This window comes from Campylobacter sp. BCW_6877 (genome assembly GCF_001762445.1).
Classification (GTDB): Bacteria; Campylobacterota; Campylobacteria; order Campylobacterales; family Campylobacteraceae; genus Campylobacter_D; species Campylobacter_D jejuni.
In genome coordinates this window covers 56738-145630 of record NZ_MJWW01000031.1, presented here as the reverse complement: position 1 = coordinate 145630, position 88893 = coordinate 56738, and the positions used below count along the sequence as shown (strand labels likewise).

The window sequence follows — 88893 nt, the reverse complement described above, 5'->3', positions numbered from 1 at the left end:
CTAGCTGAGAGAACTCAAAAGTCTTTATCTGAAATAGAAGCTAATACTAATTTACTTGTTCAATCTATCAATGATATGGCAGAAAGTATTAAAGAACAAACTGCAGGTATTACTCAAATCAATGATAGCGTAGCACAAATTGATCAAACTACTAAAGATAATGTTGAAATTGCTAATGAATCAGCTATTATTTCTAGTACAGTAAGTGATATAGCTAATAACATCTTAGAAGATGTTAAGAAGAAGAGGTTTTAATCTTAGATAACTAGCTAAAAAGCTAGTTATCTATATAAAATAATATATGTTTAATTCTTTAAGATGTAATGAAATGTGTGATATAGAGAAATTCTAATTGTCAATATTAAGTATTTTCTAAATCAAATACATTTTAGAGTGTGATAAAATTCAGGGTTATTAAAACTTGGAGGAAAAGGAACACTGGCTCTAAATTCTTTATAAGTATTACCTGGAAGTTTGTCTATAATTTCTATAGTGTAAGAAACACTTGTATTTTGCATTTTGGCATTGCGAATATTTTTATCATTGAAAATTTCTCCCCCTACTTTTTTTTGATTTAATATGCTAAGTATCAAATAGCATTTTCTGATTTCAAATTTAGTAAGATTTTGAACCTTTCCGCTAACGATAACACTTTCATGTCTTAGATCTCTTGTGTAGGTTAGTTTGCTAAGATCGGCTTGAGTGGTGAATTGATTGATTGTTAGAAAAATAGAATATATTAAAAGTGCGGTAAAAATAGTAGCTATGGTGTAAGAAATCAAAGCCATTTCTTTCTGTTTGACTTTTATAAAGATTAAAATACAAATCAAGGCAAAGCAAATAAGTAAAATGATAAAAGCTATAATATGAAAAATTGTAAAATGCATTAAAAACACTCCGAAATTAAGCGTATAGTATAGTTATTTTCATAGTTAAAATTTTCAAAGGCAATTCTTTGAAATTGGGTTGCATTTTTCTTTAGATCTTTAATTTCTCTACTTTTTTGTCTAAAAGGGATAAATTTCTTTTTATATTCTTCTATGATATTATCATTAGGTATTTTATCCGCAAAAATTTTAGCTGTAATTTTACATTCTTTAAAATTATTTTTTGAATTATTTGTAATGTTAAAATCAACAATTAAATCATTTGAGCTTTGTATTATTTTTTGATCTGTAATAGCGGTTTTTCGAGTTCTTACTTCATTGTCTATTAGTTTATACCCATAGATATAAATTAAAAAACAAATAATAATATCAAATGCAATAATAAAAAGTGCTACTATAGGTCTATGGCGTAAAAATACACAAAGAAGTAAAACACAAGTGAAGAGAAAAAAAACTAATAAAATCAGCATATAATCCACTAAATATAAATGAGTAGTGTAAAAAAGCACGATTTCTCTTAGTTTTTCCACTTGCGTATCCTTTTAGTTCATGTTGGCGGAACTTTGCTTTTTAGCATCTTTGGTATCAACCCAAATGTTTGGTACTGCTCCACCTGGAGTTAAGAAAATTTTAGCATCTTGATTGACTTTTAAAGCTTCATTAAATTCTTTTTGAGTTTCAATTTGCTTTAAATTTAGTAAAGGAGTGTTTAAGCTGTTTGCGATTTCTTTATTAGAATAAGCTTGTGCATCTGCTTCTATTTTAACAGCCATAGCTTTACCTTTAGCACTGATTATGGTTGCGTTTGCTTCCCCTTCAGCTAAGGCGGCTTTTTTTAAGGCTTCTTGATTAGCTCTTTCTACTTCATACTTAGTTCTTTCAGCTTCTTGTTTTGCAATTTGTACGCGTTCGATTTGCTCTTTTACTTTTGAAGGTAAAATAATTTCTCTAAGTTGTACAGCACGAAGTTCTACAGGTTCATTTGGTTGAGCTTCTATAGTTTTTCTTATGCCTTCTTCTATTTGAGCGGCTATTGTATTACGATTAGTAGGAAGTTCCTCGGCTGTATATTTTCCTACAACACTTCGCACTACATCACGAACAACTGGATCGATAATTTTATTTTCCCAATTTAAGCTCCAAGTAGCTATGGTTTGAGGAACTTGCAAAGGATTTAAACGGTATTGCACTGTAACATCAATAGATACAGGCAATCCACGAGAGTCAAGTACAGAAATACTATTTTTATTAATAACACCTGAACCTGAAGATAAATTTTCATTACTTCCCTCTATAGAAGCATAGTTGATTTGTCTTACTCTAGTATCGATTATGGTTATTTTTTGTACAAAAGGCAAGAAAAAGTGAAGTCCTGGTTCTAATGGATTTGGGTCATATTTACCTGTTGTTGATTTAATCCCCATTTCTCCAGAATTTATTACCATAAAAGGTTTTGCAACGATTAAAAATAAGATAATAATAATCACCCCATAAATAAGCGGAGAAAATTTTCCAAAACCTTTAAAATTAAATTCTGGTGCTTTGAAATTGAAATTTTGACGGTTGTTTCCGTTATTATTAGAATTTCCATTTTTTTTATTGAAATAATCATTCAAATCAGCTGGCATTTATTTCCTTTTTTAAATATAAGTTAGCATAGATGCGTATTTTTGATTGCGTCCATAAACTACATCAAAATAAGCATCTTGAAGTTTTTTAGTTACAGATCCTCTTAAACCATTTCCTATTATTCTTGCATCAATATTGTTAATAGGTGTGATTTCAGCGGCTGTTCCGGTAAAAAATGCTTCATCAGCAGTATAAACTTCATCTCTTGAAATTCTTTGGCGAAGCACAGTGACACCAAGATCATGAGCGATTTTAAGCACTGTATCTTGAGTAATGCTTTTTAAAGAAAAATCATTTGGAGGTGTGATTAAAACCCCATCTTTTACAATAAAGAAACATTCTCCTGTTCCTTCTGCGATAAAACCTTCTTCATCAAGCATTAAAGCTTCTTCATAGCCTGCTTCAATAGCTTCAAATTTTGCAATTTGAGAGTTAAGATAATTCGCACTTGCTTTAGCTTTTCCCATGCATGATTTAACACTATTTCTTGCAAAAGACGAAATTTTTACTTTTATACCTTTTTCTAAACCTTCTTCTCCAAGGTAAGCACCCCATTCCCAAGCTGCAATCCCAACTCTTACAGGAGCTTTTATATGATAAAGTCCCATAACTCCATCGCCTAAGAAAATCAAAGGGCGGATATAGACATTGCTTTTAAAATTATTTGCTTTTAATAGTTCAATTTGTGCATTTTCAAGCTCTTTTTGAGAAAAAGGACAATTTAAAAGAGTAATTTTTGCAGACTCTAAAAGTCTTTTGGTGTGATCTTCAAGTCTGAAAATTGCTAAGCCTTTATCTGTTTTATAGGCTCTAGTTCCTTCAAAAACAGCATTGCCATAATGTAAAGAATGGGTTAAAAAGTGTAAAGTTGCATCTTTAAAATCAACTAATTTTCCATCCATCCAAATTTTATCTGCTGAGATCATTTTTTACCTTTTATAGTTGTTTATTTCTTAAAAAATATTATTTTAAGAATAAATTAGGATTTTATCAAAAATATACTAACAATAAGCTTTTATTAAATTCAGGTTTTTTGTTAAAAAAAATATTAGGTATTTTTTGAAATAATTATAAAAAATTATCATTAAAAAGGAGAAATATGCCATTAGTAAATATTAAATTAGCAAAGCCGTCTTTAAGCAAGGAACAAAAAGCGGAGCTTATAGCTGATATTACCAAACTTTTAAGCACGAAATATAATAAAAGTAAAGAAAGAGTTGTGGTGGTTTTAGAAGATGTAGAAAGTTATGACATAGGCTTTGGCGGAGAAAGTGTAGAAGCTATCAAAGCAAAGGCAAACAAATGAGTTTAAATATAGGAGATAAAGCGCCTCAGTTTGAGCTTTTAAATCAAGATGGGGTAAAAATAGCATTAAAAGATTTTATTGGTAAAAAGGTGATTTTGTATTTTTATCCAAAAGATAATACTCCAGGTTGTACTACAGAAGCTTGTGATTTTAGTTTAAATTATGATAAATTTGGTGATAAAAATGCAGTGATTATCGGTATCAGTCCTGATAGCGTGGCAAGTCATGAAAAATTTATCTCTAAATTTGATTTAAAGCATATTTTACTTAGTGATAGCGAAAAAGAAATTGCTAAAGCTTATGGAGCTTGGGGGATTAAGAAAAATTACGGAAAAGAATACGAAGGTCTTATCCGATCTACTTTTGTTATCGATGAAACAGGTAAGATTGCTCAAATTTATAGTAATGTTCGTGTAAAAGATCATGCTTTAAAAGTACTTGAAAGTCTTTAATGCTAGTGCATATTTGTTGTAGTGTGGATAGTCATTATTTTATTGAAGAACTTAGAAAGACTTATCCTGATGAAAAAATCATAGGGTATTTTTATGATCCAAATATTCATCCTTTAAGCGAATACGAACTAAGATTTTTAGATGTAAAAAGATCTTGTGATAAACTTGGTATTAAGTTATATAAGGGCGAGTATGAGTATGAAAAATGGCTTAATGCTGTGCGTGGTTATGAAAATGAGCCTGAAAAAGGTGCAAGGTGTGAAATTTGTTTTGATGTAAGAATGGGATCTAGTGTTAAATTTGCTGCTAAAATAGGAGAAAAAAAGCTTACTACTACGCTTTTAACCAGCCCTAAAAAAGATTTAGAACAGTTAAAAAATGCTTTACAAAAAGAATGTGAGTCTTATGGGGTAGAGTTTTTAGCTCCTGATTTTCGTAAAAATGGCGGCACTCAAAGGCAGTTTGCTTTAGCAAAAAAAGAAATGCTTTATCATCAAAACTATTGTGGTTGTATTTATGGGCTTAAAAAACAAAAACAAGATAAGAATTTCATTGATGAGTTAATGTCTCCTGTAAATAAGCAAATTTTACCTGCAAGTATAGAAGCAAGAATAGCTCTTTATAAAAAAATAGTTTTATGGGAAAAAAAAGGTATAAAATTTGAAATTTTAAGAGAGAAATTTTTAAATTATCGTCTTTTAAATGCTTTAATAAAATTAGATAAAAAGCCTGTTAAATCTCATATTTTATTTTATTCGCATTTTAAAAACGCTTATACAAGATTTTCTTTGGATGAGGAAAATTTAAAACAAAATTTAAAAGAAGGCTTTTATAGAAGCACTAAAGATGAAATGGTTTTTGTTGAATTTTGGCGTTTTAATGCATTTTTTAAAAACAAATGGAAAAATTTTGAAGATTTTTTAAAAAGACCTTTGAGTGTGCAAGCAGAAACTAAATGGCGTAATAAATTGTTTGGAACTTATAATCTTAGCCCTATTATCATCCTTGAAAATATTTTACCTTCAAGATATGAAGTGATAGCAAAAAGTGAAATTTATCATGATAATCAAGAGGTGCTTGTAGAAATTTAAGAAATTTATTAAGAAAAACTTTTTTTGTTAATGTAATTTTTAATGATTTTTTTATATAATAAAATTTTTAATTGTTTTCAAGGTTAATTTAATAATGATAGATGTAATGCAAATTCAAGAAATCTTACCACACCGTTATCCTTTTTTACTAGTAGATAAAATTACAGAATTAAAAGTTAAAGAAGTGGTTCGAGGATATAAAAACATCAGTATAAGTGACCATGTTTTTATGGGACATTTTCCAGGGCATCCTATTTATCCTGGAGTTTTGATTTTAGAAGGTATGGCTCAAACAGGCGGAGTTTTAGCTTTTGAAAGTATGGAAGATAAAGTGGATCCAAAAAGTAAAGTAGTTTATTTCACAGGCATAGATGGAGCAAAATTTAGAAATCCTGTGCGTCCTGGAGATAGGCTTGATTATGAAATGAGCGTGGTTAAAAATCGTGGTAATATGTGGATTTTTAAAGGGCAAGCTTTTGTAGATGGAAATTTAGTTGCAGAGGCTGAGCTTAAAGCTATGATAGTGGATAAATAATGAAAAAAATTCATCCAAGTGCGGTGATTGAAGAGGGTGCACAACTTGGTGACGATGTTGTAATAGAAGCTTATGCTTATGTAGGTAAAGATACTAAAATAGGTAATGATGTTGTCATCAAACAAGGTGCTCGAATTCTTTCAGATACAACTATAGGTGATCATTCTCGTGTATTTTCTTATGCTATAGTAGGCGATATTCCTCAGGATATATCTTATAAAGAAGAGCAAAAAAGCGGTGTTGTTATAGGAAAAAATGCAACTATTAGAGAATTTGCAACGATAAATTCAGGTACAGCTAAAGGAGATGGTTTTACTCGTATAGGCGATAATGCTTTTATTATGGCTTACTGTCATATTGCTCATGATTGTTTTTTGGGTAATAATATTATTTTAGCTAATAATGCAACTTTAGCAGGACATGTAGAGCTTGGAGATTTTACGGTTGTAGGCGGGCTTACACCTATTCATCAATTTGTCAAAGTAGGTGAGGGTTGTATGATAGCAGGAGCTAGTGCACTCTCTCAGGATATAGTACCGTTTTGTTTAGCAGAAGGAAATCGTGCAAGTATTAGAAGTTTAAATTTAGTAGGTATTCGTCGTCGTTTTGATAAAGATGAAGTAGATAGACTTAGCAGAGCTTTTAAAACTTTATTTAGACAAGGAGATTTAAAAGAAAATGCTAAAAATTTGCTTGAAAATCAAGAAAGTGAAAATGTTAAAAAAATGTGCCATTTTATATTAGAAACAAAGCGCGGAATTCCTGTCTATAGGGGTAAAAATAATGCCTAGAAAATGTAGTTTTTGCAATGAAGTGGAGAATCCACAAAGAAGAATTTTAGCAAATGAAAATGATGATGCTTTTATTTGTGAATATTGCGTTGAAGGTGCTTATAGTATTATTTATGGAGAAGAAAAAGAATTTAAAGAACCTAAACAAAGCCATAATACAGAATTTAAAGATATCACTCCAAAAGAATTAAAAGCTTATCTAGATCGTTATGTCATAGGACAAGATAGAGCTAAAAAAGTTTTTAGTGTTGGAGTATACAATCATTATAAAAGACTTTTTAAAGCCGAACTTCAAGATGATGATACAGAGCTTTTTAAGTCAAATATTTTACTTGTTGGGCCAACAGGAAGTGGAAAAACTTTATTGGCGCAAACTTTAGCTAAATTTTTAGATGTACCTATAGCAATTTGTGATGCAACTTCTTTAACTGAAGCAGGATATGTAGGTGAGGATGTGGAAAATATTTTAACACGTCTTTTGCAAGCTGCAGATGGAGATGTGCAAAGAGCTCAAAAAGGTATAGTTTTTATTGATGAGATTGATAAAATTGCTAGAATGAGTGAAAATCGTTCTATTACTCGTGATGTAAGTGGAGAGGGTGTGCAACAAGCTTTACTTAAGATTATCGAAGGAAGTTTGGTAAATATTCCACCAAAAGGGGGAAGAAAACATCCAAATCAAGAGTTTATACAAATTGACACTTCAAATATTTTATTTGTTTGTGGTGGAGCTTTTGATGGTTTGGAAACTATCTTAAAAAGAAAACTTGGCGATAAAGTTGTGGGCTTTTTTGATGATGCAAAAGAAGAAAATAAAGCTTTGCTTGAGAAAATCGAACCTGATGATTTGGTGCATTTTGGTTTGATTCCTGAGCTTATAGGTCGTTTGCATGTGATTGCATCTTTAAATGAGCTTAATGAAGAGGATATGGTAAGAATTTTAACTGAGCCTAAAAATGCCATTATTAAACAATATCAAAAGCTTTTTGCTATTGATGGGGTAAATTTAAAATTTGAAGAAGATGCTCTAAGAGCTATCGCGCAACTTGCATTGGAGAGAAAAACAGGGGCTAGGGGACTTAGAAGTATTATAGAAGAAATGATGGTAGATTTAATGTTTGAGTTACCAGAGTATAAAAATTATGATATTGTAATAACTAAAGAAGTTGTTAAAGACAATGCAAAAGCATTATTAATAAAAAGAAAAATAAGTTAAAAGGATAGAAATGATATTAGATCAACTTATAGGATTTTTTTCTAGTGATATGGGGATTGATTTAGGAACAGCTAATACGCTAGTTTTGATAAAAGATAAGGGTATAGTGATAAATGAGCCTTCTGTTGTGGCAGTTGAAAGAGAAAGGTATGGTTCCAAAGCAAAAATTTTAGCCGTAGGTAAAGAAGCTAAAGATATGGTGGGAAAAACTCCAGGCAATATCGAAGCTATTCGTCCTATGAAAGATGGCGTGATTGCAGATTTTGATATGACTGAAAAAATGATCCGCTATTTTATAGAAAAAACACACCGTAGAAAAAGTTTTTTACGCCCTAGAATTATCATTTCTGTTCCTTATGGTTTAACTCAAGTAGAAAGAAAAGCGGTAAGAGAAAGTGCTTTAAGCGCAGGTGCAAGAGAGGTATTTTTGATTGAAGAGCCTATGGCAGCAGCTATTGGTGCAAGTTTACCTATACAAGAGCCTAAAGGAAATTTGGTAGTAGATATAGGGGGCGGAACTACTGAAATTGGAGTGATTTCTTTGGGTGGACTTGTGATTTCAAAGTCTATTCGTACGGCTGGAGATAAGCTTGATATGAGTATAGTTAATTATGTAAAAGAAAAATACAATCTTATCATAGGTGAAAGAACGGGCGAAGAGATCAAAATCACTATAGGTTCAGCAATACAACTTCCAAAAGAACTTTCTATGGTGGTAAAAGGACGCGATCAAGTAAGTGGACTTTTAAGTCGTATTGAACTTACAAGTGAAGATGTAAGAGAAGCAATGCGTGAGTATTTAAAAGAAATTGCTGATGCTTTAAAAATGGTTCTTGAAATGATGCCGCCTGATTTAGCAAGTGATATAGTAGAAAATGGTGTAGTTTTAACAGGTGGCGGAGCATTGATTCGTGGTCTTGATAAATATTTAAGTGAAATTGTACGTTTGCCAGTTTATATCGCAGATGAACCGCTTTTAGCTGTAGCAAAAGGAACAGGTAAAGCTTTAGAGGAAATTTCATTATTGCAACAATTAACCAATGAAGAATAAGATTTTTTATGTTCTTGTCTTAGCCTTTTTGGTTTTTATATCTTTTTATTATGGAAGACTTATCAAGCAAAATGTTCTCCGTGTTAATGACTTTGTTATAGGTAATTTTTATAATATTAAAGATTATTTGAAAGAAAAAATTTCAGAACATTTTAATCAAGCAAATCAAATTCAGCAATTAAAAGCTAGAAATAAAGAATTAGAAGACATTGCCGTAAAGGTAACTAGTTTTGCAAATCAATTAAATCGTATTTTAGAGGATCAAAATTCTACAAAATATTTACCTCAAGTTTCTTTAACTAGAGTTATTTCTTATGTTCAATTGAATGATTATAAAAAATTATGGCTAGATTGGAGCAAAATTCCCGTTGGTAAAAATCGTGGTTTAATATATCAAGGATATACTGCAGGTATAGCTATTAATAAAGATGGCAGAACAATGGCTCTTCTGCAAGGTGATGATCAGTGTGTTTTTTCTGTTTATATAGGAAAATCCAAAGCTCCAGGTTTAATTCAAGGTGAAAATGGCAAGGTTGTGGTTAAATTTATTCCAAAGTGGGCGAAAATTAATGTCGGAGATGAAATCTTAACAAGCGGACTTGATAATATTTTCTTTTCGGATGTCCCTGTTGGGATTGTGAATAGAGTTGATGATGAAGATATGTATCAAAGTGTAGAAGTAAAGCCTTATGTTAAGATCAGTATTCCTGCTTATTTATATGTAGTAGATAATTTATAAGTCAAGGGTTAGACTTTTTAAAAATTTTCTATATTTTTGCTAATTATTATAACTTTGTTTAATGCTAAAAATTTTGTTAAATTATCAAATAAATTTTTATAATCGAATGAGAATTTTATAAAAAATCTTAAATTTCTTTATGTATTATTTCCTAGATTAAAAGCAGGGTGTTTATTTTTTAAAATTATATCGATAATTTCAAAGTTTATAAAACTAATTTTTGTTATAATCAGCTCAAATTTATGCTCTTAGGAAAATTTATGCCAAAACGAACAGATATTAAAAGTATTTTACTTATAGGAAGTGGTCCTATTGTGATAGGACAAGCTTGTGAATTTGATTATTCTGGAACTCAAGCCGCAAAGACTTTAAAAGAATTAGGATATCGTGTAGTATTAATTAACTCAAATCCTGCAACTATCATGACAGATCCTGAATTTGCAGATGCAACTTATATAGAACCCATAACAAAAGAAAGTATTTTAAGTATTATTAAAAAAGAAAAAATTGATGCAATTTTGCCAACTATGGGTGGACAAGTAGCGTTAAATGTTGCTATGGAAGTTTATGAAAGCGGACTTTTAGGAGATGTAAAATTTTTAGGCGCAAATCCTGAGGCGATTAAAAAAGGCGAAGATCGTCAAGTCTTTAAAGAATGTATGAAAAAAATCGGCATGGATTTGCCAAAATCGATGTATGCGTATAATTATGATGAAGCTTTAAAAGCCGTAGATGAAATCGGCTTTCCTTTGATGATCCGTGCTTCTTATACTTTAGGAGGTGCTGGAAGTGGTGTGGTTTATAATATGGACGAATTTAAAGAACTCGCTAATACTGCTTTAGCTTTATCGCCTATCCATGAAATTTTGATTGAAGAAAGTTTGTTAGGTTGGAAAGAATATGAAATGGAAGTTATACGCGATAGAGCGGATAATTGTATCATAGTTTGTAGTATAGAAAATATCGATCCTATGGGAGTTCATACAGGAGATAGTATTACAATAGCTCCAGCATTAACTTTGACGGATAAAGAATATCAAGTTATGCGTAATGCTTCTTTTGCTATTTTGCGTGAAATTGGCGTAGATACAGGCGGAAGTAATGTACAATTTGCTATCAACCCAAAAAATGGAAGAATGATAGTTATAGAAATGAATCCAAGGGTTTCAAGATCAAGTGCTTTAGCTTCTAAGGCAACGGGTTATCCTATAGCAAAGGTTGCGACACTTTTGGCAGTAGGCTTTAGTTTAGATGAGATTAAAAATGACATTACAGGAACTCCTGCATCTTTCGAGCCTGTGATTGATTACATTGTGACAAAAATTCCTCGCTTTACTTTTGAAAAATTTCCAGGAGCAAATACAACTTTAGGTACAGCTATGAAAAGTGTGGGTGAGGTAATGGCTATAGGACGCACTTTTAAAGAAAGTATACAAAAAGCACTTTGTTCTCTTGAGCGTTCTTTGAGTGGTTTTGATAGAGTAAAATTTGAAGATAGAAATGATCTTGTTTTTAAAATTCGCAATGCCAATGAAAAGCGTTTACTTTATGTTGCTCAAGCTTTTAGGGAAGGTTTTAGCGTAGAAGAACTTTATGAGCTTTGTAAAATAGATCCTTGGTTTTTAACACAGATTAAAGAAATTGTAGATTTTGAAGAGCAAATTGATATGGATATTTTAAACAATAAAGCTCTTTTGAGAAAAGCAAAAACTATGGGCTTTTCAGATAAAATGATAGCTTTGCTTGTAAATTTGAAAGATAATTTAGAATTAAGCCAAAATGATATTTATTATGCGAGAATGAAGCAAAAAATCATTGCAGAATTTAGTGAAGTGGATACTTGTGCGGGTGAATTTGAAGCTTTAACTCCTTATCTTTATTCAAGTATTAATGTAAGCGAACTCACTCAAAGTAAAAACGATGCTAAGGATAAAAAAGAAAAAAAAGTGATGATTATAGGTGGGGGGCCAAATCGCATAGGACAAGGTATAGAATTTGACTATGCTTGCGTACATGCTTCTTTTGCGCTTAAAGATATGGGTATTAAAACCATTATGTATAATTGTAATCCTGAAACCGTTTCGACTGACTATGATACAAGTGATATTTTGTATTTCGAGCCTATTGATTTCGAACATTTAAGAGTGGTGATTGAGCGTGAAAAACCTGATGGAGTGATTGTGCATTTTGGTGGACAAACTCCTTTGAAATTTGCTAAGCGTTTGAGTGCTTTTGGAGCTAAGATTATAGGTACTAGCGCAAGAGTAGTTGATATGGCAGAAGATAGAAAGAAATTTGCCGAATTTATTACAAAACTAGGTATCAATCAGCCAAAAAATTCTACCGCAACAAGTGTAGAAGAAGCGGTTCTTAAGGCTAGTGATATAGGGTATCCTGTGCTTGTAAGACCAAGTTATGTTTTAGGTGGGCGTGCGATGCGTGTGGTAAATGATGAGGCTGAACTTAGACTCTATATGCAAGAAGCTGTAGATGTGAGCGATAAAAGTCCTGTTTTGATTGATCAGTTTTTAGACAATGCTACAGAAATTGATGTTGATGCGATTTGTGATGGTAAAGATGTTTATGTGGCAGGAATTATGGAGCACATAGAAGAAGCGGGAATTCATTCAGGTGATAGTGCTTGTTCTTTACCACCTTGTAATATCGATGAAAAAATGCAAGAATTTATTGCACAAAAAACCGCAGATATTGCTTTAAATTTAGGAGTTGTAGGGCTTTTAAATATACAATTTGCTTTACATCATAATGAGCTTTATATGATAGAAGTAAATCCTAGAGCTAGTCGTACTGTGCCTTTTGTTAGTAAAGCTACGGGTATTCCTTTAGCAAAAGTGGCAACGCGTGTGATGTGGCAAGGAAATTTAAAAGAAGCTTTAAAATTTTATGATACTTTCAAAGTGGTTAATTTTGATACTAAAATTTTACGCCCTAAAACTCCAAAATATATGAGCGTGAAAGAAGCAGTATTTCCATTTGCAAAACTTAGTGGAAGTGATTTAGAATTAGGTCCTGAAATGCGTTCAACGGGTGAAGTTATGGGTATAAGCAAGGATTTTGCAAATTCTTACGCAAAAAGTCAAATCGCATCGTTTAATCATCTGCCAGAGCAAGGCGTGGTATTTATCTCCTTAAAAGATAAGGATAAAAAATATACCAAAAAAATCGCTGCAGAATATGTAAAGCTTGGCTTTAAGCTTATGGCAACAGGGGGAACTTGTAAGGAAATTTTAGAAAGTGGTTTTGAGTGCGAACTTGTACATAAAATTTCAGAAGGACGCCCCAATGTTGAAGATAAATTGAAAAATGGAGAAATTCACTTAGTTATCAATACAAGTGATAATCACAGTTTTAAAGGTGATACGAAAAAAATTCGTGAAAATATTATTCGTTTTAAAATACCTTATTTTACAAATTTACGATCAGCTTTAGCAGGTGCAAAATCGATTAAAGCTATACAGAGTAAATCTTGCCTAGATGTAAAGAGTTTGCAAGAGTGGCTTAAATTTTGATTTATTTAGCTCAAACAGATACTACGGTAGGATTTTTAAGTAAAAATTTAGAAGAGATTAATGCTTTAAAAGGTAGAGGTAAAAATCAACCTTGCTTAATCACTTCTGCGAAATTTTGCGAGTTGAAAAGTTTAGCAAGAATTCCAAAATCTTTTAAAAATTTAGTACGTCGTTCTAAAAAAACAACTTTTATTTATCCAAATAATCAGGCCATTCGTATTGTGAAAGAGTGTAAACATGCGAATTTTTTAAGTAAAAATGGCTATTTTTATTCATCTTCGGCAAACAAGCATGGAAAAGAATTTGATGAAGAATGGGCTAGAAGTGTTGCTGATATAATACTTGATGAGAAATTTTTCGAAAATATCCCATCAAAAATATTAAAACTTTCAAAGAATAAAATGATAAAAATACGTTAATTAAAGAGCTTTTAAAATATCTTCAAAAGCAATACAAAATTGCTCTAGGCCATCACTTAATAAATCATTGCAAGCTTTTTCTCGTTCACTTTGAGAAATGATTTGATTAAGTTCTGTATAAATTTCAAAATTCATTAAAGGTTTTTTAAAATCCATTTTTCCTTTAAATACCTCTATTGCATCAAGAGGAGCAGTATTAACAGAATTCTCAAAAAGAAGTTCTTTGATATAATAGTCTTTTGGCAGATCATCTCCTTTAACTCCAGTGCTTGCAAACAAGGTGCGAATATTAGGTTCATTTTTTGAGTAGATATTGTTATAAGCTAAATTTGCATTTAAAATTCCAATACGATTTTGCTCTTTGGCTTTAGGATTTAAAAGTCTATCAAAACGACTTACAAAAATACTTATAACAGCTTGCGGTGTTCTAGTATTTTGTTCTTTTAAGGCTATATTGTTTTTTCTAAATTCGACTAAACCTGCATTTAAAGCTTCAAAACATTTTTGACTTTGTTCAAGAGAAAAAATTAAGGTAGCATTGACGCTAATACCATTTTTCATAAGTTCATACATTACTTCATAAGAAGCTTTTGTAGCTGGAATTTTAATCATTACATTTTCTTTGCTAATAGCACTATAAAGTCTTTTAGCTTCGCCTAAACTAAGAGTCGTGTTATCATGAAGTCTTGGATCTATTTCAATACTTATAAATCCATCGTTTTTTTGATAAAAAAGAGGAGTTAATTTATCAGCTGCTTTTTGAATATCAGAAATTGCTAATTCTTCATAAATATCTTTTGTTTTTTTTCCTTTTAATTTAAGAATTTTATCTTTATAAATTGGAGAATTTAAAATAGCATTTTTAAAAATAGCAGGATTTGAAGTGGCGCCATTAATTCCATGTGATAATAAATTTAAAAATTCATTATCTAAAAAACTATTTTCTATAAAATCACACCAAAGAGAAAAATTTTTCATTATATTACCTTTATTATTTCTTTTAAGTCTTTTATGTCTACGCAAATATCAGCTTGAGAACGTAAAATTTCTTTAGCACAAAATGCAATCTTTAATCCACTTTCGTTAAACATTGCCAAATCATTTGCCCCATCGCCAACACACATCACTTCATCTGTTTTCAAATTTAAAAAGCTTTTTAATCGTTGTAGCATTAAGCCTTTTGAATTTGAAAACATCATTTCCCCACCAACTAGCCCTGTTAAAATGTCATTTTTATGATGCAGATAATTTGCAAAACCGAGGTTAATTCCAAGTTTTTGCATAGCAGGATCTATGCCTTCATGAAAACCACCGCTAAAAATAACAATTTGTATATTTTTAGATTTTAAATATTGGATAAGTTCATGTGCTCCATGCATTAGTGGAAGTGTGCTACCTAATTCTAAAACTTTTTTATAAGATATACCTTTTAAAAGGCTTACTCGTTTTTGAAGACTTTCGAAAAAATCAAGCTCTCCAGCCATGGCATGGCGGGTAATTTCGCTTGTTTGATTACCCTTGCCATGCGCTGTAGCTAAAATATCGATGGTTTCACCATCCATTAAAGTAGCGTCAAAGTCAAAAACACAAAGTTTAATCATTAAAATTCGCGCTTAAGTAAAGCTTCTACTTTGAGTATAGTTAAGATATTTTCATCTCTTTTTCCTATACCATAAATCATACCTTTGTCTTTAACTAAAGTTTCAGGTGGTGGATCGATTCTGTTTCTGTGAATTTTAATTGCTTCAGTTAATCTATCTATAACAAAACCAGCATTTCCTCCAACTCCAGTTCCATTTGTCTCACCTCTTAAAACAATATATCTTGTTTGAGGTGTCATTTTAGAACTTCCTAAATGAAAGCGTTGAGCTAGATCAATGAGTGGCATAACATTACCACGCATATTAAAAACCCCTAGAACATAATCAGGTACACTAGGAACTCTAGTATATTCTATAGGTTTGATGATTTCTTGTATATTAAGAATTGGAATCGCATATTCCTCATCTCCAACTACAAAGCCGACAAGTTGGATGATATCATCTTCTCTTTGATCGACATCAGGACCAGCCATCTGAGTTTGCTGTTTTTGCAAAATTTGCTCTAATTTTTCATTACTCATATTCTTATCCTAGTTTCAAATTTTTTCTAACCACATTTTCCAAGTATTCTGGAGAATAAGGTTTAGTGATATATTCAGTCATACCCACTTCAACACCTCTTAAGCGGTCAGTTTTACTTGTTCTTGAAGTAACTGCAATGAGTGGTAAGTTACGATATTTAGAATACTTTCTAATTTCACCAGCTAAGGTGTATCCATCCATTCTTGGCATTTCGATATCTATAAGCATTGCATCAATATCATGTTCGCCAGATTTTATAATATTCAATGCTTCAACACCATTTGTTGCTTCAACTAAACTAACTCCTAGCGGTTCTAAAGCTTTTTGCATTAAAGTTCTATCCATTTTAGAATCATCTACAATTAAGACTTTATAATCACTTGGTTGTTCTTTAGGTTTTTTCGCACTTGATTCTAATTGCGCTTTAATATCAACTTTAATTTCTTTGGCCATATCCATCATAGCACCTACATCAATGATTAATGTCACTCTACCATCGCCACGGATTGTAGCTCCTGCTATACCTTGGATATTTTGTAAATAATCACCCATAGATTTAATAACTATCTCTTCTTGTCCTACAAGAGTATCTACTATAATACCAAGCTTGCTTTCTGCTACCCCTATAACAACGACATAAGTTTGATCGCCGCTTTCAAGGACTTGTTTAACTCCAAATACATCTGAAAGTCTCACAAGAGAAAGCACTTCATCTCTTAAGCGTAATACATTTTTACCTTCGATAGTATAGATATCATCAATTGGCACTCTAACTGTTTCAAGAACGCTTGCAAGTGGAATTGCATAGAATTCCTCTTGAGTTCCTACAAGTAAAGATTGAATGATTGCCAAGGTAAGAGGAATTTTAAGCTTAAACGAACTTCCTTTACCTAACTCACTATCAATTTCAATTACCCCATTTAGTTTTTCGATGTTGGTTTTAACAACATCCATTCCTACGCCACGACCTGAAACATTTGTTACTTTAGCCGCAGTTGAAAAACCAGGTTTGAAAATCAAAGCAAAAGCTTCTTTGTCTGTCATTTGATCTGCTTCTCTTTCGGTAATCAAATTTTTCTCTATAGCTTTTGCTTTTAAGCCATTTGGATCAAGTCCTTTACCATCATCTGTAATTTCTACAACGATGTGATTGCCTTCATTATAAGCTTTAAGTTGAACTATGCCTTTTTCAGGTTTTCCATTCGCTGCACGAGTTGCTGGATCCTCAACACCATGGTCACATGAATTTCTAATCATATGCATGATAGGATCGCCAATTTCCTCTACGATAGATTTATCAAGTTCAGTTTCTTCACCTGTAATTTCAAGTTCTATTTGCTTTCCTAATTCACGACTCAAATCACGAACAACTCTTGGAAATTTATTGAAAACTTTTGCTATAGGCTGCATTCTTGTTTTCATTACAGCAAGTTGAACATCGGTTGTAATGATGCTTAGCTGACTTACGACTTGATTAAGCTCTTCAAGGAATTTTTCTCCTTCATAACGCTCTTCAACATCATCATAAATTTTAAGCAAACGGTTTTTGCCTAAAACAAGCTCCCCAATTAGATTCATTAAGTGATCTAATCTTTTTACTTCCACGCGTATGGTTTGATCCATGCTGCTAGCATTGCTACCTGAAGCAGGAACCTTTTTCTCTCCACTTTCTGCAGGTTTATTTGCTGTATTGTTAGTCGGTTTAGGTGTTGCATTTGTTGTTTGTTTCTTTTGTGCACGACGAGCTTGATCTTCAGCTTTTCTAACTTTTAAAAGTCTTTCTATTTCAGCTTCAACTTCAGAATCACTTAATTGATTAACATCTACTTCAGGTTCAGGAGTAGTTGTTTCTTGTTTTGGTACTTCTGGTTCTGCTTGTGGAGTAGATTTTTCATTTAAATCTGTTGCCGCAACAGGAGACTCTCCCTCTGAAATAGCTGTTAATCTTGCGCAAATTGGTTCTATGTCCATACCAATAGCAGTATCGTTGCCATTATCGCGAATAGAATTAAGCAGAGTTTTCATTCTATCAATAGACTCTAAAACTACATCCATGATATCTGGAGTTATTTTTAACTCGCCATGTCTTGCTTTGTTTAAAACATCTTCCATGTGGTGAGTTAACTTTGTTAAAACATCAAAATTTAAGAAACTTGATGATCCTTTAACCGTATGCGCAACACGGAAAATTCTATTTAATAATTCTAAGTCTTCTGGATTTGATTCAAGCTCTACTAAATCATGGTCGATTTGCTCAACAAGCTCAAAAGCTTCAACCAAAAAGTCTTCAAGTATTTCTTGCATATCTTCCATATTTTACCCCTGTTCTTGAGATTGATGTTTTTTAATAACCTTTGCAATTTCATTGAAGAAATCGCTAGCGTTAAATTTGACAAGATAGCCTTCTCCACCAGCTTCTTGAACACCTTTCTCATTCATAAATTCATTTGATAAAGACGAGTTAAAGACTATAGGAATATCTTTAAATCTTGGATCTTCTTTAATGCGTGCAGCAAAGTGGAAACCATCCATTTGTGGCATTTCGACATCGCTTACTATAATTTTTAAAGTATCATTTAAACTTTCACCATAAACTTGGCTTAATTCTTCTAATTTGTTTATGCCCTCTACGCCGTCTTTAGCTTCAACAACTTGAAAGCCCATCTGTTGCATCATTTCTTTGACGCGTTTTCTAGCAGTCATGCTGTCATCAAGTATAAGTGCTGTTCCAGTAAATTTTTCTATTTTTCCAAAATCTATATCTGTTTTTGGAGCGTAAATTCCTAAATCTTCAACAACACTTTCAAGATCTAAAATTAGCAACACTTCATCATTTTCAATGCGTGTTACACCTGTGATTTTACCTTTATCTAAAGCACCTGATCCTGTAGAAAAAGTTGCTGGTTCTATATCCTTCCAGTTTATTCTACGAATTCTTTTTGCTTCGTGAACTATAAAACCAATAAGAATATTGCTAAATTCAGTGATAATAACTCTAGGTTTTAGCATAGCGCTTTCTGGCTCAGTGATTTGCATCCATTTGGCAAGATTGACTACAGGTATAACCACTCCACGAAGATCAAAGATACCTTCGATGTAATCAGGTACACCTGGAAGTTCTGTAAGGCTTGGGATTTTTATAATTTCCCTTACCTTAGAAACATTTACACCATAAATTCCTTCATAGACTTTATCGTGTCCTTGCTTAAAGATACGGAAATCGACAAGCTCCATTTCATTTGAACCCGTTTTCACGATATTTTCATCAAACATTTTGACCCCTCAATTTCTGTTCTCGAAATTTGATTTCTTGTTGATATTCTACTACAAAAAAACTTCTCTCATATGCAAAACTAGCTAAGTTAAGATATTTAATGTTTTCTTTGTTGATTTGATGATTTTGATGATAGTGTCCTTCACATACCCAAAATCCTAAATTTTCATATCTTTCATATCTTTTTTTTGCTAAATTTTCAAAATCTTTTATTTGATAAAAAAGGTTTTTTTTGTTTTGATTTTGAAGAATTTTATTTGAAATAAAATTACAAGTAATAATATTTAAAAAATTCAAAAATATAAGCAAATAATGATTTCTTAATATTTTAAGAGTAAATTGTAAAAGAGGTGGTAAAAAAATATCTCCGTGAGCTAATTTTATAAAAGCGTTATTTAAAACAAGATTATTACCTTTACTTGTATGCAAACTAAGCTTTATGGGTTGCTTTTGTAAGTTAAAAATTTTTACCCTTTTAAAAAAACAAGAAAGATTAAAATCATGATTGCCTTCTAAGTAGATAATTTCAATCTTTAAGGCCAATTCTTCTAAAAGTTCTATGTAAGGTTTAGCAAATTCATGTGTAGCAGAGATTTCACCTATAAGTAAATCAAAAATATCACCCATAAGTATGAGTTGAGGGGTGGAAATTTTACCTTTTTTTAAGGTTTGTAAAAATTCCCAAAATCCCTTTCTCTGTTCATTTTCATGAGCATCCGCGATTAAAATCGCTCCATTTTGTAGTAAAATTTTTTATCCTTAAAATTTCAAAGGCTCATAATTTATAGAAAGGATTTCAAATTCACTCTCACCTTTTGGCAAACGCACTTTAAAATCATCTCCTTCTTTTTTCCCAAGCATAGCTTTTGCTATTGGAGATGCGATGGAAATATAACCCTTATCTAAATCTCCTTCGCAAATTCCTACTAGAGTATATTTGCTTTCTTTTTCTGTATCCAAATCCATGATCACAACACTTGAGCCAAATTTCACACTATCATGTTCATAGCTTGAAGGATCGATCACTTGAGCTCTTGCTAGCAAGTCACTAAGCTCTGCTATACGACTTTCAATTAAAGCTTGTTTTTCTCTTGCAGCATGGTATTCCGCATTTTCTTTTAAATCCCCATGACTTCTTGCTGTATCGATTTCTATTACAACAGCGGGACGTTGATTATCTTTCAAATCTTTTAATTCTGCGGCTAATTTATCATAGCCAAATTGACTCATTGGTTCTTTTTGCATGATTTATCCTTTTATATTTCGCTTAGGATTTTTGCTAAATTTTTAGCACTTCCAAAATTTAAATACTCTTTTAAAAAATCAACTTTAGCAAAAAATGCCTTATAATCATATTTATTATAAGCTTCATATAAATTTAAAACATTGACTTCATCTTGTAAAAATTCGGGATTTAAAGCTTCTTTTCCAGCAAAATCACAAAAAATATTTGCAAGTCCTATATGTTTTAATTTTACAAAAAGTTTTGCGATAAAAATATCAATCGCTTTTGCTTTGTAAGTAAGGATAAAAGGAGTTCCCACTAAAGCTGCTTCTAAAGTAGCCGTTCCGCTACAAATAAAGGCAAAATCAGCTTTTTTAAGTACTTTTGGAGTATGGCTTTCTATTTTAAATTCGCTAATATCACTATAAATTTCTAATTTTTCAAGATTAAATGGGGGAACGCAAAGAATTTTTTCACCCTTAAATTTTTGCGAGAGTTCCTTAAAAATAGGCATTAAACGCTTAATTTCACTACGCCTTGAACCTGGTAAAAAGGCTATAGTTTTTTCATCATCTTTTTTTGAAAATGTAAGATTAATGTCTTCTTTATTTTTAAATTCTTTTATCTCATCTAAAAGAGGATGGCCTACATAAGTGCTTTTGTTAAAAAACTGATTATCAAAAGGCAAAATAGAAGCTAAAATATCAAAATGACTTTCTATGATAGGTATGCGACTTTTTTTCCATGCCCAAACTTGAGGTAAAATATAATAAATGCGCGGAATTTTACTGCCTGCTTTTTTTAAAGCTTTAGAAAAAGGTATGTTAAAAGCGGGCGAATCTATACATAAAATCCCATCTATTTTTTGAGTAAAACTTAAATTTACAAGCTCTTTTATAGCTTTTTTTGCTTTAAAAATCAAAGGTAAAACTTCTATAAAACCCATAGCACTAAATTCATGTGAGCTATAAAGTGGCTTAGAATTTAGATCAAATTCTTTGCATAAGCTCTCATCATAAATCCCATGAATTTCAAATTCGCCAAAATCTTTTTTATAAGCTTTTAAAACTTCTTTTAAATGCAAATTTGCTGAAGGCTCTAAAGCACAAACTAAAAAGGTTTTCAAAAAATTTCCTTATCAATATTTTAAACATTTTATCTTATTTTGGCTTAATTAAAAGAAGTTATGCAAGAATATACGCTAAAAGTGTATATGAAGGTTTATTTTCTCCAGTAGTATTTTCTGAAAATTTTCTTAATATTTATAAACATATATTGCATCGATTTATTAAATATTTTAATTACTCGCAAGCTTTTATTTTAGCTTGCTTGCAAGTAATTAATAAATAGGGGTTGCTTCTATAATAGCTGGGGTAAAAAACATTAATTCATTTAAATCTAAAAATAAAGCTGAATCTAAAGTACATGGTTGTATACCAAAACGTTTTTCTATTGGAACATTTGGGTTGTAAAATATTTTTATACATTCTCTTCCACCTTCAACTAAAGATCTTATTTGAACTGCTGAGCTAGTTGTTGGCATAATAGAAAATATAGTTTCTAACTTTCCATCTTTTAAATCTTGTTTGCATGATTTCCCTCCAAAAAAACCACTTTCTAGTATCGCCAAACAAATATCATCATCGTTTGGATTTACAAATTGCACATAACCAAAGCGTAACAATTCCCCTAATTCATCTTTTTGTTTTAATTCATCGCTAAGTATAATTTCTCTTAAGATCCAATTTTGGTCTTTTAAATCTTCTGAAGTCTCTCTAAAAGGGCTTAAACTAATTCCTGTCTGTAAGGATCTAATAGTAAACATTGGTGTAAAATCAGATAAATCGCCAGGTTCTTCGATAGATTTAGATAAGCTTAATAAAACCAATATTAAAATAACAATTTTTTTCATACAACACCTTATATTAAAAAAATTTTCTAAAATTCACAGGAAAATGATCTGAAGCTAAAAATGTTCTAAGTCCAGCAGCAGCTAGTATAGCTAGTATAGCTGGGGGAGTATATCTTCTGGTTGTATCAGAATTTCCTGTAACAGCGTAATCAAGAACACCACCACTTGCTTGAGTATAAGATGCAGGAGAAACAAAATGTACTCGGTTTCTTAATCCTTGATCTAATAAAGACATTAATGAATTTGGATCTCTATTAAAATCTCCCAAGATCATCCAATTAATCAGAGGCATATTTCTAAAATGCATATCAACAGCAGTAACTATAGCTCCTGCATCATTTCCACCTCTTGCTAAAGCATGTGCGTTAAAAAATACATCATTGCAAATACGGATTCCTATGATAGGTCTTGAAGCAACGGTTGGAGGAGGTAAAACAATTACTTCATCCGCTTGTCTTCTACTTACTATTGCCATATTAACTCTATTTGCTCCTACATCAATTCTTGAATAATATATAAATACTGAATTAGGACGCGATGAAGTTCCCAAATTCCATTCGTATTCATGAATAGGAATACCCACACCAACAGGTTGGACTTGTCTTTGAGTCATCGTTGCGGTAGACGGTAAAACTCCTGCTTCTTGGACGGCTAAAACATCCATAGGGTTGCTTCCTGTAACAAGTTGTCTAATGCTAATATTCCATTTACTTTCTGTTGATGCTGAAGAACCTTGCAAATTCCATGTTCCAACATTATAATCTTCTAAAGAAGCAAAACTCAAATTGATACTTAAAATAATCAATAATATTTTTTTCATATTCAACTCCAATTGAATTATCTATAAGGATTTCGAGCGGTATAGGTAGGAGGTGCTATGTACCACTGTCTATCTAAATTTTTTTCTCCTGATTTTACACATTCGGTGAGAAATATTTTATAATAGCTTAAATTAAATTCTTTCATAACATCATGTATCGGCGTTTGAATACATTGCTTGGTCGCTAAATTTTGAATTTGATATGCACCGTTGTCCATAGGAAGAAGGGTCCAAAATTGAGCGTAATTACTTTGATCGCAAGGGTAATGGACGATCCCTTCGCCATAAGCATTTAGACATGTGAGTGTTTTGACATTTTTAATCATAACTTTATTTTGAGGAAATTCTATAAGCTGCCATACATTTGCATCGCCAAAAGGTCTGCTTGAATATAATGTATAACCCCATATCCAATTTCCTGGTCTTAAAGCCCATACAGTTAAAGCTGCTCCTGATGGACCCATTATGGTTATGTAATCACTAAAATATCCTCTGTTTTCATATACAGGAACATTGTTAAATTCTCCGTTTGATTGCGTTCTAGGCGAAGGTCCTTTAATAAAATCATTACCTTTAAAAGTATTTGTTTTTATTACAGGTGGTTCTAAAGGAACATCTTTTGGTATCAAATCTGAACCATCAACTAAAGCAGGAGTTTCTTGTTTGGCTGGTATTGTAGGTGTTTTTCCTATTTTAAGCGGATCGCTATCATGTAAATCACCATAAGATCGTCCCAGAGGATTAAGCTCTTTAGAAGAGCATCCGATAAAAAATATCAATAATAAGCTTAATACTATCATAGAATGAAATTTTTGCATTTTTTCTCCTTGAGTGAATTAAGATATCGATAAGTATAATAATATAATTTTAAAAATGTATAAAAAATTATAATTTAAGATTAAATAATTGTCTTCTATAAAAGAATAAAATTTTAATTTTTTGGAAAAATTATAGTTATAAAAAAATATATTAATATCAAAATGAAAGTTAATTTTAATAATAAAAAAAGTTTTTTTATTATTAAAATTTAAACTATGGAATTTTAAGTTTTTAAGAATAAAAATATAAATGAGTATGGAATTTAAAATATTTGAACATTAGAAGAGTTACGATTAAAATCGTGATTTTAAAGTGTAGATTGGACTAAATAATAAAAATTAAGTTGATTTTAAGTTAATTGTGAATTGCTTTATTGAGTTGAGAATAAACGAATTAATTATAAAGAACATTTCTATATAGCTTTGTTTGTGTTTATTCTTAAAGCTTTTTATGTTAAAATATCCAATAAGGAAAAGCAATGAAAGAAATTCTTATCACTAATGACGATGGCTATGAAAGCGAAGGACTTAAAAAACTCATTAAGATGTTAAAAAAAGAATTTAAAGCCAAGATCACCATAGTAGCTCCTGCTAGTGAAAAATCAGCTTGTTCACACTCCATAACCCTAACCAAACCTTTGCGTTTTGTTAAAGTAGGAAAAAGATTTTACAAGCTTGATGATGGCACTCCAGCAGATTGTATTTATCTTGCGCTTCACGCACTTTATAAAACACGCTTGCCTGATCTTGTAATCAGTGGGATTAACAAAGGAGCAAACGTAGGTGAAGATATTACCTACTCAGGAACTTGTGCAGGAGCTATGGAGGCGGTTTTACAAGGAATTCCTGCTATCGCTCTTTCTCAATTTTATAAAAAAAGCGAAAAAGAACTAGACTATAAAAATGCTTTAAAAATTACCAAAAAAATCATTCAAAATATTTTTGATAAAGGTTTTCCTTTGGAAAAAAAAGAATTTTTAAATATCAATTTTCCTGCAAAATCAAAAATCAAAGGCATTAAAATTTGTAAAGCAGGCAAAAGGGTTTATAATTTTGAAGCCCACTCAAATGTCAATCCGAGAGGAGTTGAGTATTATTGGCTTGCAGCAGCGAATTTAGACTTTGAAGATGAGAAAAATAGCGATATTGTCTTACTTAAAAAAGGCTACGCTACAATAACCCCTATAATGCTGGATCTTACAGCTTATGAAAAAATGAAAAAAGTTAAAAAATGGTTAAAGGCAAATGATGAATGATAGATTTACACGTATAAAATGGCTAGTTGGAGAAGAAAAATTTCAAAAAATTTCACAAACAAAAGTTCTGGTTTGCGGACTTGGTGGAGTGGGTGGAATTTGCGTTGATGCACTTTATCGTAGCGGTTTTAAAAACCTTACTTTAATCGATGCGGATAAATTTGAAATCACCAATCAAAATCGCCAAATTCATAGCGAAAATATAGGCGAAGAAAAAGCTAAAGTATTTGAAAGAATTTACAAGGCTAAAGGTATAGTCAGCAAAATCGATGAAGATTTTTTAGAAAATTTTGATTTAAGCGAGTTTGATCTTATCATAGATGCCATTGATGATATCCCTGTAAAAGTAGCTTTGGCTCATCTTATAGATTTTAAAAAACAAATTTTTATCTCTTCAACAGGTGGAGCTAGAAAGCTTGATCCAACACGCATTAAAACTACAAGTATTTTTAAAACTCACGGCGATGCTTTAGCTAAAAAATTCCGTTATGAGCTTAGAAAATCAGGTTTTAAGGGAAATTTTGATGTGGTATTTTCTGATGAAGAAGCACATTGTAAAGATTTGGGTTCTTTTATGGGTGTAACAGCTTCTTTTGGTTTGGCTTTAGCAAGTTTAGCAATGAGAAAAGTCTTATCAAAATATAAAGAGCAATGAGAAATTTTATTGTATTTATATTGTTTTTGAATATAGCCATTGGAGAGGATAAAATACTTGGTAATTTTTTTAAAGATTATAATACAAGTGGGACTTTTATAGTCTTTGATGGAAAAAATTATGCAAGTAATGATTTTCAAAGAGCTAAACAAGCCTTTTCTCCTGCTTCAACTTTTAAAATTTTTAATGCTTTAATTGCGCTTGATAATGGTGTAGTTAGAGATACAAAGGAAATTTTTTATCATTATAAGGGCGAAAAAGTATTTTTGCCCTCTTGGAAACAAGATGCTAGTTTAAGCTCAGCTATAAAACGCTCTCAAGTGCCTGCTTTTAAAGAATTGGCAAGAAAAATAGGACTTAAAACCATGCAAGAAAGCTTAAATAAACTTTCTTATGGAAATGCAAAAATTTCAAAAATCGATACTTTTTGGCTAGATAATTCTTTACAAATTTCTGCAAAAAATCAAGCTGATTTACTTTTTAAATTTTCGCAAAATTCTTTACCTTTTTCTAAAAAAATTCAAGAAGAAGTTAAAGAAATTATTCTTTTTAAGGAAGATAAAATCCAAAAAATTTATGCTAAAACAGGTTTTAATGATAATATCAATTTAGCTTGGATTGTTGGATTTGTAAAGACTGAAAACAAAATTTTATCTTTTGCTTTAAATGTTGATATAAAGGACATTAAAAATATTAAAATAAGGGAAAATTATTAAATAAGTATTTAGCTAATTTTTCCAACAATAATAGGATTAAAAGCTTTTACTGAAAGTATGAGAGTATCGCCTATTTTTATATCTTGATAAGCTTTTAAAAATTCCTCTTCACTAAGAGTGATTTTAATAATATCTTGATTTAAAAGCAAGGTTAAAACCACTAAAATATCACTTTTTTTAATTTCTAGCAAAGTTGCACTCAAACGCAATTTTGCACTAATACTTGAATGAGTAAAAAATTCATTTTTAGGAAAATCCTTAATGATTTTTCCATTTTTAAGTTCTAAAATTCTATGACTTAACTTATAAATTTCAGTTAGATCGTGACTGACTAATAAAGTGCTTATCTTAAAATATTCTAAAATTTTAGCCAATTCATCTTGTAAATTGGCACGCATTTTAAAATCCAAAGCACTCAAAGGCTCGTCTAAAAGCAAAATTTTTGGTTCCCTTGCTAAAGCTCTTGCTAAGGCCACTCTTTGTGCTTGTCCTCCGCTTAAATGTTTAGGATAAATTTTAGCCAAATTTTCAAGACCCATTAAGGCTAAAAGCTCACTAATCTTTGTCTTAGAACTAGTGGCATAGGCGATATTTTCTTTTACATTCATATTTGGAAAAAGCGCATAATCTTGAAAAACAAAACCGATTTTTCTTTTTTGCAAAGCTAAACTAAAATTTTTTGAAGAATCAAACCAAAGTTCATTATCTACTTCTATACGCCCCAATTTAGGCTCTATAAGTCCTGCTATGATTTTTAAAAGAGTGGTTTTTCCTGCTCCGCTTTCGCCAAAAAGTGCGGTAATTTTTCCTGATTCTATATCTTTTTTAAAATTTAAATCCAGTCTTCCTTTGGCAGTATTCATAGGATGATTGATATTAATTTTTATCATTGAAAACTCATTTTTTTATTGACAAAATAAAGACTAAAAAGCACTAAAAAAGAAAAAATAAACAATATAAAAGCATATTGATGTGCCAAGCTATAGTTTAAGATTTCAAGTTCATCATAAATAGCTATACTAGCTACTAAAGTTTCACCTTGTTTATGTCCTCCTATCATCATCACGACTCCAAATTCACCCACAGTATGGGCAAAACTCATCGCACAAGCACTAAAAATTCCTGCTTTAGAATTAGGTAAAATCACTCTAAAAAGAGTATAAATTTTACCTTTACCTAAACTATAAGAAGCATCGAGCAAATTTGGATTGATCGATGAAAAGGCACTTTGCAAAGGATTTACCATAAAAGGCAAAGAAAAAATTAAAGAAGCAAAAACAAGACCTTCAAAACTAAAAACCAAAGAAAGATTAAAATATTCTTTTAAAACTTGCCCTAAAAAACTATTAGCCGAAAAAGTTACAAGCAAATAAAATCCCAAAACACTAGGAGGTAAAATCAAAGGCAAAGAAATAAAGCTTTGAAGGATTGTTTTAAAAGGAAAACGCACAAAACTTAACAAATAAGCTAAAAATACACCAATAAAAAAAAGAATAAAAGTCGTGATAAAAGCAAGTTTAAAAGTAAGATAAAGGGTTTGTAAAAAAGCTGGATTAAGCATTATGACTCCTTAATACAATATCATTTGCTTTTACAAAACAAAGCCATTCTTGATTTTCACAAAGTTCAAGTTCTAAAGCTTTTTCTTTGGTGATGATACTAGAAAGCTCGTTATCTTTAAAATCAAAAAATATCTGATACAAAAGTTCGCCTTTTTTAATTTTTGTAATTTTAGCTAAAAAAGAATTTTCAACACTTAAAAGAGTTTTACTTGTGCTAAAACAAAGCTCATGCTCTTTAAAAAGAAGTTCTACACTCGCACCAATTTTTAAATTTTCTAAAGATTTTAATTCAAGCATTAAAACACTAAAAATCACTTCTTTAGAAAGTATTTTAACAATAACTATATCCTCTTGATTTAAAAGCTCACAAATTTGTCCTTTTATAAGGTTCATGGTGTGCTAAATCCGTATTTTTTAAAAATCTCTTTTGCTTTTAAAGAGCCAATAAATTCGCTAAATTCAAAGGCTAATTTTTTATTCTTAGCATATTTTGTGATGACATAACTTTGCTCTAAAGGGCTAAAATACTTTGGATTAATAATACTTGTTTTACCTTTAGGATGATTAATAGGAGAAACTAAAGAATAAGCCACTATAGCTATATCTGCATTTTTACTATCTACATGTAAAACAGGCACTGAGATATTTTCACCTAAAACGATTTTATCCTTAAAAAGCTCATTTAAATCCAAATTTTCAAGCACTTCTTTAGCCGCTACTCCATAAGGAGCTACTTTAGGATTGGCTATGCTTAGATGCGTGATTTTACCTGCCTTTTCTTTTAAATTTTCAACACCTCCTTGGAGTAAATTTTCATCCAAACTATACAAAGCCAAAACTCCTAAAACATAAACTTTTGGCTTTATTAAGGCATTTTTATCATCATAAATAGCCTTAGCATATTTAGTATCCGCTGAAAAAAAGAGATCAAATTCTCTTCCTTGTTTTAAAAGCTCATAATATTTTCCAGAAGCACCAAAAACCAATTCTATTTTATCTTCTGGATGTGTTTTCAAAAACTCATCTTTAACTTCACTCATTGCCTTTGAAGCTGAAGAAGCTACAAAAATGCTTAAATTTTGTGCATTTAGATGTAAGGTAAAAAACAAAATCCCAAAAAATACTATAAACTTTTTCATTTAGTTTTCCTTGTGTAAAAATTTAATTTTTGGATTATAACACAAAAAATTCATTTTATATCATTTTTGCATAAAATAAATACAGGATGATAAGTGAGTTTGTTTTGAAATTTTTCTTCAAATTCTTTTAAAAAACCTTTATTTAAAGGATAAAATCCTAAAGAATTTACACCGCTAAATTTTAAATGTCTAAAAACATCTAAAGCATTATTAAAACTTAATTTTATGAGTTCTTGAGTGATTTTTACTTCATCAAAATAGATTTTAAAAATTTGCTCTAATTCATTTAAGCTAAAATAATTTAAACCAAAACCCGTGCTTTGTTTGATTTCTTTTAAATTTTGTTTTGCAAAAGTAGAAAGAAGTAAAATCCCATTTTGATTCAGCATATCCCTAAGACTTGGTATAATGCGTTTTAAATCAAGCCATTGCAAAGTTGCATTTGAAACAATAAGATCAAATTTCTCTTTACTTAAATCCTGTTTTGCAATTTCATTCATATTAAAAATTAAAATATTAGAATTTTCTTTAAAATCTAAAATATCGTTTCTTAAATACTCATTAAAAGTAATGAAATTTTGAAGTTTTTTGCTAAATTCACCTCTACCACAACCAAATTCAAACACTTTTTCAAAATGTGAAATTTTTAAATCTTTTAAAATTTCACAAAGTTTTAAACCCATAAAATCTTGCACTTTTGCATGTTTTTCATAATCTTTTGCTTTTAAAAAATTCAAATTTCATCCCAAGTTTTAAAATCAAAAAAAGCAAAATGCGGTTCATCTAAAAAAATAAGTTTTGAAAAAGCATTTTTTAAAGTATTTGGTGGAAAAATTTTATCTTCTTTACTTGAATAAACCTTATCCCAAAGCAAATTTTCTTCTTGTTTTGTTAAAGCAAAGTCAAAAAGTTTTTCAAGTTCTATTTTTAAAGCTTTTTCATCTTTAAAAATAAAATCTTTGACTAAGCTTTTGTGTTCTTCAAATAAAACTTCTTTGAAATTTTCTAATTTAAAATTTTGCAGGGTTTTTTTAAAAATTGTAGGATGAATTCCTTTTGATTTATCTATACCTAAATTTGTGCCATTTATGGCTATTTTTTGTTTAAAATTAAGCTCTTTTAAAAGTCTATTTGCTACGCAAACCCCCATAGAAAAAGCGATTAAAAAAAGTTCATCAAAAGCTTTGAAATCAAAATTTAAATCAAAATTTTCATAATCATAAAATAAAATCACATTTTTATTGCTTTTTAAATGCGAAAAATGACTAGGATGTGAAGCAAATCCTCCAAATATCACTATAAGTTTTTTTGAATCAGGATTTTTACATAAAAATTCATATTTCATAAAAGCTCTATTATCCTTTCAAGTTCTTCTGTGTTAAGTCCTGCATGTAAGGAAAAACGAATTCTGGCTTTATTCTTTGGCACGGTAGGTTCTTTGATCGCAGGAGCAAAAAATCCAGCTTTTTGGAGTTTTTGTGAAATTTCTAAGGCTTTTTTATTTTCACCTAAAAGTAAGCAAATGATATAAGCATCGCCTAAAACAGTGTGATTTTTTTCTTGCAATTTACTTTTAAAAAAAGTGCTTAAAAGTTCTAATTTTTCTCTTTCTTTCTTAAAACAAGGTATTTTTTTAAAAATAAATTGTGTCCAAGCTACATTAATAGGTGGCAAGGCTGTAGAATAAATAAAAGCTCTAGCTTTGTTGATGAAAAATTTTTTATATTTTTCATCACATATCATACAAGCACCTATGGAAGCAAGGGCTTTTCCAAAGGTAAAAACCAAAAAATCCACTTCATTTTCTAAGGCTAGTTTTTTAACAAGCCCCAAACCCTCTTTATCAAAACAACCCACGCTGTGTGCTTCATCTATATAAAGCTTAATTTTATCATAATGTTTTTTAAGCTCACACAAAGTTTTAAAATCGCTAAAATCTCCATCCATACTAAACAAAGCTTCGCTTAAAACGATGATATTTTCATAATTTTCATAATGTTTTTGGATTAAACTCTCTAAATGATTCATATCTTTATGATGAAAACGAAAAAAATCAGCTCCGCCAAGTCTTAAACCATCAATCATACTTGCATGAATAAATTTATCGGTTAAAAAAAGCGTCTTAGAAACGCTAGAAAGTGCTGCTATACAAGAGATATTTAGATGATAACCACTATTAAAATGTAAAATTTCCTTATCTTTAAATTTAGTCTTTAAAAAACTTTCTAATTCTTCATAAATTTCAAAATTTCCACTCAAACTTCTTGAACTCGAACTTGAAAAAAACAAATCTTGCTCTTTTAAGGTATTTAAAAACTCAGCTTTTAACTCTTTAGAAGACGCCAAATAAAGATAATCATTTCCTGCTAAATTTAAAAGTTTTTGATCTTGCTTATAAACAAATTTATTTTCATGTTTTAAAGGCGTTAGAGTTCTTAGATTGTGATTTTGCTCTAGATCTTGCAAAATTTTTTCAAGCTTCATTTTTTTCCTGTAAATTTAAAAATTTAAAGTATTATTTTGCCAAAATATTTTTAAAAAAGAAGTTATAATGCAAAATCAAATCTTAAAAAATCTCGATTTAAAACACATTTGGCACCCTTGCACACAAATGAAAGATCACGAAACCCTACCTTTAATCCCTATAAAAACAGCAAAAGGCGTGTGGCTTTATGATTTTGATGATAAAGCTTATATGGATTGTGTGAGTTCTTGGTGGGTAAATCTTTTTGGTCATTGTAATGAAAAAATCGCAAATGCCATTAAAAAACAAGTTAATGAGCTTGAACATGTGATTTTAGCAGGTTTTACACATGAGCCTATCATCAAACTTTCGGCTAGACTTTGTGAAAAAGTGGGGCGTGATTTTAATAAATGTTTTTATGCAGATAATGGCTCAAGCGCCATTGAAGTAGCACTTAAAATGAGTTTTCATTATCATTTAAATAAAGGTTTGAAAAAAAATAAATTTTTATCCCTAAGCAATTCCTATCATGGCGAAACCTTAGGGGCTTTAAGTGTGGGTGATATTGCACTTTATAAAGATACTTACAAAGCCTTGCTTTTAGAGTGTTTAAGCACTCCTGTGCCACAAGGTAAAGACTATACTAAAGAGCTTGAAATTTTAAAAGATATTTTAGAAAAAAATGCAAGTGAAATTTGTGCTTTTATACTTGAACCCTTGGTGCAATGTGCAGGAAATATGCATATGTATGAAGCTAGCTTTATCGATGAAGCGATCAAGCTTTGTCATGCTTTTAATGTGCAAGTGATTTTTGATGAAATTGCAGTAGGCTTTGGACGCACAGGAACTTTGTTTGCCTTACATCAATGCAAACAAAGCCCTGATTTTATCTGCCTTTCAAAAGGGATAACGGGTGGATTTATGCCACTTTCTGTAGTGCTTACAAGAGATGAAATTTATAATGCTTTTTATGATACTTATGAAAGCCAAAAGGCTTTTTTACATTCTCATAGCTATACGGGAAATACCTTAGCTTGTGCAGCAGCTAATGCGGTTTTAGATATCTTTGAAAATGAAAATATTTTAGAAAAAAATCAAATTTTAAGTACCTTTATCCAGCAAGAATTTTCAAAACTTAAAAAATTTGATTTTTTAGGAAATTTTAGAACTTGCGGAATGATTAGTGCTTTTGACATTTTAAGCCATAAACACGAACGCGTGGGACTTTTTGTATTTCAAAAAGCCTTAGAAAAAGGCTTGCTTTTAAGACCTTTAGCAAACACTATATATTTTATGCCTCCTTACATCATCACAAAAGAACAAATCGTTTATGTGGTGGAAAGTTTAGAGCAGATTTTTAAGGAATTTTAAGTTGTAAAATTTCTTGCATTTGTTCCTTAAAATCTTTATTTAAAATACTATTTTCATCAAAAAAATCAAGATTGATTATAGGAATTTTTGCATAATTTTTTATAAAATCATCTTGCAAGGTATCTTTTTTGCCCATCATTATAAGGGCTAAAAGATTGATATTTCTTTGCTTTAAAGCTTCAATGCTAAGCAAGATATGATTAATACTTCCAAGATAGTATTTTGCTACTAAAATCGTAGGGTGTTTAAAAATATTCATAAAATCAATCATAGTGTAATTTTCATCCATAGGAGAAAAAAGCCCACCCGCAAGCTCAATAAGTAGGTTCTTACTTTTTGGTAAAATGATATCTCGAGCTTTATAATCAAGCTTTTCTTTGATTTTTCCAAGATGAGGAGAAGCTGGAGTTTGCAAAAAAATACCTTCTTTAAAAACCTTTGTTTTTGGGCTAAATTTTGCAATAAACTCGCTATCTGTTGGAGTTCCTGCTTGAATGAGTTTAAAATAATCATAGTTAAAATTCGCACAAAAAGCTGCACTAAAATGTGTTTTTCCTACATCAGTATGTATTCCACTTACATAAATTTGCACAAAAAATCCTTAAGAAAGAAATTTTAAACCCACTGTACAAGCAATAATCACAGTGATTAAAAAAAGTTTTAAAAAACTTTTACTTTCTTTATAAAAAAGCACTCCTATCATTACCCCACCAGCGGTTCCAGCTCCTGTCCATATAGCATAAGCAACACTCATAGCGATATTTTGCATACTTAAACTTAAAAAAGTAAAAGAAAATCCAAAACACACTATCAAAGCCAAAAGGTAAAGCTTGTTTTTAGTGCTTACAAGTTCTTTCATGATTACCACACCAAAAATTTCACAAGCAGTAGCTAAAAACAAATAAAACCATTCCATAACTAAGCTTCCTTGCTTACCCGTTTAAGGGCTATAATGCTTAAAAGTAAAATCGCTATAAGCACAAGTTTAATTACAGAAACAGCCTCGTTAAAAATAAACATTTCATTTAAAACCACTCCTATAGTGCCAATGCCTACAAAAACACTATAAGTAATGCTTACTTCAAGTCTTTCACAAGCTTTTAAAAAACAAGTAAAAGAAATACAAACTCCAATGGCTGTTAAAATATAATGCCAAATTTCTGTAGAATATTTAAGTCCGCTTACCCAAAAGCATTCTATAATCCCACCTAAGATTATTAAAAACCAAGCTATATTGATATTGAATTTTTCATTCACATGAAGCCTTAAATTAACATAATATTTGTAAAACAAATTATATCTTAAAGAAATTAAAAGAAGCTATAAATTTACTTTTCCATAAGCCAAAATTAGATATAATCAAAGCTCATTTTTTAAGAAAGGACAAAAGATGTTAGAAGGTATCGTTAGAGAGAGTATCGGTAGAAAAGCTGCTAAAGCTTTAAAAAGAGATGGTTATCTAATCGCAAACATCTATGGAAAAGGATTAGAAAATATCAATGCCGCTTTTAAAGTAAATGAGTTTATTAAAGAAGTTCGTAAAAAAACTACTTTAATTTTTGATGTAAAAGTAGGTTCTCAAACTTTAAGCGTTGTAGTTGTGGATTATCAAAAAGATCCTGTAACTGCAGAACTTAAACATGTGGATTTAAAAGTTGCACAAAAAGGTGTGATTTCTAAATACATGGTTCCAGTTAAAATCACAGGAACAGCTATAGGTCTTAAAAATAAAGGTGTTTTAATCCAATCAAAAAGAAGATTAAAAGTAAAATGTGCAGCTGAAAATTTACCAAATTTCTTCGAACTTGATGTAAGTAAACTTGATGTGGGTGATGCTTTACTTGTTCGTGATATTGTAGTTCCTGCAGGAGTAACTATAATTGATGCTGATAGAGTAGCGGTTGTAGGCGTAGAAAAAGCTAGATGATTTTAGTCGTAGGGCTTGGCAATATAGGCGTAGAGTATGAAAATACCCGTCATAATGTCGGTTTTATGCTAATTGACTTGCTTTTAAAAGAAAGCAATTTTACAAATCTTACAAACTCTAAATTTAAAGGAGAACTTTTTAAAATAGGTTCTTCTTTACTTCTTCTTAAACCTAGCACTTATATGAATAATTCAGGACTTAGTGTAAAAGCAGTGAATGATTTTTATAAATGCGAAAGAATGATAGTTATCCATGATGATATAGATATAAATTTAGGATCCTTGCGCTTTAAAAAAGGCGGTTCAAGTGGTGGACATAATGGACTTAAAAGCATAGATACTTTATGTGGAAATGATTATGAAAGAGTGCGTATAGGAGTGGGAAAGGGTGAAAATGTGATTTCTCATGTTTTAGGTAAATTTAAACCCGAAGAAGAAATAACCTTAAGCAAAGTTTTAGAGCATACAAAAAAAGCTTTGCTTGAGCTTATTGAAAATGATGATTTGTCTGCTATATCATCCAAATACAGCCTAAAGGCTTAAGATGTGGATATTTTTTCGTTTTATTTCAGGGATTTATCTAAAAAATTTTTTTATTATATTTTTTTCTTTACTTGGTTTTTATTGCGGTATTGATTTGCTCTTAAATTTTAAAGATCTACCAAAAGCCGCAAATCTTGATTTGCTTTATATTATGTTTTTATCTTTCTCGGCAGTGCCTTATGTATTACCCATTTCTTTGATTTTTGCTTTGGTAGTTTCTTTGATTTCTATGATCAGAGCAAATGAATTTGTAAGTCTTTATGCGTTAGGACTGAGCAGAAATTATGTTATTTTATTTCCTTTTTTATGGGCTTTATTTTTTTGTTGTATTTATATAGGATTGAATTTTACTTCTTTTGCTTATGCAAATGATTATAAGAGAAATATTTTAAAAAATGGCACTATTATGAATCAAAGTGGAGAAGTGTTTTTGAAATTTAACAATAATTTTGTTTATATTTCAAAGATAAACAATGGACAAAATAGTGCTCAAAATATAAAAATTTTTAATATCAATGATTTAAATTTAAGCTCTTTTGTAAGTGCTAAAAATGCTTATTTTGAAGGTGAAAGTTGGATTTTGCGAGATGGTAATATTACATTATTACCTAAAAATTATGAACTTGCTAATGATGGTTTAAAGATACAAGATTTCTCCGAGCTTAAATCACTTGAGGGTTTTAAACCAAAGATTATAGAAGGGGTTGCTAGTAATAGTGATTATTCAATATCTGATGCACTTGAAAGTTTTGAGCTTTTTAAGGCGCAAAATGTCAATACAGATGCTCTTAAAATCAATCTTTATAAATTTGTTTTTACTCCTTTTTTTGCACCATTTTTAATGCTTATTATGTATTATTTTTTTCCTGTAATAGCAAGATTTTTTAATCTTGCTTTTATAGCTTTTATAGCTTTTGTAGTGACTTTGATGATTTGGGGAGTCTTGTTTTTGCTTACTAGATTAAGCGAAAATAGTGTGATTGCAAGTGAAATTGGCATTGTAGTGCCTATTATAATTTTGGGTTGTTTAAGTGCTTATATGTATTATAAGCATCGATAAATTAAGCTTTGTGTAGTAAAATTATAAAAATTAAAGGTTAAATATGGATTATAAACAATTAAAGCAAGAATTTAATACTCCTTTTTATATTTACAATTTTGATTTCATAAAAGAGCGTCTTTTAAATCTCAAAGAGGCTTTTAAGGCTAGAAAATCTCAAATTTTTTACGCCGTAAAAGCCAATTCAAATTTAAGTTTGTTGCAAATGCTTGCAAATTTAGATAGTGGATTTGATTGTGTAAGTATAGGCGAGGTAAAGCGTGCCTTAAAAGCAGGAGCAAAAGCTTATAAGATTATTTTTAGTGGAGTAGGAAAAACCAAAGAAGAGTTAAGACAAGCTTTAGAATATGATATTTTATATATTAACCTTGAAAGTGAAGCTGAAATGATGCTTTTAGAAAGTGTGGCTAAAGAACTTAATCTAAAGGCAAGAATCAGTATTCGTGTTAATCCAAATGTTGATGCAAAAACTCATCCTTATATTTCTACAGGATTAAATGAAAATAAATTTGGTGTTGAAATTGATATAGCAAGAAAAATGTATCTTTATGCAAAAAATTCATCTTTTTTAGAGCCTGTTGGAGTGCATTTTCATATAGGTTCGCAACTTTTAGATATTTCTCCTATTCATGAAGCAGCAGCCATTGTCGCAAAACTTGTAAGAGAGTTAAAAGCCTTGCAAATCGATCTTAAATTTTTTGATATAGGCGGTGGCTTGGGTGTGGCTTATGAAAAAGATGAGTGCGAACCTGATCTTTATAATTATGCACAAGGTATATTAGCACAACTTCATGGGCTTGATTTAACCATAGGAATGGAGCCTGGAAGGTATTTAGTTGCTAAAAGTGGAGAATTTGTTTGTTCAGTACTTTATGAAAAACAAAATAAAACCAAGCGTTTTGTTGTAGTAGATGGAGCGATGAATGATCTTATACGCCCAAGTTTATACGAGGCTTATCATGAAATAATCTTACCTTATAATCAAGCTCAAGAGAGTTTATGTGATGTTGTGGGCGGAATTTGTGAGAGTGGAGACTTTTTTGCTAAAGCAAGGTCTTTACCCAGCACTCAAAGTGGTGATATAATGGTTATTAAAAATACTGGAGCTTATGGTTTTAGCATGAGTAGTAATTACAATACTCGTAATAAAGTTTGCGAATTAGCCCTCGAAGAAGGACAGGTAAGATTGATCCGTCAAAGAGAAAATTTTGAAGATCAAATCGCTTTAGAAGAGAAATTTTTAAAGGCTTAAAATGTTTTTTTTAGATGTTCAAGGGACTTTAATTTCTGATCATGATAAGAGTTTAATCCATGGTGCTAAAGAATTGATCGATTTTTTAAATGCAAAAAATCTTCCTTATGTTATTATTACTAACAATACAAAAAAACTTGATTTTTTAGAAAAATTACAGCAAAAAGGATTGGCTATAAAAGAAAATGCTTATATTGATCCTTTTAGCGTTTTAAAACACCTTTTAAAACCTTGTAAAGTTGCGGCTTTTGGTGCAGATGAGTTTGTAAAAAGTCTTGAAAATCTTGGTTTTGAATTTGATTTTGTAAATCCTAGTGCTGTGCTTGTAGCTAGTTATGATGATTTTAAATTTAAAGATTTTGCCACTATGATAGAATTTGCTAGAAGAGAAGTTAGGTTTATAGCTATGCACGAAACTAGCATTTATAAAAAAGATGGCAGGCCTTATCCTGGTGTAGGTAGCATTATGGCTATGCTTAAAAATGCTATTGATTTTAAATACGAGGTTGTGGGTAAGCCTAGCATTGCTTTTTATAAAGAAGCTTTAAATTTGATAAGAAGACAAAATTCAAAAATCGATTTTGAAGATATTAAAATCATTAGTGATGATTTTAGAGGAGATTTGCTTAAGGCAAAAGAACTCGGCATGAAAACCTTACTAGTTTTAAGCGGCAAAATAAGCGACACAAAAGGGCTTGATACGGATTTGCTTGATGGAGTTTATCCTAGTGTTTTTGAGTTTTTAAAGGAGCTAAAATGCTAAATTTAGAAGAATTTAGAAATAAAATCGATGCGGTTGATGATAAAATTTTAGAACTTTTAAACGAAAGAATGACTTATGTTAAAAGCATAGGCGAGCTTAAACAAAGTAGCGGGGGAAGTATTTATCGTCCTGAGCGCGAAAGAGCCATTATCAATCGTTTAAAAAATGCAAATTTAGGACTTTTAGATCAAAATGCCATAGAGGCAATTTATCAAGAAATTTTTGCAGTTTCAAGAAATTTAGAAATGCCTCAAACTATAGCTTATTTAGGGCCTGAAGGAACTTATACTCATCAAGCAGCAAGAAGTCGTTTTGGAGCGATGAGTCGTTATATAGCCTTGGCTAATATCGAAGATGTTTTTAAAGAGTTAAGCAACAAAGAAGCAAAATACGGTGTTGTGCCTATAGAAAATAATACCGAAGGTGCAGTAGGTATTACTTTAGATTGTCTAGGTAGGTATAATGAGCTTAAAATTTTTGGTGAAATTTATATGGATATTCATCATTCTTTTGTGGGAATTAATGAAAATTTAAAAGAAATCAAACGTATTTATTCGCATCCACAAGGTTATAATCAATGTCGTAAATTTTTAGAAAGTCATGAACTTAGTGCTATAGAATTTGTTCCTTCAAAATCTACAGCTAATGCGGCTTATCTAGCTTCGCAAGATAAATATGCAGCAGCAATTTGCTCTAAAATAGCAGCTAAGCTTTATAATGTGCCTGTGCTTTTTGATAAAATAGAAGATAATGCAGCCAATAAAACAAGATTTTTAATTTTAAGCGATATTAAAAATCCTAAAATGCCAAATTGTAAAACTTCTATTTTAGCACACACAGCACATAAACCTGGGGGGCTTAGCTTTTTATTAGAGCAGTTTAAAAAAGAAAATATCAATCTTACCAAGCTTGAATCTCGTCCTGTAAAATCAAAAGAATTTTTACACAGTTTTTATATAGATTTTGAAGGGCATATTGATGATGAAAATGTAAAAAAAGCTTTAAAAGATATACAAGAGATTGTTTGGCTTGGATCTTATTTATCAGGAGAGAAAGATGAAATTTAATGAATTTTTAAATCATTTAAGCAATTATGAACCCGGCAAAGATATAGAAGTTATTGCTAAAGAATATGGCGTTAAAGAAGTGATAAAATTAGCAAGTAATGAAAATCCTTTTGGCACGCCACCAAAAGCTATAGAATGTTTAAGACAAAATGCAAACAAAGCCCATCTTTACCCTGATGATAATATGATAGAACTTAAAAGCACATTGGCTCAAAAATACAAAGTTCAAAATGAAAATATTATTATCGGTGCAGGCAGTGATCAAGTGATTGAATTTGCTATACATTCTAAGTTAAATTCTAAAAATGCTTTTTTGCAAGCTGGAGTTACCTTTGCTATGTATGAAATTTATGCCAAACAATGCGGTGCAAAGTGCTATAAAACTCAAAGCATTACTCATAATTTAGATGAGTTTAAAAAGCTTTATGAAACGCACAAAGATGAAATTAAACTCATTTTCTTATGCTTGCCAAACAATCCTTTAGGCGAGTGTTTGGATGCAAGTGAAGTGACCAAATTTATTAAAGGTGTGGAGGAGGATTGTTTAGTTGTGATTGATGCAGCTTATAATGAATTTGCAAGTTTTAAAGATAGCAAAAAACATTTAGAACCTTGTGAATTGATTAAAGAATTTGACAATGTACTTTATTTGGGAACTTTTTCTAAGCTTTATGGATTAGGAGGCTTACGCATTGGTTATGGCATAGCTGATGCTAGTATTATTAGTGCATTTTACAAGCTTCGTGCGCCTTTTAATGTGAGCAATCTTGCTTTAAAAGCAGCAGTTGCAGCAATGGATGATGATGAATTTACTGAAAAAACTTTAGAGAATAATTTTTCTCAAATGGAGCTTTATAAAGAATTTGCTAAAAAACATAATATCAAAATCATTGATAGTTATACAAATTTCATCACTTATTTTTTTGATGAAAAAAATAGTACAGATTTGTCTGAAAAATTGCTTAAAAAGGGTATAATAATAAGAAATTTAAAAAGCTATGGTTTAAATGCTATACGCATTACTATAGGAACATCTTATGAAAATGAAAGATTTTTTACAGAATTTGATAAGATTTTAAGATAGATATAAATCAAATAAAAATATGTGAAATTCGCCAAACTAAGGGATGAGAATTAATGGATTTTAAAAATATGTTTCATCAAATTGGGCAACTTTATCAAAATTTAACTCGCAAGCAGCGTATAGTGATTGCTGCATCTATTGTAGTGGTGGTTGGGTTTTTGGTTTTTTTAGCTTTATTTCGCGGAAGTGGTAGTAATGCAAATAATGGATATGCAGTTTTAGTTGAAAATGTAAGTCCAAGTTCTTCTGCTGCAATTGTAGCTAAACTTGAACAAAATAATATTCCCTATAAATTAGAAAGTGAAAATAAAATTTTAGTTCCACAAGATCAGGTTTATCGTCAAAGAATGTTTATTGCAAGCGAAGGTCTTATAAAAGATAGTCGCGTGGGTTTTGAAGCTTTTGATACTCAAGCTTTTGGAGCTACAAATGAAGAACAAAAGGTAAAATACCAAAGAGCCATAGAAGGCGAACTTGCAAGAACTATTGAGACTTTAGAACCTATTCGTAGCGCTGTTGTACACATAGCATTTCCTAAAGATAGTGTTTTTACCGAAAGGCAAATTCCGCCTACAGCTTCAGTTGTTGTTAATGTTCGCGAAGGCTTAAAGCTTACTAGAAAACAAATTGATGGTATAAAAAATATTGTTTCAGCGGCGGTTCCAAAACTTACTAAAGAAAATGTTAAGATTAGTGATCAAAGTGGTGTGCCTTTAGATGAGCAAGAAGCATATGAAGATGATTTGGTTCGTGCGCAAATTAAATTTAAAAGTGATCAAGAAAAAGCTTTAGAAGATAAGATTATAGAAAATTTAGCTCCTTTTGCAGGTGGTATGGATAAAGTAAAAGTGAGTGTAAATATAGATTTTGACTTTTCCAAGCAAGAATCTCAAAGTGAAATTTATGATCCAAATCCTATAGTGCGTAGCGAGCAAACTTTAAACGAGGAAAGAACAGGTAGAAAAGATCCAGAAATTCAGGGTGTTCCAGGTGCTGTTTCTAATATAGGTCCTGTTGAAGGACTTGACAATAAGGGTCAAATTGACACTTATAAAAAAAATCAAGTTACTACGAATAATGAACTTTCTAAAACTATTACAAATACCAAAAAACAATTTGCAACAGTTTTACGCACTTCAGCAGCTGTTACTATAGATGGAAAATATCAAGATGTGGTTGATGAAAATGGGGATGTGAAAAGCGAATATGTTCCATTAACCAAAGAAGAGCTTGCAAGTGTTGAGAGTATAGTTAAAAATACTATTAATTTTAGTGCTACTAGAGGTGATAGTGTTGTAGTTCAAAATTTACCATTTCATCGTGAGTCGATTAGAGTTGAAAGTAAAGTTAAAACTTTTTATAATCGTTTTATTGAGCCGTTTATTCCACCGGTTAAGTATTTTATTGCAGCGATTTTACTTTTTATTTTTTACAAAAAAGTTATTACTCCATTTACTCAAAAAATGCTTGAAGATGTCGCAGCACAAGAAGAAATGCAGCAAGGTCCAAATGCTGTTTTAGATGATGTTGAAGATACTTTGGAAAAAATGAATGCAGCAAGGAAAAAAGTTGAAGAACAACTTGGTTTCGGAGATAATTTCAATGAAGATTCTATCCAGTATGAGGTTTTGCTTGAAAAATTGCGTGGTTTGGTAAGTGATAAAAGCGAGGAAATTGCTGCACTTTTGCAAAATTTAATTCAAAACGATAGTGAATTTGGTGAAAAGGATATGTGATGATAAAGCTAAGTGAAGAACAAAAAATGGTCTATGATGATTTATCGATGCCTGAAAAGGTGGCGATATTTCTTATACAACTTGGCGAAGATGCAACAACTTCTGTGTTTTCACATATGGAAATTGATGTAATTACAGAAATTTCACGTTATATTGCTATGGCTAAAAATGTTGATAGATCCGTAGCTACTGCAGTTTTAGAAGAATTTTATACTCTGCTTCAATCAAATCAATATATTAAAAGTGGTGGTTTGGAATATGCTAAAGAAATACTTTTTCGTACTTTTGGGCCAGAGATTGCAAATAAAATTCTTGAAAAACTCACTAAAAGTATGGAGAATAATCAAAATTTTGCTTATTTGGCGCAAATTAAACCACAGCAACTTGCAGACTTTATTACCAAAGAGCACCCACAAACCATCGCTCTTATTTTGGCACACATGGATTCTATTCATGCGGCAGAAACTTTAGAGTATTTTAGTGATGAATTAAGGGCTGAGGTGGTTATAAGAATGGCAAATCTTGGCGATATTTCTCCAAGTATTATTAAAAGAGTTTCTGCAGTGCTAGAAAGCAAGCTTGAAAGTCTTACCTCTTATAAGGTTGAAGTGGGCGGCCCAAGAGCGGTAGCAGAAGTGCTTAATCGTTTGGGTCAAAAAGCAAGCAAATCAACCATTACTTATATTGAACAAAGTGATGAACGCTTAGCAGAGACTATTAAAGAGCTTATGTTTACTTTCGATGATATACAAAAACTTAGCACTCAAGCTATAAGAGAAATTTTAAAAGTAGCCGATAAGCGTGATTTAATGATAGGTTTAAAAGGTGCAAGTGAAGAGTTAAAGCAAAAATTCTTAGCCAATATGTCTACGCGTGCAAGCGAAGCTTTTCTTGAAGAAATGGGTTTTTTGGGTGCTGTGCGTGTTAAAGATGTTGAAGATGCACAAAGAAAGGTTGTTGAAGTGGTGCAAAAACTTGCAGAACAAGGTCTTGTTCAAACAGGCGATGCGGATGAAATGATAGAGTAGGTGAGAGATGGTTAATCGTAGCAATGTAATTTCTGGTGGGGCTTCTGATCAGCATGTTGTTGAAGGATATCGTTTTAAAGTTATTTCAGAATTTGATAATCATACAGGTGAAAAAAAACATACTCAAACTCCAGATGAAGAAAATGCTAATATATCTTTAAATGACGAAAAACCAGTTGAAGAAAATCAAGCTATTGCCCCTATGCAAGCTGTTATGGAAACTCAAATTCCAACATTTCAACCAAGCTTTGTTGAAGATTTACTTAAAAAAACAGATGAAATGTCAAGCAATATTATTAAACTTCAAATGCAAATAGAAAGCCAAGAGAATGAATTTAATAACCGCTTAAATTCAGAACTTGAAAATGCTAAAGAAAAATTTGCCAAAGAGGGTTATGAGAAAGCAAAAGAAGAATTTCAAAAGGAATTGAGTGATTTTAAAGATAAGTATTTAAAAAGTATAGCCAAACTTGATAATGCTTGCGAAAATCTTGAAAATTTCATAGAAAAAAATGAGAAAGAATTAGCAGATACCGCTATAGATATCGCTAAAGAAGTAATCTTAAAAGAGCTTGAACTAAATTCAAGTAAGATAGCTTATGCTTTGGCTAAAGATTTAATCGGCGAGCTTAAGGGTGCTAGTGCAATTGAGCTTAAGGTTAATGCAGAGGATTATGAGTATTTAAAAGAGCAATTTGATCAGAATACTCATATTAAAATAAGCCTTGATGATGCAATTAGCAAAGGAAGCGTTGTTATTATAAGTGACGCAGGCAATATAGAGTCCAATCTTAACTCTCGTCTAACTAAAATTAAAAAAATGGTGAATAATGAGTAAAAAATTTGCCCATACTCAAGAAGAGTTAGAAAAGCTAAGTTTAAAAGAATTAGAAAATTTAGCAGCATCTATGCGTGAAAAAATCATACAAGTTGTGAGTAAAAATGGTGGGCATTTAAGTTCAAATTTGGGTGCTGTAGAACTTAGTATAGCAATGCATTTGGTTTTTGATGCAAAAAAAGATCCTTTTATTTTTGATGTGTCACATCAGTCTTATACACACAAGCTTTTAAGCGGAAAAGAAGAAATATTTGATACTTTAAGACAAATCAATGGTTTAAGTGGTTATACAAAACCTAGCGAGGGAGATTATTTTGTAGCAGGGCATTCTAGCACCTCTATTTCTTTGGCAGTAGGTGCTTGTAAGGCCATTGCTTTAAAGGGTGAAAAACGTATTCCTGTTGCTTTGATTGGAGATGGTGCTTTAAGTGCGGGTATGGCCTATGAAGCTTTAAATGAATTGGGTGATTCTAAATTTCCTTGCGTAATACTTTTAAATGATAATGAAATGAGTATTTCAAAACCAATTGGAGCAATTTCAAAGTATCTTTCTCAGGCTATGGCAACACAGTTTTATCAAAGTTTTAAAAAGCGTATTGCTAAAATGTTGGATATATTACCTGATAGTGCTACTTATATGGCTAAGCGTTTTGAAGAGAGTTTTAAACTTATTACTCCTGGGCTTTTGTTTGAAGAATTAGGGCTTGAATATATAGGGCCTATTGATGGACATAATTTAGGTGAAATTATTTCTGCATTAAAACAAGCAAAAGCTATGCAAAAGCCTTGTGTGATACATGCTCAAACCATAAAGGGTAAAGGCTATGCTTTAGCTGAAGGAAAACATGCTAAATGGCACGGGGTAGGAGCTTTTGATATAGATAGTGGAGAGAGTGTTAAAAAAAGTGATACTAAAAAATCTGCTACTGAAATTTTTTCTAAAAATTTGCTTGATTTAGCCTCAAAATATGAAAATATTGTTGGGGTTACGGCGGCTATGCCAAGTGGAACAGGTCTTGATAAGCTTATAGAAAAATATCCAAATCGTTTTTGGGATGTGGCTATTGCAGAACAGCATGCAGTAACTTCTATGGCTGCTATGGCAAAAGAAGGATTTAAACCTTTTATTGCAATATATAGCACCTTTTTGCAGCGTGCTTATGATCAAGTGATTCATGATTGTGCAATTATGAATTTAAATGTGGTTTTTGCTATGGATAGAGCAGGGATAGTAGGCGAAGATGGGGAGACACATCAAGGTGTTTTTGATCTTAGTTTTTTAGCTCCTTTGCCAAATTTCACTCTTTTAGCCCCAAGAGATGAGCAAATGATGCAAAATATAATGGAGTATGCTTGTTTACATCAAGGACCTATTGCTTTTCGTTATCCTAGAGGGAGTTTTATTTTAGATAAAGAATTTAATCCTTGTGAGATAAAACTTGGTAAGGCACAATGGCTTGTAAAAAATAGTAGCGAAATTGCTTTTTTAGGTTATGGACAAGGTGTGGCAAAAGCGTGGCAAGTTTTAAGAGCCTTGCAAGAAATGAATAATAATGCTAATTTGATCGATTTAATTTTTGCTAAACCTTTAGATGAAGAGCTTTTGCGTGAGCTTGCTAAAAAAAGTAAAATTTGGTTTATTTTTAGTGAAAATGTTAAAATTGGCGGTATAGAAAGTTTAATTAATAATTTTTTACAAAAATATGATTTGCATGTAAAAGTTATTAGCTTTGAATATGAAGACAAATTTATTGAACATGGAAAAACAAGTGAGGTGGAAAAAAATCTAGAAACAGATGTCAATAGTTTGTTGACGAAAGTTTTGAAATTTTATCATTAAATAATAAAAAATATTATTTAATATAAACTTCTTTTAATAAAAATTTTATTATTATTTCCACTTAAAAAAGCAAGGAATAAATACAATGGAATTACTACAAATGCTTAAAAAACATGAGTTAAAAGCTACTCCGCAAAGACTATGTGTTTTAAAAATTTTAAAAAGACATGAACATCCTAATATTGATGAATTATATGCAGAAATTAAAAAAGAATACCCTTCAATCTCTTTAGCGACGGTTTATAAAAATCTTAATACTTTACAAGAACAAGGTTTAGTTGTTGAAATCAATGTTTTAAATCAAAAAACTTGTTACGATATTTATGAAGAAGAACATATTCATGTAGTTTGCACCAAATGTGGTGGTATAGAGGATTTAAGTTTTAAAGATGCTAAGCTTTATGAATATCAAGAGCATTTAGAAAAAAAGATAGGCAATCTCGTCAATCATCTGTCCGTTTGTGCTTATGTTGATAGTTGTAAAAAGTGTCATTAAGCAAAATAAGGTTAAAATAGCCCATATATTTTAAGGGTTATTTTAATGGTTTATGAAATTCAAAAAAACTTTTTACTATCCGATTGCACTCTTTTAGAGAATTTAAAAAAAGATAATATACCTTTTCGAAATTCTAAATTTGAAACTTTTTATACTCAAATAACTTCAAATCATAGTGTTAAATTTCAAAGTTTTTGCAATGAATTTTATAAAATTACAAAATTTAATAATTCAATTTTAGAACAGAATCAAGAAGAGAAAATTTCTAAAAAAAAATTTGAAAAAGCTCGAAAAAAGATTATAGGAAAGAGCATTAAAAAAGAACGCTTCGAATTTAAATTGTGTTCTTTAAAAAGTTATATTGATATTTATGAAGAGCCTAAAATTTGTATTTTAAAAATATTTTTTCCAACATTGGATAGTTCTAATGAATTTAAAATTCCTAAAGATTTTAAAATTCAAAAAGAATTACATCATGATTTAAATTCTAAACATATCGTTTTATATGGTTTTGAATATCAAAAGTTTGATATAGAGAAATGTTTTAAAATTATAGAAAAAAATCAGAATTTTAGCTTGGATTTTCCAAATTATATTAATGCTTATGATGGATTTAGGATTTTTTTATTTTATTTATTTAAAAAATTAAAATTTTATTGGACTTTATCTTTAGAGAGAAAAGATAAGCAAAGTTTATGTGAATTTTTATTTTATTCAAGAAGTTTGTATATAGTTTTATCAAGCATGAATACTATTTTAGATAAAAATTTGAGTAATATTTTGGCTTTAAAGTTTAAAGATATAACGAAAAAAACTCAAGATATTTTAGCAAGTGAAAATTCAAATCAAGATTTGTTGCTATTTTTAAGTGATGAAAAAATCCAAGATTTGTTTAATGACTTTGATTTTTTCATAAAGGAAAATTCTTTTTATGAAGGCGATTGCAAAGATAGGTTTTTTAAACAACTTATTGCGTTAGAACTTAGAAAAAAAATTATTTTATTTAGAAAAAATATACTAAAAAATTTTGATTTAGAGCTTTTTGAAAATAGTTTTTTTGAATTAGCAATATTTTTAGAATATTTTTACCGTTTTTTAGAGATAAAAAATTTAAACAAACTTTATGAAAAATATTGTAAAGATAGGGATAAAAATATTTTTTCCAAAATAATCAATAATAAAAATAAATTTTGCAAATTGCTTAAAAAATCAAGTAAAAATTTGAAAATTTACAAAGGATAAAAATGCAAAAACAAGAAAAAATTATAGAAATGTTTAATCAAATTGCACCTACTTATGATAAGGCGAATAGAATTTTAAGCTTTGGAGCTGATGTAGTGTGGCGCAAAAAAGCTTGTCAAAGAGTGATGAGTTTATATTTAAAAAAAGATTTAAAAATCGCTGATATTGCTTGTGGCACAGGGGATATGATAGAGATTTGGCAAGAGAGCGCTTTAAAAATGAAAAAAAATATTTTAAATATTAAAGGCATTGATCCAAGTAGTGGTATGCTAAATGTTGCAAAAGAAAAATTTCCAAATGTCGAATTTTTAGAAGCAGGGGCGCAAAATTTACCTTTAGAAAGTCAAAGTTTAGATATTTTAAGCATTAGTTATGGCATTCGCAATGTTGTAGAAAGACAAAAAGCCTTAAGCGAATTTGCTAGAGTACTTCAAAAAGATGGTATTTTGGTAGTTTTGGAATTTACAAAAAGAGAAAAGGGTGGATTTATAGCAGCTTGTAGGGATTTTTATCTTAAAAATATTTTACCAAGTATAGGTGGGATAATCAGTAAAAATAAAAGTGCTTATGAGTATTTGCCAAACTCTATTGAAGGATTTTTAAGTAAGGAAGAATTCATCTTAGAACTTAAAAATGCTGGTTTTGAAATACTTGATTATAAAAGTTTTAGCTTTGGCGTGAGTTCAATGTTTATAGCAAAAAAACTATGACACCAACAGAATTAAATCTTAAAGCAAAGGCTTTATTAGAAACACATTTTGATGATATAGTTTTAAGTGGAGAAATTTCAAAAATTACTTTGCATGGTTCAGGGCATTGGTATTTTGATTTAAAAGATGAAAGATCAAGCATTGCTTGTGCTATGTTTAAAGGAGCTAATTTAAAAGTCGGGTTTAAACCAGCGGTGGGGGATTTTTTAGAGCTTTGTGGAAGTGTGAGTTTATATCCTGAAAGCGGTCGTTATCAATTTATCGCTACTAGTATGAAAAAAGCAGGTTTTGGGGATTTGGAAGCACAGTTTTTGGCTTTAAAAGAGCGTTTGCAAAAAGAAGGACTTTTTGATCCACGCTTTAAAAAATCTCTGCCAAAATTTCCTAAAAAAGTAGGTATTATCACTTCAAAAACTTCTGCTGCTTTGCAAGATATGTTAAAACTTATTCATCAAAAAGAATATTTTTTGGCAAAAATTTATATTTTTGATACTTTAACTCAAGGAAGTAATGCTTCTTTTTCCCTTATGCAAGCTTTAAAAAAAGCTGATGATATGGATTTAGATGTTCTTATTATAGCACGTGGTGGAGGAAGCAGGGAAGATCTTTTTTGTTTTAATGATGAAAATTTAGCAAGAGAGATTTTTAAAGCAAAAACTCCTATCATTTCAGCCATAGGACATGAGATTGATTATGTTATTAGTGATTTTGTTGCAGATTTTAGAGCTCCAACGCCCTCAGCTGCTATAGATGCTTTGTTTTATTCTAAGTTAGATATAGAACAAAGTTTAGATTTAATGGAAGAAAAATTAATGCAACTTTGGAATCATAAAATACAAAATTATGAAAATTTGCTTTTAAATTTAAGTAAATTTTTCAAATTTAATTCTTTACCAAAAATAATAGATGAAAAAATAAAACAAAGCTATAATATAGAAAAGCAATTAAATCATCTACTGGCAAATCAAATGCGTTATAATGAATTAAAATTAGATAAATTGCAAAATGCTTATTTGCAACATGAGAATTTTTTTAATAAAAGCAAAAAGTTTATTTGTATCAGAAAAAATGGTAAAATAGCAAATTTAGAAGATCTTAAGAGTGATGATATCGTTATTTTAAGTTCTCAAACTTCTCAAAAAGAAGCAAAAATTTTATAAGGATAGATTATGAGAAAAATCAATTTCAGCGCAGGGCCATCAACTTTACCTTTAGAAATTTTAGAGCAAGCTCAAAAAGAACTCTGTGATTATCAGGATAGGGGTTATTCTATAATGGAAATTTCTCACCGCACAAAAGTATTTGAAGAAGTGCATTTTGGAGCACAAGAGAAAGCTAAAAAACTTTACGGGTTAAATGATGATTATGAAGTATTATTTTTACAAGGTGGAGCAAGTTTGCAATTTGCTATGATTCCTATGAATTTAGCTTTAAACGGGGTTTGTGAATATGTAAATACAGGAGTTTGGACAAAAAAAGCAATTAAAGAAGCACAAATTTTAGGTGTCAATGTTAAAACCGTAGCAAGTAGCGAGGAAAGTAATTTCGATCATATTCCTAGAGTGGAATTTAGTGATAATGCTGATTATGCTTATATTTGTTCTAACAATACTATTTACGGCACTCAATATCAAAATTATCCTAAAACTAAAGCTCCTTTGATTGTGGATGCATCGAGTGATTTTTTTTCTAGAAAAGTAGATTTTTCAAATATCGCTCTTTTTTATGGCGGAGTGCAAAAAAATGCTGGAATTTCGGGTTTAAGTTGTATTTTTATCCGTAAAGATATGTTAGAAAGATCTAAAAATAAACAAATTCCTAGTATGTTAAATTATTTGACTCATGCCGAGAATCAGTCCTTGTTTAACACGCCTCCAACCTTTGCCATTTATATGTTTAATCTTGAAATGGATTGGCTTTTAAATCAAGGTGGGCTTGATAAAGTGTATGAGAAAAATTCTCAAAAAGCTACTATGCTTTATGAATGTATTGATTTAAGCAATGGATTTTATAAAGGACATGCAGATAAAAAGAATAGATCTTTAATGAATGTGAGTTTTAATATTGCTAAAAATAAAGATTTAGAACCTCTTTTTGTAAAAGAAGCCGAAGAAGCTGGAATGATAGGACTTAAAGGACATAGAATTTTAGGAGGAATTCGTGCAAGTATTTATAATGCACTTAATTTGGATCAGGTAAAAACCTTGTGTGAATTTATGAAAGAATTTCAAGGAAAATATACATGATAAAGCGTTTTGATGAGTGCGATAGAATGTCGCAAATTATTGTTTTTGATAAATATTTTAAGACCGCAGGACAAGTGGCTTTTGAACCTAGCGGAGATATTAAAAAACAAACCAAAGAAGCGCTTGCAGAACTTGATGCTTTGTTTGAAAAAATAGGCGCAAGCAAAGGAGATTTAATTCAAATTCAAATCTGGCTAGCTAATATGAAAGATTTTGATGCAATGAATGAAATTTATGATGCTTGGATTAAAAATTACCCTAAACCTGTTAGAGCTTGTGTGGGAAGTGCTTTAGCAGAGGGTTATTTGGTAGAAATTCAAGCTTTTGGAAAGTTAAGAGAGAATTAAAAATTCTCTCCTCCAAATTTTAAAAGCGCAGATCCCCAAGTAAAACCACCACCAAAAGCATCCAGTAAGATCAGACTTCCTTTTTTAAGTCGACCTTCTTCATAGGCATCATTCATTGCCATAGGTATAGAAGCAGCTGAAGTATTGCCATATTTTTGCACAGTGATCACACATTTTTCATCACTTAGATTGAGTTTTTCTTGGACGGCTTTAATGATGCGTAGATTAGCTTGATGAGGAATAAAAAGATCAATTTCTTGTGCTAAAATGTTATTTTTAGCTAAAATTTCTACAACATCATTGCTAAGCGTGTTTACTGCTATTTTAAAAACTTCATTGCCCCTCATTTGCATAGAAAGTGTTTGACATAGGCTTGATTTTTGCGATCTTTGAGTCATTAAAAGATCTCCATAATTACCATTGCTTGCAGTATGTACATCAAGGATATGATTTTCATTGTCCAAACTTACAACTCCAGCACCCGCACCATCTCCAAAGAGTATGCAAATGCTTCTGTCATTGTAATCCATAATGGAACTTGTTTTTTCAGCTCCTACGATTAAAACATTTTTTTTCAAACCACTTTCTATTAAGGCTTTAGCTTGTTCAAGCAAATAGATAAAACCAGAACAAGCTGCTGAAATATCAAAAGCACTAATATTTACAAGTCCTAAATTTGAAGCAATTTTACAAGCTGTTGAAGGCATGGTAAAATAATCAGGACTTAAAGTGGCTACAAGAATAGCATCAATATCTTCGGGCTTTAAATTTGCTCTTTCTATAGCTTTTAATGCAGCTTTTGTACCTAAATCGCTGGTATTTTCATTTTCATTAGCAATGCGTCTTTCTTTAATGCCTGTGCGTCTAGTGATCCATTCATCGGTAGTATCTACCATCTTTTCAAGATCGGCATTGCTTAAAATTTTTTCTGGAATATAAGAAGCTATGCTTTTAAGACCGGCTTTAAGCATTGTATTTCCCAAGTTCATTTTCTATAAGTTCATTGATATGGGATTGGCTAAAATTTATAGCTTGAAAAATTGCATTTTTAATGGCCCTAGAATCGCTTTTTCCATGACTTATGATCACGCAACCATTAACTCCAAGAAGGGGTGCTCCGCCATATTCTTGCCAATCAATATGTTTTTTTAATTTCTTAAAAGATGGTTTCATAAGTAAAGCACCTATTTTAGAAATAAAAGATTGTTTTACTTCATTTTTTAAAAGTTGAAAAATTGCTGTTGCTACACCCTCACAAGCTTTTAAAATCACATTTCCATTAAAACCATCACAGACTAAAACATCTATTTCGCCATTGAAAATATCTCTACCTTCAGCATTGCCTATAAAATTTGGAATTTTTTTCATAAGCTGATGACTTTCTTTGGTAAGTTCATTACCTTTGCATTCTTCTTCGCCATTAGAAAGTAAAGCAAGGCGTGGTTTTTGAATTTGCATAATTTCTTTAGCATAAACTTCACCCATTATGGCAAATTGAAATAAATTTTCAGCTTTACAATCTGTATTAGCCCCAACATCCAAAAGTAAAGTTTTGTTAACGATATTTGGCATTAAAGTGGCAATAGCAGGTCTTGAAATACCTTTAAGTCTTCCAAGCCTTAAGGTAGCCAAAGACATACTTGCTCCACTATGACCCGCTGAAACTACAGCATCTACTTTTTTTTCTTTTAATAAATTAATAGCTTTGTATATGGTTGTTTCTTTATTTTTTAAAGCATCTGTGGCATTTTCATTCATCGAAAAAATTTCACTAGATTCTTCGTATTGTATATATTGCTCTAATTTTTTTGGTATTAAAGGTTTTAGAATTTTAGAATTTCCCACTAAGATAGCGTTAAAAGGTTTTGCTTCTAGCGCCTTTAAAACGCCTTCTATAATGGGTTTTTCTCCAAAATCACCACCCATTGCATCAATGGCAATGTTAATCATTGATTTTAATATTCCTTAGTTGTTGGATTCGCACGGTGAGGCATTTTGTAGCTTCCATCTTTGTCTTTTATAGGCATAGGAAGACTAACTTTATAGTGAGTTCTGCGTTTAGCTGCACGAGTTTTGCTCACTCTTCTCTTTGGTACTGCCATTTTTTCTCCTTTATAAAATTTAATTAATTATTGCAATTTATGCAATAAAAATAATCACTCAAATAAGCTTCAAGCTCGCTGATAGCAACTTCTATTAAATCAATATGTCCATCGAAAAATTCTATAGTATTGCTCAATTTGTTTGCTTCATCTTTAAAAATACCATCACTTGCAAAAAGTTCTAAATTTTCTTTAATTTCAAGTTCTAACTCAGTTCCACAACTATCACAAGGTCTATAGATAAAACCTTGCATAATAGCATTTATTTTAACAAGCTTAGGATTTATTTTTACTAAATTTCCCTCAAAAATCATATTTTCAAGATTAAGTTTAAAAGGATATTCCTTTATGTTAATCTTAGAAAAAGGGATTTTCATTTAGCAAATTTCGTTTGGTTTAAAGAAAAATTCAACTTCTATTTTTGCATTTTCCAAGCTGTCGCTTCCATGAACAGCATTAGCATCAATACTCTCAGCAAAATCGGCTCTAATTGTTCCTGCTTTAGCTTCTTTAGGATTTGTCGCTCCCATTAAATCTCTATTTTTTAATACGGCACCTTCTCCTTCTAGCACAGAAACAACAATAGGACCGCTAATCATAAATTCAACCAAGTCTTTAAAAAAAGGTCTTTCTTTATGAACAGCATAAAAATTTTCAGCTTGTTCTTTACTAAGTTGAACTTTTTTCATTGCAGCGATTCTTAATCCATTGCTTTCAAAACGATCTAAAATTTTTCCTATAACACCTTTTTTAACAGCATCAGGTTTAATTATAGATAAAGTTTTTTCCATCTTTGTAATAACTCCTTATTTTAATAAAGCTTAAAATTATACTTGAATTTGTTTAAAAAAAGTTAAATTAAAAGAAAAAGCTAGGAATCTCTAGCTTTTTAATTTTTTAAAATTATGCAAAAACTGGAGTGTCCCCGCTTCTCATATCAGCGCCGATATTATCACGACTTGGTTGTCCTGATTCTACAGCACTCCAAACTATACATCCATCTGTTGGGCAAGCACTGGCACAAGCTGGTTGATCATTATGTCCTACGCATTCAACGCATTTGTTTGCATAAACATAATATCTATCTTCACCTTCTGGATTGTTAGCGTCATCAACGATAGCACTCACTGGACACTCATCAATACAAGAACCACAAGCAATACATATATCTGTAATTTTTACAGCCATTTTTTCTCCTTTTTAATATTAATATTTAAAAGATTTTAGCATAAAATTCTTAAATAATGTAAATTTTGATAATCAAAAATTTACATTATTTGATAATAATTATAACTTTCTTAAATTTTTAATATTATTTTAGATATTTAAAAAAAAATAAAGATTTAAACGATATAATTTCGTTATCAATAAAATTTATTATTTAGGAGAAAATATGATAGTTACTAAAAAAGCTTTAGATTTTACTGCTCCAGCAGTATTGGGAAACAATGAAATTGTTCAAGATTTTAATCTTTATAAAAACATAGGTCCAAAAGGAGCGGTAGTATTCTTTTATCCAAAAGATTTTACTTTTGTTTGTCCTTCAGAAATTATAGCTTTTGACAAAAGATATCAAGAATTTAAAAATCGTGGCATTGAAGTAATTGGAATTTCAGGAGATAATGAATTTTCACATTTTGCTTGGAAAAATACTCCAGTAAATCAAGGTGGTATTGGTCAGGTTAAATTTCCGCTTGTTGCTGACTTAACTAAGCAGATTGCTAGAAATTTTGATGTACTTTATGCAGAAGCAGTTGCCCTTCGTGGTTCGTTCTTGCTTGATGCTGATGGAACAGTTCGCCATGCTGTGGTTAATGATTTACCACTAGGTAGAAATATAGATGAAATGTTAAGAATGGTTGATACCATGCTTTTTACAAATGAGCATGGTGAAGTTTGTCCTGCAGGATGGAATAAGGGCGATGAAGGTATGAAAGCTAACCCTAAAGGCGTGGCTGAATATCTTGGCAAAAACGAAGCTAAACTTTAATTTCTTAGTATAAAGCCTCTTTACGAGGCTTTTTCTTCATTTTTATTCTTTAATTGAAATTCATAAATTTTCTACTATAATTTTACACACATATTAAAATTTTTATTTAGGCTAAAATATGGCAGGCGAAGATCAAGAAAAAACAGAAGAACCCACGTCCAAAAAGATAGAAGATGCGCGTAAAGAAGGTAATGTTCCAAAGTCTCAAGATGCGGCAGCTATTGTAACTTTGATAATTGGAGTAACTATAACTTTATTTATGATGAGTTTTATGGGCGAGAGAATTGTAAATTTATATAGATACTATCAAAGTTTTATTGGTGTTGAATTTGATTTGCGTATTATTCAAGCCATTATGATTAAAAGCATTTTTGAGGTTTTAATTATTCTTGCACCTATTGTTTTAAGTATTATGATTGCTGGGGTTTTGGGAAATATTATGCAATTTGGTTTTATTTTTACAACTAAACCTATTATGCCAAATTTAGGAAAAATCAATCCTCTAAAAGGTTTAAAAAACCTTTTTTCATTGAAAAAAATTGTTGAAAGTATAAAAATTATTTTAAAAGTGGGTATTGTTTTTACTATAGCTTTTATAGTTTTACTTAAATTTATGCAAGAGCTTCCAAGAGTTGAGCTTTATACTATGGTTGCACAGCTTACTTGGCTAAGAGACAGAGCTATTGTTTTAGCAGCTATTGTTATAGTTGCTTTTTTAATTATTGCTGTTTTAGATGTTTTTTTGGTGCGTTTTCAGTATTTTAAAGGTTTGCGTATGAGCAAACAAGAAATAAAAGATGAGTATAAACAAATGGAAGGAGATCCTCAGGTTAAAGGTAGAATTCGTAGACTTCAAATGGAAGCTGCGCGTCGTCGTATGGTTCAAGATGTTGCAGGTGCGGATGTGGTGATCACAAACCCAACGCATTATGCCGTAGCTATTCGTTATGATACAAGTAAAGAACAAGCCCCTAGGGTTGTTGCTAAAGGAGTGGATTTTCTCGCTCTTCGCATAAAACAAGTAGCCTATGAAAATAATGTTGTGGTTTATGAAAATCCTCCTTTAGCAAGAGAGCTTTATAAAGCTTGTGATGTTAATGATCTTATTCCTAGGGAAATGTTTAAAGCTGTAGCTGAGGTGCTAGGATTTGTTTATAATACAAATAATAAGAGTCGTTTAGCTGATCAAGTAAAAAAAGGAAACTAAAACTTTTAAGGTGTTTTAGTTCCTATTTTGTTAATAAGCTCAAGAACCGATTTTTGAGTACTTGTATCTGCTGTGTCGACTTTAAAATATATTTCTACTCTATTATTTTCTAAGGCTTGCGGATTTCCATTGATGGGATTATTAAGCCCGTAGCTTTTAATGCTAATATTTTTCAAATTTGCTCCACCTTCTATAAAATATTTTAATACATTTTCTGCTCTTTGGTAGGCGAGTTCATAACTTCTTATAATAGAGTCGCTATTGTCTGTATAGCCTCTAATTTCTATTTTTGCTTGAGGTGGCAAATATGTTGTTAGTTCAGCCATACGTTTTAAATAATCTTGTATATCAGCTGAAACGATTTGAGCGCTACCTCTTTCAAATTCAACTTTGGATGGAAGGTTAAGAGCAACCTGATTGTCGCTTTGATCTAGAGCCGCTTGAAGACGTTTGATGGTTTCTTGCTGTGTCATAGTCATTTGTTTTAACGATTTGAGTTCATCACTTTCTTCTTTTGCTGCACCCTTATATTTTTCTTGGGTTTTGCTCTCTTCTTTGACTGTTTGAGTAGAGGTATAATCAAAGATTTTAACAAATTCGGTTTTTAAAGCCTCTACTTTAGCAGGATTTGTTTTAGAAATTGCCCAAAGAGCAATAAAAAGTGCCAAAAGCAAACTTAGAAAGTCTGCATAAGGCACGGCCCATTTTTCACCTGCAGGACATTCTGGACATTTATGTTTTTTAGCCATTTTTAACCTTTGTCAAATTGTGAAATTTTTGGATCATCGTGACTTAAGAAATTAAAAAGCTTAGCTTCCAAATCTCTAGGGTTTGCACCTTCTGCAATTCCTTTTATGGCTTCAGTGATGACAATTTGCTCTTTTACAAGATCCATTCCATTAGCTTTCATTTTTCTTCCCCAAGGTGCAAAAAGCGCATAAGCACCAAAAATCCCAGTAACCGTAGCTGTAAAAGCACCTGAAATACCCGCTGCCATTGCTTGGGGATTGTCTAGCAATTTAAGAGCTAGAATAAGACCAAAAACCGCTCCAACAAGTCCCATGGTAGGGCAAGTTTCTCCAAATACTATCCAATATTCTGCGCATTCTTTATAATGCTCTTCAAGTTGTTCGGTTTGTATTTCCATGCTTTCGTGAATTTCTTCAAAGCTTTTACCGTCTACAAGCATCATCATAGCATTTTTTAAAAATTCATTTTCAATCTCATTGGTTCTTGATTCTAATGCTAAAAGTCCATCTCTTCTTGCAATAATAGCAAATTCTATTAACTGGGCTATCCTTTCAGGTAGATTTACGCCAGAGCCTTTAAAGACAACTTTGAGTTCTTTATAAGCTGCTTTTACAATTTTTTTATGTGTAGAAGTCATTGCACAAAATGCAGCTGTTGGCATAACTATAAGAAAGGAAGAAAGATGTATAACATGTAAAGGATTACCACCTTCTAGTATATCTCCTACTGAAATACTAGTAACTGCAAGCACCATTCCCAGTATGGTTGAAAGATCCATATAAATATCTCCTTGATTATTTTAAATCGCCCCAATTTTTGGCAATACTTGAGCTTGTTTTTAATTTTACTTTTAATTTTACTATATTTTCCATAATATCTCTAGTTTTTTTTGCAAAATTTTCACATAAATCATCTTTTACTTCAAAAATTAATTCATCATGAATTTGTAAAATAAGCTTTTTGTCTTCATTTAATTCTTTATTGATTTCTAGCATTGCAAGTTTGATTACATCTGCTGCTGAACCTTGCAAGATTGAATTAATGCTTTCTCTTTCATACATGGCAATTTGCATAGGTTTTGCATTTTCAAAATCAAAATAACGCTTGCGACCGCTTAAAGTAGTGATAAAACCATTTTGTTTAGCTTCGTTTTTAACTGTTTCAAAATATTTTTTAATGCTAGTAAAATTTTCAAAATATTTTTCTATGTAAGATTTGGCTAAATGAGCTTCTATTTTTAAATTTTGACTTAAAGTTTTATAGCCCATGCCATAAATAAGTCCAAAATTTATACTTTTTGCAACACTTCTGGTTTCATAATTGCTTTCTCCAAAAATCATTATAGCTGTTCTTGCATGTATATCTTCATCATTGGCAAAAGCATTTAAAAGTTTTTCATCTTCGCTAAAATGCGCAAGCATTCTCAGTTCGATTTGAGAATAATCAAGAGAGATAAAACTAAATCCATCTTTAGCTACAAAACAAGATTTATAATCTTTTGCGTATTGTCCGTGTGCAGGAATATTTTGCAAATTTGGATCTTTAGATGAAAGGCGACCCGTTGCAGTGCCAGTTTGTAAAAAACTTGAATAAATGCGTGAATTTTTATCTTTTAACGCTAGTTTTAACAAAGGTTCGCAATAAGTGGAATAAAGTTTGGCAAGTTCTCTATAATCTAAAATTTTAGCAATTACAGGATGTTTATCTAAAAGTGCATTTAAAACTTTTTCATCGGTAGAATATCCTGTTTTTCCTTTTTTTCCACTTGGAAGTTTAAGTTTTTCAAAAAGTATATCACCTACTTGTTTAGGTGAGTTTAAGTTAAATCTATCCTCACAAAGAGTATAAATTTCTTCACTTAAATTTTTGATTTCATTTTCAAATTTTTTCATAAGGACTTCAAGTGCATTTGTATCAAGCTTTATGCCATTTTCTTCCATCATCATAATGATTTTAATGAAATCAAATTCACAGTTTTTAGCAAGTTCTAATAAAGGAGTTTCAAGATTTTTTAAAAAATAAAGATAAAATCTTAACGTGATATAAGCATCTTCTGCGGCGTATTTGCAAGCTTTTTCAAGTTCTACACTTGCAAAATTTTCTCCTTTTTTAACAAGGCTTTCAAAATGTAAGGTTTCATAATTAAAAAGTCTTAAGGCTAAATCATCCATATTTACTCTTAAAGAAGGATTTTTAAGCCATGCTAAAATCATTGTATCTGCGTATTTTTGAGGTAAATTTAATCCAAAATTGTTTTGAATGATTTTAAAATCATATTTGAGATTGTGTCCTATAACAAAATGATTAAAGATTAGCTCTATAGCTTTTTTGGCACTTTGCAATGAAATTTGCTCACCTACTCCAAGATAGTTATGAGTTAAAGGCACGTAAAAGGCTTCATTTTCACTCATGCAAAAACTAAAACCAACAATTTTTGCTTCTTTTGTATCAAGTCCTGTGGTTTCGGTATCAAAAGCAATAATACTTTCTTTATCAAGGGTATTTAAAATTTCAAAAAGTTTGTTTTCATCTTGTATTAAAGTGGCTTTAAAACCTAAATTTTTATCTTTATTATCAGGATTTTGACGCAGTTTTTTAAGTAAAGTATTAAGTTCGTAATGTTCTAAAATTTCAAGTATTTTTAAAAGAGGTTCTTCATTAGGATAAGTTGCTTTTTCTATAAGATCTTGCACTTCTAAATTTTCATACAAAGAGGCTAATTTTTTGCTTAAAAATGCATTTTCCTTACCCTCTAAAAGCAAGTTACGACTTCTTTCATTGCGTATTAGAGTTAAATTTCCATAAATTCCTTCTATGCTACCAAATTCATCAAGTAAGGTTTTAGCCCCTTTTGCACCTATACCTTTAACGCCTGGAATATTATCAGAACTATCTCCGCAAAGAGCTAAAAAATCTCTGATTTGATTAGGTTTTACTCCGTATTTTTCTAAACACGCTACTTCATCATAGTCGTTTTTAGAAATGGGACTGTAAATGCTTGTTTTACCATCTTTTATGAGTTGATAAAGATCTTTATCTTGAGTGATAATGCGTACAAAAATGTCCCTATCTTCACAAGTTTTTACAAAAGAAGCGATGATATCATCGGCTTCATAACCTTCCCTAGAAACGCTTATAAAACCCATTTTTTCTATCATCTCTATGCAAATTGGAATTTGTTCTAGAAGTTCAGGTGGTGGTGGAGTGCGATTTTGTTTGTAGTTTGGATCAATTTCGCTACGAAAAGTTTTTCCTTTGGAGTCTAATGCAAAAACAATATAATCACTTTTATGTTCATTTTTTAAGCTATAAATAAAATTTGCAAAACCGCTAATCATTCCACTAGCTTGTCCTTGTGAATTTTTAAAACCTTTTAATGCGTAGTAAAGTCTGAAAAAAAATCCAAAAGTATCGATAATAGTTAAAGTTTTCATAATAATTTCTTCTTTTGATAAAATATATTTTTAAGTTGTATTATTTCAAAATTTTGCTTAAAATGTCTACAATTTAAGATCTTTAAGCAAAAACACTGCAATTTTTAGCCATAATTACAAATTATTTATAAAAAAATATATTAAAATATAAGGATAATGTAATGACAAATCAGCAAATTGATGGAATTGCGGATAAGAATTTTAACACGCCTGAAGGTAGGAAAGTTTTTAAAAAGGCAGTTTTTTCTTGCTGGTTGGGAACTGCTATGGAATATGCAGATTTTGCACTTTATGGTTTAGCAGCTGCAACAATTTTTTCAGAAGTGTTTTTTCCTGAGCAAACTCCAGTAATTGCACTTTTACTTAGTTTTGTAACTTATGGCATAGGTTTTATTGCAAGACCTATTGGGGCTTTGTTTTTTGGTTATTTAGGTGATAAACACGGAAGAAAAAATGTTATGATGGCTACAATAGCTTTAATGGGAATTTCAACTACTCTTATAGGTTTTATTCCAAGTTATGCAGTGATTGGTGTTTGGGCGCCTATTTGTTTGGTTATATTACGTTTTATACAGGGTTTTGGTGCAGGAGCTGAACTTTCAGGTGGAACAGTTATGCTTGGAGAATATGCTCCTAGCAAGAGAAGAGGGCTTGTTTCTTCTGTGATTGCTTTAGGATCAAATAGCGGAACTTTGCTTGCGTCTTTTGTGTGGCTTTTGATGGTACAAATGGATGAAGCAAGTTTTAAAGAATGGGGCTGGAGATTTCCTTTTATGGGAAGTATTTTAATCGCTCTTTTTGCTGTATATATTCGTTTTCATGTCAAAGAAACCCCTGTTTTTGAAAAGCAAAAAAATGAAATGATGAAATTGCGTCTTAATAACGAAAAGCATATGAAAAAAGATGAAAGAAGTTTTTGGCAAAAAAGTCGTGCTTTTTGGACTATGGTGGGTTTAAGAATAGGTGAAAATGGACCTTCTTATCTTGCACAAGGTTTTATTGTAGGCTATGTGACTAAAATTTTACTTTTAGACAAATCAGTTGCCACTACAGCGGTGATGATAGCTTCATTGGTGGGTTTTTTGATTATTCCTTTGGCAGGTTATTTAAGTGATAGATTTGGAAGACGTATTACTTATAGAATGTTTTGTTTGCTTTTGATGATTTATGCTTTTCCTGCTTTTATGCTTTTAGATAGTAAAAATGAAATTATTGTGATTTTAACTATTATTGTAGGTATGTCTTTAGCATCTTTAGGGATTTTTGGTGTACAAGCGGCTTGGGGTGTAGAACTTTTTGGGGTAAAAAACCGTTATACAAAAATGGCTTTTGCTAAGGAGCTAGGTTCTATTCTTTCAGGAGGAACAGCGCCTATGGTGGCTTCTGCTTTGCTTGCGTATTATGGCACTTGGTGGCCTATTGCGACATATTTTGTATTAACTGCAGGTATAGGTTTTGTGACTACATTTTTTGCGCCAGAAACTAGAGGCAGGGATTTAAATAAAATAGAAGATGCGATATGAGACTTATCTTAGACACGGATATAGGCAATGCTATTGCAGGAGCAAATACTGATGATGGTTTAGCGCTTGCTTTGATTTTGGCATCTAAAGAAATCAAACTTGAAATGCTAAGCACAATTTGCGGTAATGTTCCAAGTCTTGTTGCCTATAGCGTGGCTAAGGATTTATTTAAACGTTTAAATTTAAATATCCCCGTTTATTTGGGAGCAAATGAAGCCCTAAAAGAACCAAGTAAAGCTTGGCGTCAAAGACTTGATGAAAGTGTAAAAAATTTTAAACTTGAATATCTTTGGGAAAATATAAAAAGTCCCGAAATTTTAGAAAATATAAATCCTGATGCGATTTTTAAAATGGGTGAGTTGGTGAGTAAAAATCCTAAAGAAATTTCTATTTGCGCGATAGGACCTTTGACAAATATCGCTATGGCTATGAAAATTTTTAAAGATTTTGATATAAATCTTAAAGAGCTTTTTATTATGGGCGGTAGTTTTGATATGCCTTATTATACTAAAGATACAAATTTTGGTTTCGATCCTGAGGCGGCTAGTATAGTGTTAAATTCAAGAGCTAAAATTACACTCGTGCCTTATAATGCAACCATGCAGACTTTATTAACACACGAGGATTTAAAAGAGTTGCAAGGTAAGAATATTTTATGTGATTTTATCGTTGAAACTTTAGGTGTTTGGATTGATTATGCCTCTAAAACACGTGGTACAAAGGGAACTTGGATACATGACGCTTTAACGATAGCTTACGCATTAGATTCTAGTATTGCAGATTTTGATGAGTGTTATGCTGATGTTATTTGCGATAGTTCTTTGGCAAGAGGTATGAGTTGGCGTTGTTTTAAAGAGCCAAAAATGAGTATGGGGGTGGATTTAAGCACTAAAAATTGTGTTAAAATTTTAAAAAATGTAGATAATACAAAGCTTTTAAAACTTATAAAAGAGAGTCTTTTAAAAGGAGTTTGCTATGAAAATTATGAAAGCATAACGACTTAATTTTCCAAGTAAGATAAAAAATATAGTTTTTAAAAAAGAATATTTCGCAAAACCAAGTCCTAAGGCAAAAAGATCTCCCACTAAAGGTAAAAAAGTAAAAAAAGCAAATATACTTCCAAATTTAGCAAAATTAGCATTGAAATTTTCTAATTTTTTTAAGGATTTGCTAAAGTATTTTTCTAAAATTTTTTGCTTACCAAGATAAGCCAAGCCATAAGTACTTAAACTTCCTAAGGTATTACCCAAAGTGGCTACGATAAGCACTAAATTTGGATTAAAATCAAGTTTTATAAAGCCTAAAACAAAGGCTTCACTTGCTAAGGGTAATAGTGTGCTTGAAAGAAAACACACTATAAAAAGTCCTAAATAACTTATATCATTATATAAAAAATCAAACATAAAATTATGATTTTTGTGTATTTTTAAGCTCTAAGTCTAGATAATATCCTGTGTAAGAACGGGTTTTTTTGTGTTCTTTAGCGACTTTTTCCACGCTTCCTGTGCTTATAACTTTTCCACCTTTAACTCCGCCTTCAGGCCCCATATCGATGATATAATCAGCATTTTTAATCACATCTAAATTATGTTCTATTACAAAAACCGAATTTTTAAGATCAACCAAATGTTGTAAAACTAAGATGAGTTTATTAACATCTTCAAAATGTAGTCCTGTTGTAGGTTCATCAAGTATATAAAGAGTTTTTCCTGTATCACTACGGCTTAGTTCTTTAGCAAGTTTGATTCTTTGCGCTTCACCTCCACTTAAGGTGGTGGCATTTTGTCCTAGAGTTAGATAATCTAAACCCACTTTTACTAGAGTGTCTAATTTTTGTTTGATTTTAGGAACGGCTGTAAAAAATTCACTCGCTTCTAAAACACTCATATTTAAAATTTCACTGATATTTTTGCCTTTATATTTGATTTCTAGCGTGGCATCATTGTAGCGTTTGCCCCCGCAAGTATCACAAACTACCATAACATCAGGTAAAAAATGCATTTCTATTTTGATTTCTCCATCTCCGCTACATTTCTCACATCTTCCACCCTTGACATTAAAAGAAAAGCGTCCTGCTTTATAACCACGCATTTTAGCTTCTTTAGTGGCGGCAAAAAGATTTCTGATTTCATCCATAGCGCCTGTATAGGTGGCAGGATTTGATCGTGGTGTGCGCCCAATTGGGCTTTGATCAAGATAAATGACTTTATCAAGTTTTTCAAGTCCTTCTATTTGCACTCCACCAAGTTTTTTAACTTTTTTCGCACGGTTTAATTCCTCTTGTGCAAAAGGAAGTAGGGTTTGAAGTATCAAAGAGCTTTTTCCAGAACCTGAAACTCCTGTTATAGCGACTAAATTTTGCAAAGGAAATTTTACGCTTAAATCTTGGATATTGTTAATATTTACATTTTTAAGCTCTAGCCATTCTTTTTGCTCTCTATTTTTAAGCTGTGAAATTTGTTTTTTACCATTCATATAAAGTGCAGTTTCGCTTTTGCTTTTTAAAAGTTCTTTATAAGTTCCACTAAATACAACCTCACCTCCAAATTTTCCTGCTTTTGGACCAATATCTACAATAAAATCTGCTTCTTCTATGGTCATTTTATCATGCTCTACGACAATTAGGGTATTGCCCTTTTGTTGTAAATTTCTTAAAGTTTTAATCAGTTTTGCAGTATCTCTTTCATGAAGTCCTATGCTAGGCTCATCTAAGACATACATCACTCCACTTAAACCACTGCCAATTTGTGAAGCTATACGGATTCTTTGTGCTTCACCCCCACTAATCGTTCTTGCATCACGCCCTAAAGAAAGATAACCTAGCCCCACATCATACAAGAAAAACAATCTTTCGTTGATTTCTTTTAGGATAGGTTTAGAAATAAGTTTTTGCTGCTCGCTTAAATAGGAAAAATTTTTCTCATCTGCAAAAAAGGCCGTACTATCTTCTATGCTCATATCTAAAATTTCACCCAAGCCTTTTTTGGCTACTTTCACGGCTAAACTTTCTGGTTTTAAACGATGCCCACCACAGTCTTTGCAAATTTTTTCACTCATATATTCGGCTAAATCTTTTTCATCTTTTAGCATTTCATAAGCCATTTTAACCACGCCTTCAAAAGTGCGTTTTAGACGATTTCTTTTCCAAAGAAATTCTATAGTTTTGACATTACCATATAATACAAGGCGTTTTTGCTCTTCGCTTAATTGCATAAAAGGTATTTTGATAGGAATTTCATTTTGTTCGCAAAAGGCGATTAGGAATTTATAATAATAACTTTTGTTAAAACCATACATGATTTTAACAGCACCATTTTCGAGGCTTAAATTTTCATCGATGATTTTTTTCATATCTAAAGTATAACGAATTCCAAGTCCATCACAAGCTTCACATGCTCCTTTTGGAGAATTAAAAGAAAAGCTTAAAGGTTCAAGTGGAACAAAGGAAATTTTACAATCAAAACAAGCTGAATGCTCGCTAAAATGATAGTGTTTATTAAGATTTATTTCTTCATGATTTAAAACTTCTATTTCTATTTCTCCAAAGCTTTCTTGTAAGCCTTTTTCTATATCGCTTGCAAGGCGAGAAAGTAAATCTTCTTGAATTTCAAGTCTATCTATGACAAGTTTAATGGTGTGTTTTTTGGTTTTAGCCAGTTCAATTTCTTCATCAAGTCTTACTAAAACTCCATCAATTTGAGCTCTTACATAGCCTTTGTTGCGCAAATTTTCAAGTAAATCTGCATAAGTTCCTTTTTTTTCTCGTATGAGTGGGGCGTAGATGATGATTTTTGCACCTTTTGGAAATTTTAAAATTTCACTGACTATATCACTTGCACTCATAGATGAGATTTTTTGTCCACATTGATGACAATGTTGAATGCCAACTCTTGCATATAAAAGTCTTAGATAATCATAAATTTCAGTGATGGTTCCCACGGTCGAGCGTGGATTTTTAGAAGTAGTTTTTTGATCTATGGCAATGGCTGGAGTTAAACCTTCGATTTTATCGACATCAGGTTTGCCTACCTTATCTAAAAATTGTCTGGCATAAGCACTTAAACTTTCTATATAACGGCGTTGTCCTTCAGCATAAAGAGTGCCAAAAGCAAGGGTTGATTTTCCACTTCCACTGAGTCCTGTAAAAACAATGAGTTTGTTTTTGGGAATTTCAAGGTGGATATTTTTTAGGTTATTTTCTCTTGCACCAATGATTTTGATGGTATCGTTCATAGTCTTTCCTAAACATTAAAATAAATTTAAGATTTTAGCATAATAATATTAAAAGAACTTGGATAAATCCAAGTTAAAAATTTATAAGATTTAGCTTATTAAGCAAAGAGTGGGTGGTTCCAAGTATTGATAAGGCATATACGCAAAGTAAAATTTTTCTATGAGCTGAAATATGCATTTTTTCTATGATTTTAATTCCTATAAAAACTCCAACCATAGAAGCTATACCTACTAGTATTCCTTTATGAATAACTTCAGAGTCTATAACTCCAGAATTTGAAAAAGATATAACACCAGAGACTGAAGCAAAAATAACAAAAAACAAGGATAAGGAAACAACTTTTTTACTATCATAGCCTAAAAAATAAGCTAAAATTGGAGCAATTAAAAGTCCACCACCAATTCCCAAAGAAATAGCAAAAATACCAGTAAAAGCTCCAGCAATAAATAAAATGACATTCTTTACCCAAACGCTTCTTTGAATTTGCACAATGTTTTCTTTAATTCCAAAAGCATATTTGATAAAAAATATACAACTTACCGTCAAAAATACGCTAGTAAGAGCTACATCGCTTAAAGCTTTTAAAAGTATTCCGCTAAAGCTTGCCCCTATGAGCCCTCCAAAACCTATCATAACACCATCTTTAAGATTTAGATTTTTTTTCTTATAATTAATATAAGAGCCAAAAACTGCTGCAAAAATCATTTGCAATACTGAAATTCCGATAGCATGGTGAGCGCTTGCTCCAAGTGCGAACATAGAAGGAACGATAATCATACCTCCACCAATGCCAAAAAGTCCAGAAGCAATACCTGAAATGATTCCTATGATTAGATAAGGTAAATCTGTGATTTCCATAGCTTTTCCTAAAAAATATTAAATATTTCAAATACGGAATAATTTTATCTTATTAAGCTAAGTATTATCTTAGTTTTTTAAAACAATAGAATATTTTTTTGGTAACTTTAAGCATCGTAAAAATGTTTCAAAATATTATAAAATATAAAGATTTTATAATATTTATTTTAAATTTAAAGCAAAATTTATATTTATTGATTAAAATTAACTTAGACTTTAAAAATTTTCATAAAAGTCTTAATTTTTGAAATATTTTATAAGAAAGGTAAAAGATGAGTGAAAATGATTTTTTTGGTAATTCTTTGATTTTAAAACTTACACACACTCTTCGCTCTTGGCGTTTCTAAACTTCTTTTTATCTAAATTTTTTCTTTAGTATTATTTTTATTTATTTTATTTTTTTAAAAAAGGCCTATTATGTTTGTTAAAAATGTAAATTTTTATTACAGACAAATCCTTGAAAAATTTGAAAATTCTTATTTTGCAGAGGATTTGACTAAGGTAATTATAGGGATTGATTGTGATTATTTAGATGCTAATGAATTATCATTTAGCGAGTTTAAGGCAAAATATTATGAAGCTTTAAGTAAGAATAAAATTTGCGACTTTGCTGGATTTTTTGGAGTTTTTAGTGCGAATTTTGTATCTTTGTTTGAGAAAATTCCACTTTCTTCTAAGAAAAATTATGATTTTCCTTTATTTTTATTTGCCAATGCTAAAGCTTATTTGATTTATGAGAAAAATAGTAAGATGTTTTTTAAATTTGGCGCTTCAAAATATTTTGAATATTTAAAAGATGATATTGAACCAATTAAAAAGAAACAAAAAAATGCTTTTGAAATTTTAAATTCTTTAGAAGATGAAAAAAATGATTTTTTAAAAATGTGTGAAAAAGCTAAAGAATATCTTTTAAGTGGAGATATTTTTCAAGTGGTCTTAAGTAAGCAACTTTGTATCAAGCATCAAGTAAATGCTTTTGATTATTATGAGAGTTTAAGTGCTTTAAATCCAAGCGCTTATATGTATTATTTTCCAAGTAAATATGGTGTTGTTTTGGGTTCTTCTCCAGAGTTTTTATTGAAAATTAAAAAAAGAGAGATTTATTTAGCCCCTATTGCTGGAACTAGAAATTTGGAAAATAACTGTGATCTTTTAGCTTTAGAAAAAGATCTTTTAAGTGATGAAAAAGAACTTAGTGAACATAAGATGCTTGTAGATTTAGCAAGAAATGATGCTTCTAAATTTGGCGCTCAAACAAGAGTGGAAAATCTTTTTTCTATTATTAAAAATAAATTTGTAATGCACATAGTGAGTGAAGTGTATGCCAATATGAAAGAAGATGCGAGTATTTTCGATGTGATTGAAGCAGTTTTTCCAGCGGGAACTTTAAGCGGAGCTCCTAAAATAAGAGCTTTAGAGATCATTAGTGAGCTTGAAGATTGCGATCGTGGAATTTATGGTGGTGCGGTAGGATTTTTAAATTTTAACGAAGACATAACTTTAGCGATTTTAATTCGTTGCGCTTTTTTTACTCAAGATAAGGCTTATTTGGCAAGTGGGGCGGGTATTGTTTTGCAAAGTGAGAGTCAAAAAGAATATGCAGAAATTTGTGCTAAACGCAAGGCGCTTTTGGTAGCTTTTGAAAATTTAAAAAAGGAAAATCAATGATACTTTTAATTGATAATTATGATTCTTTTGTTTTTAATGTCAAAAGCATGTTAGAGCAACTCAGCAATGATGAAATTTTAGTAAGAAGAAATGATGAAATTTCTCTGAGTGAAATTAAAAATTTAAATCCTACTCATATTATTTTAAGTCCTGGTCCAAAGCATCCAAGTCAAAGTGGGATTTGTCTTGAAATTTTTAAAGCAAGGCTTAATATCCCTGTTTTGGGCATTTGTTTAGGACATCAAGCTTTAGCTTTAGCTTTTGATTCTTTAGTGGTTAAGATGCAAGAGCCTATGCATGCAAAAAATTCTTTGATAAAACAATGCAAGGAAAATGAATTATTTTCTAATTTGCCTCCAAATTTTAGCGTGATGCGTTATCATTCTTTAGAGGTTAAACAGCTTAGTGATGAGCTTGAAATTTTAGCCCTTGATGAGAAGGGTGTGATTATGGCTTTGGGACATAAAAATTTACCTTATTATGGTGTGCAATTTCATCCTGAAAGCTATTTTAGTGAATATGGCTTACAGCTTTTTTCTAATTTTTTAAAACAAGATATAAAAAAATCACAAAAACAAGAAAATCCTTTAAGTTTTTATTTGCAAAAAATGAGTGAAAATCATTTTTTACAAAGCGATGATTTTGAGCAAATTTGTAAGATTATTATGTCTAAAGATTATGAAATTTTACAAGTGGCGGCTTTGTTGATTTTAATCACAGAAAAGTCTTTAAACGAAAAATCTTTAAGTGCTTTTGTAAGACAAATTTTAAGATATTCTCAAACTTTTAGTGATGAGAGTGAGATGATTGATATTTGCGGAACAGGTGGAGATGGTTTTAAAAGTATCAATGTTTCTACGACTAGCGCTTTTATTTTAGCAGCTTTAGGGGTAAAAGTAGCCAAACACGGAAATCGTGCCATTTCAAGTTCTAGCGGAAGTACAGATGTGTTAGAAGCTTTAAATATAACTACTCTAAACACTTTAGAATCAGTTTTAAAACAACTAAATAATCAAGGGCTTAGTTTTTTACATGCTCCATTTTTTCATCCTTTAGTAGGAGAACTTAAAGAGATCAGATCAAGACTTGGAGTAAGAACGGTTTTTAATGTTTTAGGTCCTTTATTGCACCCTAATTTAAAGTTAAAATATCAACTTATGGGAAATTATCACGCACCTGTGCATAGGCTTTTGATAGAGGTTTTAAAAAATTTAGGACGCAAAAAAGCTTTAGTGGTAAGAGGAAATGATGGTATGGATGAGCTTAGTATTTGTGATGAAAGTAAAATTTATGAGCTTTGTGAGGGAGAAATTTTAGAGTATTCTATCTGTCCTGAACAATTTGGTTTTAAAAGAGCTTTTCATAGTGAAATCATAGGATCTAGTGCATATGAAAACGCTAAGGATTTAAAAGATATTTTAAGTGGTAAAATGCAAGGGGCAAAATTTGATTTAGTAGTTTTAAATGCTATGTTTGCACTTTATACAGCCAATAAAGCAAGTTCGCCTTTAGTGGCTAAAGATATGATTTTAGAAGCCATTTATTCAGGTAAGGTTATAGAGTATTTTAAGGAGTATCAAGCTTATGCTAAAGCTTAAAATTTGTGGCATTAAAGATGAAAAAAATGCTAAAGATTTAGCTTTTTTAAATATTGATTTTTTTGGACTTATTTTTGCTAAAAGTCCAAGAAGAGTGAGTTTAGAACAAGCAAGAAATTTAAGTGCAATTTTTCATGAAAAAGATAAAAAAGTTGTCGGTGTTTTTGTAGATGAAAATTTGGAACAAATTTTAAGATGTATTCAAGAAGTTAAGCTTGATGGAGTACAAATTTATCGCACTATTACCAAAGAAGAATTTGAAATTTTAAAGGTACAAAATGTTTTTGTATGGCAGGTGATAAGTGTGGAAGATAGTTTAGATTTAAAAAGTGAAATTTTTGCTGATTTAGTGCTTTTTGATGCTAAGGGAATTTTAAAGGGCGGTAATGGAATAAGTTTTAATTGGACTTTATTAAGTTCTTATACTAAAGATTTTGTATTAGCTGGAGGCATAGGTTTGGATAATATTCATAAGGCCGTAAAAACAGGAGCTAAAATTTTAGATCTTAATTCGAAGCTTGAAGATGAAAAAGGCTTAAAAGATATCAACAAAATAAAACAAATTTTAAAGGAGCTGAAAAAATGAAAAAAGCATATTATGGGGATTTTGGTGGGCAGTTTTTGCCTGAAAGTGCAATGTTTGCTTTAAATGAGCTAGAAAGTGCTTTTTTGAAATTTTCTAAAGATAAACTCTTTAAAAAAGAATTAAACGAGCTTTTAAAAACTTATGTGGGGCGTCCTACTCCGCTTTATTTTGCTAGAAATTTAAGCAAAAAATATCAGCATGAAATTTATTTAAAACGCGAGGATTTAAATCATACTGGAGCACATAAAATCAATAATGCCATCGCTCAAGCCCTTTTAGCAAAAAAAATGGGAAAGAAAAAAATCATAGCAGAAACAGGAGCAGGTCAACACGGACTTGCAACAGCCACTGCAGCAGCACTTTTAGGACTTGAATGTGAAATTTATATGGGGGCAACTGATGTACAAAGACAGGCTTTAAATGTTTATAAAATGGAGCTTTTGGGTGCTAAAATTCATGCAGTACAAAGTGGGCTTAAAACTCTAAAAGAAGCTACTACTGCAGCTATTCAAGCTTGGGTTGGAGATATTAAAAATATTTTTTATGTGGTTGGAAGTGCGGTAGGTCCTTATCCTTATCCTAAAATGGTAACGCATTTTCAAAGCATTATAGGAAAAGAATGCAAAATGCAACTTCAAAAACTCAATAAAAAAGTAGATTATATTATTGCAGCTGTTGGGGGTGGAAGCAATGCAGCTGGGATTTTTTATGATTTTATCAAAGATGAAAATGTTAAACTTATAGGTATTGAAGCAGGGGGGCTTGGCATCGATACACCTTATCATGCAGCGACTTTAAATAAGGGAAAAACAGGCATTATTCACGGTATGAAAACCAAGGTTTTACAAGATGATTTAGGCAATATCTTGCCTGTGCATAGTGTTTCTGCAGGGCTTGATTATCCAGGAATTGGCCCTTTGCATGCTTTTTTATTTGAAAGTAAAAGAGCGCAATATCATGCTATAAGTGATGAAGAATGTATGCAAGCTTTAAAATTACTTTGCAAAGAGGAAGGTATTATTGCAGCGATTGAAAGTTCGCATGCTTTAGCGTTTTTAGAAAAACTTTGTCCAACTTTAAAAAAGAAAAGCGTGATAGTAGTAAATCTTTCAGGCAGAGGAGATAAAGATATGCAAATGATTAGAGATTATAAAAAAGGGGTGATTTATGGTTGATTTTAGAAAATTTTATAAAGAAAATGCAAATGTGGCTTATACGGTTTTAGGTTATCCAAATCTTCAAACAAGTGAAGCTTTTTTGCAAAGATTAGATCAAAGCCCTATTGATATTTTAGAACTTGGTGTTGCTTATAGTGATCCTATTGCCGATGGTGAGATTATTGCAGATGCGGCAAAAATAGCTCTTAATCAAGGCGTGGATATTCATAGTGTTTTTGAGCTTTTAGCTAGGATAAAAACTAAAAAAGCTTTGGTTTTTATGGTTTATTATAATTTAATTTTTTCTTATGGCTTGGAAAAATTTGTGAAAAAAGCAAAATCTTTAGGGATTTGTGCTTTGATTGTGCCTGAATTGAGTTTTGAAGAAAGTGATGATTTAATTAAAGAGTGTGAAAGATATAATATAGCCTTAATCACACTTGTAAGCGTTACAACCCCTAAAGAAAGGGTTAAAAAATTAGTAAAACATGCTAAAGGTTTTATTTATTTATTAGCAAGCATAGGTATTACAGGTACGAAAAGTGTCGAAGAAGCAATCTTGCAAGATAAAGTAAAAGAAATCAGATTTTTTACAAATTTGCCTATTTTTGTAGGTTTTGGCATTCAAAATAATCAAGATGTAAAAAGAATGAGAAGAGTTGCTGATGGAGTGATTGTGGGAACTAGCATAGTAAAGTGTTTTAAACAAGGAAATTTGGATATAATAATGAAAGATATTGAAGAAATTTTCAAAAAATAAAATTTTAAAACATATTTTTATTTTATATTTACTATAATTTTAAATTAAGTTTTTTATAAAGGTGGTAGCTATGTTAAAGATTCTTGAGTATTCCATCACTCATTTTTGCGAGCATATCTTAAGACTTCGCATTGAAGCAGCTCAAGATATAAGCGGTGAACTTTATGGAGCGAGTATTTCTATCATGGGCAAAAGCGAAGGAGAAAGTAATTTTTATTTATTTTTTCCAAAAGAATTTTTAAAAAAAATTGCAGAAATTTTAATTAATGATGAAAAATTTAAAGAAGATGACTGGTGCGATTTAACTAAAGAATGTGCCAATCAGATTATAGGTTATGCTAAAAATTTGTTAAATGATGCCAAGGGTGATGACGAGTATAAACTCGGAATTCCGGAATATTTAGGAAAAGTTGATTTTTCTGAAATAGTTCTAGATGAAGCTTTAACTTATAAATTTGAAAATTGTTATTTTAGAATAGGATATTGCAAATAATGAGCGATGATATAGAGTTTAACATTCATCATGGGCTTTTACAATCTTATGAAGATATCTTAGATATTACAGTAGATTTTGTAAGCGAGCTTGGAACTACAAATATGAGTGTAGCGGAGCTTTTAAAACTTGAAGTAGGTTCGGTTATTGATCTTGAAAAGCCTGCTGGAGAAAGCGTTGAGCTTTATATCAATAAAAGAATTTTTGGCAAAGGCGAGGTTATGGTTTATGAAAAAAATCTCGCTATAAGAATTAATGAAATTTTGGATTCTAAGACTGTGCTTCAATACTTTAAAAAAGAAATTTAAATGAGATTGCTAGTATTATTTTTTTTAATTTTACCTTTATATAGTGTTGAGTTGATTAGTTATAATATCTACGATAGAAATGACCGAGTAGATTTAATGCTTTCTTTTGATAATGCTTATAATGGCAAGATTTCTCAAAAAAAAGAAAAAAATTTAACTCTTTTAACTTTTAGTGATTTAACGTATTCTAAAGATGAATTAAAAGAACTTAACTCTCAACTTGTAGATAAAATTAGTATTAGTTCTAAAAATAATAATACCTATATTATGCTACAAAATAAACAAAATATTAATTTAGAACTTAGCTCTATCAATGATAAATTTGGAGTAAGAATACGAGCTATAGAGCAAGGGAAAGCAAATATCGAATCTATAGTATCACCTACAACTACTGCGAATAATTCTCAAGAATTAATGCCTAAACCAAAAAGTACAAGTTTAGAAGGGTATGATTATACAAATTATATCTTGGTAATGCTGAGTTTAGTTATTTTGTTAATAGTGCTTTGGTGGTTTAAAAAGACTATGGTTTATAAAAATAACAATGTTTCTAGAGATTTTACTATGATTTTCCAAAGATTTTTAGATAAAAATAATCAACTTGTTGTTTTTGATCATGCTAATAAACGTTATACAATGATAATAGGTAATTCCAATGTGCTTTTAGAAAGTGTTGAAATTCCAGAGGAACAAACAATAAAACATACAGAAAAAACAGAGAAAAATTTTGATTCTTTTTTTGAAGAGAATAAAAAAAGAATTCAAAATCTTATAGAGCAGCGTCAAAAAGGTAAAAAATCTTAAATTTTTTGATTGATTGCCAATGCTATGGTAACTGGTTTTGCAATTTTTTTGAGCTCATCTTTGGGTAAATTAAGAATTTTGTTTTCTTGATATATATAAAGAGTATTGTTTGCAAAAGCAAAATCAATCTTATCTTCATTTGTGCTTAAAGTTTTAGCTAAGCACAAAATAAAATTAAGCCATGAAATGGTATGAATATTGGGTAAAAGTTGTTTATAGGGTTCAAGATTATAAGGATTAACTTTTTTTCCATTAAGCTTAATAATGCTAGCAATTAAAGCTTTTTCTTTATGCGAAAATCCATAATTTAATCCACCTAGTACAAAATGAGCAGAGTGTTCATTAGCAAAATAGAAATTTAAATATTCTCCAATATGGCATAATTTAGCAGCATTTAGTAAAGTATGTTTGTAGTTATCGTTAAGTCTATGAAGATTTTTAAGGGCTGTAAAAATTTGCAGAGCAAAATGTGGAGTTTTATTTTTTTGTTTTGATTGTAAAAATTTATCTTGTAAACATTTTAAACTAGGATTGAAATTTGATGGAAATGTGATTTTAGGACGAAGCAAATCTTGTAAATAAACTCCTTCTCTGATTCCAACTCCACTCGTGATAACTTGTTTGGCTTTTATTTTTTCCGCAATCTTTAAAAAAATAAATATACCTTCTTTAATGGTATCAAAACGATCCTTTTTTATGCCAAAATTGATTAAAGAGTCTAAGTTTGAATTAAAAATTTTTAAAATATGTCCTTTTTCTTCATCTAGCATATAGCGAAAATCATGTAAATTTTTCAGTGGATAGGAATTTTTTTGCATGATGGAATTAGATATTGCTCTTAAGCTTCCACCTATTGCAATAAGGTTTTGATTGCAAAATTCTTTAGGAATTTGTTCTAAAATTGGTTTTATAAATTCTTCTAAAGAATCCATTTTTCCAGTATCATAGAATAATTCTTTTAGCCTAACAGTGCCAATATCAAGAGATATGCAAGAAATAATTCTATTATTTTTTATTAAACACAATTCACTAGAACCACCACCTATGTCTAAAGTGGTTCCATCCTTAAAAGGACTTAATAAATTTAAAGCCGCAAGACCACCTAAGTAGCTTTCGCTTTTTCCATCTATACAGCGTATATTTAAAGACAGATTATCTTTGATTCTCTTAATGAAATTTTTTGAATTTGGGGCATCTCTTAAGGCTGATGTGCCTACTATAAATATTTTTTTGCATTTATGCTTTAAAGCGCATTGTTTGAAAAAAGCTAAAGCATCTTCAGCTCTTTGCATGGCTTCTTCTTGGAGAATTTTGCCATTATTATAAGCATTTTCTCCAAGTCTTACTTTGCGTTTGTATTCGCAAGTTGTATAAAAACCATATCTAGAAGTTTTTTCAAAAATCACCATTCTAATGGAGTTTGAGCCAAGATCAACAACGGCTGTTTTTTTTGCCATTAAAATTCTCTATCTCTATGTTTGAGTTTTAATTCTTCTATAGTTTCTACATTATCAGGATCAGGAATGATACATTCATATGGGCAAGCAACAATACAGGCAGGCTCTGAAAAATCATTAACGCACTCTGAACAAAGATCAGGGTCTATTACATAAATTGGACTATTTTCATAAATAGCTTCATCAGGACATTCTTCTCTGCAAGCATCACAACATACGCAGTCTTTTGTAATTAAAAGAGACATCATAACCTTTCAAAAATTTAAAAAATAATTTTAGTTTATACAATAACCAAACTTAAATAAAATATAAAAATAGAAATAAAGATAAATTTTTTGCACCGAAGGTGCAAAATTGTTAAGATTTTTTAGGGAAGCAGAAACGGTATCCTCTACGACGAACTGTTTCTATGGTAGATATATTTAATGGTTTATCCATTTTTTGACGAATTTGATTGATAGCTACTTCGATAACATTTGGAGTTACTAGCTCAGGTTCTTCCCAGATGGCATCTAAAAGTTGTTCTTTGGATACAATTTGATCCGAATGTCTTGCTAAGTGCGTTAAAACTTCAAAAGGTTTTCCTTTAAGTTCTATATCTTGACCTTTATAAGTAATTTTTTCCTCATCTGGATCAATAACTAAGTCTTCAATTTTAATAACATTGGTTCCGCCAAGTCTTAGTCTTGCTTCAATTCTTGCGAGTAGAATATCAAAATCTAAAGGTTTTCTAACAAAATCATCAGCTCCAGCTTTCAAAGCTTTGATTTCTGTTTCTTTGTCTGTTTTTGAAGACATAATCATAACTGAAGTTCTTGGAGATTTATGTTTGATGGTATTAACAAGTTCTGCTCCATCTCCATCAGGTAAAGTCCAGTTTGCTAAAACTAAATCATAATGTCTAATGCCGATAAAGTATTCTCCATCTTTAAAATTTTCAGAAGAATCGGTTTGATAACCAAATTCATTAAGATTGTCTATAATTGTTTTATTTAGGCTAATCTCATCTTCTATAACTAAAATTCTCATTTGTTCTATCCTTATTAAGAAAAATTTAAAGAATTATATCATAGCTTAAGTAAATGTTTAGATATCTTTAAAAAAAAATTAATATTTTTTTTTCAATTTAACCCCAACTGTAGCATTTTTTATTATATGGGGTTTGAAAATTTTTATGTTAAGATTGGTTAAATTAGGAAAATCTTTTTTTAAATTTAAGCTTACAAAGTCTAAAGACTCTTCAAGGGTGTAAAATTCTTCTTTTTTATACCATTTTTTAATTTTGGTAATTACCTCTGCATAATTTAAAAATTCATTTGCTTTAGCTTTAAGCTTGATAATAATTTTTTGTTTTTTCCTTCTTTCGAAATCTAATATACCAATGATACACTTAAAGTGAAATTTTATTTTTATATGACTTTGCATTCTTCTTTAAAAATCAATCTTTTAATATTAGGTAGATGTTTATATACTATAATAAAAGCGATAATGAAAACGGGTGCATGTGTATGAATTTCTAAGTCATAATTAAATATAAAAGAACTTGCAACAAAAGCAAGTAACGCTGCTAAAGAAGCTAGCGAAGATATTTTGAAAATTTTTCCAATAACTACCCACACAATAAATGCTGTAAGCACTTCCAATGGAAGCAAAACTATCATAGCACCTGCTCCTGTTGCTATGCCTTTCCCTCCTTCAAATAACAAGTAAATTGAAAAACAGTGTCCAAAAATAGCCAAAACTGCCACGCTCCAAAGCAAAGCTTGATCATAATGAAGAAATTTCAAGATTAGTAAAGGAATAGCTGCTTTTGCAAAATCTAAAATTATTGTAGCAATGGCAAGTTTTTTTGCTAGTTTGGGATTTTTTTCTTTTACTACTCTTAAAACATTGGTTGCCCCTATACTTTTTGAACCTTCTTTTTTGATATCAGTTTTAGCAAAAAATTTAGCTAGGATTAGCCCAAAAGGGATTGAACCTAAAAGATATATAAAAGCGTAAATTATTAAATTTTCCATAATATCCTTTTCAAATCATCTTAAAATTTTAAGATTTATAACTAAAAATTATATCTTATGAAAATAAATAAACAAAAAATAATTTTTAAGATAAAAATAGTATTAATTAATTATAAATATTTTTCAATAATATTTATTTTTATTTAAGCTCTAAATGATTATTATTTTATTTTAATTTATCTTTAATAGGAGTTTGTAAATGAAAGTAAAATCATTGCTAATCGCATCCTTAGTTGCTTTTTCAAGCTTAAATGCTGCAAGTCTTATAGATGAAGCTAAAAATTCAGGTCTTGTTGCCTTACCAAAAGATCAAAAAGGCGTTGATGAAATTTTAAAACAAAATGGAGTAAAGGCTAGTGAATTTACTCTTGAAAAAGCAGAGCTTGGTAAAAAGCTTTATTTTGAACCACGCCTTTCAAAAAGTGGTATCATTTCTTGTAATACCTGTCATAATGTAGGACTTGGTGGAATAGATGGAATCAGTACTGCAATAGGTCATAAATGGACAGCAAATCCTCATCATTTAAATTCACCAACAGTTTATAATGCAGTTTTAAATAGTACTCAATTTTGGGATGGTCGTGCAGGAACATTAGCCGATCAAGCTAAAGGTCCAATCCAAGCTGATCCTGAAATGGCAACTCCTGCTAAACTTGCAGTAGAAAAAATTTCATCTTTGCCTGAATATGTGAGTGAGTTTAAAAAAATCTATGGTAAAAGCGGTGTAAATTTTGACAATATTGCTGATGCAATTGCAAATTTTGAAAGAACTTTGATCACTCCATCTCGTTTTGATAAATTTTTAGAAGGCGATGAAAAAGCTTTAACAAAAGAAGAACAAAAAGGCTTAAAGCTTTTTATAGACAAGGGTTGTGTAGCTTGTCATAATGGTGTGAATTTAGGTGGCAATATGCAAGCGTTTGAAGTTGCTGGTAAATATAAATTTGCAAATTTAGGTGATTTTAAAGGTGATGCAAATGGCATGGTAAAAACTCCAACTTTAAGAAATGTTGCTGAAACTGCTCCATATTTTCATAATGGTGCGATTTGGAATTTAAAAGATGCTATTAAGGAAATGGGTAGTGTGCAACTTGGCATTAAAATTTCTGATAAAGAAGCAAAAAGTATTGAAACTTTCTTAAAATCTTTAACAGGAACAAAACCAGCAATTGTTTATCCACAACTTCCTATTTCTACCGAAAGAACTCCTAAACCTGAACTATAAGGTTCCAAGCAAGCTCTATTTTTAGAGCTTGTTTAAATTTCTTTATCTTAGCTTTGTTATAATTGTCTTTAAATTTTGCTAGAAAGGTTTGCAATGAAACTTTTTGGAACTGATGGAGTTCGTGGAAAAGCGGGTGAATTTTTAGATAGTTTTTTGGCTATGCGTTTGGCAATGGCTGCGGGTATTTATTTTAAAGATAAAAGTATTACTAATAATATCTTAGTAGGAAAAGATACAAGAAGAAGCGGCTATATGATAGAAAATGCTATTGTTTCAGGGCTTACTTCTATAGGATATAATGTTATACAAATTGGTCCTATGCCAACTCCTGCGATTGCATTCTTAACTGAAGATATGCGTTGTGATGCAGGGATTATGATTTCAGCTTCTCACAATCCTTATTATGATAATGGTATTAAATTTTTTGATGCTCATGGAAATAAACTCAGTGAAGATATAGAGAAAAGAATAGAAGAAATTTATTTTGATGATAAGCTTATACAAGCCTCTAAGGTGGATATGGAAAAAATTGGTCAAGCAAAAAGAATTGATGATGTTATAGGAAGGTATATTGTTTCTATTAAAAATTCTTTTCCAAAAGATCTTACTTTAAAGTCTTTGCGTGTGGTTTTAGATGTGGCTCATGGGGCAGCTTATAAGGTAGCACCTACTGTTTTTAAGGAATTAGGTGCTGAAGTTATAGTAATGAGCGATAAACCTAATGGACTTAATATCAATGAAAATTGTGGAGCTTTACATCCTGCAAATTTAGCTGCTGAGGTAAAGCGTTTGCGTGCAGATGTGGGCTTTGCTTTTGATGGTGATGCAGATCGTTTGGTGGTTGTAGATGAAAAAGGAGAAGTGGCTAATGGAGATAGTTTATTAGGGGTTTTAGCGCTTTATCTTAAAGAACAAGGTAAATTACAATCAAGTATTGTGGCTACTATAATGAGTAATGGTGCTTTAAAAGAGTTTTTAAATAAACATGGCATAGAACTTGATACTTGTAATGTGGGCGATAAATATGTGCTTGAAAAATTAAAAGCTAATGGTGGAAATTTTGGCGGAGAGCAAAGCGGACATATTATTTTTAGCGATTATGCAAAAACTGGAGATGGTTTGATAGCTGCTTTGCAATTTAGCGCTTTAATGCTTTCTAAGAAAAAATCTGCAAGCTCTATTTTGGGTCAAGTCAAACCTTATCCTCAGCTTTTAATCAATCTTAAAATTGCAGAAAAAAAAGATTTAGATAAAATTAAAGGTTTAAAAGAATTAAAAAAAGATTTAGAAAATAAAAATATTAATACCTTATTTCGCTATTCCGGAACAGAAAATTTGATAAGACTTTTGCTAGAAGCTAAAGATATTAAGCTCTTAGAAAAAGAAATGAAAAATGTTGTGGAGTTTTTTAAGAAAGCTTTAAATGGCTAAAACTTTTAAATTTATTTTTTATTTTTGGGGTGCCTTTGTTTTGGTTTTTACTCTTGATCAATGGGTAAAATCCTTAACTTTAGCAGGACTTAGATGGCAGAGTGAATACTTAGATTTAACTTATGCTCTAAATACAGGCGTAGCTTTTTCAATGTTGAGTTTTTTAGAGCATAATTTAAAATATTTACATCTTGCTTTAATTGGCGTGCTTTTTATTTATCTTTTTTGGCAAAAAACACTTTTAAAAACTCATAATATAGCTTTTGGAATGATGCTTGGTGCTGGTGTTTCAAATTTATTGGATCGTTTTATACATGGAGGTGTAGTGGATATGTTTTTTTGGCATAAATGGTTTAATTTTGCTATTTTTAATGTTGCAGATGTCATGATAAATATAAGTGTAGCTTTGATTTTAGTACAAGAAATATTTAAAAAAAGGAAAAAAGATGACAGAATGGATTAATGATTATTATTTTTGGATTAAATGGGTGCATTATTTGGCATTTGTTTCTTGGATGGCGGGTCTTTTTTATTTACCTCGTCTTTTTGTGTATCATGCTGAACATAAAGACAATAAAGGTTTTGTCGAGATTGTAAAAATTCAAGAAAGAAAACTTTATTTTTATATACAAACTCCTGCAATGATTGTGACTTTAATCACAGGAAGTTTAATGTTGCATGCTCATAAGGAAGTTTTAATGGTAGGTTCGGGTTTTATGCATGTTAAACTTACCTGTGTTACACTTTTGATTATTTTCCATATACATAATTATTATTGTTTAAAAGCTTTAGCAAATGATACTTCTGCTAAAAGTGGGAAATATTTTAGAATTTATAATGAATTCCCAACTATAATGTTTATTATTATCGCTTTAATGATGGTTGTTCGCCCCTTTTAGTTTGTCTCCGCTTTAAATTCCATACTAGCGGAGTTAAGCGGATCAATATTTTCTTTCATGATATCGATATAATCTTTATTTTTAAGACGCTTATCATCTCTAAATACTGCACGCACAAGATCCATTCCTGTGTAAAAATCTTTCATTAAAATCACAAAAAGATATTGACCAAATTCAGTTGCGATTAAAGCATTTTGATCTTTTATGATGGCACCACTTGTTTTAAGCCCTAAAAGTTCTATGAAAAGTTCTTTTTCGAGGTTGCAATTTAGGGTTTTATTAAATTGATCAATTTCTATTTTTCCTGAAAAAATTTCAGTTAAAAAGACATATTTGATAATTTCTTTTTTATCAAAACAAGCTTTGGCTATATTAGCATTTTGTTTTTCTTGTATAAATTTAGCATAATCATTTAGATTAAATGCATTGATTAAAAGCTCCCCATCTAAAAAGCTAAAAGCCCCGCTGCCCACTCCTAGATATTCATGATGAGAACTAACATATTCGTCATTAAGCTTGTTTTTTTCTAAAGAAAAACTCCAACCATTGTTTTGGGTATAGTCTTTAAAAAATTCACATATGATTTGATAATAAGTAAATTCATTATCTTTAATGCTTACTCCTAAACTTTTAGCGATATTATCTTTGGTAAGATTTGATTTCATTAAAGGATAGGTTGTGATTTGTTGCGGGGCTAAATTTTTAGCAATTTCTAAGTCATTTAAAAGTTGTTTTTCGCTTTGTCCTGGAAGATTGAAAATAAGATCTATACTAAAAATAGGTAAAATTCCTAAAGCTTTTGAAATTTTTTCTTGAAGTTCTTTAGATGAACCAAATTTATTATATCTTGCCACTTTTTTTAAAGTTTCATCATCAAAACTTTGAATCCCACAACTTAAACGATCAATTATACCTTTAAACATAGAAAGCTTATTTGGATCAATATGATTTGGATCGCTTTCGCATGAAATTTCTTTTATATTAAATAACTTTTTACAAAGTTCTAAGGTTTTTAATAATTCCTCTTCGTTAATCAGTGTTGTACCACCACCCACATACATGGAGCTAAAATCAAAACCTTTATCTTTCATGATTTTAATTTCTTCTCTAAGATTTTGAAAATACACTTTGGCTAAATTTTCATCATAATAATATTTATGAAAGCTACAATAAGGACAAAAAGTATGGCAAAAAGGTACATGGGCATAAAGCATATAGCTTTTGTCTTGTTTTGGAATTTTTTCTTTGGGTTGTTTTAAAAGTTCGACATTGAAACCTTTTTGGAGGGATTTTTCCATCATAGTATGAGAGTATTTTAAAGCTAAATTTTGAAATAAATTCATAAGTGGCCTATATATTAAAATATTTAAGGTATAACTTTATCAATTTTTAGCTAAAATAGGAGTAAATTTTTTATTTCTTAAATAAAAAATGGGATTAAGTTTTTAAATTATTTAAAAAGGATATAAAATGGATAAAGCCAAAATTGTTCAAAATTTAAATGTTTTGTTTAAACAAAGAGCAAAGTTTTACTCTTATTTTGATGAAAATATTGCTAAAATCAATAATACTGAAGTATTTGATTTTAAGAATGCTAAAAATTTAAATCCAGAAGAGGTATATAGGCAATTTTATCATTTTGATTATGCTATAAGAAAATTATTGCCTGCTATTTACAAGGCTTATGAAATTACAGATGCAGATTTAGACAAAGATTTTTAATTTATTTAGAGAATAGAACAAACTATTCTCTAAAAGACATATCTAAATTTTTTGATTCTTCTTTTATATTTTTGCCTGTATCTTCGCTTTGCTCAAATCCTCCACCAAATGCTTTGATTACATCTACTATGGAATTAGCATAAGAATATTTAGTATTATTAAAAGCAACCGCAGCATTAAGCCAATTTTGACGTGACTCTAAATAATCTTGCAAAGACATTTCTCCTATATCATAGCGTTCTTTAGCAATTTCATAGATTCTTTTGTAAGATTGTTCGCTTGCTTGTGCATTATCGTATTGTAAGCGTATAGTTTTTCTAGCTACTAAAGCATAGCGAATTTCTCCAAAAGCAGTAATCAAGGTATTTTGATAATTTACAAAAGCTTCATCTTTACTAAGCTTGGCTAAATTTATATTTTGGTAAATTTCACCCCAATGAAAAATAGGCAGAGTAAAGTTTCCACCTATATTCCAAGTTTTAGAACCTCCTTTAACCAAGGTATCTAAATCCCCGCTTTCAAATCCCAATAATCCTGTTAAAGAAAGGCTAGGCAAGAAAGCCGTGCGAGATACTCCAATAAGATAATTTTGCTGAGTTAATTTTTCTAAAGAAGAGGCAATATCTGGACGTTGAAGCAAGATGGTACTCGAAATTCCAGTTGGAATGTCAAATTCTTTAAGATTAAAAACTTGATAGCTTTGATTTTTGTAAAGTATGTCATTTAAATCATTTGAAGTTAAAATTTTTAAAGCTTTAAGGTAATTTTCTTTATTTAATTTTGCTTCATTGCATTGCAAAGCCATACTTTCTAAGTTGGCTCTTGCTTGAGCAAGTTCATATTCACCTACAGCACCAACTTGAAATTTTTCATCATTAATCCTATAAATTTCTTTTGCAGATTCATAAGCTTCTTTAAGAGCATTTTCATTTTCATAAGCATTTACAAGATTAAAATAAGTTTGAACCGTATTTGAAATAACAGAAAGTCTTGCAGCTTCATAATCATACTCACTTGCTTTAAAGCTTGATTTTGAGGCACGATATGTATCGCGATATTTTCCCCAAAGATCGATTTCATAGCTTAAATTAAGCCCCATTTTAAAATCATTACCGTAACTTACTTCCCCAGTTCGATTGCTTGGAGCATTTATAGCTGTTTTTGCACGACTACCGCTTGCGCTACCATCAAATTTTGGCAACAAACTGCTAAAATCTATACCTAATTGAGCAGCAGCTTGTTCCATGTGTATGAAGGCAAGTTTTAAATCATTATTATTTTTAAGTGCTAAATCAACCACTTTATTTAAATTTTCATCATCAAAATCTTTCCACCAATTTTTTGTGATAGAGCTATTGTTTTCTTTTTCCAAGGATAAGGCCCCAAGCTTATTATCAATGCTATAGTTTGCTTCGGGAATATTTAAATTTGGACTTAAAGAGCAAGCTGAAATCAAAAGAGTAAAACTTGCTATAGCGCTAATTGAAATTATTTTATTCATGAACCTTACCTCTTTTTTTATCTAGCCATTCATTAAAATTTTCTAAAAGATAGAAAAATAAAGGCACAAAGAATATCGCTAAAGTTGATGCTGCGATCATTCCACCAATAAGCCCTGTTCCTAAAGAGTGTCTTGAAGCACTTCCTGCTCCTGTTGCGAAAATCATTGGCAAGACCCCAAAAGTAAATGCCAAAGAAGTCATTATGATAGGACGAAAACGAAGTTTTGCTGCTGCAACAGCTGCTTCAAAAACTCCTTTGCCTTTTTTAAAGCGCTCTTCCATTGCAAATTCTACGATCAAGATAGCATTTTTAGCTGAAAGTCCAATCAAGAGCAAAAGTCCTGTTTGAAAATATATATCATTGCTAAATCCTCTTAAATATACCAATAAAAATGATCCAAATACCGCAAAAGGCACAGCTGTTACAACTGCTAAAGGTATAAGCCATCTTTCATATTGGGCAGCTAGAATTAAGAAGACAAATATCATCCCTAAAGCAAAAGCATAGCTTGCTGTTCCTTTGCTAGAAACTTCTTGATAGGCTGATCCACTCCAAGCTATGGAATAATCATCCCCTAAGGTTTCTTTTGCTACTTGAGCAATCGCTTCTATAGCTTGACCTGAAGTATAACCTGGTGCGGGTTGACCTTGAACTTGTGCCGCTGGGAAAAGGTTGAATCGTTTTACATCATCAGGCCCTGAACTTCTTTGTAAAGTTAAGAAAGAATCAAGTGGTATCATTTTTCCATCGTTTGATCTTACAAAAATATTTTTTAATGCATCTTGTGTATTTCTAAAATCACCTTTTGCACGGATATTTACTTGGAAGTTTTTGCCTAACATAGAAAAATCATTAACATAATAAGTGCCTATAGTTGCATTCATTGTGTTAAAAACATCTTGCATGTTAAGATTGTAGTGTTTTAATTTATCTCTATCAATTATAAGCTTGTATTGAGGGAAAGTTGTATCAAGGGTTGTTCTTACTCTTGATAGTTCTTTTCTTTGGTTGGCTACAGCAACAAGTTTATTTACATCTTTTTGTATTTCATCATAACTTTTTCCACTTTTGTTTTGAACATACATTTCAAAACCACCTGTGATGCTTAATCCAGGTATAGGAGGTAGGCCTATAAATATACTTGAAGCGTTGCGATCAAAAGCAAATTTTTTATTAAGTTCCATGGCGATTTCATCAGCACTCACATTTCTATCTTTCCAATCTTGCAAGCCTATAAACATTGCAGCAGCGTTTTCTTTTAATGAGCTTGTAAAAAGATCAAATCCTATCATAGCCATTGCATCTTTAATTCCATTGGTTTTTAAAACTTCTTGACTTATATGATCAACTTCTGAGATTGTTCTATGAAGTGCTGAAGCCGAAGGAAGATTAATAATGCCAATCATCAAACCTTGATCTTCTTCAGGAACTAAAGAGCTTGGTACAGCTTTATAAAGATAAAAAATTGCCCCAAGCATAATACAAAAAATTAAAACAAAGCGAATGGTTCTTTTTAAAATATATGCTACTCCTGTGCTAAATACAGAAGTACTCCAATCAAAAAAATCATTAAATTTCTTTACAAATTTAAATGGCTCTCCTTCATTACGTCGTAAAAAGAGTGCACATAAAGAAGGTGTTAAAGTAAGAGCAACAAAACCTGATATGGCTACAGATATTGCTAAGGTAAGGGCAAATTGTCTTTGAATTTCTCCAACAAAACCTGATATAAAAGAAACGGGTATAAAAACAGCACAAAGTACAAGAACAATTGAAATAACCGGAGAGCTAACTTCTTGCATCGCTTGGATAGCAGCATCTTTTACGCTTATTTGTTCATTTTCGTGTAAAATCCTATCGATATTTTCCACAACTATAATCGCATCATCTACAACAATCCCTATAGCTAAAATCAAGGCAAAAAGCGTAAGCAAGTTAATACTAAAGCCTAAAACATAAAGTCCAGCAAAAGTTCCTAATAATGAAACAGGTACTGCTATCATAGGAATAAGCGTTGCACGGAAATTCTTTAAGAACATATACATAACAATGATAACTAAAATTAGAGCTTCAACAAAAGTTTTAATTACTTCTTTGATTGATTCTATCACAAATTTTGTTGTGTCGTAAGGAATTTTATATGTTAAACCTTTTGGGAAATTTTTTGAAAGTTCTTGCATTTTAGCCTGGACAAGTTCTGCTGTATGCAATGCGTTTGCCCCTGATTGAAGATTGATTATAATCGGAACTGCATCATTGCCATTTAATCGTCCTTGTGAGCTGTATTGCTGTGATCCTATTTCTACATCAGCTATATCTTTAAGTCTTAAAAATGATCCATCATCATTTGTTCTTAAAATAATATTTTCAAATTCGCTAGGATTTTGTAGTCTTCCTTGCATAGTGATTGAATAAACATAAGGGGATTTTTGAGTTACGGGCTCTTCGCCAATTTTACCAGTTGCGTATTGAGCATTTTGGTCATTAACCGCAGAAATTACATCAGTAGCTGTGATTCCAAATTTATTTAATAAATCAGGTTTTAGCCAAATTCTTAAAGAATAATTACGATTTCCTATAGCGTTTGCATCCCCAACTCCCGGAACCCTTTTTAACTCATCTAAAACATTTAAAGCGATGTAGTTGTATACATCCACCGCACTCATTGAACCATCATTTGAATACATAGAAATTGCAGCAAGTGTTGCTGAAGAAGTTTTTCTAACAGTTACTCCAAGTTTTTTAACTGCATCTGGCATTTTTGCAGTTGCAGCTGAAATTCTATTATTAACATCTATAGTGGCTTGATCGGGATCTGTGCCGATATCAAAATAAACAGTCAAACTCATAGTTCCTGAAGAACTTGAAGTTGAATCCATATAAATCATATTATCTGCACCATTGATTGCATCTTCGATAGGACTTGCAACTGTTGAAGCAATGGTTTGTGCATCAGCTCCTGTGTAAGTTGCGCTTACCTTAACTGTAGGAGGAGTTAAAGAAGGATATTGTTCTATAGGTAAATTTGTAAGACCGATGACTCCAGCTAAAGAAATGATAATTGCAACAACTGAAGCAAAAACAGGTCTTTCGATAAAAAATTTAGAAAACATTATTGTGCTCCAATTTCTTTAACTTCGCTACCAACTTGAATTTTTTTAAAGTTATCTAAAATGATTTTATCGCCATTTTGTAATCCTTTGTCAATGATAGCGTATTCATTGTTTTGGTAGCTTATATGTACAGAAGATTTTTCTACTTTTCCATTTTTAACAAGAAGAACATAAACATCATTTTGATCTTGTTTAATAGCTATTTGAGGCACTTTAAAGCCATTTTTTTGTATAAAACCTTCTGAAGTAATTGTTGCAAAAGCACCCGGTAAAAGTGTTGAGTTGTTGTTATCAAATACAGCTTTAGCTTTTACTGTTCCACTATTAGCATCTATAACGGAATCAATAAAATAAAGTTTGCCTTGAACGGTTTCTCCATTAAGATTTAAATTTGCATGAATGCTGTCTAAATCCCATTTTCCGCTTTGAGTATTGTGGACTAAATTTAGTTTATCTGTATCTGAAATAAAGAAATCTGCGTAAATAGGATTTAAATTTGTAACTCTAACTAGTTCAGTTGTTGAAGCACTTACATAATCCCCTATATTAACTAAAGCATCTCCTATAGTACCATCAAAAGGAGCTTTTATTTCGGTATGATCTAGATCAATTCTTGCATTTGCAAGTTGTGCTCTAGCAGTTGTTAGACTAGCTTTTGCATTATTAAATGTAGCAAGAGAAGAGTCGTATTCTTTTTGAGAGATTGCATTTTTGCTAAAAAGAGCCTTGGAACGATTAAAATCCTTGCTCGCGTTTTCAAAAGTTGCCTTAGCCATTAAAGCTTGTCCGTAAGCTGAATCAACGCTAGCTTTAAATTTATCTTGCTCTACAATAAATAATGTTTGTCCTTTTTTTACCTTATCTCCAGCCTTAAAAAGTTTATTTACTATTACG

At 30.8% G+C, this 88893-nt stretch carries 95 protein-coding genes and 1 pseudogene (1 of these 96 running past the window's edge); 50 read left to right on the top strand and 46 right to left on the bottom strand.

Features of this window, described 5'->3' with window-relative positions; translation table 11 throughout:
* The coding region (locus AJ936_RS03075) for a methyl-accepting chemotaxis protein (protein WP_032600453.1) at positions 1-255 on the top strand (255 nt) is incomplete at its 5' end.
* 122 nt (positions 256-377) lie between these two features.
* Here AJ936_RS03075 and AJ936_RS03070 read toward each other — a convergent pair.
* From AJ936_RS03070 to ilvE, 4 genes are read right to left on the bottom strand one after another with little or no spacing between them, the layout of a single operon-like run.
* Complete coding sequence (locus AJ936_RS03070) at positions 378-887, bottom strand: DUF2393 family protein (protein WP_070274044.1); 510 nt, start codon at positions 885-887, stop codon at positions 378-380.
* Positions 887-1417 carry a DUF2393 domain-containing protein gene (locus tag AJ936_RS03065; protein ID WP_044780357.1) on the bottom strand — a complete coding sequence of 177 codons (531 nt, stop codon included), beginning with the start codon at positions 1415-1417 and terminating at the stop codon, positions 887-889. The genes AJ936_RS03070 and AJ936_RS03065 overlap by 1 nt, the downstream gene beginning before the upstream one ends.
* Positions 1418-1429: 12 nt before the next feature.
* Positions 1430-2515 carry a prohibitin family protein gene (locus tag AJ936_RS03060; protein WP_044780358.1) on the bottom strand — a complete coding sequence of 362 codons (1086 nt, stop codon included), beginning with the start codon at positions 2513-2515 and terminating at the stop codon, positions 1430-1432.
* A 12-nt stretch (positions 2516-2527) separates the two neighbouring features.
* Positions 2528-3442, bottom strand: coding sequence for a branched-chain-amino-acid transaminase (gene ilvE / locus AJ936_RS03055; RefSeq protein WP_044780359.1), 915 nt, complete (start codon positions 3440-3442; stop codon positions 2528-2530).
* A gap of 173 nt (positions 3443-3615) precedes the next feature.
* On the opposite strand from ilvE, the gene AJ936_RS03050 reads away from it, so the two are divergent.
* From AJ936_RS03050 to AJ936_RS03005, 10 genes are all read left to right on the top strand, one after another.
* Positions 3616-3822, top strand: coding sequence for a 4-oxalocrotonate tautomerase family protein (locus tag AJ936_RS03050; protein ID WP_044779567.1), 207 nt, complete (start codon positions 3616-3618; stop codon positions 3820-3822).
* Positions 3819-4274 (top strand): thioredoxin-dependent thiol peroxidase, encoded by a 456-nt coding sequence (gene bcp / locus AJ936_RS03045; RefSeq protein ID WP_044780360.1) that lies wholly within the window; start codon positions 3819-3821, stop codon positions 4272-4274. The genes AJ936_RS03050 and bcp overlap by 4 nt, the downstream gene beginning before the upstream one ends.
* Positions 4274-5365, top strand: coding sequence for an epoxyqueuosine reductase QueH (locus AJ936_RS03040; protein WP_044780361.1), 1092 nt, complete (start codon positions 4274-4276; stop codon positions 5363-5365). Before bcp ends, AJ936_RS03040 begins: the two co-directional genes overlap by 1 nt.
* A 94-nt stretch (positions 5366-5459) precedes the next feature.
* On the top strand, positions 5460-5900 hold the full coding sequence (gene fabZ / locus AJ936_RS03035) for a 3-hydroxyacyl-ACP dehydratase FabZ (RefSeq protein WP_002851782.1): 441 nt from the start codon (positions 5460-5462) through the stop codon (positions 5898-5900).
* Positions 5900-6691 (top strand): acyl-ACP--UDP-N-acetylglucosamine O-acyltransferase, encoded by a 792-nt coding sequence (lpxA, locus tag AJ936_RS03030; RefSeq protein WP_044779564.1) that lies wholly within the window; start codon positions 5900-5902, stop codon positions 6689-6691. The genes fabZ and lpxA overlap by 1 nt, the downstream gene beginning before the upstream one ends.
* A complete protein-coding gene (gene clpX, locus AJ936_RS03025) occupies positions 6684-7907 on the top strand; it encodes an ATP-dependent Clp protease ATP-binding subunit ClpX (RefSeq protein ID WP_002860329.1) in 1224 nt (407 codons plus the stop codon). Before lpxA ends, clpX begins: the two co-directional genes overlap by 8 nt.
* A 10-nt stretch (positions 7908-7917) precedes the next feature.
* Complete coding sequence (locus tag AJ936_RS03020; RefSeq protein WP_002861059.1) at positions 7918-8958, top strand: rod shape-determining protein; 1041 nt, start codon at positions 7918-7920, stop codon at positions 8956-8958.
* Positions 8948-9697 (top strand): rod shape-determining protein MreC, encoded by a 750-nt coding sequence (gene mreC, locus AJ936_RS03015; RefSeq protein ID WP_044779563.1) that lies wholly within the window; start codon positions 8948-8950, stop codon positions 9695-9697. The genes AJ936_RS03020 and mreC overlap by 11 nt, the downstream gene beginning before the upstream one ends.
* Before the next feature lie 260 nt (positions 9698-9957).
* Positions 9958-13227 (top strand): carbamoyl-phosphate synthase large subunit, encoded by a 3270-nt coding sequence (gene carB / locus AJ936_RS03010; protein WP_070210113.1) that lies wholly within the window; start codon positions 9958-9960, stop codon positions 13225-13227.
* Positions 13224-13646 (top strand): hypothetical protein, encoded by a 423-nt coding sequence (locus tag AJ936_RS03005; RefSeq protein ID WP_002861062.1) that lies wholly within the window; start codon positions 13224-13226, stop codon positions 13644-13646. The genes carB and AJ936_RS03005 overlap by 4 nt, the downstream gene beginning before the upstream one ends.
* On the opposite strand, the gene AJ936_RS03000 is transcribed toward AJ936_RS03005, so the two are convergent.
* The 11 genes from AJ936_RS03000 to AJ936_RS02950 all read right to left on the bottom strand — a co-directional run bounded on the left by AJ936_RS03000 (position 13647) and on the right by AJ936_RS02950 (position 23818).
* Entirely contained in the window at positions 13647-14624 is a 978-nt protein-coding gene (locus tag AJ936_RS03000) for a transaldolase (RefSeq protein ID WP_070248619.1), read from the bottom strand. It abuts the gene before it with no gap.
* On the bottom strand, positions 14624-15247 hold the full coding sequence (serB, locus tag AJ936_RS02995; protein ID WP_070243322.1) for a phosphoserine phosphatase SerB: 624 nt from the start codon (positions 15245-15247) through the stop codon (positions 14624-14626). Before serB ends, AJ936_RS03000 begins: the two co-directional genes overlap by 1 nt.
* On the bottom strand, positions 15247-15768 hold the full coding sequence (locus AJ936_RS02990; RefSeq protein WP_002826355.1) for a chemotaxis protein CheW: 522 nt from the start codon (positions 15766-15768) through the stop codon (positions 15247-15249). The genes serB and AJ936_RS02990 overlap by 1 nt, the downstream gene beginning before the upstream one ends.
* Before the next feature lie 4 nt (positions 15769-15772).
* A complete protein-coding gene (locus AJ936_RS02985; protein ID WP_070248617.1) occupies positions 15773-18082 on the bottom strand; it encodes a chemotaxis protein CheW in 2310 nt (769 codons plus the stop codon).
* A 3-nt stretch (positions 18083-18085) separates the two neighbouring features.
* Positions 18086-19042, bottom strand: a complete 957-nt coding sequence (locus AJ936_RS02980) for a chemotaxis protein (protein ID WP_002934096.1) — start codon at positions 19040-19042, stop codon at positions 18086-18088.
* Entirely contained in the window at positions 19035-19793 is a 759-nt protein-coding gene (locus AJ936_RS02975; protein ID WP_350223072.1) for a UDP-2,3-diacylglucosamine diphosphatase, read from the bottom strand. The genes AJ936_RS02980 and AJ936_RS02975 overlap by 8 nt, the downstream gene beginning before the upstream one ends.
* 9 nt (positions 19794-19802) lie before the next feature.
* The gene (greA, locus tag AJ936_RS02970; protein ID WP_002851733.1) at positions 19803-20288 is read right to left on the bottom strand and encodes a transcription elongation factor GreA; all 486 of its coding nucleotides are present in this window, start codon (positions 20286-20288) and stop codon (positions 19803-19805) included.
* Positions 20289-20299: 11 nt separating this feature from the next.
* A complete protein-coding gene (lpxB, locus tag AJ936_RS02965) occupies positions 20300-21394 on the bottom strand; it encodes a lipid-A-disaccharide synthase (protein WP_070248615.1) in 1095 nt (364 codons plus the stop codon).
* Between the two features lie 213 nt (positions 21395-21607).
* On the bottom strand, positions 21608-22180 hold the full coding sequence (locus AJ936_RS02960) for a cytolethal distending toxin subunit A (RefSeq protein ID WP_002861073.1): 573 nt from the start codon (positions 22178-22180) through the stop codon (positions 21608-21610).
* Between the two features lie 13 nt (positions 22181-22193).
* Positions 22194-23000 (bottom strand): cytolethal distending toxin subunit B family protein, encoded by an 807-nt coding sequence (locus AJ936_RS02955; protein WP_044780366.1) that lies wholly within the window; start codon positions 22998-23000, stop codon positions 22194-22196.
* Between the two features lie 17 nt (positions 23001-23017).
* Positions 23018-23818 carry a cytolethal distending toxin subunit A/C gene (locus tag AJ936_RS02950; RefSeq protein ID WP_070210117.1) on the bottom strand — a complete coding sequence of 267 codons (801 nt, stop codon included), beginning with the start codon at positions 23816-23818 and terminating at the stop codon, positions 23018-23020.
* A gap of 479 nt (positions 23819-24297) precedes the next feature.
* Here AJ936_RS02950 and surE point away from each other — a divergent pair, with 479 nt between their 5' ends.
* From surE to blaOXA, 3 genes and pseudogenes are all read left to right on the top strand, one after another.
* A complete protein-coding gene (gene surE / locus AJ936_RS02945) occupies positions 24298-25074 on the top strand; it encodes a 5'/3'-nucleotidase SurE (RefSeq protein ID WP_044780369.1) in 777 nt (258 codons plus the stop codon).
* Complete coding sequence (locus AJ936_RS02940) at positions 25064-25729, top strand: ThiF family adenylyltransferase (RefSeq protein WP_079396828.1); 666 nt, start codon at positions 25064-25066, stop codon at positions 25727-25729. The genes surE and AJ936_RS02940 overlap by 11 nt, the downstream gene beginning before the upstream one ends.
* Positions 25726-26498 (top strand): annotated as a pseudogene (gene blaOXA, locus AJ936_RS02935) (OXA-184 family class D beta-lactamase). The gene AJ936_RS02940 and the pseudogene blaOXA overlap by 4 nt, the downstream one beginning before the upstream one ends.
* Here blaOXA and AJ936_RS02930 read toward each other — a convergent pair.
* Genes AJ936_RS02930 through AJ936_RS02900 form a run of 7 tightly spaced genes read right to left on the bottom strand, consistent with a single transcriptional unit; the run spans position 26454 to position 31630 of the window.
* Positions 26454-27335, bottom strand: coding sequence for a sulfate/molybdate ABC transporter ATP-binding protein (locus AJ936_RS02930; protein WP_070210119.1), 882 nt, complete (start codon positions 27333-27335; stop codon positions 26454-26456). The pseudogene blaOXA and the gene AJ936_RS02930 sit on opposite strands and share 45 nt — an antisense overlap.
* Complete coding sequence (modB, locus tag AJ936_RS02925) at positions 27332-28006, bottom strand: molybdate ABC transporter permease subunit (RefSeq protein ID WP_070210120.1); 675 nt, start codon at positions 28004-28006, stop codon at positions 27332-27334. Before modB ends, AJ936_RS02930 begins: the two co-directional genes overlap by 4 nt.
* Entirely contained in the window at positions 27999-28400 is a 402-nt protein-coding gene (locus tag AJ936_RS02920) for a molybdopterin-binding protein (RefSeq protein WP_070210121.1), read from the bottom strand. Before AJ936_RS02920 ends, modB begins: the two co-directional genes overlap by 8 nt.
* Complete coding sequence (modA, locus tag AJ936_RS02915) at positions 28397-29146, bottom strand: molybdate ABC transporter substrate-binding protein (RefSeq protein ID WP_070210122.1); 750 nt, start codon at positions 29144-29146, stop codon at positions 28397-28399. The genes AJ936_RS02920 and modA overlap by 4 nt, the downstream gene beginning before the upstream one ends.
* 50 nt (positions 29147-29196) lie before the next feature.
* On the bottom strand, positions 29197-29883 hold the full coding sequence (gene bioC, locus AJ936_RS02910) for a malonyl-ACP O-methyltransferase BioC (RefSeq protein ID WP_002880517.1): 687 nt from the start codon (positions 29881-29883) through the stop codon (positions 29197-29199).
* Entirely contained in the window at positions 29880-30491 is a 612-nt protein-coding gene (locus tag AJ936_RS02905; protein ID WP_002880516.1) for a pimeloyl-ACP methyl esterase BioG family protein, read from the bottom strand. Before AJ936_RS02905 ends, bioC begins: the two co-directional genes overlap by 4 nt.
* Positions 30488-31630: a pyridoxal phosphate-dependent aminotransferase family protein gene (locus tag AJ936_RS02900; protein WP_070210123.1), complete on the bottom strand. Its 1143-nt coding sequence runs from the start codon at positions 31628-31630 to the stop codon at positions 30488-30490. The genes AJ936_RS02905 and AJ936_RS02900 overlap by 4 nt, the downstream gene beginning before the upstream one ends.
* Positions 31631-31697: 67 nt before the next feature.
* On the opposite strand from AJ936_RS02900, the gene AJ936_RS02895 reads away from it, so the two are divergent.
* Positions 31698-32981, top strand: a complete 1284-nt coding sequence (locus AJ936_RS02895) for an adenosylmethionine--8-amino-7-oxononanoate transaminase (RefSeq protein ID WP_002880514.1) — start codon at positions 31698-31700, stop codon at positions 32979-32981.
* Here AJ936_RS02895 and AJ936_RS02890 read toward each other — a convergent pair.
* From AJ936_RS02890 to AJ936_RS02880, 3 genes are read right to left on the bottom strand one after another with little or no spacing between them, the layout of a single operon-like run.
* Positions 32968-33573 (bottom strand): dethiobiotin synthase, encoded by a 606-nt coding sequence (locus AJ936_RS02890; protein WP_070274043.1) that lies wholly within the window; start codon positions 33571-33573, stop codon positions 32968-32970. The two genes, AJ936_RS02895 and AJ936_RS02890, sit on opposite strands and share 14 nt — an antisense overlap.
* Positions 33574-33582: 9 nt before the next feature.
* The gene (locus AJ936_RS02885; RefSeq protein ID WP_002857436.1) at positions 33583-33897 is read right to left on the bottom strand and encodes a multidrug efflux SMR transporter; all 315 of its coding nucleotides are present in this window, start codon (positions 33895-33897) and stop codon (positions 33583-33585) included.
* 2 nt (positions 33898-33899) lie between these two features.
* A complete protein-coding gene (locus tag AJ936_RS02880) occupies positions 33900-34238 on the bottom strand; it encodes a multidrug efflux SMR transporter (RefSeq protein WP_002880510.1) in 339 nt (112 codons plus the stop codon).
* Positions 34239-34371: 133 nt separating this feature from the next.
* On the opposite strand from AJ936_RS02880, the gene AJ936_RS02875 reads away from it, so the two are divergent.
* From AJ936_RS02875 to AJ936_RS02795, 17 genes are all read left to right on the top strand, one after another.
* Entirely contained in the window at positions 34372-34908 is a 537-nt protein-coding gene (locus AJ936_RS02875) for a 50S ribosomal protein L25/general stress protein Ctc (protein ID WP_002880509.1), read from the top strand.
* Entirely contained in the window at positions 34905-35450 is a 546-nt protein-coding gene (gene pth / locus AJ936_RS02870; RefSeq protein WP_002861093.1) for an aminoacyl-tRNA hydrolase, read from the top strand. Before AJ936_RS02875 ends, pth begins: the two co-directional genes overlap by 4 nt.
* 1 nt (position 35451) lies before the next feature.
* Positions 35452-36510 (top strand): LptF/LptG family permease, encoded by a 1059-nt coding sequence (locus tag AJ936_RS02865; protein ID WP_002880507.1) that lies wholly within the window; start codon positions 35452-35454, stop codon positions 36508-36510.
* Between the two features lie 43 nt (positions 36511-36553).
* Complete coding sequence (gene lysA / locus AJ936_RS02860) at positions 36554-37762, top strand: diaminopimelate decarboxylase (protein ID WP_070274042.1); 1209 nt, start codon at positions 36554-36556, stop codon at positions 37760-37762.
* Position 37763: 1 nt separating this feature from the next.
* Positions 37764-38525 carry an HAD-IIA family hydrolase gene (locus AJ936_RS02855; protein ID WP_044793926.1) on the top strand — a complete coding sequence of 254 codons (762 nt, stop codon included), beginning with the start codon at positions 37764-37766 and terminating at the stop codon, positions 38523-38525.
* Entirely contained in the window at positions 38519-39592 is a 1074-nt protein-coding gene (gene pheA, locus AJ936_RS02850) for a prephenate dehydratase (RefSeq protein ID WP_070239982.1), read from the top strand. Before AJ936_RS02855 ends, pheA begins: the two co-directional genes overlap by 7 nt.
* A complete protein-coding gene (hisC, locus tag AJ936_RS02845) occupies positions 39582-40676 on the top strand; it encodes a histidinol-phosphate transaminase (RefSeq protein WP_070274041.1) in 1095 nt (364 codons plus the stop codon). Before pheA ends, hisC begins: the two co-directional genes overlap by 11 nt.
* Before the next feature lie 53 nt (positions 40677-40729).
* A complete protein-coding gene (gene fliF, locus AJ936_RS02840; protein ID WP_002861099.1) occupies positions 40730-42412 on the top strand; it encodes a flagellar basal-body MS-ring/collar protein FliF in 1683 nt (560 codons plus the stop codon).
* Positions 42412-43440 (top strand): flagellar motor switch protein FliG, encoded by a 1029-nt coding sequence (fliG, locus tag AJ936_RS02835; protein WP_002854670.1) that lies wholly within the window; start codon positions 42412-42414, stop codon positions 43438-43440. The genes fliF and fliG overlap by 1 nt, the downstream gene beginning before the upstream one ends.
* A 7-nt stretch (positions 43441-43447) precedes the next feature.
* Entirely contained in the window at positions 43448-44278 is an 831-nt protein-coding gene (gene fliH, locus AJ936_RS02830; protein ID WP_070274040.1) for a flagellar assembly protein FliH, read from the top strand.
* Positions 44271-46118 (top strand): 1-deoxy-D-xylulose-5-phosphate synthase, encoded by a 1848-nt coding sequence (gene dxs, locus AJ936_RS02825; protein ID WP_070274039.1) that lies wholly within the window; start codon positions 44271-44273, stop codon positions 46116-46118. The genes fliH and dxs overlap by 8 nt, the downstream gene beginning before the upstream one ends.
* Positions 46119-46203: 85 nt before the next feature.
* The gene (gene perR, locus AJ936_RS02820) at positions 46204-46614 is read left to right on the top strand and encodes a peroxide-responsive transcriptional repressor PerR (protein WP_002870743.1); all 411 of its coding nucleotides are present in this window, start codon (positions 46204-46206) and stop codon (positions 46612-46614) included.
* Positions 46615-46659: 45 nt separating this feature from the next.
* On the top strand, positions 46660-47856 hold the full coding sequence (locus tag AJ936_RS02815) for a hypothetical protein (RefSeq protein ID WP_002870744.1): 1197 nt from the start codon (positions 46660-46662) through the stop codon (positions 47854-47856).
* A gap of 2 nt (positions 47857-47858) precedes the next feature.
* On the top strand, positions 47859-48566 hold the full coding sequence (gene ubiE, locus AJ936_RS02810) for a bifunctional demethylmenaquinone methyltransferase/2-methoxy-6-polyprenyl-1,4-benzoquinol methylase UbiE (RefSeq protein ID WP_070274038.1): 708 nt from the start codon (positions 47859-47861) through the stop codon (positions 48564-48566).
* Complete coding sequence (gene xseA / locus AJ936_RS02805; RefSeq protein WP_070274037.1) at positions 48563-49726, top strand: exodeoxyribonuclease VII large subunit; 1164 nt, start codon at positions 48563-48565, stop codon at positions 49724-49726. Before ubiE ends, xseA begins: the two co-directional genes overlap by 4 nt.
* A gap of 9 nt (positions 49727-49735) precedes the next feature.
* The gene (gene serC / locus AJ936_RS02800) at positions 49736-50812 is read left to right on the top strand and encodes a phosphoserine transaminase (RefSeq protein WP_070274036.1); all 1077 of its coding nucleotides are present in this window, start codon (positions 49736-49738) and stop codon (positions 50810-50812) included.
* A complete protein-coding gene (locus AJ936_RS02795; RefSeq protein WP_002861107.1) occupies positions 50809-51159 on the top strand; it encodes a RidA family protein in 351 nt (116 codons plus the stop codon). The genes serC and AJ936_RS02795 overlap by 4 nt, the downstream gene beginning before the upstream one ends.
* Here the strand turns inward: AJ936_RS02795 and AJ936_RS02790 are convergent.
* The 6 genes from AJ936_RS02790 to AJ936_RS02765 all read right to left on the bottom strand — a co-directional run bounded on the left by AJ936_RS02790 (position 51156) and on the right by AJ936_RS02765 (position 54449).
* Complete coding sequence (locus AJ936_RS02790) at positions 51156-52130, bottom strand: beta-ketoacyl-ACP synthase III (protein ID WP_070274035.1); 975 nt, start codon at positions 52128-52130, stop codon at positions 51156-51158. The genes AJ936_RS02795 and AJ936_RS02790 overlap by 4 nt on opposite strands.
* A complete protein-coding gene (plsX, locus tag AJ936_RS02785) occupies positions 52123-53109 on the bottom strand; it encodes a phosphate acyltransferase PlsX (RefSeq protein ID WP_070274034.1) in 987 nt (328 codons plus the stop codon). Before plsX ends, AJ936_RS02790 begins: the two co-directional genes overlap by 8 nt.
* A gap of 5 nt (positions 53110-53114) precedes the next feature.
* Positions 53115-53261, bottom strand: a complete 147-nt coding sequence (rpmF, locus tag AJ936_RS02780) for a 50S ribosomal protein L32 (protein WP_002858674.1) — start codon at positions 53259-53261, stop codon at positions 53115-53117.
* A gap of 23 nt (positions 53262-53284) precedes the next feature.
* Positions 53285-53638, bottom strand: coding sequence for a hypothetical protein (locus AJ936_RS02775; protein WP_044780420.1), 354 nt, complete (start codon positions 53636-53638; stop codon positions 53285-53287).
* Entirely contained in the window at positions 53639-54052 is a 414-nt protein-coding gene (ndk, locus tag AJ936_RS02770) for a nucleoside-diphosphate kinase (protein ID WP_070274033.1), read from the bottom strand.
* A gap of 112 nt (positions 54053-54164) precedes the next feature.
* The gene (locus AJ936_RS02765) at positions 54165-54449 is read right to left on the bottom strand and encodes a DUF362 domain-containing protein (protein WP_002854354.1); all 285 of its coding nucleotides are present in this window, start codon (positions 54447-54449) and stop codon (positions 54165-54167) included.
* A 205-nt stretch (positions 54450-54654) separates the two neighbouring features.
* On the opposite strand from AJ936_RS02765, the gene AJ936_RS02760 reads away from it, so the two are divergent.
* Positions 54655-55251 (top strand): peroxiredoxin, encoded by a 597-nt coding sequence (locus AJ936_RS02760; RefSeq protein ID WP_002854219.1) that lies wholly within the window; start codon positions 54655-54657, stop codon positions 55249-55251.
* Between the two features lie 118 nt (positions 55252-55369).
* Positions 55370-56458: a flagellar biosynthesis protein FlhB gene (gene flhB / locus AJ936_RS02755; RefSeq protein ID WP_070243301.1), complete on the top strand. Its 1089-nt coding sequence runs from the start codon at positions 55370-55372 to the stop codon at positions 56456-56458.
* 5 nt (positions 56459-56463) lie between these two features.
* Here the strand turns inward: flhB and motB are convergent, their stop codons facing one another.
* From motB to polA, 3 genes are read right to left on the bottom strand one after another with little or no spacing between them, the layout of a single operon-like run.
* Entirely contained in the window at positions 56464-57207 is a 744-nt protein-coding gene (motB, locus tag AJ936_RS02750) for a flagellar motor protein MotB (protein WP_002861111.1), read from the bottom strand.
* 2 nt (positions 57208-57209) lie between these two features.
* Entirely contained in the window at positions 57210-57986 is a 777-nt protein-coding gene (gene motA / locus AJ936_RS02745) for a flagellar motor stator protein MotA (RefSeq protein ID WP_002880492.1), read from the bottom strand.
* A gap of 16 nt (positions 57987-58002) precedes the next feature.
* A complete protein-coding gene (gene polA, locus AJ936_RS02740) occupies positions 58003-60642 on the bottom strand; it encodes a DNA polymerase I (RefSeq protein WP_070210131.1) in 2640 nt (879 codons plus the stop codon).
* A gap of 161 nt (positions 60643-60803) precedes the next feature.
* On the opposite strand from polA, the gene AJ936_RS02735 reads away from it, so the two are divergent.
* A complete protein-coding gene (locus AJ936_RS02735; protein ID WP_070274032.1) occupies positions 60804-62165 on the top strand; it encodes an MFS transporter in 1362 nt (453 codons plus the stop codon).
* Positions 62162-63169 carry a nucleoside hydrolase gene (locus AJ936_RS02730; RefSeq protein ID WP_070210133.1) on the top strand — a complete coding sequence of 336 codons (1008 nt, stop codon included), beginning with the start codon at positions 62162-62164 and terminating at the stop codon, positions 63167-63169. The genes AJ936_RS02735 and AJ936_RS02730 overlap by 4 nt, the downstream gene beginning before the upstream one ends.
* Here AJ936_RS02730 and AJ936_RS02725 read toward each other — a convergent pair.
* The 3 genes from AJ936_RS02725 to AJ936_RS02715 form a co-directional block, all read right to left on the bottom strand.
* Positions 63125-63568, bottom strand: a complete 444-nt coding sequence (locus AJ936_RS02725) for a YqaA family protein (RefSeq protein ID WP_002866650.1) — start codon at positions 63566-63568, stop codon at positions 63125-63127. The genes AJ936_RS02730 and AJ936_RS02725 overlap by 45 nt on opposite strands.
* A gap of 4 nt (positions 63569-63572) precedes the next feature.
* The gene (uvrA, locus tag AJ936_RS02720; RefSeq protein WP_070210134.1) at positions 63573-66398 is read right to left on the bottom strand and encodes an excinuclease ABC subunit UvrA; all 2826 of its coding nucleotides are present in this window, start codon (positions 66396-66398) and stop codon (positions 63573-63575) included.
* A 73-nt stretch (positions 66399-66471) separates the two neighbouring features.
* Positions 66472-67257: a sulfite exporter TauE/SafE family protein gene (locus AJ936_RS02715; RefSeq protein ID WP_070210135.1), complete on the bottom strand. Its 786-nt coding sequence runs from the start codon at positions 67255-67257 to the stop codon at positions 66472-66474.
* A 122-nt stretch (positions 67258-67379) separates the two neighbouring features.
* Here AJ936_RS02715 and AJ936_RS02710 point away from each other — a divergent pair, with 122 nt between their 5' ends.
* From AJ936_RS02710 to AJ936_RS02670, 9 genes are all read left to right on the top strand, one after another.
* Positions 67380-67505 carry a hypothetical protein gene (locus AJ936_RS02710; RefSeq protein ID WP_002854718.1) on the top strand — a complete coding sequence of 42 codons (126 nt, stop codon included), beginning with the start codon at positions 67380-67382 and terminating at the stop codon, positions 67503-67505.
* Between the two features lie 169 nt (positions 67506-67674).
* Positions 67675-68925 (top strand): anthranilate synthase component I family protein, encoded by a 1251-nt coding sequence (locus AJ936_RS02705; RefSeq protein ID WP_002861115.1) that lies wholly within the window; start codon positions 67675-67677, stop codon positions 68923-68925.
* A complete protein-coding gene (gene trpD / locus AJ936_RS02700; RefSeq protein WP_070210136.1) occupies positions 68922-70523 on the top strand; it encodes an anthranilate phosphoribosyltransferase in 1602 nt (533 codons plus the stop codon). The genes AJ936_RS02705 and trpD overlap by 4 nt, the downstream gene beginning before the upstream one ends.
* A complete protein-coding gene (locus tag AJ936_RS02695; RefSeq protein ID WP_002854429.1) occupies positions 70510-71109 on the top strand; it encodes a phosphoribosylanthranilate isomerase in 600 nt (199 codons plus the stop codon). Before trpD ends, AJ936_RS02695 begins: the two co-directional genes overlap by 14 nt.
* Positions 71106-72284 (top strand): tryptophan synthase subunit beta, encoded by a 1179-nt coding sequence (trpB, locus tag AJ936_RS02690; protein WP_002857405.1) that lies wholly within the window; start codon positions 71106-71108, stop codon positions 72282-72284. The genes AJ936_RS02695 and trpB overlap by 4 nt, the downstream gene beginning before the upstream one ends.
* Entirely contained in the window at positions 72277-73026 is a 750-nt protein-coding gene (trpA, locus tag AJ936_RS02685) for a tryptophan synthase subunit alpha (RefSeq protein WP_044778489.1), read from the top strand. Before trpB ends, trpA begins: the two co-directional genes overlap by 8 nt.
* A gap of 70 nt (positions 73027-73096) precedes the next feature.
* The gene (locus AJ936_RS02680; RefSeq protein WP_044780438.1) at positions 73097-73519 is read left to right on the top strand and encodes a chemotaxis protein CheX; all 423 of its coding nucleotides are present in this window, start codon (positions 73097-73099) and stop codon (positions 73517-73519) included.
* Complete coding sequence (gene fliN, locus AJ936_RS02675) at positions 73519-73827, top strand: flagellar motor switch protein FliN (RefSeq protein WP_002824739.1); 309 nt, start codon at positions 73519-73521, stop codon at positions 73825-73827. Before AJ936_RS02680 ends, fliN begins: the two co-directional genes overlap by 1 nt.
* Positions 73828-74631 carry a hypothetical protein gene (locus AJ936_RS02670; RefSeq protein WP_053872663.1) on the top strand — a complete coding sequence of 268 codons (804 nt, stop codon included), beginning with the start codon at positions 73828-73830 and terminating at the stop codon, positions 74629-74631.
* Here the strand turns inward: AJ936_RS02670 and AJ936_RS02665 are convergent.
* The 5 genes from AJ936_RS02665 to plsY all read right to left on the bottom strand — a co-directional run bounded on the left by AJ936_RS02665 (position 74628) and on the right by plsY (position 78106).
* Positions 74628-76088, bottom strand: coding sequence for a Ppx/GppA phosphatase family protein (locus AJ936_RS02665; RefSeq protein ID WP_070210137.1), 1461 nt, complete (start codon positions 76086-76088; stop codon positions 74628-74630). The two genes, AJ936_RS02670 and AJ936_RS02665, sit on opposite strands and share 4 nt — an antisense overlap.
* Positions 76088-76333 carry a YfhL family 4Fe-4S dicluster ferredoxin gene (locus AJ936_RS02660; RefSeq protein WP_002854647.1) on the bottom strand — a complete coding sequence of 82 codons (246 nt, stop codon included), beginning with the start codon at positions 76331-76333 and terminating at the stop codon, positions 76088-76090. The genes AJ936_RS02665 and AJ936_RS02660 overlap by 1 nt, the downstream gene beginning before the upstream one ends.
* Before the next feature lie 112 nt (positions 76334-76445).
* On the bottom strand, positions 76446-77117 hold the full coding sequence (gene hsrA / locus AJ936_RS02655; RefSeq protein WP_053872665.1) for a homeostatic response regulator transcription factor HsrA: 672 nt from the start codon (positions 77115-77117) through the stop codon (positions 76446-76448).
* A 78-nt stretch (positions 77118-77195) separates the two neighbouring features.
* Positions 77196-77513 carry a dihydroneopterin aldolase gene (locus AJ936_RS02650; protein WP_002857609.1) on the bottom strand — a complete coding sequence of 106 codons (318 nt, stop codon included), beginning with the start codon at positions 77511-77513 and terminating at the stop codon, positions 77196-77198.
* Positions 77498-78106, bottom strand: coding sequence for a glycerol-3-phosphate 1-O-acyltransferase PlsY (gene plsY / locus AJ936_RS02645; RefSeq protein WP_002861122.1), 609 nt, complete (start codon positions 78104-78106; stop codon positions 77498-77500). Before plsY ends, AJ936_RS02650 begins: the two co-directional genes overlap by 16 nt.
* Positions 78107-78305: 199 nt before the next feature.
* Here plsY and AJ936_RS02640 point away from each other — a divergent pair, with 199 nt between their 5' ends.
* The 4 genes from AJ936_RS02640 (at position 78306) to hemJ (ending at position 81661) form a co-directional block, all read left to right on the top strand.
* Positions 78306-79331 carry a cytochrome-c peroxidase gene (locus AJ936_RS02640; RefSeq protein WP_053872645.1) on the top strand — a complete coding sequence of 342 codons (1026 nt, stop codon included), beginning with the start codon at positions 78306-78308 and terminating at the stop codon, positions 79329-79331.
* A 93-nt stretch (positions 79332-79424) separates the two neighbouring features.
* Positions 79425-80762 (top strand): phosphoglucosamine mutase, encoded by a 1338-nt coding sequence (glmM, locus tag AJ936_RS02635; protein WP_070210138.1) that lies wholly within the window; start codon positions 79425-79427, stop codon positions 80760-80762.
* Positions 80755-81225: a signal peptidase II gene (gene lspA / locus AJ936_RS02630; protein ID WP_044793899.1), complete on the top strand. Its 471-nt coding sequence runs from the start codon at positions 80755-80757 to the stop codon at positions 81223-81225. The genes glmM and lspA overlap by 8 nt, the downstream gene beginning before the upstream one ends.
* Complete coding sequence (hemJ, locus tag AJ936_RS02625) at positions 81209-81661, top strand: protoporphyrinogen oxidase HemJ (protein WP_002861126.1); 453 nt, start codon at positions 81209-81211, stop codon at positions 81659-81661. The genes lspA and hemJ overlap by 17 nt, the downstream gene beginning before the upstream one ends.
* Here the strand turns inward: hemJ and AJ936_RS02620 are convergent.
* Positions 81658-83004, bottom strand: coding sequence for a coproporphyrinogen III oxidase family protein (locus tag AJ936_RS02620; protein WP_070274031.1), 1347 nt, complete (start codon positions 83002-83004; stop codon positions 81658-81660). The two genes, hemJ and AJ936_RS02620, sit on opposite strands and share 4 nt — an antisense overlap.
* A 127-nt stretch (positions 83005-83131) precedes the next feature.
* Between AJ936_RS02620 and cmeU the strand changes: the two genes are divergently transcribed.
* Positions 83132-83383 carry a CmeU family protein gene (gene cmeU, locus AJ936_RS02615; RefSeq protein WP_002870770.1) on the top strand — a complete coding sequence of 84 codons (252 nt, stop codon included), beginning with the start codon at positions 83132-83134 and terminating at the stop codon, positions 83381-83383.
* A 22-nt stretch (positions 83384-83405) separates the two neighbouring features.
* On the opposite strand, the gene cmeC is transcribed toward cmeU, so the two are convergent.
* The 3 genes in view from cmeC to cmeA are tightly spaced (each overlapping or abutting the next) and all read right to left on the bottom strand, a layout consistent with a single transcriptional unit that may run on beyond the window.
* Positions 83406-84884: a multidrug efflux transporter outer membrane subunit CmeC gene (gene cmeC / locus AJ936_RS02610; protein ID WP_070274030.1), complete on the bottom strand. Its 1479-nt coding sequence runs from the start codon at positions 84882-84884 to the stop codon at positions 83406-83408.
* Positions 84877-87999, bottom strand: a complete 3123-nt coding sequence (cmeB, locus tag AJ936_RS02605) for a multidrug efflux RND transporter permease subunit CmeB (RefSeq protein ID WP_002861130.1) — start codon at positions 87997-87999, stop codon at positions 84877-84879. Before cmeB ends, cmeC begins: the two co-directional genes overlap by 8 nt.
* A protein-coding gene (gene cmeA / locus AJ936_RS02600; RefSeq protein WP_070274029.1) for a multidrug efflux RND transporter periplasmic adaptor subunit CmeA crosses the window boundary here: on the bottom strand, positions 87999-88893 show its 3' portion. It continues 209 nt past the right edge of the window; 895 of the gene's 1104 nt are visible here — the last part of the coding sequence; its start codon lies beyond the right edge, outside the window; it ends in the stop codon at positions 87999-88001. Before cmeA ends, cmeB begins: the two co-directional genes overlap by 1 nt.

Bases quoted from the DNA above. Each gene is read 5' to 3' on its own strand.
- carB (WP_070210113.1), top strand. From the start codon at position 9,958: ATGCCAAAACGAACAGATATTAAAAGTATTTTACTTATAGGAAGTGGT.
- motA (WP_002880492.1), bottom strand. From the start codon at position 57,986: ATGGATCTTTCAACCATACTGGGAATGGTGCTTGCAGTTACTAGTATT.
- hsrA (WP_053872665.1), bottom strand. From the start codon at position 77,117: ATGAGAATTTTAGTTATAGAAGATGAGATTAGCCTAAATAAAACAATT.
- cmeB (WP_002861130.1), bottom strand. From the start codon at position 87,999: ATGTTTTCTAAATTTTTTATCGAAAGACCTGTTTTTGCTTCAGTTGTT.
- plsX (WP_070274034.1), bottom strand. From the start codon at position 53,109: ATGATTAACATTGCCATTGATGCAATGGGTGGTGATTTTGGAGAAAAA.
- fabZ (WP_002851782.1), top strand. From the start codon at position 5,460: ATGATAGATGTAATGCAAATTCAAGAAATCTTACCACACCGTTATCCT.
- AJ936_RS02895 (WP_002880514.1), top strand. From the start codon at position 31,698: ATGCAAAATCAAATCTTAAAAAATCTCGATTTAAAACACATTTGGCAC.
- lspA (WP_044793899.1), top strand. From the start codon at position 80,755: ATGGCTAAAACTTTTAAATTTATTTTTTATTTTTGGGGTGCCTTTGTT.
- modA (WP_070210122.1), bottom strand. From the start codon at position 29,146: ATGAAAAAGTTTATAGTATTTTTTGGGATTTTGTTTTTTACCTTACAT.
- AJ936_RS02640 (WP_053872645.1), top strand. From the start codon at position 78,306: ATGAAAGTAAAATCATTGCTAATCGCATCCTTAGTTGCTTTTTCAAGC.
- fliF (WP_002861099.1), top strand. From the start codon at position 40,730: ATGGATTTTAAAAATATGTTTCATCAAATTGGGCAACTTTATCAAAAT.
- AJ936_RS03000 (WP_070248619.1), bottom strand. From the start codon at position 14,624: ATGAAAAATTTTTCTCTTTGGTGTGATTTTATAGAAAATAGTTTTTTA.
- AJ936_RS02775 (WP_044780420.1), bottom strand. From the start codon at position 53,638: ATGAAAATCCCTTTTTCTAAGATTAACATAAAGGAATATCCTTTTAAA.
- AJ936_RS02735 (WP_070274032.1), top strand. From the start codon at position 60,804: ATGACAAATCAGCAAATTGATGGAATTGCGGATAAGAATTTTAACACG.
- AJ936_RS02905 (WP_002880516.1), bottom strand. From the start codon at position 30,491: ATGAAATATGAATTTTTATGTAAAAATCCTGATTCAAAAAAACTTATA.
- AJ936_RS02985 (WP_070248617.1), bottom strand. From the start codon at position 18,082: ATGGAAGATATGCAAGAAATACTTGAAGACTTTTTGGTTGAAGCTTTT.
- cmeU (WP_002870770.1), top strand. From the start codon at position 83,132: ATGGATAAAGCCAAAATTGTTCAAAATTTAAATGTTTTGTTTAAACAA.
- glmM (WP_070210138.1), top strand. From the start codon at position 79,425: ATGAAACTTTTTGGAACTGATGGAGTTCGTGGAAAAGCGGGTGAATTT.
- AJ936_RS02795 (WP_002861107.1), top strand. From the start codon at position 50,809: ATGATAAAGCGTTTTGATGAGTGCGATAGAATGTCGCAAATTATTGTT.
- motB (WP_002861111.1), bottom strand. From the start codon at position 57,207: ATGGCTAAAAAACATAAATGTCCAGAATGTCCTGCAGGTGAAAAATGG.
- AJ936_RS02980 (WP_002934096.1), bottom strand. From the start codon at position 19,042: ATGTTTGATGAAAATATCGTGAAAACGGGTTCAAATGAAATGGAGCTT.
- AJ936_RS02680 (WP_044780438.1), top strand. From the start codon at position 73,097: ATGTTAAAGATTCTTGAGTATTCCATCACTCATTTTTGCGAGCATATC.
- dxs (WP_070274039.1), top strand. From the start codon at position 44,271: ATGAGTAAAAAATTTGCCCATACTCAAGAAGAGTTAGAAAAGCTAAGT.
- AJ936_RS02815 (WP_002870744.1), top strand. From the start codon at position 46,660: ATGGTTTATGAAATTCAAAAAAACTTTTTACTATCCGATTGCACTCTT.
- mreC (WP_044779563.1), top strand. From the start codon at position 8,948: ATGAAGAATAAGATTTTTTATGTTCTTGTCTTAGCCTTTTTGGTTTTT.
- bcp (WP_044780360.1), top strand. From the start codon at position 3,819: ATGAGTTTAAATATAGGAGATAAAGCGCCTCAGTTTGAGCTTTTAAAT.
- fliN (WP_002824739.1), top strand. From the start codon at position 73,519: ATGAGCGATGATATAGAGTTTAACATTCATCATGGGCTTTTACAATCT.
- AJ936_RS02865 (WP_002880507.1), top strand. From the start codon at position 35,452: ATGTGGATATTTTTTCGTTTTATTTCAGGGATTTATCTAAAAAATTTT.
- AJ936_RS02695 (WP_002854429.1), top strand. From the start codon at position 70,510: ATGCTAAAGCTTAAAATTTGTGGCATTAAAGATGAAAAAAATGCTAAA.
- ilvE (WP_044780359.1), bottom strand. From the start codon at position 3,442: ATGATCTCAGCAGATAAAATTTGGATGGATGGAAAATTAGTTGATTTT.
- AJ936_RS03070 (WP_070274044.1), bottom strand. From the start codon at position 887: ATGCATTTTACAATTTTTCATATTATAGCTTTTATCATTTTACTTATT.
- ndk (WP_070274033.1), bottom strand. From the start codon at position 54,052: ATGGAAAAAACTTTATCTATAATTAAACCTGATGCTGTTAAAAAAGGT.
- AJ936_RS02660 (WP_002854647.1), bottom strand. From the start codon at position 76,333: ATGTCTCTTTTAATTACAAAAGACTGCGTATGTTGTGATGCTTGCAGA.
- AJ936_RS02650 (WP_002857609.1), bottom strand. From the start codon at position 77,513: ATGCAAAGTCATATAAAAATAAAATTTCACTTTAAGTGTATCATTGGT.
- trpA (WP_044778489.1), top strand. From the start codon at position 72,277: ATGGTTGATTTTAGAAAATTTTATAAAGAAAATGCAAATGTGGCTTAT.
- AJ936_RS02760 (WP_002854219.1), top strand. From the start codon at position 54,655: ATGATAGTTACTAAAAAAGCTTTAGATTTTACTGCTCCAGCAGTATTG.
- AJ936_RS02940 (WP_079396828.1), top strand. From the start codon at position 25,064: ATGATGAATGATAGATTTACACGTATAAAATGGCTAGTTGGAGAAGAA.
- AJ936_RS03020 (WP_002861059.1), top strand. From the start codon at position 7,918: ATGATATTAGATCAACTTATAGGATTTTTTTCTAGTGATATGGGGATT.
- cmeC (WP_070274030.1), bottom strand. From the start codon at position 84,884: ATGAATAAAATAATTTCAATTAGCGCTATAGCAAGTTTTACTCTTTTG.
- AJ936_RS03050 (WP_044779567.1), top strand. From the start codon at position 3,616: ATGCCATTAGTAAATATTAAATTAGCAAAGCCGTCTTTAAGCAAGGAA.
- AJ936_RS02730 (WP_070210133.1), top strand. From the start codon at position 62,162: ATGAGACTTATCTTAGACACGGATATAGGCAATGCTATTGCAGGAGCA.
- AJ936_RS02920 (WP_070210121.1), bottom strand. From the start codon at position 28,400: ATGAACCTTATAAAAGGACAAATTTGTGAGCTTTTAAATCAAGAGGAT.
- AJ936_RS02875 (WP_002880509.1), top strand. From the start codon at position 34,372: ATGTTAGAAGGTATCGTTAGAGAGAGTATCGGTAGAAAAGCTGCTAAA.
- AJ936_RS02725 (WP_002866650.1), bottom strand. From the start codon at position 63,568: ATGTTTGATTTTTTATATAATGATATAAGTTATTTAGGACTTTTTATA.
- AJ936_RS02885 (WP_002857436.1), bottom strand. From the start codon at position 33,897: ATGGAATGGTTTTATTTGTTTTTAGCTACTGCTTGTGAAATTTTTGGT.
- fliH (WP_070274040.1), top strand. From the start codon at position 43,448: ATGGTTAATCGTAGCAATGTAATTTCTGGTGGGGCTTCTGATCAGCAT.
- pheA (WP_070239982.1), top strand. From the start codon at position 38,519: ATGCTAAATTTAGAAGAATTTAGAAATAAAATCGATGCGGTTGATGAT.
- ubiE (WP_070274038.1), top strand. From the start codon at position 47,859: ATGCAAAAACAAGAAAAAATTATAGAAATGTTTAATCAAATTGCACCT.
- AJ936_RS02620 (WP_070274031.1), bottom strand. From the start codon at position 83,004: ATGAATTTATTTCAAAATTTAGCTTTAAAATACTCTCATACTATGATG.
- uvrA (WP_070210134.1), bottom strand. From the start codon at position 66,398: ATGAACGATACCATCAAAATCATTGGTGCAAGAGAAAATAACCTAAAA.
- trpB (WP_002857405.1), top strand. From the start codon at position 71,106: ATGAAAAAAGCATATTATGGGGATTTTGGTGGGCAGTTTTTGCCTGAA.
- hemJ (WP_002861126.1), top strand. From the start codon at position 81,209: ATGACAGAATGGATTAATGATTATTATTTTTGGATTAAATGGGTGCAT.
- AJ936_RS03060 (WP_044780358.1), bottom strand. From the start codon at position 2,515: ATGCCAGCTGATTTGAATGATTATTTCAATAAAAAAAATGGAAATTCT.
- AJ936_RS02955 (WP_044780366.1), bottom strand. From the start codon at position 23,000: ATGAAAAAAATATTATTGATTATTTTAAGTATCAATTTGAGTTTTGCT.
- AJ936_RS02705 (WP_002861115.1), top strand. From the start codon at position 67,675: ATGTTTGTTAAAAATGTAAATTTTTATTACAGACAAATCCTTGAAAAA.
- plsY (WP_002861122.1), bottom strand. From the start codon at position 78,106: ATGGAAAATTTAATAATTTACGCTTTTATATATCTTTTAGGTTCAATC.
- pth (WP_002861093.1), top strand. From the start codon at position 34,905: ATGATTTTAGTCGTAGGGCTTGGCAATATAGGCGTAGAGTATGAAAAT.
- AJ936_RS02765 (WP_002854354.1), bottom strand. From the start codon at position 54,449: ATGGCTGTAAAAATTACAGATATATGTATTGCTTGTGGTTCTTGTATT.
- AJ936_RS02990 (WP_002826355.1), bottom strand. From the start codon at position 15,768: ATGAGTAATGAAAAATTAGAGCAAATTTTGCAAAAACAGCAAACTCAG.
- AJ936_RS03040 (WP_044780361.1), top strand. From the start codon at position 4,274: ATGCTAGTGCATATTTGTTGTAGTGTGGATAGTCATTATTTTATTGAA.
- hisC (WP_070274041.1), top strand. From the start codon at position 39,582: ATGAAATTTAATGAATTTTTAAATCATTTAAGCAATTATGAACCCGGC.
- greA (WP_002851733.1), bottom strand. From the start codon at position 20,288: ATGCAAAAAGAACCAATGAGTCAATTTGGCTATGATAAATTAGCCGCA.
- AJ936_RS02790 (WP_070274035.1), bottom strand. From the start codon at position 52,130: ATGCTTAAAGCCGGTCTTAAAAGCATAGCTTCTTATATTCCAGAAAAA.
- perR (WP_002870743.1), top strand. From the start codon at position 46,204: ATGGAATTACTACAAATGCTTAAAAAACATGAGTTAAAAGCTACTCCG.
- AJ936_RS02855 (WP_044793926.1), top strand. From the start codon at position 37,764: ATGTTTTTTTTAGATGTTCAAGGGACTTTAATTTCTGATCATGATAAG.
- xseA (WP_070274037.1), top strand. From the start codon at position 48,563: ATGACACCAACAGAATTAAATCTTAAAGCAAAGGCTTTATTAGAAACA.
- lpxA (WP_044779564.1), top strand. From the start codon at position 5,900: ATGAAAAAAATTCATCCAAGTGCGGTGATTGAAGAGGGTGCACAACTT.
- AJ936_RS02710 (WP_002854718.1), top strand. From the start codon at position 67,380: ATGTTTCAAAATATTATAAAATATAAAGATTTTATAATATTTATTTTA.
- lysA (WP_070274042.1), top strand. From the start codon at position 36,554: ATGGATTATAAACAATTAAAGCAAGAATTTAATACTCCTTTTTATATT.
- AJ936_RS02665 (WP_070210137.1), bottom strand. From the start codon at position 76,088: ATGGCAAAAAAAACAGCCGTTGTTGATCTTGGCTCAAACTCCATTAGA.
- clpX (WP_002860329.1), top strand. From the start codon at position 6,684: ATGCCTAGAAAATGTAGTTTTTGCAATGAAGTGGAGAATCCACAAAGA.
- surE (WP_044780369.1), top strand. From the start codon at position 24,298: ATGAAAGAAATTCTTATCACTAATGACGATGGCTATGAAAGCGAAGGA.
- flhB (WP_070243301.1), top strand. From the start codon at position 55,370: ATGGCAGGCGAAGATCAAGAAAAAACAGAAGAACCCACGTCCAAAAAG.
- trpD (WP_070210136.1), top strand. From the start codon at position 68,922: ATGATACTTTTAATTGATAATTATGATTCTTTTGTTTTTAATGTCAAA.
- fliG (WP_002854670.1), top strand. From the start codon at position 42,412: ATGATAAAGCTAAGTGAAGAACAAAAAATGGTCTATGATGATTTATCG.
- modB (WP_070210120.1), bottom strand. From the start codon at position 28,006: ATGCTTAATCCAGCTTTTTTACAAACCCTTTATCTTACTTTTAAACTT.
- rpmF (WP_002858674.1), bottom strand. From the start codon at position 53,261: ATGGCAGTACCAAAGAGAAGAGTGAGCAAAACTCGTGCAGCTAAACGC.
- AJ936_RS02950 (WP_070210117.1), bottom strand. From the start codon at position 23,818: ATGCAAAAATTTCATTCTATGATAGTATTAAGCTTATTATTGATATTT.
- AJ936_RS02960 (WP_002861073.1), bottom strand. From the start codon at position 22,180: ATGAAAAAAATTGTTATTTTAATATTGGTTTTATTAAGCTTATCTAAA.
- AJ936_RS02670 (WP_053872663.1), top strand. From the start codon at position 73,828: ATGAGATTGCTAGTATTATTTTTTTTAATTTTACCTTTATATAGTGTT.
- AJ936_RS02900 (WP_070210123.1), bottom strand. From the start codon at position 31,630: ATGAAGCTTGAAAAAATTTTGCAAGATCTAGAGCAAAATCACAATCTA.
- serB (WP_070243322.1), bottom strand. From the start codon at position 15,247: ATGATTAAACTTTGTGTTTTTGACTTTGACGCTACTTTAATGGATGGT.
- AJ936_RS02715 (WP_070210135.1), bottom strand. From the start codon at position 67,257: ATGGAAATCACAGATTTACCTTATCTAATCATAGGAATCATTTCAGGT.
- serC (WP_070274036.1), top strand. From the start codon at position 49,736: ATGAGAAAAATCAATTTCAGCGCAGGGCCATCAACTTTACCTTTAGAA.
- AJ936_RS02930 (WP_070210119.1), bottom strand. From the start codon at position 27,335: ATGATAAAAATTAATATCAATCATCCTATGAATACTGCCAAAGGAAGA.
- polA (WP_070210131.1), bottom strand. From the start codon at position 60,642: ATGAAAACTTTAACTATTATCGATACTTTTGGATTTTTTTTCAGACTT.